Raw genomic sequence first — 115,343 nt, forward strand, 5'->3', positions numbered from 1 at the left:
CCTAGATGACGATCCTTACTTGCTTCCGAAGCAGTTGCGACCCTTTCAAGCTATCCCCCCGAAAGAACTACGCTACTTGGCTGAGGTTTGGCTTTTGTCGTGCCCTTGGGAGCGTCTTTTGTGCTAACTCCGCCCGAAAGCCAAGATAATTTCAGCCCCCATTTCTTCCACTTGAGCTGCGCAAAACAGGCCAGTAGCGCTTGGAAACGGGTTCTTCGCTGGATTGCAGGTCATCAAGGACAGGCCCCTGCACGTTATATTCGACAACAAATCAATCTATCCCCTCGGTCATGAAAACAAACTCAAGTCAGAATCTTTTTGTCTATGTCCTGTTCCTGGTGATATGCCTAATCGGGATATTCTTTGGGAGATCGATTTCCCAAGAGCATTCCTTTTTGCGAGTCTGGGAATTCTCCAACCTGCTGCTGATGATGGCAGGCGTACCTTTTCTGTTTTTGCAGCAAAGGGCAGGCCTTCCTGATTTTCTCTCCGACAACGTGACCCGCAAGAATCGGATTGTCTATCCCGTCCTGCTGGGGATAGTCTTCGGCATACTTGACGTTCTCGTAATCAAAGTACTCCTGCATCCCGAACCGTACACGGAATTGCCTCCCTTTCTCCAACCATTTCCCTATTCGGTTTTCCTTTATTTCTCTGGAGCATTTGAAATAGAGGTATTCTACCGGCTCATCCCGATGACGATCATATTGCTGGTCGGGAACTGGTGGAAGCAGGGGAAGTACTTCCAATGGTTCTTTTGGATCGCGGCGGTATTGACTGCTTTGCGGGAGCCATTGGAACAACTTCCGGCGGGAAGCGCTTGGCTGATAGCCTACTCGTTTCTGACGGGATTTTTGATGAACTTCCTTCAGGCTATTTGGTACCGGAAGGCGGGATTTATCGCCTCGCTATCCCTGCGTTTGGGACATTACCTGATTTGGCATATCCTGCTTGGTATCTATGTCGAGCTGATCGAATTGCATTAAACCTTGCTTCCGATCCATACTTTGAACTCCGCTGCCCTCTTTTTACTGACCACCACCCCAATTGGGGTGGGAGGGTCAAGGGTGAGGATCAATTTGCCAGAGGAATCTGATTTGAATAGTTTGATCGCCTTGATGTTGCCGATCATCTGTCTGTTGAGGCGAAAAAACACGACAGGGTCCAATTGCTCCTCCAAGGTTTCCAATGAAGAAGAGGAGGTGTATTCCTTTCCCTCAAAGGTCTTGAGGAAGCAGATTTCATTCTGCTTGTAAATAAAGGCCAGGTCATTCGTTTCTACCGGTACAGATGAAGATCCATAATTCACGATCAGCAACTTGCGGAAACCCGAGGGCTTTTTTAGATCAGAAAAGTTACTGACGCCTGCCACAGAGGTTTCCAATTCCCGTACGCGATTTTGGAGGCTATTGATCGTCAGGGAATAGTATTGTTGGAAATACATCCCGGTATAGATCATGTGGACCACGAGCGTGAAAACGATGGTAAGCGGGAAGTCATAAACGAGCAAATATCCGGTATTGAAATTGCCGGGTCTGTTGATAATCAGCTCGTTCCAGATGTAGATCATCGATGCAACCACGGGGACGGTGATGAGCAGCGATCCAAACGTCTGAATGATAAAGCGCTGAAATTGATTGTTAACCCAAGGATATTTTTGGTCCAGATACAAAATTAGTCGTCTGTTGGATTCCCAGCTAAGCGCCACGAGGAGCGTATTCCAAAGCAAATCCCCATAATAGAGTGGCTGCTTCATCAGCGTACCGATAGACTCGTATTCGCCAAAATGTCTGACCACAAACCCGAGGAGCGGATAGCTTATGATCCTGAGCCACTTGTCGTTATAAGTAATACGCATATACAAAGTCAAAAATGGCCATATATTCGACAACAGCCAAATTGATTTTGCTAAGGGCTTAGAAAATGAGCGCGAAATCATACCCCGGGCACGAAGCAATCCTTTGCGCAGATAGTTTGAGAATACAGGGTAATCAGTGTTTGGTGCAGAGAAACTTTGAAATGACTGATAAGTCAGGCTTGCAATTCCCAAAATCATTCCTGAATTTAGCGCCTCCAAAACGGAAAGGGGAATTAGCTCCACACGATAGTTATCGGTGCACGATAGCTATCGGGAGGCTAGAGCGCCTCGGATTAAATTACTCAAAAAGGGGAATTAGCTCAGTTGGCTAGAGCGCTACACTGGCAGTGTAGAGGTCACCGGTTCGAATCCGGTATTCTCCACCAAGGCCCGCAGCGATGCGGGCTTTTTTATGCTCGATTTTTTCCAGAACTACTTGGCACAAGAAGTATGATTCCAATGTTGTGGGTCGATCTTGGAGATGTTTTTAGAAGGAAATCCTTAAATTCGGTCCTGCTTTAATTTGAAATGAACACTATCGAAATTATTGAATATACCCCCGATCTTCAGCCCGATTTTGAGCGCATCAACAAGCAGTGGGTTGAGCAGTTTTTTTCCTTGGAGGAGTTTGACCGCAACCAGTTGGAAAACCCAAAGGAGTACATTCTCGATAAAGGCGGTGCGATCCTTTTTGCCAAGGAGGGGAAGCGAATCCTGGGAACTGTGGGGCTCGTGAAGGCAGGTGATGGGGCATTTGAAATGATCAAAATGGGCGTAAGCCCGGAGGCACGCGGCCGTGGAATTGGCCGATTGCTGGGAATGGCCATTTTGCAGAAAGCAAGAGCCTTGGGCGGAAGGAAAGTCGTTCTTTATTCGAGTTCAAAATTGGAAGCAGCACTGGCGTTGTATCGAAAAATTGGTTTCAAGGACATTCCCATGGGGTGCGGCCAATATGGACGTTGCAATGTGAAGATGGAAATTGATTTGTAAGGTAAGTTGTGTCTTTGGGGTCAACAAAAGTAATGATAGGTATCACATCGTTTGACTATGAAAGGAATTAAAATCAGAAAAGGCACAATCGAAGAAGTGGTGGAGCTCAGTCAGCAGGTGACGGAGTTTTTTCAACCTTATTCCGAAAAGACCTATGAGGAAAGGCTTACGGATGTGCCCCACCTGATCTTGATCGCGGAGTTTGAGGGTAAGCCTGCTGGATTTAAGGTTGGCTACGAAAGATATGGCCACGATTCCTTCTATTCATGGATGGGCGGGGTGCTCCCTGCCTTTCGCCGCAAAGGAATTGCGGCCCGGCTTGCCGACGAACAGGAAAAATGGGCCAAAAACAAAGGGTACAAAAAAGTCGTGTTAAAAACCCGCAACCGCCTTAGCAACATGATCCATTTTGGACTCAACCGGGGGTTTGTCATTGTCGACCTGGTCAAAAAGGGTGAGCCCGAAGACTATCGCGTCGTGATGGAAAAGTCTTTGTAAAGTATTCGGTTTTACAAGGCTTGGTACTTTGTACATTGTTCGTGGTACATTACCGCGGTATTTTTTCCTATCTTTGCGCCCTTCAATCCAACAGCGGTTCGATCACCCGCTTTACCAAAAATTATGGAAGAGCTTAAAAACAAAGTAAATGAAGGGCTTGCGCTGCCCGTGATGGAGGCTTTTTATACCATCCAAGGCGAAGGCACGCATGTAGGTACTGCCGCATATTTTATCAGGTTGGGAGGTTGTGACGTTGGCTGTGTTTGGTGCGACGTCAAGGAATCCTGGGATGCCGGCAAGTGGCCAATCTTGGCAATCGAAGAAATAGTCAAAGGTGCATTGGAGTACCCCGGTCGGATGGTTGTGATTACGGGTGGTGAACCCTTGATGTATTCGCTTGGACCCTTGACCAAGCTACTCAAAGCACAGGGATTCAGGGTTCATTTGGAGACTTCAGGCGCGCATCCATTTTCCGGTGAATTTGATTGGGTTTGCTTTTCTCCCAAGAAATTCAAGAAACCACACCCAAGTATCTACGAAAAAGCCGATGAATTGAAAGTTGTCGTCTATCACAACTCGGATTTTGATTTTGCAGAAACCCACGCGAAAAATGTCGCTGATACCTGCAAAAAAATCCTTCAACCCGAATGGGGTAAGAAGGACCAGTTTCTGGGTAAGATCATCGATTATGTAAAATCCCGTCCGATTTGGAAAATTTCCCTGCAAACCCATAAATTTATGGATATCCCCTAAGCCCATGAAGCCCCTTTTGCTGTTGCTGTCTCTGTGTTTGATCGCCCAGATAAGTGTCGCCCAGACTTATTCGATCATCGACAGCAAGGCCATCAAGATGCACCAGGAAGGGGATGAGCTAGTCCAAAAGCGGATGTATAACGAGGCAATTGAAAAGTACAAAGCCTCGATCCAGCGGGAGGCAAGTTTTTTGGAGTCCTACATCAAATGGGGACGGGTGCTACTCACGCAGGGAAAGCCTCAGGAATCGTTGGAAGTAGTTGCACGGGGCGAAGCGAGGGCCCAAAAGGCCAGCAACCAGATAAAGGGCGATTTTGGTTGGCTGAGGTTGCATTGTTATTTGACGATGGGCGATTTTACGAAAGCAGTGGAGCAGTTTGAGAAAACCGACCGCATTTTGGATGACACCTTTAAAAAACGTGTCGATTACCAGGAAGCAAGCAAACAGATCACATTTATAAAGGAGGAACTGAAGAAGGGCCTTTCCATCGTCAAGGAAAAATTGCCCGAACCGCTGAACTCTTTTCCGCTGCAATATTTCCCGGTTCTCACGGCAGACAGCAAGAAAATCATCTTCGTGAAGCGGGACGGTTTGAGGGATTTCGAGCACGAAGACCTGTTTGTGAGCTATTTTTCGGATTCAGATGAAGAATGGAGCATCCCCCAAAGCATTTCCTCGATGATCAATACGCCCTATAATGAGGGAACCTGTACCATTTCGGCAGATGGGAAGATTCTAATCTTTTCATCCTGCCAAGCGCCCAATTCGCTCGGGGATTGCGATCTTTATATTGCCTACAAAATCAATGATACTTGGAATCGACCGGCGAACATGGGAAAAACCGTCAACTCAAGGTTTTGGGATTCCCAACCCTCCTTGTCTGCAGATGGCCGAATTTTGTTTTTTTCCTCCAACAGGCGTGGAGGATATGGAGGCAAGGATATTTGGTATTCGCTAAGATTACCTGACGGCACCTGGTCCGAGGCAAAAAACCTGGGAGACCAAGTCAATACGCCGAAGGACGAGGTTTCTCCTTTCATCTATTTCAACAATGAAATACTTTTCTTCGCTTCAGATGGCCACCAGGGATTTGGAGGATTAGACTTGTTTGTGTCCCGTGTGGTAGCGGGTAATTTCGGCCTGCCAGAGAATATTGGCTATCCCATCAATGACCAGTTGGATCAGTTTTCCTTGTTTATCACTGCACAGCGGGACTACGCATATTATACAGAGAATACGTTCACGGAGGACCGTGAAGAACGCTCATATTTGTACAGGTTCAAGTTTCCGGAGGAAATTGCCCTCGGTGAATCCCTGATAGTGACGCAGGGCACCGTTTTCAACAGCAAGACCGGGCAACCTGTCGACGCTAGACTGTCACTTGTCAGCCTGAGCAATGACAGTACGCTGTACGAATTCCGTTCCGATGGCAAAACCGGGGAATTCATGATGCTGTATCCTGATAAGTCATTTTCGGGTTTGTATGTCGAAAAGGAAGGATTTCTGCCGCAGATATACAACGTAGAGCGGGATAATCTGAAAAACCAAAAAAACCTGCAGGTGTCTCTGACACCCATTGGTCCCGGCGAAGAGTTTGTTTTTGAAAACATCTTTTTTGATTTGGACAAGTCCGACCTCAAACCAGAGTCGAGAAGCTCTCTTAAGCGGTTGAATGAATTTTTGATTGACAATCCAAAAGTTGCCATCACCATCATCGGGCATACGGACAACCAAGGGAACGCCGCCTACAATGAAAACCTGAGCCTGAAAAGGGCTGACAGCGTGAAATCATTCTTGTTGGAAAACGGGATCCTCGAAGATCGTGTCAGTACCCTGGGCAAGGGCGACAAGGAACCCATTCGCCCCAATGATACCGCCGAAAACCGCGCTTTGAACAGGAGAGTCACGATTCTAATCCGGTAACATTAGCGCATTCCAGTTTTTTGAAAAAAATATGTATATACATTGTTTTGTAAAATAGTCATACGCACTATGAATATTCTGCAATTCATCAGAAATCCCATCCTATTTTCCCGAATTTTTTTAAGTTCAGAATAAAATTTGCCAATCTGTGTCTTATTTTGGGCATAACTGTAGATTATTAAAAGATAAATAAAACATTTTTTTGTGCAATAGATAATCTATGTTTTATTTTATATTATATCAAAAATAGAAAATAGTAAATTTTTAAATTCACATAATTTTTCACCTCGTTTATGGGATAGATGAAGGAATTGTTAAAAAAAATTAAAAGCAAATTAATTATTGTTAAATCGATTTCAATCCAAACAACTTCTTCGATATCGCTTGCCAGAAATTCAGGCGCAAAATTTTGTTTCTATTTATGGGAAATTTTGGAATACAACCTCTCGATTTACGATTTCCCGAATATGTAAATTTTTAAAACGCTTTTGGATAGAAATCGGTTAAGCCATATAATTGACCATTCGTTAAACCAAAACAACAATTATGAAGAAAGTTTTACTACTAGGACTTATGCTTCTTTTCGCAAGTGCAGCGGCATTTGCGCAAGGTCGTGTAGTGACTGGTACGGTGACCTCAGGAGATGATGGTCTGCCGTTGCCAGGTGCTTCGGTTGTAGTGAAAGGAACCACCATCGGTACAGCTACCGATCTGGATGGTAAATTTTCACTCAATGTACCACAAGGCAGCAATGTGCTTGTGGTTTCCTTCACGGGCTTTACGGCCCAAGAGGCTTCCATCGGCAACAGAAGTGTCGTGGATGTGGTATTACAAGCTGATATTGCCAGCTTGGGAGAAGTAATCGTAACAGGTTACGGTACACAGCCAAAAAGGGAAGTGACCGGTGCGGTATCCTCCGTCAAAGGTGATGTGATCCAAAACCTGCCAGTACAATCATTCGATAGGGCGCTTCAGGGTCGTGCGTCTGGTGTACAGGTTAGGTCTGCCAACGGTCTACCCGGTGGTGCGGTCAATATCCGTATCCGTGGTGTAGGCTCCGTCAACGCCGGTAACGAGCCGCTGTTCATTGTGGACGGTGTGCAATTGAACAATGCGGCCAACTCATCCTTCACGCAAGCAAACCCACTTGCCTTCTTGAACCCTAACGACATCGAGTCCATGGAAATCCTGAAGGATGCGGCTTCTGCTGCTATCTATGGTTCCCAAGCGGCCAACGGTGTTGTGATTATTACAACCAAAAAAGGTAAGTCAGGAAAGGCAAGATTCGAATTCAATGCTTTCGGCGGTCAAACCCAACCAATGAAATATTTGGACGTATTGGGTGGCGCAGAATGGTATACCATGAGAAGGCAGGCTTTCCAAAACTCAGGCAACACTCTTCCTGAGGCCAACGCCTTGAACAACATGGCGCGTCTTCCTTCCAACTGGCAGCAATTGACCGCTGCTGAATTGGAAGCCATCGGTCAGGCCTTGCCAACCTATGATTGGCAAAGAGAAGTAATGGGTACAGGTAACCTTCAGAACTACGAGTTGAGCGTGAATGGTGGTGATGATAAGACTACTTTCTTTGTGTCGGGATCATACAACTATCAGCAGTCATCTTTTCAGCCAGTAGACTTTGAAAGGGGAACTGTTCGTACTTCACTCAGCCATAAGGCAACAAATAGACTTACGCTCGAGACCTCTATCAACCTTGCAACAGTAGGACAGAATGTTCCTTTCTCCTTGGACGGTTCATTCTTGGGTAACCCGGCCTTCTCTGCATCGTTGATACTTCCACACAACCCAATCTACAACGAGGACGGAACTTTCAATACGGCAATTGGTGGTGTGTTGGGCCAAAACATCGTACTCGTCAATGAGTATAACTCCGGTAAGACAAGAACCAATACGCTAGTCGGTAACGCCGCTGCGACTTACAAAATCTTGGATAACTTGAGCTACCGTGCACTTGTTGGTCTTGACTACAACCTGATCCAAGAAGAAAGGTATCGTGACCCAAGAACTCCAGATGGAGCGGGCGTGAGAGGTAGGGCTACTGCTGCGACCGATTGGAGAACTCGTTTTATCACGACCCATACTTTGAATTGGAACAAAACATTCAATAACGCCCACAATGTGTCCGCACTCGCAGGTTTTGAATTTGTTTCCGAAACAAGACAAGGTATCAATGGTGAATCCATCAACTTCCCTACATTCCAATTCAGATATGTCGATTCTGGTGCTGAACCAGTATTCGTCGGCGGATTTTGGACAGGATACAGAAGACAAGGAGCTTTCATGAGCGGTAACTATAGCTACAAAGAAAAGTATCTATTCACAGTAACTGCTAGATATGACGGTTCTTCAAGGTTTGGTGCAGACACCAAGTGGGGTTTGTTCCCTTCCGTTAGGGCTGGTTGGAATATCGCCATGGAAGATTTCTTAAAAGAGTCAGAAATTGTGACCGACTTGAAATTGAGAGCTTCTTGGGGACGTGCTGGTAACGACCAAATCGGAAACTTCGCTGCTAGGGGTCTCTATGGAACGGGAGGCAACTATGCAGGCCAAGCAGGCATGAGACCTACAAGTCTTCCAAACAATAATCTTAGCTGGGAGACAAACGAATCTGTGAACCTCGGTTTGGATTATGGTTTCTTTAGCAATAAACTAACAGGCTCGATTGAAGTTTTCGATCGTAGAACTAAGGATCTGTTGCTTAATCAACCAGTTCTCTGGCAAAATGGGTTCTCAACAATTGCCAATAACGTGGGTGAATTGCAGAACAAAGGTTTTGAGTTTGAGTTGAACACGATCAACATTGACAAGGGTGGGTTCTCATGGAGGACAGCCTTCAACTTCTCCTACATCAAAAACCAAATCATCAGCTTGTATGACGACCTGCAATTCCTTCCTGCTAACCCAGGTATCGCTGTAGGTCAATCAGTCGGTAACCCAGCTGTACCAGGCGCACAGGCTCCCGGTTCTTGGTTTGTGCAAGAGTATGCGGGCGTGAACCCAGCAACTGGTCGTCCGATGTGGTACGATATCAACCGCAACATTACCTACTTGCCACTCGCAGCAGATCGGGTATATATGGGATCTAACCTTGCTCCTTATTTCGGTGGTTTCAACAATACCTTTAGATACAAAGGCTTCGAATTGACCGCATTCTTCACCTATGAATACGGTGCAGTTGTGAGCGATGGCCAATACAATTTCCTACGTGAAAACGGCACTCGTTTGACGCTGAACGCCTTGAGAGAGGTGAACGATAGGAAATGGACCGAGCCAGGTCAAATTACAGATATCCCTAGAAACGTTACGACGCTAGGTGGTAATGAAGCGAGAAGTCTTGGAAGGAATACGGGATCCGCTGCCTTGTTGAAAGCTGATTTCATCCGTTTGGCGCAGTTGACAGTCGGATACTCATTCGATCCAAGTTTGTTGAGAAGCCTTGGAATCAACAGGGCGAGGGTTTATGCACAGGGCTTGAACTTGTGGACTTATGCTGATTATCCTGGATATGATCCTGAGTTCGTAGGTATCGGTACAGGACAAGTTCCTCTGACTAAGAACTACACAATTGGGCTTCAGTTAGGATTCTAAAATTTAGATCGAGATGAAAAGAAATAATTCAATTTATAGCAAACTAGCAACCTTATTCATTGGCTTTGCTGTAGTGTTGACTTCCTGTGATTTGGAGGTTAATCCAAGGCAGAGTATTGATGCGGTTGGTGCGTTGGACACTCCAAATGGTATAGATGCTGCCATCAACTCTATTTATGGTAGGCTGCGTGTGGAGTCCAATTATGGTCGTGATTTGTTGGCACTGTCTGACGCTTTGGCGGATGTAGGCAGGACTACAAGTAATTCAGGTCGTTTGATCAATGAAAATAATAACCAACCCAACGCACACTTTACGGCAGGTTTTTGGCAAAATAGTTATGCCGCGATCAATGAGGCTAACTTGGTGCTTGATCAATTGCAGAAAGGTGTTGCAGGTGCTTCTGCTGCCCAACTCGCGAGATGGGAAGGTGAAACAAAATTCCTGAGGGCATTGTACTATTTTGATTTGGTGAAAGCCTATTCCTACATTCCAACTGCGATCTATACGCCTGGCGTTACCGATCAAGGAGGTATTCCATTGGAACTGGATGGTGTGATTACGCTCGAAAAGGCACTTACAAGGCAAACGCCAAGGGCAACAATAGATCAGGTTTACAATCAGATCTATGCCGACTTGAACTCGTCTATTGCGCTTTTGACAGTGCCGGGTAGGGGTATTCAATATGCGTCAGGTGCTGCGGCTCAAGCCCTTTTGTCAAGGGTTGCACTGTATCGCGGTGATTGGGCGACGGCTGCTTCCGCTGCTACTACTGCACTTGGTACAAGTGTCGGTAGAGTGACAGGTGTTGACAATTATGTGTCGGGTTGGAGACAGTCTGCCAATCCAGAGTCAATGTTTGAGGTAAGGATCCAATTGGCGGCCGAGTCTTTGGGCGTGAACGTTTCCCTCCAGTCTTCATACACTGCCTTGTTGAACTTGGAAAACAAGAATGCGCAGGGTGGATGGGGTGATTTTATTCCAAATGCAACTATTCTTGGTTTCTTTGGCTTGGCGCCGCTGCAACTTGCCAACCCAGCGACAGACAACAACAACTGGGATGTAACAAGAAACTCCGATGTGAGAGCTGGGTTGTACACAACTGGCAACACAGTCCGTGGCGCAGGTCGTCAGATCGAATGCACGAAGTTTATCAGCAAAAATGGTTTCGCATTTGGTGACAATATTCCTGTGATCCGTAAGTCTGAAATGCACTTGAACAGGGCCGAAGCCAACTACCATTTAGGAAACGAGGCTGAGTCCTTGGCGGAATTGAATGCTTTCAAGGCATTGAGAGGTGTTGGTGCGGTGACCCTTACAGGCCAGGCACTATTGGATGAGATCCTGTTGGAGAGATTCAAAGAATTCGCATTTGAAGGACACCGTTTCTTTGATTTGAAGAGATATGGTAGGGCAATTGTAAAAACAACGCCTTCTGTCAATGTGCAATTTGATGACTTCAGAATCCTGCCTCCAATCCCTCAAAGAGAAGTGGATGGTAATCCTAACCTGAACCAAAACAGAGGCTACTAAAATCTAAAGAACTATGAAAAAGATACTAGCATTATTATCCTTTGCCTTGGTCTTTGCTTTCTCTTCTTGTATTGAGCAAAACTACGTGACTTGGCAAGGTGCAGTAGTGGAATTCCAAGATGCTGTCGTGAGGACTCCGGTAGCGGGTACTGCAAATCCTGCGTACCCAAGGATCACCGTCGCAAACACAGTCGGTAGCATAAACCTCCAAGTGAACTTGGTAGCCGCCCAGAGGACGAGCGATGAGACAATTACGTACAAGGTTGTACCTGAGGGTACCACTGCAGTGGCAGGCACTGATTTCGCAGTTTCAGGTTCATTGGTTATTCCAGCGAACTCCAGCTTTGGTACCCTGACAATGAATATCCCTAACACCGGTGCTATCGGTGGTGCGGTCGACGTGTTGTTGGAGTTGGAAGGCAATGCCCAAATTCCGGCGAGCCAAAACTACAAGCGTGTGCAAATCAGAATCACTAGGCCTAATCCTCCAGCAGGATCCTAATAGTTTAAACCCCAAAAAGGCCGGAACCCTCCGGCCTTTTTTTAAGCCTATTTTATGAGTAAAATTAGTTATTTGATTGTATTGATAGTCCTGTTTTGTGGTATACAAAATGGACATGCGCAGCTTCAGATGCTGCGGGACCAAGGTACCGGGGCACCCATTACCGCAAATCCCTATGCCGGTGTCAAGGGCTCACCCTATATCGGGGATTTTGAGTCTGGTGCCATCATTTTCAATGAAAAAGATACAGCAGAAAACATCCAAATCGCCTTCAACGGCTATGCGAATTCTTTGGAAGTGAAGGTTGATGGGCAGCTTTTTGCCTATTCTCCCCAGAAGATTTTGGGTTTTGTGATTTCTCCGGATGGCAGACCAGAGTTGTATAGATCTGGATTTGTGTTGCCAGGACTCGGTGAAAACCGCTTTGTACAGATTCTTGAAGATGGCAACTACACGCTCATCAAGCATAAATACAAAACCTTGGGCAACGATCCTTCTGCCACCTATGGTACACAAAACGCAAAGGCATTTAATCCGGCTGAAGATGTATTTGTGGCAAAAGACGGCGTCGTGAAGGCTTGGAAGACCAAAACAAAGAACTTGGAAGAAATCTTTGGCCCGGACTACGCCAAAGTAGCTGCCCTGATCAAGGAAAACGGCTTGAATATCCGGGATGAGGCAGATGTGATACGATTGTTCCGATTGCTCAATAGCTAGTCCATTGGGTCACCTGATTTCCTAAAACTTCCCGGTTTTACTTCCGGGAAGTTTTTTTGTTATTTTTGCGCCTCATTCGGTAGAGAGTCATGGTACACGTCTGTAGGAAAGAGCACTTCAATGCGGCACACAAGCTTTGGAACCCCAATTGGTCGGAGGAGAAGAACAAGGAGGTTTTTGGTCCTTGCTCCAACGTCAATTGGCATGGGCACAACTTTGAACTGATCGTGACCGTGAAGGGTCTACCCGATCCGGAGACCGGCTTTGTGGTGGATTTGAAGGAATTGAGCAGGCTGATCAAAACCTTGGTCATCGATAAGGTCGACCACAAAAACCTCAACATGGATGTGGATTTTATGTTGGGAAAAATGGCAAGTTGCGAGAACCTCGTGATGGAATTCTGGAAAATCCTCGAGCCGGCCGTCAATGCCATCGTCCCAAATGGACATCTCTACAAATTGACACTGTACGAGACGCCGAGGAATTTTGTAGAGTATTTTGGGGAGGGCTGATAGGTTACAACCCACACTTAGGCGAAGTATGGCGCAGGCGCTAAGCGTAATCCGCAATCACGACTTTCGATTTTTTGATTCCCGAACGGCCGCCCGGATTTAACTCACCTAATTCCAAATCATACTCCAATACCAAATTTGGAATTGAATTCCAATTGCATCCCAATTGTCTTGGATGGTTTTGATAAAAGGACGAGATTACAGATCAATAGCTGTCGGCGCCCAGCCAGTCTACCACCGAAAGTCTATATTACACCGAGAAGGGAAGTCAATTTCTTCACCGAAAGTGAATCCCAAATGGTCCGAAGACTGACCAATCTCACCCGTGCCTATAGAATCCGTCAATAATCCCAAAACTATCCACCGGTCAGCATAGCCTATCCCCATGCGTACGCTATTCTTATTCATGCTGATTTTCCTAGGCACTTATGCTTTTTTGCCAGCGCAAAAAATAAATGCCGACTACCGACTCCACATCCATCGGGCCAGTTCTCCGATCGTGATCGACGGTGTCATGGACGAAGAAGCATGGGAAAAGGCTGAGATAGCGACAGATTTTTTCATGATCACGCCGATGGATACCAGCTTTTCGAAGGTGAAAACCGACGTGCGGATGAGTTATGATGACCATCACTTGTACCTCCTGGTGGTCAATTACCACGCAGTGGAGGGTCCCTATATGGTCGAATCCCTCAGAAGGGATTTTTCCTTCGGGAAAAACGACAACTTTCTGTTGTTCATGGATCCCTTTGATGATCTGACGAACGGTTTTTCTTTTGGGGCCAATGCGGCTGGGGCCCAATGGGACGGGCAAATGTACAATGGAGGCGCGGTGGATCTGAGCTGGGACAACAAGTGGGTGTCCAAAGTCAAGAACTACGAGGACAAATGGATCTTTGAGGCGGCGATTCCCTTCAAATCCATCCGATACAAAAAAGGCATCACCGAATGGGGCATCAACTTTTCGAGATTGGACCTGAAAACCACGGAAAAATCCGGTTGGGCTCCCGTCCCCAGGCAATTTCCCTCCGCTTCCCTCGCCTATACCGGAACCTTGGTCTGGGACAATCCTCCCCCAGATCCTGGAGCCAACATTTCTGTGATTCCCTATGTACTGGGTGGCGTATCAAGGGATTTTGACCAAGAAGGGGAAAATGTCTACCGCAGGGAAGTCGGGATGGATGCCAAGATTTCCCTCACTTCTTCGCTGAACTTGGACTTGACGGTGAATCCCGATTTTTCACAGGTGGAAGTGGATCGACAAGTGACCAATCTGGACCGATTCGAGCTCTTTTTCCCCGAGCGAAGACAATTTTTCCTCGAAAATGGAGACCTTTTTGCCAGCTTTGGGTATTCCACGATCCGCCCTTTTTTCTCTCGGAGAATTGGCTTGGAAGCGCCCATTCAATTTGGCGCCAGATTGAGCGGCAAGATTAACAAAGATTGGAGGATCGGAGCCATGAACATGCAGACAGGTGCGGTTTCCGAAACTGCCCTCCCTGCACAGAATTTCACGGTGATGGCCCTGCAGCGGCAAGTCGGTGCCCGCTCCAATTTCGGGGTTCTTTTGGTCAACAAGCAATCCCTGAACTACCATCCCGATCCGAATAGCGAACAACCCACCTATTCTCAGTTCAACCGAAATGTAGCCCTGGAATACAACCTCGCCTCAGCCAATAATCTCTGGACGGGAAAAGTCATGGGCATCAAATCTTTTGGTCCCAATGGGGCTGGGAATGGTGTTTCCCATGCCGCAAACTTGAAATATGCCGGAGGCAACCTCACCTGGAACTGGCAGCATGAATATGTGTCGGAAAATTTCACTGCAGAAGTGGGGTTTGTCCCAAGACGAGGCTTCGTAAAAATCGCCCCGCAAGTGGGTTATCGCTGGTTTCCGAAGAGTGCCAAGATCCTAAGCCATGGGCCAGATGGGAGTTTGACGCTATTTTTCAACACCCAGGGAGTCTATACCGACAATGCTTCCTTTCTTTCCTATACGATTCGCTTCCGAAGCCAAAGTAATTTTTCAACCTTCCTGACCTACGATTTTGTCAAGCTCCAGGCACCTTTTGATCCCACCAATTCAGGCAGAGAAAAACTTCCCGTCGGGTCCGAGCATTATGCGATGGGCTGGAGGACCGAGTACACTTCCAAGCCTCAGAGTGTTTTTACTTATGGGTTTTCTACCCGTGTAGGCGGATACTATGCCAACGGAAACCTGTACACCTTCACAGGAGATCTAGGGTATCGATTCCAGCCCTATGTCAGCTTGGCTTTGAGCAGTACCTTCAATCAAATCCACTTGCCCGAACCATGGGGGCAAACTGACTTTTGGCTCGTAGGACCCAGAATAGACGTGACCCTGACCAATACCGTTTTTTTCACCACCTTCCTCCAATACAACGAGCAAATCAAGAACATCAATCTCAATAGCCGGTTCCAATGGAGATTTGCGCCTGCTTCGGACTTGTTCATCGTGTACATGGATAATTACCTGCCGGACCCTTTCCATGTCAAAAACAGGTCGGTGGTCTTGAAGTTTACTTATTGGTGGAATGTCTAGGCGCGACTGGAATCCCGATAATGGGAGATGGAAAAACTTCGGCCCTTAGGCATTCTCTTTCAAGGCACCAGCCACTGACCTTCCCAGGATTCTTTTTTTGAGAACAAAATCCTCAAATGTCTCAAGCCATTTAGCTGTAAGGCTTCGATTGATTGGGGGATGAATTTTATAACCGTGAAAAATTGATCATCCATCTTCTCTGCCCAATCAAAACCCGCTTCGGGATCTGAAATGGGAGTTCCGGGTGCCAAAGTAGAGGTATAGGCATTTTGGGCTTCATTGGGGACTTTTTTCCAAAAGTCTTTCGCTACTGCATCCTGATGGTGAATTTCAACTTCTGCCTTGATTCTGATCTGCACGCGTTTTTGGGAATGGTAAAAGTGTAAAGTTCCTATTGGATTTGCTGTCAGGTCGGCCACTTTTTCCGAGCGGTAATCTGTGAAGCAATGGAACTCCAAATTTTTGCCGATGGATCGGATCACCACCGTCCGAACTTCGGGGCCATATTTTCCGATCGTTCCAAGGTTGGCAAAGCGAAAGTGGTGCTTCGGGTCCAATGCTCCGCGATGCAGTTCATGGACGACAGTTTGCCAGATTTCGGATAAAGATTCGTTTTCGTTGAAAAGCATATCGGAGGATTTGGGTTTTAACTCCCGACAAGAAATAGAGTTTGAAAGAGGGCGCATTTTGCGAAGGGATACCCCCTGTCGGGGTGAAATGTGGCGTGATCGCTAAACGTATCCTACACGCCGATTCTTTTGTCCCGTTGACGCTGCCGATATTTTTTGAATTTGTAAATTGGAGGAGTATAGCCTAGTGTTTGAACAAAACAATCCATGTCCCTTATGTCTACCAAAAAATCATGGTCGGAGAAGTTCATGACCAGAACCGAACCGGAGGTCAAGCGGATCGACAAGGCCTTTGCGGATATCCCCGCAAATGCCTTGATGCTGATTGCCAGCCCAAAAATCCTTTCCGACTACCTGCACCAAGTGCCAAAAGGCAAAACGGTGGATATCAAAACCATTCGCAAAGACTTGGCACTGGAATACCGGGCCGAATATACCTGCCCGGTGACGACGGGGATATTTCTCCGTATCGCCGCGGAGGCTGCCCACGAGGCCTATCAAAAAGGCGAGCCGATCGAGCGCATCACGCCCTTTTGGAGGGCAATTGCACCCAATTCACCTGCTGCAAAAAAGCTGAGTTTCGGGCCGGACTTCTTGGTCAAAATGCGGGAATTGGAAGGGATAGCCACCTGAATGGGATTTTTTTTCTTTGGGAAAGTGATGGCCTATTTCCAAGGCAGTATTTTTCTTACATTCAGATGCGTGTTTCACCTACATTCCCCTAAGTATCTATGAAAAAAAGGCTTGGTCGCATCGTCTCCGTCGTATTGTTGATTGGATTGGCTTACGGCATTTCCTATGCATGGAAGTCCTTCCCCCTCATCAGCGCCTATGGCGCCAAAATCATGTGTAGCTGTGTCTTTGTGGCCGAACGATCCGAGGCTTCTGTCCACAGCCAGGAATTGGGTTCCTTTCCGATTAGTCTGGGGAATTTTGCAGTGGATAGGGAAGGGCAAAAGGTAACCGGCAGTGTGTTCGGTTTGGCCAATCGGGTTGCTATTTACCGGGAGGGCAGGGGCTGTACCTTGCTGTCCGGCGAAAGCGAATCCGCCGTTAGGAACCAGCCCTACTTTGCCGCCACCAAGCCAACTTGGTCCCAGGATACGGTACGCTGGCCCTCCGGAGATATGCTCAACGACTCAATCCTGAACCTTGCGCCTTATAGGAAAATCCAGGATATGATCAACCATGAGTTGGAAAGTCCCGAAAGGAAGCCTCTGTTGACGCATATGATTTTGGTGGTGCACAAGGGGCAATTGGTGGCGGAAGGCTACGGCAATGACCATGACATCGACACCAAGCATACCTCTTGGTCCATGGGGAAAAGCATCATCAGTACCTTGGTAGGATTGCAGGTGGATAGGGGAATCATGACATTGGACCAGAAAAACCTGCTTCCCGAATGGTCCGACGAGCGGAGCAAAATTTCCTTGACAAATATGCTGCAGGCGACGAATGGGCTGGATTGGGTGGAAGATTACGGTGGCGTGTCGGATGCTACCAATATGCTTTTCCTGAAGCCGGATGCGGCAGCGATCGCGGCGGCCAAACCTTTGAAGTACGAACCGGGAACATACTTTTATTATTCCTCCGGCACCACCAACATCGTGTCCAAAATCCTCAGAAACCAACTCGGGGAGGAAAAGTACCAACGCCTGCCCTACGAGGATCTGTTTTACAAAATCGGCATGCACCATACCGTGATGGAAAAAGATGCCTCCGGCACTTTCGTGGGTTCATCTTTTGTTTTTGCGCCAGGTCGTGATTTTGCAAGATTTGGCCTGCTGATGCTGAACAAAGGGAATTGGGAGGGCAGCCAAGTCCTTTCCCAAGAGTGGGTCAAGTTTGCTGTGACGCGCACGCCTGCCGCGCCTATAGGCCAGTATGGTGCACAGTGGTGGCTCAATGCCGGCAACAAGGACAATCCCGCTGATAAGTTGTTCCCTGATTTGCCCAACGATGCATTTTATGCGGGCGGCTTTGAGGGACAGTGGATATTGGTCATCCCTTCGGAGGATTTGGTGATTGTGAGGCTTGGCTATACGCCCAAAGGGGAATTCAGCATGAATGATTTTGCGGCTGGAGTGATAGCGGTTCTCGACAATTGAGACGGGATTTGGACCAAGAATGCATCTGCCAAATTGAGAGCCAAGGGAATTTTCCCCCAGTTAGTCTAAAATCCAACTGACCGAAGCCCTAGGTGTTTTTCGATTAATTTGAAGTCATGGTCATTGTGTAAGAGTTCGAGTCGTTTTCGATGCAAAAAGTCTTGTCTTCATCGAAGAAATCAATCCATACAAATAATCCAATCAATATCACGAGTCGCGGCGCATTTCTTCCAGATTACCCTCCCATATGAGTTTTCCCCGGAATGATTTGATGCGCGCTTGTTGTTCCAATGCTACAAGCAGGCGCAGTCCAGCCTCGACGGTTTCTTTTTTGGTCTTATTGCCAGAAGCCTTAATAGCTGCTTCCATGAGTGCTTGGTCGATGTCAATTGTTGTTTTCATGTTGTTGGTTTTTCGGAGACGAACACATATTTTTTCCTCTCAATTGTCCGAAAAAGTAAACTCGAAATATATTCTGTAAAGGTGCTGTGATCCAAAACGATGCCATTAGAACCTGTAGGTTATGGCATAAGGCGTTGACTTAAGGGGATGTATGAATCAATATATTGATGTTAACTCGGCGATCATTATTCTTATTAGATAAAGGCGCCTTTGACTAAAATGCAACCTATTTTATCGTGTAACTCACATTTCGTCCGCTACCTTGTTTTTCAATCAGTCCTTTGTTGACCAACTCTGACAGAACACGTTTTACAGTGGGTAATGGTATTGCCAATTTTTCGGAGATTTCTCCCGATTGTATGTTTGGGCGATTTTGGATAATTATAAAGATTGATTTTTCCTTTGGCGAAATTTGTGCTTCTACACCGGTGGTATTCAGTTTCACCAATAGTTTTGACTGAATATTGGAAATGCAACTCAAAAAGAATTGAATCCAAACGGTTATGTCTTCGTGTGGGCGTTTTGCCTGGCAGCTTCTGAGAACCTGGTAATATTCGTTTTTTCGGTTTTCGATTTCATGTTCGAAACTTACATATTGTATCCATTTATACCCGTTTTTGAGTAATAGCAGCGTTGATACCAAACGACTCAATCTGCCGTTTCCATCTTGGAAAGGGTGAATGCTCAAAAAGTCATAGACAAAAGATGCTATTTTGATCAAGGGGTGTATCTCAGTTTCGGAATTATACCAATTCAGCAAAGCTCTTATTGCGTCTTCTGTTGCAAATCCTGCTTCGGTTGTTTGAAAGATGATTTCCCTTGTACCGTCCGTAAATGATGCTTCAACAGCGTTGCTATGGGCCTTATAATTTCCTTTATGCCATTGGTCTTTGTCGCTGTAACGCAAAAGGCTATTGTGTAAACTTTTGATGTGGCTTTCGGTAAGATTGATGTTTTCGTATGATTCAGAAATCAAGTCCAAGACTTCAAAATAACCGACTACTTCCTGCGAATCTCTATCGGTGAGTTTTGTTATGTCTATTTTTTGAAGTAGCACGTCGACCTCTTCGTCGCTCATTCTGTTTCCTTCAATCCGGTTTGAAGCACCAACACTTCGCACGGTAGCGATGTTTTTCAACTCTTTGAGGCTTTGTCCTTCCCTTCGTTCAATGGCCGTCCAGCTTGCATCGAAGCGGTCAATTTGGCTGATGAAGTTAATTAGCTTCCAATTAATGCTCAGTTTAAAGGAATATACTTCTATGTCCATTTTGATACGATTTGATACGTAAAGATACGATTATGATTTGAAACAGTGAAAACAAAATGATACGATTTGATACGATTTGATTTGTTTCCGATACGAAAAGTGTCCGTTCATTGGATTATCGAAGTACCTCAAAGCGAGATCCTCATGATTCACTACTACCTTGAGGATCCAAAATACACCCCAATTATCTCCGCCTCTCCTGTCTCCCAGCTTTCGTGAATTTATAATTTTTAGGTGAATTTGTTTCTTGAAAATTGGGGCTATTTCTTAGCTGGATTTAGTAGTAATTTACTCAAAAGGTGGTCTTGGAATAGCATCCTCAAAGCTGCATGGGATCAGACAAATAGAAAAGCGTGCATGCAGTTTCCGTTTTGCACCTAGGTCATTCTATTGCCAGCGGGTCATTAGTAATTCTCGGAAGGCGGTAGAGCAAGCTTTTCGAGATGTTCGCTCATGCCATTATCTTGAATTCTCAATAAAGTAAACTCGATACTGTCAGAACCGACTAATCTGAATTCTTTCATGCTATCGAACCGTTCAAATTTTGCCAGCAAAGAGTCCTTTCTCCCTTCTGATTTTATTATCACAATGCTGCTCTGAATTGTCGCATCTGAAGGTACATGGTAGACTTTGATGGAGTATTTCTGAAACTCGATTTTTTCAAGCAAGCGTGAATTGTCTTCAAACAGCTGAAAGAATGAAAAAAAGTAGAACAATGTTCCCGCTACAGTTACACCAAGGAACAAAAATATGGCATATGTAATGCGTCGTTTCAAACTTGATTGGTTTAAAATTACAAGTGCAAAAAACCAGAATCACTTTAGAATACAAATGACCTGATTAAAACTAGTGCTGTAAAGTGAATCAGGGAGTCTGGTTTGTGCATTTCGATTCTTTTTTATCTGCAATATTTCCCTAAATCAACCCCTTTGCCTTGATCTCCAGGTATTTGTTGATGGTTTGGATGGAGAGGGATTGGGGGGCGCAGAGGATGGTTTGGATGCCATGGCGGTTGAGTTCCTTGGCTATCAGCCGCTTGTCGTAGATAAACTTGGCGGCGATGGTCTTTTCGACGATGCCCGAAAGTGAAGTGGCCGACTGCTCGGAAAATTCCTCCAAGAGGTGGTTTTCGAAAAACACCACCAAGACCACATGGTGCTTGGCCAAGGCCCTCAGAAAGGGCAGCTGCCGCCGCATCGCACCCGCATGCTCAAAGTTGGTGTAGATCATCAGCAGGCTCTTTTGGCCGACTTTCTTGCGCACCCAGCTGTACAGTTTCCCAAAGTCTGACTCCGGAAATCCCGTTTGGATATTGTACAGTAGTTCCATGATGGTCTTGATCTGGGTGGGACGGTGGTGCGCCTCACAGGTCGGGCCGATTTGGTCCGAAAAGGTCGCCAACCCTGCTTTGTCGCCGTTTTTCAACGCGATATTGGAAAACACCAAGCTGCTGTTGATCGCGTAGTCCAGCAAGCTGAGTCCATCAAAGGGCATCTTCATCACCCTTCCCAAGTCTAGGATGGAATACACGGGCTGTGCTTTTTCCTCTTGGAAATGGTTGGTCATGGGCTTGCCCGTCTTGGCCGCGGCCTTCCAGTTGAGGTGGCGGAGGTCATCACCCACGACATAGGGTTTGATCTGCTCAAACTCCCGGCTGTGACCAAACTTGCGGAGTTTTTTCAATCCATATTCCCGCTTCATGGCATTGAAGGCCAGAAACTCGTATTTCCGCATCTGGAGGAAGGAGGGGTATACCTTGACGGTTTGGCGGTCGTCGAAGCTAAAACGCCGGGCGACAAGGCCCAAGGGTCCGTGGGCAAAGAGGTGCAGGCTGCCAAAGCGATACTCGCCCCGCAGCTTGGGAGTCAGGAAGTAATGGGTTTCGCGGCTTTCACCCGGTGCCAGGTCGGTAAAATATTCAAAGTCCCGTTTTTGGAACTGCTCGGGTATTTCGTCGAGGACAAAAAGGCGGACGGCAAACCGGTACCCATTGGAAATGGAAATCCCGACCTCGTTGGCGTCGCTGTTGGAAAACTTCTCGGGAAGGATGCGGTTTCCTTGGATGCCAGCCTTTTTCCCAAACACCAACAGCAAATCCACGAGGAACAGCGCCGTCAGCATGCAGGCCAAAAACAGCGCAATCGGATACAGGATCCAAAACCAAAAAGACAAAAAGAAGACCAAGGCCACCACCGCCAAGCCGAGGTAGAGCCTTTTGCCCAAAAACAATTGTCTGTACAGCGTCAGCAAGTCAGCGGGGGATTTCGATGGATTGAACGATGCCTTCCAAGATCAAGTCAGGCGATACGCCTTCCATTTCCTTTTCGGGATTGAGGATGATGCGGTGCCGCATGGCCGGGATGGCCGCACGCTTGATGTCCTCGGGAATGACAAAATCCCTTCCGGACATGGCCGCCAGAGCCTGTGAAGCGCGGAAAATCGCCAAGGAAGCACGCGGAGAGGCCCCCGCATAGAGGCTCGGATGCGACCTTGTCTTGACCACCATTTGGGCGATGTATTGCAGGAGCTTCTCCTCAATCCTGACGGCAAAGGTCCATTTTTGGAACTGGTTGACTTCCTCCCCGGACAGGACGGGATCCACCTGGGGTTCGTCGGCAGTGTCCGAACCGCGGTTTTTGAGGATGAGAATTTCTTCTTCGAGGTTGGGGAGGCCGAGCTGGATTTTGAACAGAAACCTGTCCAACTGTGCCTCGGGAAGCCGGTAGGTACCTTCGGAGTCGATGGGGTTTTGGGTCGCGAGGACCATAAACGGCGGCGGCATCGGATAGGTGTGGCCATCCATGGTCACCTGCCGTTCTTCCATGACCTCAAACAAGGCTGATTGGGTCTTGGCCGGGGCGCGGTTGATTTCATCGATCAAAATGATGTTGGAGAAAATGGGCCCTTGCTTGAATTCAAACTCGCCCGCTTTGAAGATGGACGTGCCAAGCACATCGGCGGGCATCAGGTCGGGCGTGAATTGGATGCGGCTGAATCCCGTATGGATCGACTTGGCAAACAATTTACTCGTCAGGGTTTTGGCGATGCCGGGAACGCCTTCGAGCAGGATATGTCCCTTGGCGAGCAAGGCGACAAGCATGAGCTCGATCATTTCATCCTGCCCGACGATGGTTTTTTTGATTTCCTGGCGGACTTTTTCCATGCCCGCGGCGATGGTTTCCACAGGGATGCGGTTGCCAAACGGTAAGGACTCAGCGCTATCGGGCGTGTTGGAGGTTTCTTCCATATTGCTGTTGAGATTTAAACTTTTCGATGGTTTGGTGAATGTGTTGGATGTCTTCCTGCCCGAGGTTTTCCCTCTTTTCCAGCTCGGTCAATTTCATGACAGTTGCCTTGGTCAATTCGAGGTCGACGCCGCTTTTCTCGGAAAGCAGGATAATGCCGTCCATTTTGTTTTCCTCCATTTGCAGGAGAAAATGCGTCCTGCAGTAGTCCCAAAACAACTTGATTTGCAAGTGTCCGAGCTCCGTCATATTTGGCTGCTTCAGGTACATGGAAGCGATCGTCTTGGCAAATTCCAAGCTCTTGTTTTGGGGCGGATGGATGACGTTGATGGCTTTTTGTCTCCTTTTTCCTTCAAAAACCACCCACAGCACGAGCAGAATCCAGCAAGTGAAGTACGCGGCGCTGAGGTACTTATTACTCAAAATCAGGTACAAGGGTGACAGGTTGGTGTTTTTTCCGATCTTGATGTATTGGTCCAAGAAAACCGGCTGCCCCGAGTCCCAGGTCCCCAAGACCTGTTCGGTGTAGACCTTGTTGTTCTTATCCAACAGAAAATAATTGGAAAATGCCTCGGGAAAGGCATGCAAGGTGACGAGTCCTTTTCCTCTCCGGATTTGTATGAAATTGGGCTTGGCCCCCAGCGTATCGGAACTGGCGGTTGAAGCGATCCTGCCAAGGGTACTAACCTGGATGCTATCGCCCCAATGAAAGTAAACGCCTAAGTGGAATTCCTCAAAGAGGATTGAATCCGGCAAGTCCATCGGTTGTTCCAGACTGAGCATCGAAGTCCTTTCGAATGAAAAATCCTCAGGGAAAATCCGGGCGCTGATACCAAGGCTGTCCTCAAGGATATCGGGGAAGTCCGCCGCAGAGATGAACAAATGCCCGCCCGATTCGACCCAGGCGAGGAGTTTCTCGGATTCTTCCGGGTCGGTATCGAAATACTGGTTCACAAAGAAATAGGTAGCCGGTGTCGGCGCTTCCTCAATCCATTCGTATGGTGGGCGATTCACATCTTTCCAGATCGAATCGCCCTTCTTGATCAAGTCGTAAAACACCTTTGCGCCAAAAGGGCGGCTGTCGTTTTGCTCATAGCTCGGCGACCAATCGATCGGTGGCGGGCTCGCATGTATCAGCAGCAGTACGCCCAAGATTAGCAGCGAAATCAATGCAAAGAGGATTTTGGTACCGGTGCTCATCGGAGTTGGTCTATTTGGGTAAATGCCTTTTCGAGGTCTCCGTAAGTCTTCTCGTCCAAATCAAAATGCCCGTACCACACGAAATTGTAGATACGCGTCACTTCCGAAAACGGCGCTTGGAATCCCGTCCCTTGCAGCTCGCGCTGGTATTCATAATTGGTTTTGGAGGATTTCCAGACAATCAGTTTTTGCTGGATCAGGTGTTGGAGGACGATCAAATACCGATAGCGCAAAGCTAGTCGATAGTCTCCGCTGCGCATGGCGTCCTCGGCGAGGGCTTTCAGGTTGTCGCTTTTCAACAGAACCTCATCGGAACTGATAGCAGAAAGTGCGAATCGCTTGTCTTGGCTTTCCCCGCCGCCGTACTTCATAGCCAGCCACACGAGTAGGGCCATCAATACCAAGAGCAGCAGGTATGGTGCCAATTGGAAAAACACTTTCCAGAAACCAGAGAATGCCCGGCTGCCAAAGATGCCCGCCCAAAACCTATCCCAAGCATTTTGGATCCTTTGTTTAATCTTGTCGAGCCAAGTCTGTTCTTGCTGGATTTCTTTGTACTGGAATTCCTTTTGGGCCAGGTAAGAATCTACATAGTCGGTTCCAAATTCCGCAGGTCGATGGTAATCGAAGCCCAGAGAATCTTCCTTTGCGCCAATACTATCCGAGGCCATTTCCTGAAGGGCTTTCGCCTGAAAATGGAACAATAATGGGAAAAGGAAAAGCAGGAGTTTCTTAGCCAAGTTCTTCCAATTTAGCCTTGATGCCGGTTCTGTTTTTTTCTTCATCCAAATCAAAATACACCAAGCCCGTCGCGATGATCATGAATATCGACAAAAGGTTACTTGCTGCGGACCCGATTGTGGCCAACAATAGGTATATGAAATCGCCACCGAATTCCTCAAATTCACCGCTTCCTTGGCTTGCCTCAAAGAATGCCTTGACGCCGATGTATACCGTTCCTGGTAGTTGGAAAACAAATGAAATGATACTGATCAAGATAGCCATGACGACGATGGTCCCGAAGGTAACCCACCAATAACCTGATACCAGTTTGAAAGCGGCACGGATGCTGTCTCTTTTTCCGAGTTTTTTGAAAAAGAAAACAGGAAAGGCCAGGGCAATCGGTACGATAAAATATATCCCGGGAAAAAAGAAGAATACGAACCCAAAGATGAGGAGCAAGTAGGCCATGATGCTCAGCAGGATCATTTGGCCGATGTTACTTTTGGCCTCACGGATCACGGGCTCTTCCGAAACGGTGCCTTTTGTATCCAGGTATTGCTGCATGAATGAAAAGATGGAGGAAGTGGCAGACGCATAATAGAGCACGGAACCAAGCGTCAACAGGAGGAGCGAGATGCTAAAGGCCGCAAGGTCCTCGGTGACCAGCCTATTCAAGTTGGTGTATTGGTAATAGCCAGAAAAAAGTACATTAATCAAAAAGAATATCCCGGTGGTTTTCAGCAGTATGTTGAAAAGCGGCTTGCTGTTGATTCTGGCAAATGCAAAGGTGTCGGAGAGTATTTCACCGAGATCCCTTTTCTTTCTCAATTCGATGTAGTTCTGCATGATTGGATTGGTTGTGAAGTTTGATGGGTAAATAGACATAGTAGTAAATGACCAGGGTAAGCGAACCCAGAATAATGGCGATACTAAGTGCGTCCGGCATTTGGGTGTAGCGGGTGACGAAGGATTCCAAAAAGCCCGCAATGACAAAAAAAGGAATGGTGCTTGCGAGGATTTTCAGTCCGTCTTTTATACCTCTTTGAAAGGAAAGCAAGCGGCTGTAAGTGCCGGGAAAAAGGATGCCAGTCCCCAATACCAAGCCCGCACATCCAGCAATCACGATCACCGATATCTCGATCGTCCCATGGATCCAAATCGTCCGGACGGATTCCCAAAGCAGACCGTGGGTATGGAAATAGTACTGGAACGAACCGAGCATGACGCCGTTGGACATCAGGACAAGAAGGGTACCCACGCCAACGAAGATACCCGCCACAAAAGCGATGATCGCCACCCGGATATTGTTGACCGTGATGCCGAGGAACATATCCACTTGGTTCATTTTCTTGTAGACCGCCATCGGGTCGCCGGCCTCGATGTTGGCGAGGGTTTGGTTGACATAGCCGTCACCCAATATCGAGCGGACAAAGGAAATCTCAGTTTTGGTCGAATAGGCCCCCATCAGGCAGAAAAGCGCAAATACCCCAAACGCGACCGCCAAATGCGGCATGTATTTGTAAAACAGCAAGGGGAAGTCCCTGGTATAAAAATCAACTATCTTCCTGACACCGGTGGTTTTGTCCTGATACACTTCCCTGTGGTAGTTGGAGGCAAGGTGATTGAGGTAAGAAAACGCCTTGCCATCCGGGAAAAAGGTCCTCGCAAAGTTGAGATCATCCGTAATCTCAAGGTACAGATCAGCTAATTTGGAAGGAGGTAGGGAGTTTTTTTTAGAAATATGCTGCTCAAAGATTTTCCATTTGTCCTGGTTTCTTTTGATGAAAAGCGACTCCCTCATAGACTTCGATTGACTAGTCTAAAACTATTCAATTATTTTATTTTTCTGCAAGGGCTGGGCGATTTTCATAAAAAAATTATTTTAGGGGATTAAATCGAAAACGACATGGAAGGCATCCACATTGAAACGGCGCAGCATATCCAAATCAAACAACGTCCCGCAAGCTTGGGGGACCGAGTCTTGGCATACCTGCTGGATAGCTTCATTTTGATTTTATACGTGATCATGGTTTCGATCACAGCTTTTGGAATGCTTAAAATGGAAGACGGTTCGGTTGCCCTTATCACTGCCTTGGTTTTGCCCTTTTTGCTGTACCATCTGCTGTTTGAGATTTTAATGAACGGACAAACTCCCGGAAAGTATGCCCTTGATATCCGTGTAGTGAAGTTAGATGGCAGCAAAGCTTCCATCACGGATTACATCATTCGGTGGCTGCTGCGTCCGATCGACCTGACGATCAGTTCGGGGGGTGTTGCTGTACTGAGTATACTTTTGGGCGGCAAGGGGCAGCGTCTTGGAGACATGGCAGCCGGTACGACGGTGATTTCACTCAAACAGACTTTGGTCAGGGGCGAGGATTTGTTGGTAAAGGTGGCCTCGACCCACGAGCCAAAGTATCCGCAAGTCGTCAACCTCACGGATGCCCAAATCCGACAAATCAAGGAGATACGTGCTGAGGCACTCCAGACCCAGGATTTTGGCCTGCTGAAGCGTTTGGCGGAAAAGACTGGTGATATGATGCAAGTGACCTATGAGACCAAGTCCCTCGAATTTATCAACCAAGTCATCCTCGACTACGAGTACTTCGCGCAAAAGGAACATGGTGAAGGGTGAGAAGGGTGTCGTCAGGTTTTTTTCTCACAGTCTATTTCCAAAAATGAAATTTTATTTTAATTTTTGAAACACGATTGATTTCATGGTGGTTATTTCCAAAACCAAATTGATGGAGTTTGCAAGAAATCATCCTGATGCGATTTCTGCATTAAATGACTGGTGGATAAAGGTGAAGATGGCGGATTGGGCTTCCTTCCAAGACATCAAAAAGTCTTTTAATTCCGTCGACTATGTTGGAAATGACCGTTATGTATTCAATGTAAAGGGTAACAAGTACCGACTTGTTGCGATGATTTTCTTCGATATCCGGACAATTTATATCAGGTTTATTGGTACCCATGTAGAATATGACAGAATAGACTGTTCAAACATTTAATAAGGATCTAGAATGCTTACGAAAATTCGATCAGAGAAAGAGTATCAAATTGTTATGAAAACAATTGAGTCGCTTTTGGAAAAGGCGACTGCGAAAGGCGGATTTCATGAATTGTCCAAGGACGAATCAGAAATGTTGGCCCAGTTGTCCAAAATTGCTGAATCCTACGAGGACGAAACGCTTGATTTGATGCCGATTCGCCCCAATTCTTTGAAACAGGCCTTGGAATTGAAGATGGCGGAGCTCGAGATCAACCAAGCGGCACTGGCAGCTTTGTTGGGGATTGGCGCACCGAAACTGTCGCAGATCATGAATGGGAAGCGGGAGCCGGATCTCACGTTCCTGAAGGCGGCCCACCAAAAACTTCATCTTGACGCAGCGTTTCTGCTAAGCTGCTAGCGCAAACTGAATTAAGTTATTATCCTGTGATTCCAAAAGGGGGCTTAATATACTAGCGTATCGATCTGAAAACCTAAATTGATGATTGTGAAAATTCCATTCCTGTTGTTGCCGTGCATGCTCGCCTTTTTTTGTCCAAATTTCAAGAATTCGGAAAGAATAGAATTGAGAAAAGTGGATTTCGGTATAACTTCAATTTTCACGGTCCACTGTGACGGTTTTGAAGGTTTTTTTGACGATGAGATGGAGACTGTTGTAATTTCTCGTGAAAAGGAAATTGAACGAACAAAGGAAGCGATTTCGAATTTAGAGATCGATACTTCGAATTATCAGGCGGACGTGAGAGCAAAACTATTGTTTTTCCACGATGATAACACAGTAGATACAGTCTGTATGAGCAGTATTGGTGTGGTACTGAATGGAAAATCATATAAGCCAGATAGTGCTTTTGTGAAGATCATAGAGGAGTATTAGCTGACTCCCTGTTTTGGGTGAAGCGACAAGGGAGTTACTTCAATCCCCTACGTTAAGGACCATGAGGTCGATGCTTCAAGAGGAAAATTCATTAGCATCATGACGAAGAGAAGAAATAACGAGGATAATGTATTTTTGAAATCCTTCAGGATTCAGTTGGTGATTGCGGTAATTTTTTCCATACTAATACTTATGATTTATCTCATTTCATGAGTGCGTGATATCCAACCACCGTCGAATCGATTTTCCCAACAGTGTTTTTCATAAAAAAAGCCAAGCGATTTTCCGCTTGGCTTCTGTCTTTTTGGCATTGGGATGCAATCCGTTCGCTTTATGCATTGGAATGCAATGCCACCCGGTTGCCTTCGGTGTCTTCGAACAGGCCCATGTAGCCGATTTCGGGGGAGATTTGGGTTTTAGGCTGAAGGACTTTTCCTCCGGCTTTCGCGACACGGCCCAGTTCGACAGCGACATCCTCTGAAGAAAAATAGACAAGTGTACCTTCATGGCTGGGTTTGTAGGCGCCTTCGAAAGCCACCAAGCTTCCGCCGCCACCGCCGCCGTTTTCGTCCCAGGGGAACCAAGCCATGTCGAATGGTCCCATTTGGTGGCGGTCCAATTTGCATTCAAAAATGGCCTCGTAAAATGCCATCGCTCTTTCCATGTTGCTCACCGGTATTTCAAACCAGGCGACTGTAACTTGTTTCATAATGCTGGGTTTTGGGTTGAAAGGGTATTTTTTTGCTTTTGATATTTGAATAATCAATCCTCGTCATAGTCATACAATTCCCAGTTTCTGAATAGGGAGAAATTCAGGGAAATGTAAAAGATATTGGCGTCAATGCCCTGGTAGGGCTTCACAAGGTTACCGGAACCGTCAGAGGCTTGGAAATCCTGGTTGTAGAAGGAAGTCAGGTAATATTTTGCCTTGATACTCGTGCCTTTTGGCAGGGCTACGCCTACAAACAGTGCGTGTTGGAAGAAGTTGACCCGGTCGCTGAACCACACGCTGAACCTGTCTGTACGGACTTCGTTTTCGAATCTTCGCTCCCGGTAGTTGAGCGCCATTTCCAATTCATAGCCTCCGAAAACAAAAGATCCATTCATGTTTCCAAACTTGAGGCCGATTGGGATACCCAAGTTGTAGTTCCTGACTTTTTTGCGCACTGTTTGACTCTCGTCATAGATGAAACCGACGTTTCGGAAAGTGCCGCCTGTAAACCATCCAAACTTCTCCGACTTATCAAAATTGGCCAATACCTGCAAGTTGACGACGGGAGAAAACCGCACCACGTTGTTGAAATTGTCCAAGGTACCAGTGGAGAAAATCCACTCTCCGCCCGAGGTCCAATAGGGTTTCTTTGAATCGACTGTTTTGGTTTGTGAAAGTGCCGGGAAACACAAAAATAATCCCAGGATGAGCGTTGGTAGAGCTTTTTTCATGATGATGCGGTTTTTGATATATTATCTCCAAATATCACAAAAAAACATCTCGAACAATTTTCAATGTTTAGTTTTTTCTTCGTTCTGCATTTTTTTTCGGCCCATCAAATAATGGAGCGCGAATATCCCCAACCCGAGCAGGGTCCAAAGTGCGGTGTCGAGGATTTCTTCTGCTTTGGTGCCGGAAAGCAGCCAAATCGTTGCCAGAATACCAGCCAGGGCAAAAGCGTTTCCGAAGCGGAGTTTGAAGAAAGCTTGTGAATCCTGGTTTTTCCGCAATTTGATCAATGACCCACTGACCAAGGCATAAAGGATCAGCCTCGAAATGACCGAAACAGCCAATGAACTCATGAATCCCCAAAAAATCGCCACAAATGCTACCAAGCCTGCAAAAAACAAAAGCGAGACGTAAGGTGTGGCAAACCGAGGGTGTATCCTGCGAAAAACGCCCGGCATTTGGTTTTCCTCGCTCAGCGCAAACGGCAACCTTGAGCCACTAAGGATTTGGACGTTGAGCGTGCCGAGAATCGAGACGACCGCGCCCAGCGTGATGAACATGCCGCCCCACCAGCCCATAAAGAGAGATGCTGCATCCGCGAGCGGTTTTTCGGATGTCGCCAAATTTGGCAGCGTCCCAATGGATACGATCTGGATCAAGATATAGAACCCGGCGATCACTCCTGCGGCGACCAAGAGGCCAAATGGAAGGTTTTTGCGGGGATTGACAATTTCGCCGCTATTGACCAAGCCTGCCTCAAATCCCCCAAACGCAAAGACCAAGAGCAAGGTGGAGGCTGAGAAATCCGATAGGGAAGGCGGGGTACTTTGCTGCATCAGGCCCCAATCGATGTGGAACAATCCGACGAGGATGAATATAGCCAAGGGGAACAGCTTCGCAACCGTCAGAATGTTGCTCACTTTGGCAGTGTTTTTTACCCCGATCCAATTGAAATACGTGATCCATCCCGTCACAAATAATATCATCCCTATCCTGACTGGCTCTGATTTGAATATTTCCGAGAAAAACGAAAGGTAAAGCACCATCAAGTTGATGAGGGTGGCATAGCTGAAAAGCCGGGTCAACATCAGCAGCCATCCGATCACAAATGCGGGGATAGGTCCAAAGGCCTCATTGACGTACAGGTATGGCCCCCCGGTCTTCTCAAACCTGCTGCTGACTTCAGCAAACACGAGGATCAAGACCACCATCACCAGCGCGCAAGCCACAAATGCCAAGATGGAGTAGGCGCCCGACAGCGCAAATACCTTGGCGGGCAAAGCGAAAATCCCAGCGCCAATGACTGAGTTGATGATGAGGAACACAAGGTCCCAGCGCCGTATGCCGCGTTGGAGTTGTTGGCTCAAATACTTCGAGTTTATGATGAGTCAAAAAGATACACGAGATTAAAGGAAATCCACATCGACACTGAATGGATACTTCATCAGGTATTGGAGGGCTTCTTCGATCTTGAGATCGCCGAATAGCACTTTGTAGAGATTTTCCGTAATGGGTGCACGCATGTTGGTGCCTTCGACAAAGGCTTTCATCAGCCGGACCGTATTGATACCTTCCGCGACTTCCTCCATGCTATTCATGATTTCCTCCAGGGATTCGCCCTTCGCAAGTCGGTAACCGACCGTGAAGTTACGGGACAGCGTAGAGTTGCAGGTGGCGACGAGGTCTCCGATACCAGCCAAACCGATGAAGGATTTGACGCTTCCGCCCATGGCGTTGCCGAGGTATACCAGTTCGACCATACCCCTGGACACCAGCAGTCCCTTCGCGTTTTCTCCCAATCCCAGCCCCGCCAGTGCGCCCGCGGCGATCGCGATGATGTTTTTCAGCACGCCACTGAGTTCGACTCCAATGATATCCGAGTTGCCATAGACCTGAAACTTGTCGGTTCTCAGCAAACGCTGTCCTTCGAGGATTACTTCGTTGAACTTGCTCGCCACGACTGTGGCAGCCGGTTGTCCTTCGTACATTTCTTTGGCAAGGTTGGGTCCTGCCAAGCACCCAACGCGGATGACGACGGTCTCTTTCAGAATCACCTCGCTCATGGTGAGGATATTGCTGCGACTGATGGTGCCGACTTCTTCGAGGGTTTTGCCCTTCGGCAAATTCAGGCAAAGTCCCTTGGTGCCATGGATGACGATATGATAGGGATATAAGTAGGGCGAAAACAGTCGAACCACTTCCTGAAAACCCGCGGAGGGGATCATAAAGAAAATCGTGTCGCAGGATTTGCAGAGATATTCCGGATCGTGGGTGGCGATGATTTTCTCATTGATTGGAAGACCTTCCACCTTGTGAAGGGTGTTGATTTCGTCCACGACTTCCGGCCTGCGCGCATAGGCAATCACTTTGCTTTTCTCGGCAAGGATATTGGCAATCGAGGTGCCAAAGCTCCCCATGCCCACGACGCCGATGGATTTTTCCTTAGAAGAGTTTTTCGAGGCCATATCCTTCCAATCGGTTGTGGTAATAGTACAATAAGGTCATATCCTGGGTTTCGATGTTGCCCAGGTCATTTTTGACCAGAGGTCTCTTGGCGTGGTACATGCCGACATTAGCCAGTCCATGGTCTATGATCGCATCAATGCCTTGTTTCAGGTGTGGGGCCACCTGTAGTTTCCCTTCAGATTCGAGTTCGTAGATGCGCTTCAGTACCCGTTCGCATTCTTCTTTGAATTCCACATAAACCAAGAAAATATCATCCTCCGGAAGACGTAGCAGGCTGTAAAGATCCATCTTTTTGTTTTCCTTTTTGATCATTTCAAAAGCAGTGAACGCCACCAAATGTGAACTGAACACGCGATTGATGCGATGGAATTCCTCTACGATGCGCCTTCCAAGGAAATTGGTGTATTCTTCCTCCCGTTGCGCATCGATATTCACTTTGCCCGCCGAAAGAAAATAGTCCATCGTATTGATCTGGCGGCCATTTTTGTCCATACTGTTGCCCTCCGCATCCACATAATTTCCCAGGACGTCCATTGCCCTGCCTATTGAAACCGAGATATCGGAGCCCTTTGTGAAGAATTTGACCAGGAATTTGAAAATCTTATAGGAAGTTGAGAACTCATCCGATTCTTTGTAATACCGTTCTTGGCCGGTCATGGTCAGGTATTCCTGTATCAAGCTGGGCGCTTCCAGGACAAAGTGGTAATTGATCGTGACGGGGACGATGAATATTTTTCCCTGACTGTCGGTGACTCCTTTTTGATAATTGGCGCGCTGTGCCTCAATGGTCGTGCTGAGCAGGCCAAGTTTGAGTTTCTTTTCGATCGCCCCGCTTCTGGACCGGGTTCCGCCCGGGAAGAAAAGGCTGTGCACGCCAAACTGAAGGGATTCTGAGGAATATGTCTTGAGCGTTTCCAGGTAAATCAGGTTCTTTTTGCGCCGGTCCACCTTATACGCGCCGAGCGCATTCATGAAATAGGCAAAAATGCTGATGTTGAATAGGTTGAGCCCTGCGCCGTAGATAAACGGAGGGAGTCCCAAAACGGATATTACCCAGCCGATGAGAATTGAATCAAGGTTAGAAAAATGTGTAGGCACCATTACGATCGTGCCTTTCGCCGCCAATTCGCGGATCTGGTCGGTTTCCCCGGTGATTTGGATCTTGTCCTGTAGGGTATATTGGTTGCTAAAGATGGATTTGAAACCCTTTACCCGTGCGGCATTCAGGAGGCGGGAAAAGCCGAAGGTGACGATCCTCCGGGTGATCTTGTAGTGCGTATGGACAAAATTACTCGCGATTTCTTCCGAATAGCGCATAGTGATCTCGTCCAGGATCGCGATGTAATGCTTTTTCTTTTGGGTTTTTGTGAGGCTGGCTTCAGCGCTGAGTTGGACGAGTTTGGATTTCACCTTGTTCCAAAAATCCTTTTCATCGTCCGGGTCTACCGCCCAGGGATTTTGCTTGATGCGCAGCTTTTCCCGATAGAGCGTGGTCTCCAGTTCTTCCTTGAGCAAGTCGACGGACTCGCCCGTCAGGTCCAAGACAGACTTTTTGGCCGATTCGGCGACCTTTTTGACGAACTCTTTTCTGTTTTTGCTAAGCTTTACGACAGGCCACTCATCCTTTTTGGGAAGGATGTGCTCGTACTGATGCTTTACATAGGTGTTTTCCAACGGGTCGGTGCTTTTTGGCTAAAAAACAAATATAGTAAAATTAGACAGGATGAATGAAGGTAGGCTAAAACCGTAGCCTATATTCGGGCGTTATCCCTAGAGCTTATTTATCCACCTGAGTTTTGTCCTCCTAGGAATCAATTGTATTATTGCAGCATCGTTTTGATATGAAGCTCGACCTCACACAGATTCAGTCTCCCATCGCGACAGAAATGGCGGAATTTGAAACAAAATTCCGCGATTTTATGAAGAGCAAGGTCAAGCTGCTGGACCATATCACTAACTATATCGTGCGTCGCAAAGGCAAGCAGATGCGGCCAATGTTTGTGTTTTTGACAGCTGGGATGACCGGTGGCATTCACGAATCGACTTATCGGGGTGCTGCCTTGATCGAATTGCTTCATACAGCCTCCTTGGTCCACGACGATGTGGTCGATGATTCCAATTACAGAAGGGGTTTTTTTTCGGTCAATGCACTATGGAAAAACAAGATAGCAGTCTTGGTCGGTGATTATCTGCTGTCTAGAGGCCTACTTTTGAGTGTTGAATACGGAGATTACAAGTTGCTTCAAATTGTCTCCAACGCCGTCAAGGAAATGTCAGAAGGGGAACTACTGCAAAGCTACATGTCCCGTAAGTTGGATATTACCGAAGAGGTTTATTACACGATTATTAGGCAAAAAACAGCCCGCTTAATTGCCTCGTGTTGCGCAGTCGGAGCATCATCGGCAGGTGCGGATGAAGAGTTGACCGAGCGGATGCGTATATTCGGCGAAAAGGTCGGGATGGCATTCCAAATCAAAGATGATCTTTTTGACTATGGGGAGGACGAGATAGGCAAACCGCTTGGTATCGATATCAAGGAGAAAAAAATGACGCTCCCGCTCATCTATGCCCTCAACAATGCCTCTTGGCTCGACAAAAGACGGATCATTTACCTCGTCCGCAACAGAAACGAGGACAAGAAGGCGGTGCAGGAGGTGATTTCTTTTGTGAAAAAGTCGGGCGGACTCGAATACGCACAGAAGGTGATGAACCAATATGTTGCTGAAGCGAAGGAAATCCTGACCAGTTTCCCCGCATCGGCCTACAAGAGTTCCCTGGAAGATTTGGTGAAGTTTACGATAGAAAGGAAGAAATAGACTTCCCACCAATTCCCATTCAAAATCCTTTCCAGTTTTGGGTATTACCCTAGAAGCCAGACATTTTACTCTTCCAACAATTTTTTCACCAAGGCTTCGTGCTCTTCGATCCATCGGTCGTAATAATCGCCCGTTCCCGGTCCTGTAAAGCCCGTATGAATTTTGCGCACATTGCCTTTTTTGTCGATGTAAATCAAAGTCGGAAACGCGATGACCTGATTGAGAGCGGGTAATGATTCAGAGGCTTTTTCCTTGTTGCTCACGCCCGCAATGAGGAACGTGTACTTCGCACCGAGTTTGTCAACGGTCTTTTTCACCCGCTCACTGGCATAGGTGAAATCGGGCTTTGCCTCAAATGCCAAGGCGATGATTTCGATGCCCTTGTCCTTGTGCCTATCATACCAAGGTGCCAAAAACTTGGTCTCGTCCATACAGTTGGGACACCAGGTGCCAAACAATTGTACCAAGACAACCTTCCCTTGGAATTTTGGATCATCGAGCGATACCGGTGTCCCATTTAGGTCGGGAAAACTGAACGTAAGCCTTTCATAGCCATCTTTCAGGTAATTGAAAGAATAGGCGTCAGGCAGTTCAAACTTTTCGTCGCGCACGGCCGTGAATGTTTCCTTTCCCCTCGGTCCGCTGCGGAACAAGCCGTTTATTTCGCCCGATTCATTCAATTCCCCGCCAAAGTAGAACAGGTGGCTTCCATCGAAGGCGCTCATTTTGAAGCTATTCCCTTCGACATTTCCCTCCAAGTACCTGTAGTCTCCCAAGTGGGTCAAAAAGGTGCCTGAAATTCGATTTCCTTTTTGGGAAAAGATACCCACTGCCTCGTAGATTTCGCCATTTGTCTTTTTGAATGTAGTCTTCCAGCGCCCGGAGAACTCCACTGAAGGCGTTGTTTTGGTGGGGAATCGCTCCAAATCGCCCTTTTTGGCTGAAAAGGGCACCACATAATTTGACGCCGTATTTTTTATGAAAGCTCCCTCCAAGTGATCCGGGCCAAGGATCCGTGCATGGATTTCGGAATCAAAAATCCCCATCGTTACCTTCAACGAATCCCCACTTTGCTCCACTTCGTCAAAGACCAAGACCTCCTCGGCGTTGTACACCTCGAGGCGCCATTTGCCAGCCTCTTGGAATAGGCCCATGCCGAAGGGGATTTCGTCGGGGCTGATATTCAAGCTTGCCCGCCATTTTCCTTGTAAATCAGGGGTTTTGGGATTGAGGGAGCTGCTGAAAGTTGCTAACAACAAACCGATATGGAGTAGAAATATACTTTTCATGCTGTATTCGGGAATCAGGCAAAACTGCACAGTACAAATGATTAATCCTACAGGATTTGTTGGGTAAAGAGTTTTTTGATCAAAAAGGTTCAAATCAATCGAGGCCCGGTCTTGGGAAATTCCCCCACTTTTGGGAAAAGCTTCAAATTTTGTGGGAAAATGCCCCACTTCCCGCCAAATCCCTTTCAGAGGGCTTGTTCGACATATTTATGACAGTCAAATTTTCTTCAAAATCGGCCAAAATGGATCCTATTCGCTGATTTTCTGAATGATCCCCCTTGGAATCGGGTTTTTCATGGCAGATGAAAAAAACTTCATTTTTTCAATAAATGATTGTGATAATTCAAACTTTTGGATAGTTTTAGAAAAAAGTGGAGAAAAGTGGGGGAAAGTGGTAGAAAGTGTTTTTCCTTTTCTTACTTTTGTAACTACTGTAAACTCAAGATAAGCCCATGGGAATTTTCAGCGGTCGATATGAATGCAAGGTGGATCCGAAAGGACGTCTGGCATTGCCTGCCCGGATCAAGGCGGCAATTCCGGATTCCAACGGGGATACTTTGGTTCTGCGCCATGGAGACGATGGATGTCTTGCGTTGTACCCCCATGTGGAGTTTAACAAACTTTTAAATCAAGTCAATTCCCTTTCCGACCGTGATCCACTGCACAGGAAGATCAAGCGGGCGTTTTTTGAAGGAATGACTGAGGTGGAGTTGGACAGCGCAGGACGTTTTTTGATTCCCAAGACTTTTCTACAGGCGGCAGGCATCGACAAGGATGCCTCGGTCAACGGGATGGGTAGCTATGTGGAGATTTGGAATCCCGACAAGTACACCGCCAACAAAATCGACGACAACGACGAGCTAACGACCTTGATGGATCAAAATATTCTCTGACTATGACGATCCATGAGTACCATATCCCCGTGATGCTAGACCCCTGCATTGAAGGATTGGCTATTGACCCCAACGGAATTTATGTCGATCTGACATTTGGGGGAGGCGGACATTCACGGGAGATACTCAGCAAATTGGAAAAGGGGCATTTATATGCTTTTGACCAAGATATCGACGCCGAGGAAAACGTCCCGGATAGCCCCAAGATCACTTTCATCCAGGCCAACTTCAGGGATTTCAAAAAGTACCTGAAACTCTACGGTGTAAGGGAAGTCGACGGGATATTGGCCGATTTGGGGATTTCGTCCCATCAGATTGACGAGCCGTCCCGGGGATTTTCGACCAGATTCGAAGGGAAACTGGACATGAGGATGGGCGGAGATATCAAATTGACCGCAAGGGAAATCCTGAATACCTACGAGGAGTCTCGGCTCCACAAGATATTCGGGATCTATGGGGAAGTCAAAAATGCCCGCACCTTGGCACAGGCGGTAGTCTCCCAAAGGGCCATCAAGCCATTCGAGACGACTACCGAATTCAAGGCCTTTTTGCAGCGATATGCGCCTAAGGGAAAGGAATTCAAATACTTCGCACAGGTATTCCAAGCCCTCCGAATCGAAGTTAACGATGAGATGGGTGCCTTGGAGGACATGTTGACCCAAAGTGTGGATGTGTTGAAGAAGGATGGCAGACTGGTGGTGATGAGTTACCATTCGCTCGAGGACCGGATGGTGAAGAATTTCATCAATAAGGGAAAATTCCAGGGTGAGGTAGAGAAGGATTTCTTCGGGAACCTGATCAGGCCACTTGAACCACTGACAAGAGGTGCCTTGGTGGCCGATGAAAACGAGGTCAGCCAGAACCCCAGGGCAAGGAGTGCAAAACTTAGGATTGCAAAAAGAAACTAGGATGAGCCAAAATACTTTCAAGAAGAAAATTCAGGAAGGAACCTCCCAAAAGGGTGGCGGGAAAAGCATCTTTTCCCTCATCGAAGAAAAACTCAACGTCACGGGAGTGTTAGGCGAAGGGATCCCGGTGCAATATGCCCCGCCCATCCTGTATGTGGCTTTTGTCGCGCTGATCTACATCTGGAGCAATCACCGCGCGGAGAACATGATCCGGAAGATCGAAAAAACACAGCAAGAGGTGGAGGATATCCGCGCGGATGTAACCACCCTTGAGGCAGAATATATGCTCAGCAGCAAACAGTCAGAAGTAGCCAAAAAGACAGCTCCCTTGGGCATCGTCGAAATCAAAGAACCACCAGTCAAAATCATCGCCAAGTAGTGAATATCAAACGTTCCATAGTACTGCGTGTCAGGGTCGCCTTTTTGGTGGTGGCTTTGTTTGCTGGGGCAATCTTCTACAGGATTGTCCATTTGCAGTTTGTGGAGGGTGAAAAATGGCAGGCCAAATCCGAGACGATCAACTTTCAGTACCGCCAAGTCAGTGCGACACGTGGCAACATCTATGCGGCCGACGGAAGCCTGCTGGCAACGAGTTTGCCGTTCTACCGGGTGGTGATTGACCCGATGGTCGCAAAAGAGGACGTATTTGCCAAAGGCATCGATTCCTTGGGATTGATGCTCTCGGCTTTTTACAAAGACAAATCAGCCGAATCCTATCGCCGCATGATCAAAGATGCGCGCTCAGGCAAGAAGCGCTACCTCATCATCAACAGGCAGCAGATTGGGTACCAAGACATGCAAAAAATGTCCAAGTGGCCCATCTTCCGCAATGGGCGCATGGGTGGCGGAGTCATTTTTGAAAAAGTGGAGAAACGCTACCGTCCCTTCAACAACCTCGCCAGCCGCACAGTCGGATTTGTCAACGAGGACAAATATGGGGTCGGGATAGAATACAGCTTCAACGAATACTTGGAGGGCCAAAATGGGAAAGCACTTTTCCAACGGATCGCGGGCGGATCGTGGAAGCCTGTTTTCGACGCCGAGGATGTGAAGCCGGATGACGGCTATGACATCCTGACGACGTTGGATGTCAATATCCAGGACGTGGCGGAAACCGCATTGCTTCGGCAACTACAGGCCAAGGAAGCGGCATTTGGCTGTGTCATCGTGATGGAAGTGGAGACAGGGCATATCAAAGCCCTGATCAATCTCCAAAGAAATAAAAGTGGTATCGGCTACGGTGAGAACTACAATTTTGCCATCGGCGACCAAGGATTGACAGAGCCAGGATCTACCTTCAAGCTTCTGTCCATGCTGGCATTGCTGGAAGAGGGAAAAGTGAATCTTCAGGATTCGATTGATACTGGCAATGGCAGGTTCAAGTTTTACGACCGGTACATGAACGACTCGAAAGAGGGAGGTTACGGAAAGATCACGGTCAAAGAAGCTTTTGAGAAATCCTCCAACGTCGCGATCTCCCGCTTGGTAGAGCAACATTTTGGGCACCAACCAAGCAAGTTTATGGCCTATGTGCAGGAGACCGGTCTTCATCAGCCATTGAGTTTCCAGTTGAAAGGTGAGGGGATTCCCTATTTCAAAACTCCAGGTCAGAAGAATTGGTACGGTACGACGCTGCCGTGGCTATCGATTGGGTACGAGGCAAAGCTTACGCCATTGCACACTTTGACCTTTTACAATGCCATCGCCAACAATGGAAAGATGGTGAAGCCGATGCTGGTACAGGCTGTGGCAAGGGGTAACCAAATACATGAGCGCTACGACTCCGAAGTGTTGCGAAAAAGCATCGCTTCATCCGGAACGATCGAAAAGTTGCAGCAACTGCTGGAGGGAGTCGTGCAAAATGGAACCGCCAAAAACATCTACACCGATGAGTACAGGATTGCTGGCAAGACCGGTACGGCGCAGAAACTTATCGAGGGGCGGTATACTCAAAGGTATTACACCTCTTTTGCGGGGTATTTTCCAGCCGACAATCCGAAGTATTCGGCGATTGTGGTGATCGACAGTCCGCAGGGATTTGCAGCTTACGGTGGGGATGTCTCGGCCCCGGTTTTCAGGGAAATCGCCGATAAGATCTATGCACAGGATCTTCAGCTCAACAAAAAGGAAAACGAAAAGACCTATTTGGCAAATGCCACTTTGCCCTATATCCAGGCTGGCAAGGTCGACGAGCTTCAGATGCTTTGCAACAAGTTTGGTATTTCCAACCATGTCGCAGGTGAAGCGGCGGACGGTTGGGTCAAGTCCGTTCCCGTCAATCGCTCCATACAGTGGAAACCGAATAAGACAGAAGCTCCGGTTGTGCCGGATGTGACAGGGATGTCGCTTCGGGATGCTTTGTATGTATTGGAAAACAAGGGAATCAAAGTGGTCTACCAAGGAAAAGGCAGGGTCAAGGGTCAATCCATCAGTCCGGGTACACCTGCAAACAATGCATATCTGATAAATCTAGTATTAGGGTAAATGAAGGCACTGAAAGACATATTGTACAAAGTATCCCTGACCTCGACCATTGGAGACATGGAAGTGGGCGTGAGCGATATTGTCTTTGATAGCCGCAAGGTCGGCTCGGGGTCTGTATTTGTAGCCGTTGCAGGCACGCAAGTAGACGGTCACTCCTTCATTTCCACAGCTCTTGAAAAAGGAGCAAAAGCCATCGTTTGTGAAAAACTGCCGGAATCTTTGCAGGAGGGCATCACCTATGTGCAGGTGCTGAATTCCGCAAAAGCACTCGGCATCATGGCTTCCAATTATTATGAAAATCCATCTGAAAAGTTGAAGCTCGTGGCGGTGACTGGTACCAATGGTAAAACCACCACCGTCACGCTTCTTTATCAGCTTTTCATCGAAATGGGATATAAAACGGGCCTGCTTTCCACGGTGGAAAACAGGATCAACGATCAAGTGGTACCCGCCACGCACACGACTCCGGATGCACTCAGCATTCAAGTTATGCTGAAGCGGATGGTGGAGGAAGGGTGTACGCACTGCTTCATGGAGGCGAGTTCGCATGCGATCGTGCAGGAGCGAATGGCCGGTCTGCATTTGGCAGGAGCGGTATTCACCAATATTACCCATGACCATTTGGATTACCACGGAAGCTTTGACGAATACATCAAAGCCAAGAAAAAACTCTTTGACGAGTTGCCAAAAGACGCCTTTGCACTGGTCAACGCTGATGACAAGCGTGGGCCTGTCATGCTCCAAAACACCAGAGCCCAAGGCTTGACTTTTGGGCTCAAGTATCCGGGCGATTTCAAGGCCAAGATCCTATCCAATACGATCGACGGTTTGGAATTGGATATCAACAACAGGCAGATATGGTTTAGGCTGATCGGACAATTCAATGCTTATAACCTACTCGGAGTGTATGCCACGGCTGTGCTTTTGGGAGAGGATGAGGAGGAAGTGTTGATGCAGCTATCCAAAGTGGAGGGTGCCCAAGGGAGATTTGACAAGATCTCGCTCTACGGCATTACCGCGATTGTGGATTATGCCCATACACCAGATGCCTTGGAAAATGTGCTCAAAACCATACAAGGTGTACGTACCGGCGGCGAACAGGTATTGACCGTTGTCGGCTGCGGCGGAAATAGGGATAGGACCAAACGGCCCGTGATGGCGAAGATCGCTACCCAACTCTCCGACAAGGTGATCCTGACTTCTGACAATCCAAGGGATGAAGAGCCGATGGCGATTCTGCGCGAAATGGAGGCAGGGGTAAATCCGGTCGATATGAAAAGGACGCTGATCATCGAAGACAGACGGGAGGCGATCAAAACAGCAGTCTTGATGGCAAAAAAGGGTGACATCATCCTGATTGCAGGCAAGGGTCATGAGACCTATCAAGAGATCAAAGGTGTGAAACATCCATTTGACGACAGGCAGGTGGTGAGGGAAATGCTTCATTTAATGAACAAGAACTGATATGCTATACCCGATTTTTGACTATTTGGACAGCGTTTTGGATGTGCCCGGCACGGGGGTGTTCCGCTATATTTCCTTCAGGGCGGGGATGGCTGCGCTATTTTCCCTGATCATCACCATCACTTTTGGAAGCAGCATCATCAATTGGATCCGAAAAAAGCAAATAGGCGAGACGGTAAGGGATTTGGGTCTAGAGGGGCAAGCCGCCAAAAAAGGAACCCCCACCATGGGTGGTATGATGATCATCGCCGGCATTGTAGTGCCTACACTTTTGTTTGCCAATCTCAACAATGTGTACATCATCCTGCTGCTCGTGTCTACGATATGGCTGGGTACAATCGGGTTTTTGGACGATTATATCAAGGTGTTCAAAAAGAATAAGGAAGGACTCGCGGGAAGGTTCAAAATCACCGGTCAGATTGTGATTGGCATTATCGTCGGCGCCACTTTGTATTTCCATGAAGATGTCGTGGTCCGCGAGTTTACAAATCCGGTTTCGATCGAAGAAGGAGTCATCGAGACTCCGGCCTACAAAGACGTGAAGGTCGCCAAGACTACAATCCCTTTTACCAAAAACAACGAGCTCAACTACGAGAATTTCCTTGGATTTCTAGGAGAAGACCTGACGCCGGTTTTGTACATCCTGGTGGTCATTTTCATCATTACAGCCGTTTCCAATGGTGCAAACATTACGGACGGCATCGACGGCTTGGCGGCGGGAACCTCTGCCATCATCGGCCTGACGATTGCCATTTTCGCTTACATCAGTGGCAACGCCATTTTCTCCCAATACCTCAACGTGATGTTCATCCCCAATTCGGGAGAGCTTGTGATTTTCTGCGCGGCCTTTGTCGGCGCCTGCGTTGGGTTTTTGTGGTACAATGCCTTCCCGGCACAGGTATTCATGGGAGATACGGGCAGCCTGATGCTTGGCGGTGTGATTGCCGTGTTGTCATTTACACTGAGAAAGGAATTGCTCATCCCGGTGCTTTGCGGGATTTTCCTGGTAGAGAATCTTTCCGTGATCATGCAGGTGAGCTATTTCAAATACACCAAGAGAAAATACGGGGAGGGCAGGAGGATTTTCCTGATGTCCCCCCTGCACCACCATTACCAAAAGAAGAATATCCATGAAGCCAAGATCGTGACGCGTTTTTGGATCGTGGGGATTCTATTGGCCATTATCACTTTGGCAACCTTGAAATTGAGATAAATGCAAAAACTGATCGCCATACTGGGAGCTGGAGAAAGCGGAGTTGGGGCAGCCTTGCTGGCCAAGCGGGAAGGCTTTGCCGTTTGGGTTTCCGATATGGGCATGATCAGTCCAGCGAGGAAGGAAATGCTTACTTCGGCCGGAGTTCCTTTTGAGGAAGGCGGCCATTCGGAGGAGAGGATTTTGGCTGCTGCTGAGATCATCAAGAGCCCGGGCATTCCTGACAAGGCTCCCTTGGTCAAAAAAGCCAAGGAAATGGGCATTCCGGTCATCGATGAGTTGGACTTTGCTTTCAGGTATTCCAAGGGGAAAGTCATCGCCATCACCGGCACCAACGGCAAGACCACCACGACGCTATTGACTTACCATTTATTGAAAAAAGGTGGTTTGGATGTCGGCTTGGGCGGAAATGTGGGCGAAAGCTGGGCTGGACAATTGGTCCATGGAGACAAAAAATGGTGGGTCTTGGAAACGAGCAGCTTTCAAATCGACGGCTTCAAGTCCTTTCGTCCTGCCATCGCGATCTTGACAAACATCACACCCGATCACTTGGATCGGTATGAATACAAACTGGAAAATTATGTTGCCTCCAAGGTATCCCTGTTCAAAAACATGGAAGTAGCGGACGCAGCCATTTTCTGGGAAGACGACGAATTAATTCAGACGGGACTGGGGAAGGTAAGTATGCGGGCCACTTGCTACCCCGTTTCGCTGAAGCATCAGCCTACCGTTGGAGGATACTTTGATGGCGACACCATTCAACTTCAAACAGGGAGCAAAAACCTCGAGCTCAATCCTGAGGAGATGGTGCTCAAGGGAACCCACAATATGCTGAATACCATGTTTGCTGCCTCTGCGGCCTTATTGGCAGGTGTGTCAGCGGAGGCGATCCGTGAGGGATTGGCAGATTTCCAAAATGCCGCACATCGGATGGAACCTGTTGCCACGATCGACGGGGTCGCATTTGTCAATGACAGCAAAGGCACCAACGTAGACGCGACCGCTTATGCCTTGGCCTCTTACAAGCAGCCAATCATTTGGATTGCAGGCGGGATTGACAAGGGTAACGATTACTCAGTCTTGTACCCCACCACCGACACGCAGGTCAAAACGCTGATTTGCCTCGGTGTGGACAATGAAAAACTGAAAAAGGCATTTGGGGGCAGGATTCCCCAAATCAAAGAAACCCAGGATATCCGGGAGGCCGTGGCTTGGGGTTTGGAATATGGAAAAGCGGGGGACGTGGTGCTCCTTTCTCCCGCATGTGCAAGCTTTGACTTGTTCAAAAATTATGAAGACAGGGGCAATCAGTTCAAAGCCGCTGTGGAAGCAATCAAACCTTCAGCATCATGATGCAGGATTTTAAAAATTGGATAGACAGAAACCTCAAGGGCGATCCCATCATTTGGGGAATCGTGATCATCCTGTCTATCATCAGCATCGTGGTCGTGTATTCGGCGACAGGTTCTTTGGCCTATAAGAAAAGTGGTGGTGATACAGAGAAATACCTGCTGGACCATTCCATCATGATTGCCCTTGGGCTATTTGTGATGTGGCTGGCACATAAGATTCCCTACAGATTCTATGGGATCATCGGCAAGTCGCTCCTCTTCGTGTCTGTTCCATTGTTGTTGATTACCTATATTTTCGGATCCTCCATCAATGAAGCGAATCGTTGGCTGACCATTCCGGTCATCAACCGGGCATTCCAGCCTTCTGACATTGCCAAACTGGCGCTCATCGCCACCTTGGCCTCGCTGCTTGCCAAAAGGCAGAAGAATATCGATGACTTCAAAAATGCATTCCTGCCTATGATCGTGGTCATCGGCTTGGTCTGCGGACTGATCGGACTCGCCAATATGTCCACGGCGATCCTCCTGCTGTCTACCTGTCTGTTGCTCCTGTTCATTGGAAGGGTGCCCATGAAATACATCGCCATGGTGATCTTGGTCGGAGCCTTGTTTTTGACTTCTGCGGTCTTTCTCGGCCAACGGGGCAGCACGTTTTTCTCCAGGATCGAGCGCTTCATGGATGCGGATGAGATCCCATTCCAAGCCGAGCAATCATTTATTGCTATATCTACCGGCGGCATTGCCGGAAAGGGACCAGGCAAATCAGAACAGAGAAACACCCTTCCGCATCCATATTCAGACTTCATCTACGCCATTATCATTGAGGAATATGGCATGATCGGCGGCGCGACGGTACTCTTCCTTTACCTCGCTTTGCTTTATCGCGGGATGCGGATTGTGGCATCTTCGACCAAGCCTTTTGGGGGCTTATTGTCGGCGGGTCTGAGCTTTGCGCTGGTACTGCAGGCGATGGTCAATATGGCCGTGGCTGTTGGCCTCGGACCGATCACGGGGTTGCCATTGCCCTTGCTCAGCATGGGCGGTACATCCTTGATGTTTACTGGATTTTCCATGGGAATTATCCTCAGTATCAGCAGGGGCGACCATCAGGATTCTGCCGAGGCAGTTTCGGAGGGCGGAAATAAATTGAGAAAATCATTTCAACCGGCTTAGGCCAAAAAGATACAGTGTCCAAGGCAACACAGACATATCGAATCATGATCAGCGGTGGAGGTACCGGCGGGCATATCTATCCTGCCATTGCCATCGCCAATGCTTGGAAGGAAAAATTTCCGAGCTCGGAGATTCTTTTTGTCGGTGCTGAGGGAAAAATGGAAATGCAGAAAGTACCGGAGGCAGGCTACAAGATCGAGGGCCTCAAGGTCGCCGGCTTGCAGCGAAGCCTCAGCCTTTCCAACCTGAGTTTTCCATTCAAGCTGTTGGGAAGCCTGAGAAGAGCAAAGCAGCTGATCCGGGAGTTCAAGCCAGATGCGGTGGTGGGAGTCGGTGGATATGCGAGTGGTCCGGTTTTGTACATGGCACAGTCCAATAATATCCCGACGCTGATTCAAGAACAAAATTCCTATGCCGGCTTGACCAACAAGATATTGGCAAAAAAGGCCAGGAAAATCTGTGTAGCCTATCCGGGCATGGAGAAGTTTTTCCCTGCCACCAAGATCATCTACACCGGCAATCCAGTAAGGAAGGACATTTTGGATTTGTCGGGAAAGAGGGAAAAGGCATTGGGCCATTTTGGGCTGAAGCAAGACAGAAAGACCATCTTGGTTTTGGGCGGAAGTCTTGGAGCGCGCACGATCAATCAAGCAGTGGTGGCCGAGATGGAGACATTCGAAAAGAGCGGCTATCAGGTGCTTTGGCAGTCGGGTAAATTTTATTTTCAGGAAATGTCTGCGAAAGTGCAAGCCTCAGGACTTGCACATATCCATGTACGGGAATTCATCAAGGAGATGGATTTGGCCTATGCCGCCGCGGATGCGGTCGTTTCGAGGGCAGGCGCACTCTCGGTCTCTGAGATCAGCCTTGTCGGCAAGCCGACGATTTTCATCCCCTCGCCCAATGTGGCCGAAGACCATCAGACCAAGAATGCCATGGCTTATGTGCAGGCAGGTGCTGCGGTTCTTTTGAAAGACGCAGAAGCAGTAGGAAATCTGAAGGCAGCTGTCGATGGGCTTTTCTCCCAAGCTGAAAAGGCCCAAGAAATGGGCAAAAACTTGAAAAAACTGGCCAAACCAAATGCGGCCACAGAAATAGTCAGTGCATTGGAAAGTATCCTCTCATGAATATCGGCAATCTCCATAGCGTCCATTTTCTCGGTATCGGTGGTATCGGCATGAGTGCTTTGGCCCGTTGGTTCAATCATGTCGGGATCAAGGTCTCCGGCTACGACAAGACACCGTCGCCATTGACAGAGGCCTTGGAGGCAGAGGGCATGCAGATCAGTTTCGAGGACAAGATGGAGACGGTGCCGGCGAGGGTACTGGAGGATAAGAACCATGTCTTGATCGTATGGACTCCTGCGATGCCAAAGGATTCCACCCAACTGAACTTCTTCCAGTCGCAAGGTTACGATATCAAAAAACGTGCAGCGGTTTTGGGGCTGATCACTGCCGACCTGCCGAGCATCGCCGTGGCAGGTACACATGGCAAGACGACGACGTCATCCATGGTGGCGCATTTGCTGAAGTCAGGGGGAAAAAATATCGCTGCATTTCTCGGCGGTTTGACCCAAAACTACAACAGCAACCTCATCCTCCATGATGAAGCAGGAGGTCAGCCCACTGTGGTAGTGGAAGCGGATGAGTTTGACAGGTCATTCCTGCACCTACATCCAAACACCGCGGTCGTCACGAGTGCAGACCCGGACCATTTGGACATATATGGCGATCCGGAGCACCTGTTGGACGGCTTCAGAAAGTTTGTGAATCTGCTGCCACAAGGGGGAAATCTTTATATCCATTCCAAGGCTTTTGAAAAACTTGGATTGGGTCGGGGGGAAAGGTTCCAAATCCAGCAATACGGAATCCAATCCGGCGAAATCCAAGCTAGGAACATTCAGCCGGGTCCGGCTTCATTCAGTTTTGATTATGTCGGCAAAGGGAAAAATATAGAGGGTTTGAAACTGTTTATGCCGGGATTCCACAATGTGGAAAATGCCTTGGCGGCGGTATCGATTGCCTTGGATTGGGGGATTTCGGAGGAGAAAGTACGGGAGGGGCTCGCCAGTTTCCGTGGCGTCAAAAGAAGATTTGAAATATGGGTACAGGAGGATGACAGGGTGTTTATCGATGATTACGCCCATCATCCGGAGGAGATTCGGGCTTTTTTGGGCTCGGTGAAGGCCATGTACCCAAGCAAGAAATTGACTGCGGTATTTCAGCCGCATTTGTTTACGCGGACCAGGGACTTTGCCGAGGGCTTTTCAGAAAGCCTTTCGATAGCAGACGAGGTCGTGTTGCTGGAGATATATCCAGCGAGGGAACTCCCGATCGCGGGAGTGAATGCATCGATGTTGCTGCCTGCCATTACTTCCCCAAGGAAGTCTTTGCAGACAAAGGAAAACCTGCTCAGGTACCTCAGTGAAAACCGACCAGAGGTGTTGGTGACCATCGGGGCCGGGGATATCGACAGGTTGGTAGGTCCCATCGCAAAATGGATGAAGGAACATGAAAATTAGGATCAAAAAATCATTGGTTTTCACGGCGCTCAGCTTGGTGCTGATCGGCTTCATTGGCTTTGTGGAGAAAAAGGATTCCCAACGGAGATTCCAAACCATCGACGTCAGGGTGAAGGGTATAGAGGACGTGTATTTTGTGGACGAAAAGCAGGTTTTGAAGTCGATCATGGCTGAGTTTCCGATGCTATCGGCGGGACTTTCGATGCAGGAGGTGAACCTACACCAGATCGAGAAAATGGTGGAGAAGCAGGGTTTTGTCAAAAATGCCGAGGTCTTTGCCGATTTGAAGGGAAACGTGAGGGTCGAAATCACCCAACACGAACCGATGGCCCGGATCGTGAGGCCAACCGCAGCGGACGGATATATCTCCACAGAGGGAGTGATTCTGCCGACCTCGCCCACTTACACTTCGCGGGTGATGACGGTAGAAGGGGCCTTCGCGGAGGCTTTGTTGAGGAAAGACAATATCTCGGAGAGCCATCCCGATTTGCTTGAGCTGATTCGGTTTATCCATGAGGATGAATTCTGGAGCGCGCAGATTACGGGTTTGGACATTCCCAGAAAAAACGATATCAGGTTATACCAGCAAGTTGGAAGGCAAGTCATCGAGATCGGTGACGCGACCGATTTGGAGGAAAAATTCAAGAAGATCAACCTGTTTTATGAGCAGATCCTTCCCGCCAAAGGATGGAATGCCTACAGCAGGGTCAATGTAAAATATAAAGGGCAGATAGTTTGCGAATAATTGAAAACGCTATGGAAAACAACAACTTGATTGTAGGCTTGGATATTGGGACGACCAAAATCTGTGCAATCGTAGGCCGCAAAAACGAGTATGGCAAACTCGAGGTCTTGGGAATGGGCAAGGCTGTCTCCGACGGCGTCATCCGGGGGATTGTCACCAATATCGACAAGACGGTCAATGCGATCCAAAAGGCGGTAAAGGATGCCTCCGAAATGGCAGACGTGGATATCGGCAATGTGATCGTCGGGATTGCAGGTCAGCATATCCGCAGCACCGTGCATCACGGTGTCATCATCCGCCACCCCAATCAGGATGAGATCACCATCGAAGACGTACGCCGTCTGTCCAATGACATGGAAAACATCGTGGTCCCTCCCGGCAATACGATCATCCATGTGATGCCGCAGGACTATACCGTCGACTATGAAGATGGAATCAAAGATCCCGTGGGCATGTCAGGTTCCAGGTTGGAAGCTGATTTCCATATCATCACTGCCCAGACTACTGCCATCAACAACATCAACCGCTGCGTTAAACGCGCGAATCTCCAAAGCCAAGATCTGATCCTGGAGCCTTTGGCGAGCTCGCTTTCTGTCCTCAGCGGGCAGGATAAGGAAGCCGGCGTATGTTTGGTTGACATCGGTGGCGGGACGACCGACATCGCGATCTTCTATGACAATATCATTCGCCACACGGCGGTGATTCCTTTGGGCGGAAACATCATTACTTCAGATATCAAGGAAGGATGTATGGTGCTGCACCATCAGGCTGAGTTACTCAAAACCAAATTTGGAAAGGCCATTTCCGAGGAAGCCAATCCAAACGAGATCGTATCGATCCCAGGCTTGCGCAACCGTCAGCCAAAGGAAATTTCCATCAAAAACCTGGCGGCAATTATCCAAGCCCGCATGGAGGAAATCATCGAGTACGTCCAAAACGAACTCGTCGCGAGTGGCCATTATAAAAAACTGGCGGGCGGAATTGTCCTTACGGGCGGCGGTTCCCAATTGCAGGGTGTAGCACAACTGTTTGAATACCTCACCGGATTGGATACGAGGATCGGCTATCCCAACGAGCATTTGGGTAAATGCAAACTCGAAGAGGTAAAAAGCCCCATGTATGCCACGTCCGTGGGTTTGGTGTTGGCGGGATTCAAGTCATTGGATGAGCGGGAAAACATGTACCGCTCTAGATACGAAACTTCAAAAACCCAAAAGCAAGAACCAAAACCAGCCAAGTCAGAATTCGGGCCAAGTATATTCTCAAACATTGGTAAAAAATTAAAGGATATCATCACCAATGATATCCATCAAGACAATTACTAGGGCTTATCATACTAGGGAGGCGGGAAATATTGTTTTCTGCTTCCCTTTACAAAACGCCAAAAAGAAAGCAGAAAAAAATTCACCAATTCAACATAAATGTCAGATAACATGAAAGATTACAAATTTGATCTTCCAAAAAATCACAAGTCCATCATCAAGGTGATTGGAGTAGGAGGAGGTGGTTCCAATGCCGTGAACCACATGTACAACCAAGGTATCAAGGACGTGGAGTTTGTCGTGGTCAACACGGATGCCCAGGCCTTGAAAAGCAGCCCTGTTCCTTTGAGATTACAGTTGGGTGCCAACTTGACTGAAGGTCTCGGAGCTGGAGCAAATCCTGAGAAAGGTCGCAGTGCCGCTTTGGAGAGCAAAGAAGACATCCGAGAACTTTTGTCGGACAACACCAAAATGGTATTCATCACCGCGGGCATGGGCGGCGGTACAGGTACCGGAGCTGCGCCAGTGATTGCCAAAATCGCCAAGGACATGGACATCCTGACGGTAGGTATCGTCACTGCGCCTTTTGTATTTGAAGGAAGGAAAAAAATGATCGCCGCACAGCAAGGTATAGAAGCTCTGCGAGAAAACTGCGACACCGTGTTGGTTATTCTCAATGACAAATTGAGGGAAATCTATGGTAATCTTGCCATCCGCTCTGCATTCGCAAAAGCTGATAACGTTTTGACAACCGCGGCCAAATCGATCGCGGAAATTATCACGATCCACCAAGACGTCAACGTGGATTTTGAAGATGTGAAGACCGTCATGAAAGACGCAGGCGCCGCAGTCATGGGCTCAGCAACTGAAGAAGGCGAAGGACGTGCCATTCGTGCAGCCGAAAAGGCGATTGCTTCTCCATTGCTCAACAATGTGGATATCAAAGGAGCGCAAAAGATCCTTCTTTCCATCATGTCCGGCGAGGACGAGGAGCTGTCCATGGACGAACTCAGCGAAATTACCGAATACATCCAAGAGCGTGCGGGAGATGATGCCGAAGTAATCTTTGGGCAAGGCATTGATGCCGAGTTGGGTAAAGCGATACGTGTCACTGTCATTGCGACTGGATTTGAAATGGACAAATTGACTACTGCAAGCCCAGCAAGGAAAGAAGAAAAGTCGTTCGTTGCCCCCGTCGTGGTCGAAGAAAGAGAAGAGCCGATTAAGGTCATCGACTTGGAGTCAGGAAAGACTTCTAAAGTCGAAGAAGAAATCACAAGACCCGGACAGACTTTGACTTTTACTTTCAACCAACCGCTTTTTCCAGTAGCCAATGAGCAGAAGCAAGAGGATCCCAAGCCAAAGACTGAACCTATCTTGCCTGTAGCGGAAGTTGAAAAGGAAAAGGAAGCTGAGCCCGTTTTCGAGTTTGTTCCTGTTCAGCCCGAAAATAAGAAAGTGATTTTCACTTTGGATACCGAGCAGGAAATCACACCGGCCGCACCAAAGGCTGAGGTAAAAGAGGAAGTGCCACAAGCTCCGCATTCTACGGATTACTATGAGCAATTGAAGCAAAAGGCTATCCAAAGGGCGCATGAGCGGTTTGAGAAATTAAAAAATTTGCGCTCTTATAACCAAAGCCCAGAAGAGTTCAAGGATAAGTTTGACACACCAGCCTATATCCGCAAAGATGTGAAGCTGGCTGATGTGCAGCACAGTTCAGAGAGAAGTGCCTCTAGGTACAACTTGACTGACGAGAACGAGTTTCTGAAAAACAATAGGTTTTTGCATGACAACGTTGATTGACCTTTAAAAGTCAATCAACATTTGCGCCTGGGTATGGAGCAAGTCCATGTACAGCCTGTTGGTGAGCAGGTTATCTGACATATTTTCCTCAATCTTCGCTAGTTTGGGCTTGAGGGCAAGTACATGCATTCCCAGGTAATGGAAAATATCGGTGAGGTGGCTCAATGCGATGCCACCTCCGCCGATTCCAGAAGAAATGCCGACCAAGGCACATTTTTTATTCCGAAAAGAATTTGGATACGTCATCCCATCGATAAAAGCTTTGAGGATTCCCGGAAACGACCCGTTGTATTCTGGAACGATAAATACAAACTTTTGCCCTTCTTTGACTTTTTGGTGAAAAGTATTGTAGTCAGGATTTTTCCCGTTGTTTTCATACAGGGCCGAAAACACAAAATCATGCGGAAGATCTTCCAAATGGAGTATTTGCGAAGGGGTGTTCAGGTTTTCGAGGATTTCTTGGTATATCGAGGCGATATTTTTTGAGACTGAGTCTTTCCGGTTGGTGCCGACGATTATTTTAACCATAGCTGGGATGATCGTTTTTTTGGTGATACTACATTGGCAAAAGTCAATAAGTTTCCATTTTGTTTTGGAAATTAAAATTGCCGTGGTTTTATCGGAGATGATTCACGTCGGTTGGATATATTTGATTTATGAGAATAGAAGAGGAGATCAGTTATACCGATCAGATTGAGATTGCTTCGGAGTACCTTAGCAGTAAACATCCCGAAAAACCACAGGTTGGGATAATTCTTGGAACGGGTTTGGGCCAATTGATCAATCATATGGAGGTAATGTTAGAAATCCCCTATGATATGATTCCACATTTTCCACTTTCGACTGTCGAAAGCCATCATGGGAAACTAGTTTTTGGTAGGCTTTCAGGTAAATCCGTTGTGGCAATGCAGGGTAGGTTTCATTATTATGAGGGGTATTCAATGCAGCAGGTTACTTTTCCAGTAAGGGTTTTGAAAAAGCTTGGGATTTCCCATCTGTTTGTGTCCAATGCTGCGGGTGGGCTACATCCCGATTTTGAAATCGGGGATTTGATGGTTATCCAAGATCACATCGACCTGCTACCGGAGAATCCCCTCAGAGGAAAGAATCTAGACCAATTTGGTGTCCGGTTTCCCGATATGTCTGAGCCGTATAATTTGGCTTTGGTGAAAAAGGCACTTGAGATTACCGAGAAGAACGGAATTCGGGCAATTCCCGGGGTTTATGTGGCAGTTCAGGGCCCTAACTTGGAGACGAAGGCTGAATATAGATTCCTTAGAACTATCGGTGCAGATGCCGTTGGGATGAGTACCGTCCCGGAGGTAATCGTCGCTCGGCATATGAATTTGCCGGTTTTTGCCGTTTCTGCCATCACAGACTTATGTTCACCAGGCAAAGTCAAGAAAATCAGCTTGGCGGAGGTACTTGCCGGAGCTGCTAAGGCCGAACCCGGCATGAGCCATTTGATAATGGAATTGATCAAAGGACTTTGAAGGGGCCAGATCTTATTAAATTAAAAGTTCAGATATTAACCAAAGACAATCAGTTTTGAAGTCAATTTTTCAAATCAAAGAAGCGGCCAAGTTTGTGTCAAATAGAATAAGTCTGGCGCCAAGAACCGGGATCATTTTGGGCTCGGGGTTGGGGGGCCTTGTAAGTGCGCTTAAGGATAGCATGTCGATTCGTTATGCCGACATTCCCCATTTTCCCGTCTCTACTGTGGTCGGTCACCGGGGTGAATTGATTGTCGGGGAATTAAACCGAGTGCCAGTGTGGGTGCTCAATGGACGGTTTCATTATTACGAAGGGTATGATTTTGATGAAGTTGTGTTCCCTTTGCGGGTTTTGCGGGCCTTGGGCTTGGAAAGACTCATCATCACCAACGCCGCAGGGGGTCTAAATCCGGACTTTGAGCCAGGAGACATCATGCTGATCGAGGATATCATCAGCCTTATGCCTGCCAATCCGCTGCGTGGCAGGAACCTGGATGAATTTGGGCCGAGGTTTCCGGACATGAGCGAGCCATTTTGCTTGGATTGGGTGCAAAAGGCTTTACAAGAAGCTGAATCACAAGATATACATCTCCGGAAAGGAACCTACATTGGCCTCACGGGACCCAAACTGGAAACAAAAGCCGAAATCAACTATTGCCGCTTGATTGGTGGGGACGCCGTCGGCATGAGTACGGTATCAGAAGTCATTGCCGCCAACCACATGGGCATCAAGGTTTTGGGATTTTCTGTCATTACCAATGAAAGTATTCCCAAAGTCAAAAAGGAGTTTACCCATGAAGAAGTGGTCGATGTGGCGAACAGGGCGGGGGCTACACTCGCTAGGCTGATCAAGCGGGTGCTTTGAATCGTCATTTTGGGGCTTATTGCAGGTGTGCAAATACCTCATCCAGATCCAATTCAAATCCGGGTACCGCTGCCGAAAGCACTTTGTCGCCAAAAGTGAAAAAACGGGAACCTTGATATTTGCCGCTGACCAGTGAATAGATGATGAGTGTGCATTCACTTGGGTGGATAATCCAGTATTCCTTCACTCCCGCTTCCTCGTACACCTCGTATTTGTTTTGAAGTTCTTTTTTGTTGTTTCCTGGAGAGAGGATTTCTACGATAAGATCGGGTGCTCCCACACATCCCAATTCATCCAATTTACTTGGGTCGCATATCACGCAGATATCGGGTTGGACCACAGTGTCGATATCCTCATTATTCTTCGATCTTATTGGAAGGCGCACGTCGAATGGGGAGATAAATGCCTCACATTTTTTTCCGTTGAGGAAAGTATACAGCTTGGTGAAAACATGTCCAGCAATTCTTTGGTGGCTTACACGTGGCGCCGCCGCTTGCCGAAAGACCTTGCCTTTTATCAATTCCACCATTTCACCGAACTGCCAGCTAAGGTAGTCGGCATAGCTGTACCTTCCATATTCCGTAAATGGTTCCTTGACTTGGTTCTTGACATCATCTTCTTCCATAATGCCAAAATACTTAAAAATCAGTCTTTGAAAAAGAACCTATTCGGAGATTTCGGGATCTGGTCAGGACACCAATTTTTCATTTTCCTGAAATATGATCCCCTCGGATTCCAATGAATGCAGAATCGGTTCGTAGATCTCTTTTTTTACTGGGATGAAAAGTCCGCGGATTTTGATTTTTCCATCCAGCAATAGGTCGGCAGCAATTGCAAGCGGCAATCCGACTGTTTTGGCCATGGCGGTGTGGGTTTCATTTTCGCCAAAACATGAAAGGCTTGATGTGATGCGCTTGATCCCCTTTTCCGTCTCGACTTCAAAAATATGCTGCATGACTATCATATCCTTGTCCCGCTTTTCCAGTTGCCATTTTTCTTCCAAGATACCCTGCAGGACCGCAGCCGGGCTTCCTTCCATCACGGGCAGCAGCTCATCTGAAAACAGTCCAAGCCACCGAAGCTTGGAGAGGTCATCTGAAGATGCTTTTGGTATGATAGTGCGAATTCGGTCTTCGGGGCCATATCCTCCAAAGATTGGCAGAAAGGCGGACAGGTAATCCTTCTTTGTGGCCATTTTTGGAAGTTCCATAAGATACGAATCGTCCGTCATGCCGAGTTGCACAAAGATGTCCCAGGCCGAGCAATAACCGGTTCTCCTCAAGGTGCCTCGTAAAAGGGTCGGAATCGAATCGAGGCCATAGATTTTTCGATAGGCCAAAGAATTGCGGTTTGCGTATCCTTCGAATTCCCCCAAATCCTCGAAGTGAACCTTCTCCAGCCGGTTGAAAAGTTGGTGGTAGGGGATGTATTTCACCTGTTCCGATTCAATGTACTTCGCAACACCTTGGCCTGCCAAGACTACATTTCGCGGATTCCAAGTGAATTTGTATTTCCAGGGATTGGATTCGCTCTCGGGAGCCATGAGTCCGCCACAATACGACTTGAAGGACAGGATGCGGTGTCCAGCCTGATGTTCGCGTTCGATGATTCTCATGGCAGACATATGGTCGATTCCAGGGTCCAAGCCACATTCATTCAGAAAGAACAGATTTTTCTCATCTATGGAATTTTTGAGTTTACGTAAATCATCGGACTCATAGGATGCTGTGATAAAATGTACCCCGTACTGAAGACAATCTTGGGCGACGATTGGATGGAAAGGTGGCGGCAGCATGGATATCACGAGGTCGGCACCGGAAATCAGCTGGACTCGCTCTGCTTGGTCATGGATATTGATGGAAACCGCTAGGCCATGTGGATGCCCTTTGATTTTTTCGGCCGCAAATTCTTGTCGGATATCGGCGACGGAGACCATTCTGTCCTTGGATTGCGCCGAATGAAGCAGATATTCGATCAAGTAAATGGAGGATTTTCCGGCGCCTAGAATCAGGATGTTTTGCATGGGTCCAAAGACTGGGAATTTCCTCCAAGTTGGGAAAAAAAGGGTGAAGGATAAAAATCGGAAGCCATAAAATTATGGGAGGACAACAAGTGAAAGTATTTTTTTGTTAATTGAAGTGATCTTTAGAAATCACCCGATGGCGAAAAAAATCAATGTACAGGTATCCTTGGACCTAATTGAGCCACAGGATTGGTCCGAAATGGAAAAGGAACTGATATCGCGGGCGAAAGCTGCTGCAGAAAGGGCACACGCTCCCTATTCTAATTTTTTGGTTGGGGCTTCGGTATTGCTTGAAAACGGTGCTATTTTTGAAGGAAACAATCAGGAAAACGTTTCGTTTCCAGTCGGAGTATGCGCGGAGAGGTCCCTTTTGAGTTTCGTGGTCGGGAATTTCCCGAATGTCAGACCTTTGAAATTGGCTATCGCAGCGAAGAAGCGAGAGGGTGCTTCGTATGCATTTGTGACGCCTTGTGGCTCATGCAGGCAGACGATCAATGAGTACGAAATAATGTTTGGCAAGCCAATTGAAATTCTGATGCTACATGAAAATGGATCTATATTAAGGGCATCAAGCATCAAGGAGCTGTTGCCATTTAGTTTTGATAGTTTTTGAAATCCGATGAAATCCACAGTAAGATACGAACACACAGCTTTCTACAGGACTTCCCATGTAGTCAAGAGAACCGAAAAGGAGATCGTTTTTGCGCTGCACGGATACGGTCAGCTGTCAGAGTTTTTCATGGCGAAACTGCAGCCCTTGTTTCAGGACGACCGGCTGATTGTGGTACCGGAGGCAACCAATTATTCTTATCTCAAGGGGTACACGGGAAGGATTGGTGCCAACTGGATGACGAGCTATGAGCGTGAGGTCGCCATTGCCAACAACCATCGGTTTTTGAATGAAGTTTTCGATACTTTGATGTTTAAATTCAAAGAGCGGCCTAAAATAACCGTAATGGGTTTTTCCCAAGGTGCTGCGACAGCTTCTAGATGGGTCAGCCAACTACAGGTACCGATAGACAGGCTTATTTTGTGGAGTGGTGGGTTTGCACACGACCTCGCTTTGGAGCCATTTGGTACCCAAGTACAGGAATCTGAGGTTGTTTTGGTATGGGGAGACAAAGACGAGATGCTAACCCCGGAGGCATTCCAAAAACAAGATGAACTGATCAAACAAATTCCCGTAAAGGTGAAAAAAATCCAGTTCGATGGAGGACATGAGTTGGACAAGTCGACCTTGGAACAGCTCTTTGCGCGTCAATCCTAAGACCTATCTTAATTCAATAATTTGAAATAATCGACCAGTTAATTATTTTTCCAAAAAATTATCTCATCGCATAATGCTTACCCTATCAGAAAATGAAGTGGAGAGAATAGCGGCGCTGCTGCTAAAAGGAATGATTTGTTTTTACCAGTTGGATAACAAAAAAATCTACCACATCCCTGACGACGAGGACTATTTCAACTATGACCTCACCCCAGAGGAAGAGGATATTTTGGACGAAATCGAAGACAACCCAGATAATTTTGCTGAGTTTACCAAAATGGAGCTGAGCCAAGAGCATCAGGTGATGGAAAACTTTGCTGATAGGATCGTAAAAGAGCGCAATTTTCAGGATGAGCTTTTCAACGCGCTCAATAAACCAAAAGCAGCCACAGCGTTCAAATTTTTGGTGGACAATTCCGGTAAATATCGGGACCGCTGGATTGAGTTCAGATTGGACAAATACAAAGACTGGGTCAAGGAACAGATCGATAGCTTCAATTACTCGGAGGAGTAGGCTCGCAAATCAATTCTGGAAATCAATGGCTTGATTTCAACCAGCGCCACAGTGTCTTGTAGCTGACTTTTGTGCCATGCACTAGGATGCCAATGCGGTAGATCTTTGCCGCGAGCCATGTGCTGGCAAAGAAGCCACCGACAAGTAATCCCATTGACAGCAGCAGTTCCCAAAAAGGAACCCCATAGCTGATTCTGCCCATCATCCCTATAGGTGAGGTAAATGGGATGATCGAAAGCCAAAAGGATATTTGACTATTTGGGTCATTGAGAACAAAAACAAAAAGTCCCATGTATCCAATGAGCAATGGGATTGTTACCGGGAACATGAACTGTTGGGCTTCGGATGGTGCGTCCACTGCCGCGCCTACCGCGGCAAAAAATGCTCCATAAAAAAGGTATCCTCCCAAGAAATAGAAGGTGAACGTAACAACCAATTGGACAAAGTCGATTCCACTGATCACCTGCAGTAAGTCCTGCACGCCGCTTTGTTCCACCACCATATCTCCCATATCGGCATTAGCCATTTCAAAAGCCTGTTGTTGGGGCATTTGCATCCCGAAATAGCCGACCACGACGCTCGAGATCGTTCCGATCAACACCACCCAGATGAGGAATTGGGTCAAACCTACCGCGCCGATACCGATGATCTTCCCCAGCATTAGTTGGAATGGACGTATAGACGAGACAAGGATTTCAATGATTCGGCTGGATTTTTCCTCGATTACACCTTGCATGATTTGGTTGCCATAGAGGAAAATGAAAACATAAATCAGTATCCCTGCCAAAAAACCAATAGTGTAGTTGACTGTGGCATCCGTGATTTTTTCTTCTCCGCTTTCATCGAGGGTTATCGATCTGATGGAAACATCGGTACGGTAAGCATTGATGACTTCAGGCGATATTCCCGATTGAAAAAGGCGTTGCTCCTCGATTCGTTTTTTTAGGGCTGACTCCATCAACGTGATCAAGCCCATGTTGGCATTCTTTTCCCCAAAATAGGTAATCCCTGTGGGCTGGCTGAGTTCGATTTTTGGGATAAACAAAAATCCAAACCTTTCTCCATCGATGACCATTCGTTTGCCTTCTTCAGGATCGACCCTGGAGAAGGAAAATGCATACTGGTCAGAGCTTTCCAAGAAAAACATATTGTTTTCGTCAACCACCTCGATGATTCTTAGGGAGTCGGTGTCAGTATCACTTGTCGCTAGCCATAGAAATACACCCATGATGGCCGGGAAAATCAAAGGAGTGAGCAAGGTGGCCAACAAAAAAGATTTCTTTTGGACCCTTGACAAATATTCCCTTTGGATAACCAGCCAAACCTTATTCATGGGTGTGTTTTTTTACTTGTTGGATAAAAATCTCTTCCATGCTCGGCAATATCTCTTTGAATCCCACTACCTGTCCCAGAGCCATCAAGCGTGATAGCACCTCATTTGTGGTTTCTCCTTCGAGGGAAACATTGAATTCCGCTACCCCATCTTCAAATCTCAGTGGATGATATTGCAACGCATCTAAAGCATCTGTCTTCAACTGTACCTGAAACTCATTGGGGCGAAACGCCTGCTTGATATCGCGAAGTTTGCCGTCGAGGATTTTTTCAGACCTGTAAATCATTGCAATCTGATCACAAAGCTGCTCAACCGACTCCATGCGGTGGGTGGAAATCACCAGTGTGGTTCCATTTTCCTTCAATTCCAATATTTCGTTTCGAATAATTTCCGCATTCACCGGGTCAAACCCTGAGAACGGCTCGTCCAATATCAGCAGTTCAGGCTCATGGATCACCGTGGTGATGAATTGGACTTTTTGGGCCATCCCTTTCGAAAGGTCATCGATTCTTTTTTCTTGCCAGGACAGTATATCAAGTTTTTTCAGCCAAAATTGGACCTTTTCGTTGGCGATGGGGCCTGGCATTCCCTTGAGTTTTGCAAAATACCGTAACTGGTCGCCGACTTTCATTTTCTTGTAGAGGCCGCGCTCCTCCGGCAAATAGCCGATTTTTGCGATATGGTGCGGATTTAGCAGCGTGTCGTTGAACAGGATCAGTCCGGAATCAGCTTCAATAATTTGATTGATGATGCGTATCAAAGTGGTCTTTCCGGCTCCATTGGGACCTAAAAGCCCAAAGATGCTTCCGCGGGGGATTTCTAGGGAAATGTTGCTAAGCGCTTTGGTGTTCCCGTATCTTTTCGAAAGGTTTTGGATACTTAAAATGGACAAGTGTAGGAAGTTTTGCTAAAAATAGGGAAAAGGCAACAAATTATTTCAGGGTGACCGAGCCGACAGACACGTCGATGTTGAATGTCATCAGATTCTTGCTGTTTTGTTGATAGGACCTGCTGACATAGGTTTTTTCCCCAATTTCCTTAAGGTTTTTTGGGACATATGTCCTGCACATTGCAGTCGATTTGATCTTGACGATGTAGGGTTGGGATTCGTCGGGGAGGAGGACTTCAACCTTACCGGCACCGACGGTTGCCTGGACATTGCAGCCTTCGCTCATTTTTCCGGAAAATGATAAATTGATTGTCCCATAATTCGATTCGAAGATCATTTCCTTCGCATTGGTCAGGTTCAGGTTGGCCGCGTTTACGTTTCCCATGTTGATACTGACTTTCATGGTATCCATCCGGACGGAATTGGGAAAATTTTTCAAGTAGTCCAAATTGATATCGGCACTCGTTGATTTTATGATACAATTTGAGACGGGCAAATGTGATAAGTCAAAGGTAGCGGCACCTATACCGAAATAGAAATTGAGGTTGTAGAGAAAATGCGAGTTGAGGTTGACCTGCCATCGGTGGTCAAAGTCGTCGTTTGAAGACGAAAATAGTTTGTGGGAAAGGCTTTTCCCCAGGTTTTCGGATTCCACATTCCTATGGGTGATGTGGGTGTCCAAAATATTGTCCTTGATTTCCCAGGAAAATGAAGGGAGTATATTCACCTTGGAAAGTTCGGAGTGTATGTGTACCGGCTGATCCATCATCCTTCTCTGGACATCGGTGATCCCTTTATAAACGTTGAAGTCCAACCTAACGAGATTGAACCCATTCTTTTCGTCCACTTTGAAGTCCTTAATAATTTGGGCAGTGGAATGGGACAAAACTCCAGAAACCAAGCCAATTAACAGGCAAATTCTTTTAAGCATACGGGTTAGGGTACGGCAATCAAGCTAAAAGGTTATTAAAGGTATAAAAAAAGCCGGATTTTCATCCGGCTCCAAATCTTAAAAGAATTCTTTCATCTTGTCGAAGAAGCTTTTTTCAGACTTCCCTGGGTCAGGCTTGAAATTCTCGCTGTTTTTGAGCCCTTCCAGGATTTGTCTTTCTTCCCTCGAAAGTTGTTTTGGGGTCCAAACGTTGACTTGGATCAATTGGTCTCCCCGGCTGTACCCGTTGATATCCCTTATGCCTTTGCCTTTTAGGCGGAGCATTTTTCCACTTTGTGTTCCGGGATCGATTTTGATTTTCACTTTGCCGTCGATAGTTGGCACCTCGACTTGAGATCCGAGCGCGGCATCCATGAAACTGATGTACAGTTCAAATATGACGTCGTTTCCATTCCGTTGCAGCACATCGTCGTCGACCTCTTCGATCAAAATGAGTAGATCGCCTGGAATTCCGCCGGCTGTTTCGTTGCCTTTTCCCGACATGCTGAGCTGCATACCGTCGGCTACTCCAGCAGGGATATTGATAGAAATCACTTCCTCTCTGATAATCAATCCATTGCTATCGGCCTCAGCGGGTTTTCTGTCCACGATTTGTCCGTTGCCACCGCATACATGGCAGGTACTGGCGGACACCATTTGACCAAGCATCGTGTTGACGACTTTCTTGATTTGGCCTGAGCCTTGGCAGGTAGAGCAGGTTTTGAAGGTGACACCCTCAGCCAATACCTGACGTTTGACTTTGATTTTCTTCTCAACACCATTTGCAATTTCTTTCAGGTTCAGTTTCAACTTCACCCTGAGATTGGTGCCTTTTTTGGTTCTTCTGCCACCTCGGCCACCGCCAAAGAAGGATTCAAAACCACCGCCGCCGAATATGTCGCCAAACTGGGAGAAGATATCTTCCATGTTCATGCCGCCGCCGCCAAATCCACCATTTCCTCCAAGACCTTGGTGGCCAAATTGGTCGTATCGCTGACGTTTTTCGGGATTGCTGAGCACTTCGTATGCTTCTGCCGCTTCTTTGAATTTTTCTTCAGCCTCGGGGTTGTCCGGGTTTTTGTCCGGATGGTACTGAATGGCTAGTTTCCGGTAGGCTTTTTTGATCTCCTCCGGTGTGGCGCTTTTCGTCACGCCAAGTATTTCGTAATAATCTCTTTTTGCCATATCTGATTATGCTCCTGTCACAACTTTGGCATACCTGATTACTCTGTCGCCCAGGGTATACCCCTTTTCTACCACATCGATGACTTTGCCCTTCATATCTTCAGAAGGGGCAGGGATCTGCGTGATGGCTTCCTGAGTTTCTGGGTCAAAAGCTTTGCCGACCAATCCGTCCATTGCCTTCAAACCTTTGTACTCCAGCACCCTTACTAGCTTGTGGAACACCAAATGGTTTCCTTCCCGGACCTTTGCTCCGTCGGATTCGTTTTCACTTGCTTTGAAAGCGCGCTCAAAATCATCCACCACGGGAATGATTTCCTTAATTACTTCCTCGGATGCGGTTTTTATAAGGTCGATCCGCTCCTTGGCAGTCCTACGTCTGAAATTTTCAAATTCAGAATAGAGCCTTAAATATTTGTCTTTTAAGTCGTTGATTTCTTGCTGCAGTTTTTGCTCCGAAGATTCCGTTGTCTTTGAAGATGCTTCATGATTTCCTTCTTCCTGGATGTTGCCTTCTGCTTGGTTTTCAATGTTTTCCGAAGCGATACTTTCTTCTTTGATGACCTCTTTATCCTCCATTGTGAAACTATTTTTTTGATTTACACTTTAGGTGATTGATACTGCGGTATTTGAATGAACCAGTCGGAACCAAACTTTAATTGGCAATTGGTTCGTTGGCGTTTTTTGGAGCCTCTTTGGTTACATTTTGCCATTTTATCCAGCCAATCAAGCTATCAATTTGTTTGCCATTTGGCCTATACTGACATTCTGGCACCTAGTGATTTGTGATAGCCTGCCAAAGCATATCCTTTAATTTTTCCAGATTGAATCCTGTAACAGAGGAAATCATCACAGAAGGAATATCTTTTGGCAATTCTTTTTTCAATTGGTCCATCAATTCTTGATCGAGCATATCTGCCTTGGTGATAGCCAGCAGTCGTTTTTTATCCAAAAGTTCCGGATTGAACTTTTCCAACTCGCCAAGTAGAATCCGGTACTGCTTTTTGATATCATCTGCGTCGGAAGGGATCATGAAAAGCAGTATCGAGTTTCGTTCGATGTGGCGCAAAAACCGCAGGCCTAGACCTTTTCCTTCAGCAGCCCCTTCAATGATTCCCGGGATGTCTGCCATAACAAATGACTTGTCGTCACGGTAGGATATGACGCCCAGATTTGGGACTAGGGTAGTGAATGGATAATCACCGATTTCGGGACGCGCCGCGGAAATACTGGATAGCAAGGTTGATTTTCCCGCATTTGGAAACCCAACCAACCCGACATCAGCGAGCAACTTCAACTCCAGGATAATCCATTCTTCGATGCCGGGTTCTCCAGGCTGGGCGAAATGGGGTGCTTGGTTGGTGGCAGTTTTGAAATGGTCGTTGCCGAGTCCACCGCGGCCTCCGGGTGTGAGAATGACTTCCTGCCCATCTTCTGTAATCTCAAATCTGGTTTCGAATGTCTCGGCATCCTTGGCAACAGTGCCCAAGGGGACTTCGAGAATTACATCTTTGCCGTCCCTTCCTTTTCGCCTTCCCCCTTCACCTCCCTTTCCGTCCTCTGCGATTACATGCTTTTTGTATTTTAGGTGAAGCAATGTCCACAATTGTGCGCTGCCTCTCAAGATAATGTCTCCCCCTTTGCCTCCGTCGCCTCCGTCAGGCCCACCTTTTGGTACATGTTTTTCCCTTCGGAAATGGACGGAACCAGCGCCTCCTGCCCCAGAACGAGAGCAGAATTTCACATAATCAATAAAATTCGATTCAGCCACTTTTGATCTATTTGAATGAAAACGGCTAAGCGCATAAGCTTAGCCGTCAATGATTTGGCAAAGTTAAGGAAAATTAGGACGAATACCCGTCCATGACTTTGGAGATGTTGTCGAATATGCCTTCGATACTGCCAACGCCATTGATTTTGGTGAATTTTCCTTGCTTTTCGTAATAAGCTGCTACAGGTAATGTCTCGTCAAGATAGACCTTGATTCGCGTCGCTATTTTTGCTTCATCCTGGTCGTCAGCACGCCCTGAGGTCTTTCCTCGTTCCCGAATTCTTTCCTTTAGGATTTCTTCCGCAACATCCAAAGCAATCATTCCAGAAATACGCAGATTGTTTTTAGTCATCATGGCGTCCAAAGCTTCAGCCTGGGCTACTGTCCTCGGAAATCCGTCAAAAATAAACCCGTTCGTATCGGCTGTGGAATTGATCTTATCCTCTACCATTCCGATGACGACTTCATCAGGGACCAACCTGCCCTCGTCCATATATTTTCTTGCAAGTTTGCCCAAATCGGTGCCTTCGCCTAGGTGCTTTCTGAAAAGATCACCTGTGGAAAGGTGCGTCAGGTGATATTTCTCGATGATTTTTTCACTTTGGGTGCCTTTTCCCGCGCCGGGAGGACCGAATAAGACGATATTCAGCATGACTAATTTTGTTTTAAATCATTTCAATTGGTAAATGGCTGGCAAATTTCGCCCATAGCCGTCATAGTCCAGCCCGTATCCGACTACAAACTTATTGGGTATTTCGAATCCTACGTAATCGACTTTGACGGGATGTTGCAAGGCATCGGGTTTGGTCAAAAGTGTGGCAATGCTGACACTTTTGGGTCCAAGTTTTTTGATTTTTCCCAGCAAGTAATTCATACTAAGTCCCGTATCGACAATATCTTCCACGATGATAGCTGGGCGGTCTTTCAAATCTATATCCAAACTTGACATGTCCTTCACCTTGCCCGTGGAATTGGTGCCTTGGTAGGAGCTGATTTTGAGGAAACAGATCTCTACAGGTATCGATATGGATTTTGCCAAATCGGCGAGGAACATAAATGATCCGTTTAAGACCCCAAGCAGCACTGGTGATTGGCCTTCAAAATCCCTTGAGATTTTACCACCCATTTCTCGGACACGCTGCAGTAGCATTTCCTCACTAATATAAGAGATGAATTCTTTGTCCTTGATTTGGATCATGTCTTGCAACAAAAAAGCCCTTCTAGGTCAAAAAGGGCTCTGCAAATATATATAAATTATGTGACCCACATTCTGGCTTGACTGGAATACTTACAAATGCGCCATTAAATAAAGATAAAGTGCAACCATGGCGTCAATATCAGCCAATGACACGATTTCATTGGGAGAATGCACATTGTCTTCTGCGGCACCTATAAAACACCAGTCGATTGCATATGGAGAAAGTTGAACCTCGCGTCCATCACTTCCACCGATCCCCTCTACCTCGAGTTGAAATCGAACTCCACTTTGTTCAGCCAAAGCAACGATCCTGTCCAGAAACTTTTTTCTCGGGATCATTTTGTCACGGAGTGAGATCACCACTCCTTGATGGTGGCAAATACCCTCGGTAATCCAAGTAATGTCCGAGATAAGTGCTTGGCTGATTGGCGCAGTTGCCTGGATAAAATTGAGAAGAAAGGGCATACTACCTCCTCCATGTTCTTCATATGTCGAAAAAACGATCCATCCGTCGGTAATTTCCTCGCAAAGTTTCAGGCAATTGTATATCCCCAACCTGTTGTCAAGGTAAGCTGCTTTGATAAATTCCCCGTCTATCCGAATGTTTTGTTCGAATGACAGGCGCGTTCCTCGCTCTATCGCACGGGGGAAATCATGCCTGATGACCTCTTCTGATTCCTTTATTTTACAACATATCGGCCAAAGCCTATCGTTTCCAACCAAGCTTGTCCCAACGTCTGCTTCTGGTCCGCCAATTGGAACTAGTTGATCTTCATATCTGACCGTGAATCCAATCGTATCTAGGTGAGCAAAAACCGCAGTCCTAGGTTTTCCGAATTTGAGAAGAAGACAATCGTGAAATTTTTCGCCAAAAAACATTTCAGGCTTAACCTTCCAGCTTTTTTTCCGTTTCTCGACGTATTGGATCAAAAACTCGGTCATCGGTGATTCGTCGCCAGAAACACTTTGGATATTTAATAGTTTATTCAATAAATCCATCTTTGAATGTACCGGTAATCTAAGTGAAAACACAATTCAGATTAAAATTGGTAATAATTTTGATAGAGATTTAAAATATTACTATACATTTGTGAATAGTTAAAAGTTTATAAATTTGCAGTCAAATCAATTAAACACTAAAAATCTAAACGGAAAAAATTTTTTATTATGAAAAAAATATTACTATCAACAATTATGGCAGGTTGTGTAGCGCTTGCGGTGAATGCCCAAGATAGCTTCAACAAATGGTCATTAGAGGTCAATGGTGGATTCAACAAGCCAATGGCTCCATTGTCACCCGGATATTTCTCACCTACGCTGAATCTTGGACATGTTGACTTTGGTGTCAGATATATGTTCAATGATAAATTTGGCGCGAAACTGGATTACGGCTTCGGTTCATTCAGTGAAGCATCCGGCACTCCTACTTTCTCCTCAAGCTACTACAGACTCAATCTTCAAGGTGTAGCAAACTTGGGAAGGATTATGAAGTGGGAATCTTTCACTCGTCGCGTGAACTTACTTGGTCACTTGGGCGCGGGATTTGGCCGCGTGAGCCACGATAATCCAAGGGCCCTTCCAGGAGATGATAATGTGTACAACATCATTACTGGTCTAACCGGACAAGTTAAACTTGGCGAAAGAGTGGCTTTGACAGGTGATATCAGCACTATCCTCAATGGTAGACAAACTGTCACTTTCGATGGCAACACTAATTTGCAGCCTTCTACAGACAACGGATTCTACGGCACCAACGGAACTTGGTGGACCGGTACTTTGGGTCTGACATTCTATTTGGGCAAGGGTTCAACCCATGCTGACTGGTATGTTGAAGCAGACAAGTATGCCACCAAAGCTGAGTTAGCTCAACAAATCGGTGAAATCAAGGACATGTTGAAAGATTCTGATGGCGACGGTATTCCTGATTATTTGGATAAAGAGCCTAATACGCCAGCAGGTGCAAGAGTTGATTCTTCTGGTAGAACTATCGATTCTGATGGCGATGGTATTCCTGATCACTTGGATAAGTGTCCATTTGCTCCAGGTCCAGCTTCAAACAATGGTTGCCCAATTGAGCAAACAAAAGAAGAAGTCGATTACTTCAAGAAGGCTATCAACGAGAATTATATCAACGTTTACTACGCGTTTGACAGCGCTAAGCCACTTGGATTCTCTGCCTCAGCGGTAAATTATGTATCTAACTTCCTGAAGAGAAACCCTGGAGTGAAGCTTGAAGTGAAAGGGTATGCTGACGAATTGGGTCCTGAAGACTACAACATGAAGTTGTCTGAAAGAAGGGCAAAGGCAGTGTATGATCTTTTGATCTCAGCAGGTATCGACGCGTCAAGGCTGTCTTACAAAGGCTACGGAGAAGATACAAGTGTGGATAAGAAGTCTGCAGATGCACGTCAGTTGGCTAGAAGAGCTAGCTTCGAAGTGAAATAGATTAAACCAAAAAATAATAGAAGCCCGGGATGTTATCTCGGGCTTTTTTTTGTCGCAATCTTCTGTTATTTTCATTTATGCTCCTGCCAATTGGAGCCCAAGACCAAGAACATATGTTTGTTTTAGATCAAGTGAATTCAGTCGCCAATCATTTCCTTGCCCAACTTAGAGATCGGCATATTCAATCAGATCGAATGCGGTTTAGGAGAAACCTAGAGAGATTGGGCGAAATAATGGCGTATGAGATTTCGAAAACCATGCGGTTCAAACCAATGGATGTTATGACACCTTTGGGGTCCAAATCGACTCACTTGATTGTCGAACAGCCAGTCTTGATTACTGTTTTGCGGGCTGCTTTGCCATTTTATCAAGGTTTTTCCAATTTTTTTGACAATGCTGATTGTGGGTTCATAGGGGCATATCGAAAGGAGGAGTCGGGCCATAGTCGACAAATTGAAGTGGACTACTTATACCAAGCTGCCCCAAATTTGGAAGGGCGTGAAGTCATCATAATTGACCCGATGCTCGCAACGGGCAAGTCTTTTGCCAAAACTGTCAAGAACTTATTTTCCAAAGAAAAGCCTGGCAAACTTCATATTTGCAGTGTAATAGCAGCGCCGGAAGGCATCGAGTATCTCAATAAAGAAATAAAGATTCCTTTTGAAATTTGGGTCGGTTCAATTGATGAGCGATTGAACAGTCAGTCATTTGTAATTCCAGGCCTGGGGGATGCTGGTGACCTGAGTTTTGGCGAAAAGAGATAACCCATGGCCCTGTATTTTTACTTAATCCTGGGATTGGGGATTTTACTCATTGGAGGCAAGTTCTTGGTTGATGGAGCGTCCTCTTTGGCTTTGCGGTTTGGTATGAGCCCAGGTCTGATAGGACTTACGGTGGTGGCTTTTGGCACTTCTGCGCCAGAGTTGTTAGTGAGTATAAATGCTGCACTAAAGGGAAGCAGTGACCTAGCTTTGGGTAATGTGATTGGCTCCAATATTTCCAATATTTCCTTGATTTTAGGTATTAGTGCGATTGTCTATCCGATTGCTGTTCACCCATCAGTTTTGAAGTTGGATTATCTGGTAATGCTGATAAGCTCTTTGTTATTCTTTCTGGTTTCATTAAATGGTACGATATCCCGTCTCGAAGGGGCCGTTTTTTTCCTTTTATTGATTGGCGTCAACCTCTATTTTATATTGAAATTGAGACTGGGTCCAAATGGTGTTGATTTAACCGAAGTGGTGTCCCAACCTCTCTGGAAAGGATTTTCATTATTGATTCTAGGGATTATCGGCTTGTATTTTGGTTCCGAACTTCTTGTGAATAATGCCGTTACGATTTCGCAGACTTTTGGAGTGAGTGAGCGGGTGATTGGGGTGACGATCGTGGCGATCGGAACAAGCTTGCCTGAGTTAGTGACTTCTCTTATTGCAGCAATCGACAAAAAAACGGACTTGGCGGTCGGCAATATTCTCGGCAGCAACATATTCAACATTTTGTCCATCATAGGTCTGACTAGTTTGATTCAGCCGATTCAGGTTTCTCAGGCATTCATTCAGAAAGATTTTATTTGGATGTTGGGTCTTTCGCTGGTGCTATTTCCTGCATTGAAATCAAAGCATGGGATTGTGAGATGGGAAGGAGGCGGATTATTGATACTTTATGGTCTTTATGTTTATTCTATCTTATGACGGAGTATGCATTGAAGTTTTTCGCTATTTATTTTGCCAGTCTGTTCAAATTCATTTCAGGACCAGCTTTGGGCGCTGCTGCAGGTTTTTCGTTGTTGGAAATAGTTGTGGTAACCGTATCGGGAATGATGACATCAGTGGCGGTGATGACCTTTGCGGGAGAATGGGTCAAATCCTATTGGGACTTGAAAATGACACCAAAAAGGAAACGTTTCAGTCCAAGGACGAGAAGGATCGTAAGGGTTTGGAGGAAATTTGGAGCAATCGGCATTGCAGTGATCACGCCCTTGGTGCTTACCCCGATTGGAGGGACAATAGTGATGACTGCATTCAACGTGAAAAAGGATAAGATTTTTATTTACATGTTTGTGAGCGCCTTGTTTTGGGCGTTGATATTTGGGAGCTCAATTAATTGGATGCTGTCAATTCCGATATTCAGGGATTTATTCGGGTAAGTTTTCGTCTGGTAATAGCTCAATATCCTGAATCAAAACCCTTTTGGAAATCTCCTGCCCCGTCAAGGTTGCAGCTAAGCCCCCCATGGCCGTTTCTTTATACCTGCTTTCCATGCTAGCGCCTATTTCGCCCATCGCTTCGATACACTCGTCTACAGGAATCACAGCTCCGACTCCTGCGAGTGCGATTTGGGCGGAACTGTTTGCGATGGCTGCCGCGCTTGCATTTCTAACCACGCATGGAACCTCAACCAAGCCTGCTACCGGGTCACACACCAAGCCAAGCATGCATTGGATCGTAATCGCGACCGCATTGAAAACCTGATCAATATCGCCATCCAAGCAGTACACGATGGCACCCGCCGCCATTGCCGCCGCAGAACCAGTCTCTGCTTGGCATCCTCCGACAGCACCGGCTAGGCTTGCCTTTTGCTCGATGATCAATGCTATCCCCGCCGCAACCAACATTCCCTCCAGAATTTTGTGATCCGGAAGTTGATGGATTTCCTGAAGGGTATAAAGGGTGCCCGGTAGGATTCCAGACGCACCCGCGGTTGGAGCCGCTACAACTCTCCCCATGCAGGAATTAACCTCTTTGGCAGCCAACGCCCGGGAAATCAGCTTTTGGAACTCGGGCGAAAGCACGGAAACCGGGTGTCGGAAGACTTTTTTCGCCCCATTGTTGATCATTCCTGAGCGGGAGCTCATTTCTTCCCTCAAACCCGTTTCTACCGCATCTCTCATGACCGTGTAGGCCCGAAATAAACCGGCCCATATTTGGTCTTCGGTTGCATTTTTTTGACTCACTTCATAATCCAGCACCACTTGATGTAAGGATCGGTGCTTGGCTTCGCAGTATGTCTTCCAGGCTTTAAAACTATCAAAAAGAAAACTCATGGGACATTTGGGTTTATGTGTGGCAAAATTGGGCAAAGAATGAGATAAAACAAAAATCCCCGTCTGTTCTGGACGGGGATGATTTTTGCCTTGTTATCGTATTTCCATGACCTTGAATTTGAAGTAGATTGGTTCATAGGGCCTGACCACCTGTGTCACGAAGCCTTTGTCAAAGAGATCCCGCCTTATCACAAACGGGAACACCTGTGGTGATTGAGCAAACCCTAAATGGGAGGGTACGATAATTTCGTATTCGGAATCTTTTTTAATCCCCTTGAGGGTCAAATTTAGGAACTTAAGGTTGGAGCTTGTGCCAACTGTAATATCTGTCGGCGAAGCTGCAGTGGATTCAAGGATGGCTGTTTCCGATCCCACATAAGTGAGTTTGAACTGAATACGGACGACTTTTCCGTCATCAGATGCCGCTCCTTCCGCAGCACCCTCCGACAAAGTTTTGATGAAAATGCCGTCTTCTGACCTTTCATAGCCAGTCAACTCACTTGTTTCAAGGTAGGCTCTGATCAGGCCGTCTTCATAAGACCGCAATTCGGTTTCGCTGAACTTAGCCACATATTTAACCTTCACGACCAAGTTTGAATTTGGAAGGATGAGTTGCTGGTAGCTGTAATCCTGATAAGCTAAGTAAGACGGTATGTAAAGCGTAAACGACTCGCCTGTTTTTGCCAATCCCGATGCAAAGTTGATTGCCCTTGGTATCAGACCTCCTTCCAAATGCCTATACAAACGTGCCGGTTTGCTCTCGTCCAAATAGGATTCGATAAGCTGACCATCAATCGTACGAATCTCATAGTATGCCCCGACGATGTCACCGTTTGTAATCTGTGTTCCGGTTGGGTTTTCCGAGTCTTTGGAGTAGTAATATCCCAGTTGTGTTTCGATCGGGGTAAGGTTGTTGCGCTGAAGGTATTCTTTGAGCAATCTGTCGTCCCGCTCGATTACTTGGTTCAGGTCATCTTCCAGTGTTGGGAAACACGATCCTAAGGCAAAAAGGGTGAACAAAACTGGTAATCCTAATAATCTCTTCATTTGTAGTAATAGTTATTTTTTAAGTTGGAAATTCATTCTGAGGTTGATGCCGCCGATAGCAAAACGCTGGTTGGCGAAGGTCTGATCCCCGACGGTAAACTTGTAGAACGGCTCGAAGGATATCGAGGTGCCGTTTTTTAGGTTTTGTTCAAATCCCATTCCCAAATTGATGAGCTGGCCTACATCCATTTGGTTTTCTGAACCTGCGGGTGATTCCGAAATGCGACTGGAATTCAAAGATTGGGATGCCGAGTTCAAGGAATTCCCACCGAATGCGACGGTGTTAAACGTAGTTGTTTTTTCTTGGTTCACATAAAACATGTTGGAAAGGCCCGAAACCACGTAGAAATCCGCGGATTTCTTTTGAATGACAGAATATTTCATGTTCAGCGGAATCTCGATTTGCCCAAAGCTCAATTCGGCAGTCGAATTGATATAATTGCCTGCAAATAAATTGGCTTTTGCGTTTTCAACGGATGCCACATCCGAGCTAAAGTACCTGCCCCCTCCATTTTGGTCTGGGACCAGGTTTTGCTGTGCATATCCAATACCCACATCGAGTCGAAGTCGTTTGGAAAACGGAATCTCCGACATTACACCGGCGCCAAAATTAATATTTTGCGTCGAATTGGAGATGTTTTGTGGTGCCATCAGGACGCCAAGCTTCAAAGGTTTTTTTGTTTTATCATCGCTGTCTTCCTTTTCCGCGACACTCCCTGCTTCCGCTAACCAGGAATTGATTTGCTGCTGGGCATTTTCAATCTGTGCGGCTACGGGCTGTTCGAGAGTTTGTGAGGGAAGTACGATTTGTTGCGCCGCTGCCAAAGTTTGCGTCCCATCTGGGCTGGTTTTCAAAGGTGAGCTTGTTTCCAAATCCGAAGAACGAGATTTCGCTTCATTTGCATTAGCAATCAGATCGAAATCTTGTTCTTTCTTCAGCGTTGAAGGCAAGGGTTCTATTTCTTTCAGTTCGCTTGCAACCGATGGGGGTTTTTGTAATGTTTCGGCTTCTTCCTTCAGTTTCGAGGAAGATAGACCTTGGAGTTCATTTTTTGAGTCATACGCTGGCGAAGGTGTTACTTCTTCGGGATTGTAGGCCAATGGCACCTCAATAATCTCTTCGGTTTTAGTAGATGTAAATGGATTCCAAACCAGGGCTATAAAGAGCAGGGAAGCGGCTATTCCTCCGGTCCAAAACACCCAAGCTGCAAACGGTTTTCTCGATTTCCCAAAATAGGCATGTGAAAACTTTTCCCATTCTTTGGGGTCAAATGGTTCCTCGTGACCGTCAAACGAGTCGCGGATTTTCTGTGTAAGTTTTTTATCGAATGGCTCCTTCATCTCTGATATGGTTGATTTCCAGAACTTTCTCTCTCAGTTTCTTTTTCGAACGTGCCAGATAGGTTCTAGAGGTACTGGCAGGAATTCCGAGTTTTTCGCCGATTTCGTTGTGGTCATATCCCTCGATTTCGTAGAGGTTGAATACAATCCGAAGTATTTCGGGAAGACTTCTGATGAGTCCTAGAATATCCTCAAACGTGAGTTGCTCGATGATATCAGGGCTGTACGACTCGGATTCGGCTTTATCGATATCCATGATGGATGCATACCGACTGTTTTTTCTGTAATAGTCAATTGATGTGTTGACGATGATCCTCCGAAACCATCCTTTAAAGGAATTTTCAGTTTGGTACTGCTTGATTCTGTCAAAAGCCTTCATGAAGCTATCGTTGACGATCTCGCAGGCTTCGTCCCGGGAGTTGGAATACCGCAAAGCTACGCTCATGGCAAAGCCATAGAACTGCTTATAAAGCAACTCTATAGATTTTTTGTCTCCATCTTTTGCTTTTTGGATCAGTGCTTTTTCCAAAGCTATCGGCGCGTCATCTGCTTTCAAGACGTATCTGATTTAGGAAATGCTACAATCAGAGAAAAATATTTCTCTTTAAGACTTTTTGCCAATTCGATGTTGGTCATGGATCAGCAGTGAAATCCATAAATCACATCCTTAAACTTTTTATCAACGGCATAAAGATTTACTTTTATATTTGATTTAAACAAAGTTCCCGCTTGGGCGTTTGATATAGTCGATAAGCTATGACCCATATTTTGAAATCCCTTTTTGCGTTTTTCCTGTCCTTCATCACTGTAGCCGCATTTGCGCAGAGGCAGGAAGCAGGCGATTATGAATACGACAAAGAGGTACTTTTTGGAATCAATAAGAACACCAACGGTGGATTGATTGGTGGGTTTTCCCTCAAACTCGGCTACCGCATGGATGAGGACAAGTTTCAGTTTTTTGGCCTCGACCTTGCAAATGTAAAGCATCCAAAGGAGGTCAGGTACCAGAGTATTTTGGGTAATTCCTTTATTTTCGGTAAGTCCAACTATCTCTATTCTATACGGCCCTATTATGGTCGGGAACTAATTGTATTCAAAAAAGCACCCCAGCAGGGAGTGCAGGTTTCGCTTTTGGGCGCAATTGGGCCTTCCTTGGGAATAATCGCACCATACTACATCGAATACGCCATCAGCCGTGTAGAGACCGTCCGCATGCAATATGATCCTGAAGTCAATCAAAGCCGTTTCAATATCCTCGGACCCGGACGGGTCTTTGAGGGTTTGGGCCAATCCGAAATTGCTTTTGGGTTGAATGCAAAGGCGGCCATCAACTTTGAGTTCGGTGTTTTTAAATCCAACGTAACGGCCGTGGAACTTGGCTACCAATTTGAGGGTTTTAACAGGGAAATTGTGCTCATGCCTACCACCGACAATAGGCAGCTGTTCCAATCCGTCTACTTCACATTTTTTTACGGCTTCAGGAAATAGCCACCGCATTGGGTAAAGTGGGGGATTGGCTTTAATTTCACGTCCAAAATCTACCAAGATGATTGAGCTACCAGTAATTTCGGAGGAAACGGCAAAGAGAAAGAAACCTGATTGGTTGAGGGTAAAACTTCCTGTTGGCAAAGAATACGCCAAGGTCCGAAAACTCGTTGACGAACATAAACTTCATACCATTTGCGAGAGTGGCAATTGTCCGAACATGGGTGAATGTTGGGGTGCAGGTACGGCGACTTTCATGATACTCGGCAACGTGTGCACGCGTTCCTGTTCTTTCTGCGCAGTAGCAACAGGTCGGCCGCCGGAATATGATACCGACGAACCGCGAAGGGTTGCCGAAGCCATCAAATTGATGGGGGTAAAGCATGCCGTAATCACCTCGGTAAACCGTGATGAATTACGGGATAGAGGTGCCGAAATTTGGTATCAGACCGTGGTCTTGACAAAAGAAATGTCACCAATTACGACCATTGAAACTTTGATTCCAGATGTGAAAGCAAACTGGGATGCGCTTTACCGGATGATCAGTGGTGGCCAGGAAGTGGTTTCACACAACATGGAAACCGTCGAAAGTCTTTACAGACGTGTAAGGCCTCAGGCTAAGTACTCACGTTCCCTGGAACAGATCAAACTGACCAAGGAATACGGAAAAAGGACAAAGACAGGGATAATGCTTGGCTTGGGCGAAACCAAAGACGAGGTTTACAAAGCGATGGATGACCTGGCGGCTCATGGCTGTGACATCTTGACCTTGGGACAATACCTGCAGCCGACCAAAATGCATATTGAAGTGGCGGAATTTATTCATCCCGATTTGTTTGCCCATTACAAAGAGGAAGGACTCAAAAGAGGAATCAAATACGTGGAATCAGGACCCCTGGTACGGTCCTCCTACCATGCAGAGAGACATGTGAATGTGTAAACAAAAACGCCTGGGAGACCGGGCATTTTTGTTAAGGAGCAGTTCGAATTTTTTTCAAAAGGTCATGAAGCTCGAAGAAAGACATCACCTGAGTAATTCCTGATTGGAGCTTAGGAAAGGCAATCCACGCGTGGCCGTATTTCAAAGGGTCCACAGGTTCATTTGAAAAACCCCCTGCTGGGCGAAAGACCATTGGACTTTTCTACCCATTTCCTGCCATCTATTATTTCCAATCCAATATCGCTACTGCCCACAATATTGTATATTTTTGGTTCAACTGGTCAACAGCAGGGCGAATTCTAGCCAAGGAAATTCGGGAACTTATTTTGTCATGCAGATAATATCCGTGCGTAAAATGAGTTCTCTATTTCGATCTTGATCTAATTTCCATGAAGAACAAATTGCAGGAAATCTCCATTCTTGATTTTTACCACAACAGAAGTCGATTCAAATGGATTGTCTTCATCAGTGCCGTGATTATTGGATTCGGATCTATTTTCTACACTAACATCTTGGTCGAAGAGCTGAAAGACCGAGAAAAGAGACAAATAGAACTCTTGGCCAAAGCCTGGGAATACGCCTACTCCAACACCGAAAACCTGAGCTTTGTCAACCAGGAAATCATCCAACAAAACAACTCTATTCCCGTCATTGTGGCAGACGCAGACGGGAATCCTATCGAGCACCGTAATATCTCCTTTAGGAAAAATGCCGATGAGGAGGAACAGCAAAAGGTATTGCGCCGGGAATTGGAAAAGATGAAATCGCAATACGAGCCGATTCCGGTCACCGAGGCACAGGTTTTTGTCTATTACCGGAATTCGGAGTTATTGAATTCGCTGCGTTTTTATCCCTATGTGCAGCTGTCGGTGATATTGGTTTTTGGCGTTTTGGCCTACATCGTCTTCAACCAATCCAAGGAAGCAGAACAAAATCGCGTGTGGGCCGGACTCACCAAGGAAACCGCGCACCAGTTGGGTACGCCGATTGCATCCCTCATGGCTTGGATAGATTATCTTCGAAATTCGCCCGTTTGGGAAGAAAACAAAGAGGTCATTCAGGAAATGGACAAAGACGTGGTCAAGTTAAGGATGGTCACCGAACGGTTCAGTTCGATAGGGAGTGCGCCGGCGATTCAACCTGAGAACCTTTTCCTTGTGATCGACGAAGCGGTCAACTACCTACGCCCGCGGATTTCGTCCAAAGTCGAAATCCGTATCAACAGCGATGTGAAAAACATTGAGGCGATGATGAACAAGCCGCTTTTTGAATGGGTCATCGAAAATATCTGCAAAAACGCGGTGGACGCCATGAAGGGGCAGGGGAAAATCGACATTGATATCATCAAAGAAAGTGAGAAATATGTCGTGGTGGATATTTCCGATACGGGCAAGGGAATGGAAAAGCAGCTTTTTAAGAAGGTTTTTACTCCTGGATTCACCACCCGAAAAAGAGGCTGGGGCTTGGGTTTGACTTTGGCCAAAAGGATCATCGAAGGGTACCACAAAGGGAAGGTTTTCGTGAAGCAATCCGAGCTTGGTGTAGGGACTACTTTCCGGATAATTTTGCATGCGAGCAAGGACGGCCTGACGGGATTCAGGAGGGAAGATTTTGTCAACCAAGGTGTTGGAGCTTCCTGATTTCTGCACGAAAGGCTTGCCACGATTCATTTATTCCCAGCCCAGTTAACTTTCTAGGAATTAAAAGCGTACCTTTGCAGGCTGAAAATGAAGCACCTGTCTCCATGAGTCTGAGTCAAGAAATCAAAAAAAGACGCACTTTCGCCATCATTGCCCACCCCGATGCCGGTAAAACCACGCTTACAGAAAAGCTTTTGCTTTTTGGAGGAGCGATCCAAACGGCCGGCGCGGTAAAGTCCAACAAGATCGATACCGCCACCAAGTCGGACTGGATGGAAATCGAAAAGCAAAGGGGTATTTCGGTGGCGACTTCAGTGATGGGATTCGAGTACCAAGGAGTCAAAATCAACCTGTTGGATACACCAGGTCACCAGGATTTTGCGGAAGATACCTACAGGACGTTGACAGCAGTGGATTCCGTAATCATGGTCATCGATTGCGTCAAAGGCGTCGAGATTCAAACTGAAAAGTTGATGGAAGTCTGCCGCATGCGCAATACGCCCGTGATTTGTTTTATCAACAAACTGGATCGCGAAGGCAGGGATCCTTACGACTTGCTGGATGAGGTAGAAGAAAAACTCAACATCAACGTACGTCCATTGTCTTGGCCGATTGGAATGGGCAAGGGTTTCAAAGGTGTATACAATCTTTACGAAAAAAAACTGAACCTCTTCACGCCAAGTCAGCGCAAACTCAGTGACGACCGCATCGTCATCGAAGACCTGGCAGACAAGAAACTCGATGAACTTATCGGTACTTCCAATGCCAACCAACTCCGTGATGATGTCGAACTGATCGAGGGAGTCTATCCGGAATTCGATGTCAATGAATACTTGGACGGAAAGGTCGCTCCGGTGTTCTTTGGCTCGGCCGTCAATAATTTCGGCGTAAACGAAATGTTGGACACCTTCATCCGCATAGCTCCGACGCCAAAGAGCAGGTTTACCGAAGAGCGGGAAGTGAAGCCTGAGGAGCCCAAGTTTTCGGGTTTTGTGTTTAAGATCCATGCCAATATGGATCCCAACCATCGGAACAGGATTGCGTTTTTGAGGATTTGCTCAGGCAAGTTTGAAAGGAACAAGCCCTACAACCACGTCCGAGGACCCAAGCCCCTGCGCTTCTCCAACGTGACCCAATTCATGGCCCAGGACCGTGAAATCATCGATGAGGCTTTCCCCGGCGATATTGTTGGCTTGTATGATACAGGCAATCTAAAGATTGGGGATACCTTGACGGAGGGAGAAAATATGACTTTCAAGGGAATCCCGAGCTTTTCGCCGGAGATTTTCAAAGAGGTCATCAACAAGGACGCCATGAAGACCAAGCAGCTTGAAAAGGGCCTGCGACAACTCATGGAAGAGGGGGTAGCCCAGTATTTCAGCTATGAAATCGGCAACAGAAAAGTTGTCGGTACCGTCGGACAACTTCAATTCGAAGTCATCCAATTCAGGCTCAAAAACGAGTACAATGCCTCGGTCGAATTTGCGCCGATGAACTTGTACAAAGCATGCTGGATCAGTAGCACCGACAAGAAGCAGTTGGATGAATTTGTGCGTTCAAAAAGCCGACACATCGCCAGGGACAAGGATGACAAGCTGGTGTTTATGGCCGAGTCCCGTGCTTGGCTGCAGATGGTGCAGGATAACTATCCCGAAATTGAGTTCCATTTTACCTCAGAGTTTTGAGGCTGATTGACAGAAAAGTAGTAGAGAAATTCCTGAGGACGCCTGTCGACAAGGAGAAATTTTGGAATCGTGCGGAAGGATAAACAAAAAAAGAAATGAAGAAGAAACCCTTTTCAGTCGTCTATGAAGACAACCACCTCTTGGTGGTCAATAAGGCTGCTGGAATTTTGGTACAAGGCGACCAAACTGGTGACAAGACCTTGACGGATTACTGCAAGGACTATATTGCCCGAAAATACAACAAGCCCGGTGACGTGTTTCTCCATCCGGTACACCGTTTGGATAGACCCGTGAGTGGTTTGGTGGTTTTTGCCCGGACTTCGAAAGGACTCGAGCGCATGATGGAACTGTTTCGCAAGCGGGATATCCACAAGGTTTATTGGGCGATCGTGAAGAAGAGGCCGAAAGAAGAGGTCGGTAAGTTGACCCATTGGCTGACCAAAGATGAAAGCAAGAATGTAGTGACGGCGCACGAACGCGAAGTTCCTGGTTCCCAAAAGGCCGAATTGAATTACAAGGCCCTAGGCAAATTGAATGACCACTGGCTGCTCGAAGTCCGTCCGATATCCGGGCGTCCCCACCAAATCCGCGTGCAGCTCGCATCGATGGGCTGCCCGATACGGGGAGACGTGAAATATGGATTTGATAAGCCCAATCCCGATGGCAGTATCAACCTGCATGCCTTCCACTTGGTCTTTGTGCACCCGATCAAAAAAGAAAAGCTTTATCTGAGAGCTGCGCTTCCCGAGGAGCAGTTTTGGGAGCAATATCTTGATCTGGAACCGCTCAAGACAAGCGATCAGCATGTGGATAACAGCTACAGCGGGTAAGGAGATAGACATGAGACACTAGACGGGAAATTTGAGACTGAGCGTCGTCGGGTAGAGGCACGTTTAAATTGTGGAATAAGCGAATGATGAGAAAACTGATTTTATTGAGTTTCTTGATTTTGGCTGTGGCTGCGTGCCAACCTAAGCAGCAGCCAAAAACTATCTTTCTTGTTCGGCATGCGGAGAAACAGCTGGTAGGCGATGATCCGGAATTGAGTGTGGCCGGTACAGTGAGGGCGAAGAAACTCGCCCAAATCCTGGAGACAAGCGATATTCGCCACATTTTTAGCACCAATACGATCCGTACAAAAGCCACCGCCAAACCGCTTTCAAGTGCATTGGGACTCGAAATCGAGGTCTATGATTCGAAGGAACATGATGCTTTGGTAAAGGAATTGAGAAGCCGGGAAGGAAATATCCTGGTTGTGGGACACAGCAACACGATTCCGCATGTGGCGAATTATTTTGTCCGCGAAGGGGAAAAGTATCCCGAACTACAGGACATCGAATATGATTTTATTTTTGAGGTGGTACTGGATTCGGATGGTAGGTCGTCGGTGCGGAGAAAAGTTTACAAGGACTATTGAGGCAGACTTTCCGGAGTTCCGCTTATTTCTTTTCTGAGTCTTCCGAATATTTTTTTTGCTGGATTCACTGGCCTTTTTGCTTTGTGGGCGAGGATTCACTGGCATTTATGGCATCACAAAAAACATCCTGCATCTGATCCTTGTCAACTTTCATTTGGCTGATTTTTGATTTACCTTAGAAAGAAAAAATTTTTCTTTATGAACAGGTCTTCAAATCTGGACATTCTAAAAAGCAATCAGGATAAAATTTGGGACCTAGTGGTGGTAGGAGGAGGTTCATCTGGCTTTGGAGTCGCACTTGACGCCTTGTCAAGGGGACTATCCGTGGTGGTGTTGGACAAATCAGATTTTGCCAAGGGCACCTCTAGCCGCAGTACAAAGCTGCTTCACGGTGGTGTACGTTACCTGGCACAGGGCGATATTCTCCTAGTTTTGGAAGCTCTTAAGGAAAGGGGAAGGCTCCTTGCCAATGCTCCCCACCTGACAAACAATCAGCCATTTATCATTCCGATTTATTCATGGTTTGACCGTGTCCAATATAGCGTCGGCTTGAAGATTTACGATTGGATGGCAGGTAAATGGAGATTGGGCAAATCCAGGTTCATTGGAAAGTCAGAAACCATCAACAGGCTCCCGCAGATCAAACAGGGAGGTCTGAAAGGTGGCGTCGTCTATCACGATGGGCAGTTTGATGACGCGCGGATGATAGTTGCCTTGGCCCAAACTTGCACCGAAATGGGAGGCTGCGTACTCAACTACGCCAAAGTCACTGACCTTTTGAAAGATGAAAATGGCACGATCAGCGGCGTCAGATTTGTGGACCAGATTGATGACAACCATTTACAGGTCAAGTCCAAAATGGTCGTCAATGCTACGGGTGTCTTTGCTGACAAGATTCTAAAAATGGACAATTCCGGTGCGCGGAAAAGCATACAGCCGAGCCAAGGCATACACTTGGTTTTTGACCAGTCATTCTTGGGGGGGAAAGATGCCCTGATGATTCCCAAGACTTCGGATGGAAGGGTACTGTTTGCGGTTCCATGGCATGGAAAGTTGGTGGTTGGGACCACCGATACGCTCAAGGACAAGCCTCAGCTTGAACCTGAAGCTTTGGAAAAGGAGATTGATTTTGTGTTGGAGACCGCACAGGCATATTTGGCAAAAAAGCCGACCCGAGCCGATGTATTGTCCGTTTTTGCGGGGCTGAGGCCATTGGCTGCACCGAAGGAAGACGGTGCCAAAACCAAGGAGATTTCACGTACGCATAAGGTTATCGTGTCTGACTCCAAGCTGGTGACGATTACGGGAGGAAAGTGGACGACTTTCAGGCAAATGGGAGAGGATACGGTCAAGCATTTTCCAAAGGTGACAGGCATATCCATACAGCCGAGCAAGTCCGCTGATATCAAACTCCACGGCTACGTGGCCAAGCCCGAACAAGGTCCCTTGTCCGTGTACGGTTCGGATGCGGACCATATTCGGGCCATGATGAAGGACAAACCGGAATTGGCAGAACGGCTGCATCCCGATCACCCCTATACTGCTGCGGAAGTTGTTTGGATCGTAAGGAACGAAATGCCAGCAAAGCTTGAAGACGTGCTTTCAAGGCGATTTAGGGTACTATTGCTGGATGCCAAAGCAGCAAAGGCCATGGCGCCAAAAGTTGCCCGGATTATGGCAAATGAGATCGGAAAAGATGCTGAATGGATATCAGGACAGTTGGCTGATTTTGAAAAGGTATCCAGCAAATACATCATCTAGAATGGCTGCGCTTCAATAGCTTTTGTTTTTGAATCAAAAACTTTCTATACAAAACCAACCCAAAATGACCCAATCAAAAGCTTACATTCTGGCCTTGGACCAGGGGACTACCAGTTCGAGGTCCATCATTTTTAATCATGATGGCGAGATCGAGTGTGTGGCCCAAAGGCCATTCAAACAACATTTTCCCAAAGCCGGATGGGTTGAACACGATCCAATGGAAATATGGTCCACCCAATCCGCAGTCCTCGCAGAATCATTGGCCAAAGGCGGGATCAAGGCCAAGGACATCGTTGGCATTGGCATTACCAACCAACGGGAGACAACCGTGGTTTGGGAGCGAAAAAACGGTAAACCAATCTACAATGCGATCGTTTGGCAAGACCGGCGCACGGCAGCCTATGTGGACCAACTCAAGACCGAGGGCAAGGAGGAATTGGTAGCGTCCAAAACAGGATTGGTGTTGGATGCCTATTTCTCAGCTACCAAAGTAAAATGGATCCTTGATAATGTGACGGGCGCCCGGGATCAAGCAGAAAGGGGGGAACTGGCTTTCGGGACCATCGACACTTGGTTGGTATGGAACCTCACCCACCGCAAGGTTCATGTCACAGACGTATCCAACGCCAGCCGGACAATGCTTTTCAATATTTTCGAAAAGAAATGGGACAAGGATCTACTGGAGCTTTTTGACATACCTGCATCCATGCTGCCCGAGGTGAAGTCTAGTTCTGAGATTTATGGGCACACTTCGGAGTATTTGTACCCGGTACCTTTGCCGATTGCAGGTATCGCAGGAGATCAACAGGCAGCACTTTTCGGCCAACTTTGCACCTCTCCGGGTATGGCAAAGACCACCTACGGTACTGGTTGCTTTCTCATGATGAATACCGGCGAAACCCCGGTTAAGTCCCAGAACAAGCTGCTCACGACCATTGCCTGGGAGGTCAATGGTAAAGTCAATTATGCATTGGAAGGTTCCGTCTTTATCGGTGGCGCCGCTATCCAATGGTTGCGGGATGGCATTGAATTGTTTGGCCATGCGAAAGAAAGCGAACAACTGGCGCAAAGCTTGGCAGATAACGATGGCGTGTATTTCGTCCCGGCTATGGCGGGGCTTGGAGCACCCCATTGGGACCAAAATGCTCGGGGTGCTTTTTTCGGAATTACACGTGGGACTACGATTGCGCATATGACAAGGGCGGCATTGGAGGCGATCGCTTATCAGGTGCGTGATGTACTCGATGCCATGCAAAAGGATAGCGGTGATCCTGTCAAGGAATTGCGGGTAGACGGTGGCGCCACGGCCAACAACTTCCTGATGCAGTTTCAGTCGGATATCCTTCAAACGAAGATCCGAAGGCCGAAAATCATAGAAACTACCGCTCTCGGAGCGGCTTTCTTGGCTGGATTGGCCGTGGGATTTTGGAAGTCAGAGGATGAAATCCAAAAACTATGGGAGTCAGACCGGGATTTTGAGCCAAAAATGGCAGTCGAAAAGGTAAATCATTTGTTGAAGTTTTGGCATAAAGCAGTCGAAAGATCTAAAAACTGGGTAGAGCTATGAATCCATTTATTGCGGAATATATCGGAACAGCGATATTGATATTGTTTGGGTCGGGCGTAGTGGCCAACGCTATTCTCCCGGGGACAAAAGGAAATGGCGGTGGATTGATCGCCATCACGACGGGTTGGGCCTTGGCAGTTTTTTGTGGTGTAGTAGTGGCGGGCCCGTATAGCGGAGCCCACCTCAATCCGGCAGTGACACTAGGATTGGCACTCACGGGGAAGTTCGGATGGGCATTGGCCCCGGGCTACATCTTCGCCCAAGTGGCGGGCGCCATGACCGGTGCGTTTGTGACTTGGTCTATGTACCGGGATCATTTTGATTTGGCGGATTCGTCCGGGCTGAAACGTGCGCCTTTTTGCACCGATCCAGCCATTCGCAATTTTTCTACCAGTGTGATTTCCGAAGTTGTGGGCACCTTTGTGCTGGTCTTTGTCATTTTGTATATCACTGGTGCGAACCTGGAGGGAGAAACCAAGGTGCCAATAGGTTTGGGCTCAGTTGGGGCGATACCGGTTGCTTTTTTGGTTTGGGTAATTGGATTGTCGCTAGGTGGTACTACAGGCTATGCCATTAACCCCGCGCGGGATTTTGGGCCAAGACTGGTGCACCAACTCCTGCCCATCAAGGGCAAGGGCAGTAGCGATTGGGGATACAGTTGGGTACCGATCTTGGGTCCAATTGTCGGCGCGTCTATTGCAGCGGGAGTTTATTTGATGTTGGGGTAGGAGGAGAAAGCGGAAAATTGATTTAACGATCCCCCCTTTAGATATATAATCCGAGGGGGGATTTTTCATTATCTCAGGACCTCTCTCGAAATCACGATTTTTTGGATTTCTGAGGTGCCTTCGCCGATTGTGCAAAGTTTGGCGTCGCGGTAGTATTTTTCTACAGGGTAATCTTTGGTGAAGCCGTAGCCGCCAAATATCTGTACAGCTTCATTGGATACGCTGACAGCGACTTCCGAGGCATAATACTTGGCCTGAGCGCCGGCCAGGGTTAACTTTTCGCCGCGATTTTTCAGATCCGCCGCTTTGAATGTCAATAGCCTTGCTGCTTCGACTTGTGTGGCCATATCCGCGAGTTTGAAGGATATCCCTTGGAAACTGCTGATCGGTTTGTTGAATTGGTGCCGTTCTTTCGAGTATTGGAGCGAGGCTTCCAAAGCGCCTTCTGCTATACCAAGTGAGAGTGCTGCGATGGAGATTCGGCCGCCATCGAGGACTTTCATGGACTGGATGAATCCTTCCCCCACTTCGCCCAATATTTGGCTTTCGTGGACTTTGCAATCTTCAAAAATCAATTCAGCGGTTTCAGATGCCCGCATTCCAAGTTTGTCCTCTTTTCTTCCGCCCCGAAACCCAGGCGTTCCTTTGTCCAAAACAAAAGCGGTCATCCCATGGGAATCACCAAGATCCCCTGTCCTTGCAATCACGACGGCAACGTCTCCAGATATACCGTGGGTGATAAAATTCTTTGCGCCGTTGAGGATGTAATATTCCCCATGCTTGACAGCGACCGTACGCATGTTGGCAGCATCCGAACCGGTGTTGGGTTCGGTGAGTCCCCAAGCGCCAAGGTATTCGCAGGAAGCCAGTTTGGGAAGGTACTTCCGCTTTTGCTCTTCGTTACCAAACATTAGGATATGGTTGGTGCAGAGCGAATTGTGGGCAGCCATCGATAGGGCAATTCCTGGATCCAGCTTCGCCAGTTCGGCAATGGCGGTGACATATTCGAAATAGCCGAATCCTGACCCGCCATAACTTTCCGGCACCAACACGCCCATCAGTCCAAGCTCACCTAGTTTTCGAAATAAATCCCTCGGGAAAATCTGGTGATCGTCCCATTCTTTGCGAAAAGGTGTGATTTCCTTTGCTCCAAAATCGCGGACCATTTGGGCAATCATCCGCTGATGCTCGTTCGGTTCAAAATGCATTGTCGTAAAGTTAAATTTGGGTTTGTGTGACGAATATACAAACTTGAAGTAGATCGGGAAGGTTTTTTCGATCGATCAAGTGGCCCATTTTTTCTTTTGGTGCCACATGGAAAGATCAAAAAAAAACCGGCCCAAATGCTCGGGCCGGATTTTCAAAACACAAAACAAATGAACACTTCTAATCAACTTTTACTTCGAAGTAGTACTCTTGCCCGTTGGGGTAGAGGCCTAATACGACTATTTCTTCACCTTTACTTCGTTTTAGGATTTCGATCAAGTTTTCGGCACCAGAGATTTTTGTGCGACCGTTGGAACCAATAATCGAGGTGATGATGAACCCTGCTCTTGCCCCGGATTTAGTCCAATTTTCATTTTCGACTGATACGATTGCGGCACCACCATCGATTTCCAATCTTTGCTTCACGCCTGTATTGACATCTTCAAAAGTCAGGCCATCAAATGCCAATACCTTTGGTGGTTCTTTCTTCACGATTTTGGTGTCACCGGAAATATTTTTCAGCATGGCCGTGGTTTTGCCCTCTTTCCCTTTTCTGAGGTATTTCACTTCGACTTTGTCGCCAGGGCGTTTTCTTGCGACCATTTCCTGGAGCTTGGCCACATTGTTTGTCTCCACGCCGTCGACGCCAATAATCACGTCTCCTGCCTTCAACCCTGCGTCCGCACCGCCGCCACCTTCGTTGACATCAACCACATACACGCCCTTGGAAGTATAGAGTTTTTCATTCAGTGTCTCTTCCAGTTCGGGGGATACGTCGCGGATTTGTACGCCCAAAAGACCTCTTTGTACGGCTCCAAACTCTAGCAAGTCATCCATTACCTTTTTTACAATAGCGCTTGGCACGGCAAAGGCATAGCCGTTGAAAGTACCGGTCCTAGAGGCGATTGCTGTATTGATGCCAATCAATTCCCCAGCGAGGTTCACCAAAGCACCGCCGGAATTGCCAGGATTGACGACCGCGTCCGTTTGGAGAAAGGATTCGATCTGTAAGTTGTTTTCCAAATCCCTCAAAATACCGATGTTCCTTGTTTTGGCACTGATGATGCCCGCGGTCACGGTAGACGTTAGGTCAAAAGGATTGCCCACTGCAAGAACCCATTCGCCGACGCGAACTTTGTCCGAGTCACCAAACCTGACATAGGGAAGGCTCTTTGCCTCGATTTTCAGCAATGCCAAATCAGTTGTCGGATCGGTTCCAATGACACGGGCAGTATAGCGGGTGTTGTCCTCAAGTGATACGTCGATGCGGGATGCATTTTCGATGACGTGGTTGTTGGTCACGATGTACCCGTCTTCAGAGATAATTACTCCCGAACCCGAACTACGTGCCTCTCTCGGCTGCTGTCCACGGTTTGGATTTCGGAAGCCGAAAAACTCCTCAAAAGGATCGGCACCCATTTGGCTTTGGTCTACTGAGACGTTACTCTTGATATGGACGACCGCTGGGGTGACCATTTCCGCCGAAGCCACAAAATTGATCCCATCAGGGATTACAAACTTGTCGTCGGAAAGCCAATTGACCAGGCTCGTGTCTTGCTTTTGGCTAAATGAGGAAGCTGTATTTTGCTTCATCAGGTAATTGACGCCTGCCAATGCGACCAAGGCGCCCACTGCAGATGCGAGTATGATTCCAAGGAAGAACTGCTTTCTATTCATGTTGATTTAGGTTTTCAAGTTCTGATAATGACGAAATTTACGGCTTGCTGTTATCAAATACCAAGCAAATATTGACGGGAACAGGCGGTATTTAACAAGGTTTAACAGGCTTCTGAATGCCCAGACAAACCTACAGGGTGATAACAAAAAAAAAGGAAGTGGGTTTCCCCACTTGCCTTATTTTACTTCGATTTTTGACTTGTTGACTTTCTTTTCTGCTTTCGGCAATGTGATTTTCAAAAGCCCATCTTCATAGGTGGCTTGGATTTCTTCTGCGCGGACATCGTCGGGAACGAAGAAGGTTCGCTTAAACGATCCATAGAGTGTTTCTACGGTGTGGAAGTTTTTGCCTTCCTTCTTTTCCTCCATTTTACGTTCTCCGGATATGGTCAGCTTGCCATCGAGGATGTCCAAGTCAAAATCCGACTTTTTCATGCCTGGGACAGAAACATGGATCTCATATTGCTTTTCGTCTTCGGCAATGTCCACGGCAGGAGTAAATTGTTTTATATTTTGGCCGATGGAATCTTGGAAGAAGCGATCCAAAAGCGTGCTAAATGATGCGGGATACGCTGGGTCGAGTTGGTTGAATCTGGCGAGTTTCATAGTCGTTATTGTTTTCGTTTGAGATGCTATGTTTGATAACTCGCTTTGGAGAGAAAAATATACCAATCCGATTTTTCAGTCATTTTGACTTGAATTTGATGGAATTTTTAAAGTTTATTGCCAAAATGACACTTTGAAGGGATAAATTTTGTGGGAGATGTATACAATGGAGGGCGTTTTCATATTTCAGGTTGGTTGAAAACTGATTACATTTAGAGAAAAAAGGTGAACCATGAGGTACTTTACCAGGATCCTGTTTTGCGTGATTTTTAATTCGGTATTTGTTTTTTCATCCCAAGCCCAATTACCTCGTATTCAACCAATCATAGATAGTTTGATTGTCAAGGTGGACAGTGTTGAGGAGCAAGTTGCCCCGAAACCAGTACCGTCATTGGAGAACAATATCCGCAAGATCGGAGACTTTTCAAGGGCGATCAATTCAATTACCCGGACGCTTGAGAAGGGTTTGGATACGGCAAGAATCAACGAGGCGATTCCCCGCATGGAGCGCTTTGTTACAAATGTTGACGCCCGCTTGAAGGAGAATAGCAACAGGCCGAATCTTCGGTTGATTAGTGCCCTGGAATATTTGGTAGGGTTGGCGGACAAAAGGGCCGCTGACGTAAACCAAATGATCAACGAGCGCATGGACGAATTGATCCTAGCCAAGGCGCAGTTTGACAGCATCAGGGCAGACGATGTAATGCTCTACACACTGCGTGACACGCTTCTTTTGCCGGAGTTTCAGGAATCCCTCAACGATCTAAAGCAAAAAGTATCAGAAACCGATAGTATCCTCAACCTAGAGCGAATCCACACCGCAGAGTATCAGTACAAGTTGGCGGCGATATCCCTACAGATCGAAAACATCGGTGAGATTGTAAAGACGGAAAAGCGTAAAATTGAGCGGAATACCTACCGACGGGAGATGAATTACATTTGGAACCCGTCGGATTTTCCAAAGACAGAGCGTATAGCAGACATATTTTCGCAGTCTTTTGGGTTTAATTTCCTCATCATCAACAGCTACCTGAAGGAGTTCCCGGGTTTGAGCATATTCCTGTTGATCGTTATCTTGATCTTGTACCGATGGATTTCGAAGAATCTCAAGCAGATCCGTGTCAACAAGGAGTTTTCGGATATTATTTTTGGAAGGCTAAAGTATGTCCATAAGTTCCCATTTTTATCGGCGATCATGGTTGTTTTGGCCATAGCGCCGTTTTTTTACCCCAATCCGCCCCAGTCTTTCTCATCCTTTTTGCTCATGATGATCGTGATTGCGTCAGGGTTCATGATTAGAAAAAGGGTAAGCTCCAAGGCTTTTCTTCTGTGGCTGCTCATGTTTGTGCTATTCATGTTCAATATGCTCAGCAAATTGTATTGGGATGTGGCATATCAGGAGCGGTGGCATTTGATTGTCTTTAACCTTTTGGGAATCTTTGTCACGCTTAGGTTCCTCAAGCTGGTAAAGGTCAAGGATGAAAACATCCCTCCTTATTTTGCCCCGATCGTGTCGGTATATGTTTTGTTTCAGGTCGTTTCGATCTTGGCAAATATTTTGGGAAGATTTAGCCTGAGCAAAATGGTAGGTATCACAGGCACGCTGAGCATGATGCATGCGGTGAGTCTTGTGATTTTTGTGATCATCATCAAAGAGTTGATCTACATTCAGGTAGAGGTAAGCAGAAAAGATTATGCCGGCTACACCTCCTCGCTTGATTTTCAAGGGATCCAAAAGCGGATCAATTCGCTTTTTACGGTTTTGGCCATCACGATTTGGGGTTACTATTTTTTGGATAGCCTCTATATGTTGGACCTCATTCTGGACTTTACGTTTGAGTTTTTGGAGAAACCCCGAAATATCCTCAACGCGTCGTTTACGTTCGCGCAGGTGTTCGTCTTTGTACTCGCGATTTATTTTGCCGGATTTATTTCAAATACCGTAGCATTTTTCGCTTCCATCAAAGACGAGCAATATGCGGGTGCACGGAGCAAGCGACTGGGTTCGTCAATCCTCTTGATCCGACTCGGGATATTCACATTGGGCATCATCATCGCCTTTGCAGCGTCAGGGATTCCCGTAGACAAAATCGCGATTGTGCTCGGTGCCCTGTCGGTAGGTATTGGATTCGGTTTGCAGACGATCGTCAACAACCTGGTCTCTGGGATCATTCTGGCATTTGAAAGGCCGATACAAATCGGGGATACCGTTCAGGTAGGGCAGGTAGAAGGAATAGTAAAGGAGATAGGTATCAGGTCGAGCAAGATCAAAAACTGGGACGGTGCGGATATCATCATCCCCAATGGCGATTTGCTGGCTCATCAACTGACCAACTGGACCCTATCGGATAAAAAGCGTCGGGTGGAATTGATCATCGGGGTCGCTTACCACTCGGACATGGACCATGTCACCAAGCTGATAGAGGAGCAGCTTTCCGTCGAAGGAATTCTGCATCTGCCGGCACCGAGGGTATTTCTGCAGACATTTGCGGACAACTCCGTCAATTTCAGGGTACTCTTTTGGGTCGACGATGTAGATGTGTGGGTAGCAATACGGGACAAAGTGATGCGCGGGATTTTCAAGTCTTTCCAAGAAAATGGCGTGGAGATACCATTCCCGCAGCGGGACATCTACGTGAAATCATTTCCGGGATTGATACAGGAAAACATCATCCGCCCAACGGAATTGGGGAAAAAAGAGGAGAAAAAAACCTCAGCGAATCCGAGCATCAGCACGGATGATTCCAAATCCTAAATCAGGATTTGGATGATCTCTCCACTTCACGTAGGTTTTCCAGTTTCTTGTTTCTCAAGAAGCCGTTGATGTCTTCGAAATGCTCCCTGACGCGTTTTTGACCAAACTCAAAAACCTTCGTCGCCAGACCGTCCAGAAAATCCCTGTCATGGGAAACGAGGATCAAAGTGCCGTCAAACTCCTTCAGGGCTTCCTTGATGATATCCTTGGTACGGATATCGAGGTGATTGGTCGGTTCGTCGAGAATGAGTAGGTTGACAGGCTCCAAGAGCAGCTTGATCATCGCCAAGCGGGTTTTTTCGCCACCGGAAAGCACTTTGACTTTTTTGTTGATATCGTCGCCGCCGAACATGAAAGCGCCGAGGATATCCTTGATTTTTGCGCGGATTTCGCCCACCGCGATGTTGTCGATGGTTTCGAAGATGGTTTGGTTTTCGTCGAGAAGAGAGGCTTGATTTTGGGCAAAATAGCCAATCATACTGTTGTGGCCCAATTCACACTTGCCTTCGAAGTCGATCTCTCCCATGATGGCCTTGACCATGGTGGATTTGCCTTCGCCGTTTTTGCCGACGAAAGCCACTTTCTCCCCGCGCTCGATGGTCATGGAGGCATTTTTGAATACCACATGGTCGCCGTAGGATTTGGATAGATCTTCGACAATGACAGGGTACTTACCCGATCTTGGGGAAGGGGGAAATCTCAAGCGCAGCGCAGAATTGTCCACCTCGTCGACCTCCACGAGTTCCAGTTTTTCGAGCATTTTGACCCGGGATTGGACTTGGAGGGTCTTGGAGTAGGTGCCTTTGAACCTTTCGATAAATTGTGTCGTCTCGGCGATAAACTTCTGCTGCTCGTCGTATTGCTTCTGCTGCTGCTCGCGGCGTTCTTTTCTGAGTTGGAGGTAGTGGCTGTACTTTGCCTTGTAGTCGTAAATCCTCCCCATCGTCACTTCGATGGTCCGGTTCGTGATATTGTCCACGAATGCGCGGTCGTGGGAGATGACGACGACGGCTTTGGCTTTGCTGGTAAGGAATTCCTCCAGCCATTGGATCGACTCGATGTCCAAGTGGTTGGTCGGCTCATCGAGCAGAATAAGGTCGGGTTTTTGGAGCAGGATTTTCGCCAATTCGATCCGCATACGCCATCCTCCGGAAAACTCCCCCGTGGGACGATGGAAGTCCTCCCTTTCGAATCCAAGGCCGAGAAGTACTTTTTCGACATCCTCCTCGTAGTTGATCTCTTCGATGGAGTAGAATTTTTCACTCAGCTCGGAGACTTTTTCGATGATTTTGTAATAATCCTCCGAGTCATAATCCGTGCGCACGGTCAGTTCCTCGTTGAGTCGCTCGATTTCGGCCTTCATGCCGAGGTAATAGGCGAATGCCTTGGAGGTTTCTTCAAATACCGTACAGTTGTCCTCGGTCAGCAAGTGCTGTGGGAGGTAGGAAATCACAGCGTCTTTTGGGGCGGAAATGTTTCCTTTGGAAGGCTTGGTGATGCCCGCGATAATCTTGAGCATGGTGGACTTTCCTGCGCCGTTTTTGCCCATCAAGGCAATTTTGTCGGTGTCGTTGATGGCAAAGGAAATATCGCTGAACAGCGCCCGCCCGCCGTGGATGACCGAAATATTGTCAACTGAAATCATGAAGCTCGGATTTGAAGGCGCAAAGGTAGGGAATAGAAGGATTAGAAAATTGAAAGATTCGAAGATTGTGGAATTGAAAAATTGGGGATTGTATGACCTGAGCCGCTGAAGGCATGTGGGTTATCCCAACAATCGTTTGGTCGGATTAGAAGTGGACGTATTTTCGACTTTTGGCAAATGGGATAATTGTCGTTATATTTTTTTCTTTCTACCGAAAAATACCACCTCCATATGATAGCCGATCCTAGCACATTTTCCGCAGCAAGAATAAAGCCTTCCAAACTAGTCAACTTTCTCCCATTAATGATAGCTGCTTTTCTTAGTGCTGCCGGGTTTGCCCAGCAGCCCCAATCACCCTTGGTTAGTTCCTTTCAGGAGCATTTGAGGCATCAAGAGCAATCAATCTACGGCTTGAATTGGATTTCACTTGGCCCAGTAGGCAACAGCGCTCTAGTAGAAGCATTTCAGGTAGACATGCAGCATCCCGGTACAATTTACTTGGGATTTGGATCGGGGAGCCTGTGGAAGACAACCAATAACGGACTGTCGTGGAAGCCAATTTTTGATGAAGAAGCATCCTATAGCGTCGGTGACTTTGCTTTGGCTCCGTCCAATACCAATATCATCTACTTCGGTACCGGAGAGACCTTAAAGAAACCCAGGAACTTCACGATGCCAGGCACCGGGATGTACCGTTCTGACGACGGTGGGGAGACTTGGCGTCACCTCGGCCTCGATGACTCTTGGCATATCGCCAAGGTGGTGGTTCATCCGACCAATCCGGATATCGTGTACGTCGCCGTGCTCGGCCATTTGTGGACCACCAATCCCCACCGGGGAATTTACCGATCGCTCAATGGTGGCAAGGACTGGGAGCATGTACTTTATGTCAATGACCAAACCGGCGCCAACGATATCGTCATGGCGCCATCTGACCCCAACACGCTCTATGCTTCGGTATGGGAAAGCTATCCGACAGTAAATGGAAAAAACAGTGGTGTTTTCAAAAGTGTGGATGGTGGAAAAACTTGGAAAAGGCAGGATTCTGGCATTCCTGTGGGAGAAGGCCGCGGCCGGATCGGCTTGGCGGTTTCCCATCAAAATCCTGACAAAGTCTATGCCTTGATGGACCACAGAAATAAGGACGGTATGGATGCCGAAGAGGTCGGGGCAGCAGAGGTGTATCTAAGTCTTGACGGTGCCAAATCTTGGAAAAGAACCCACACCGATGAGTTGATGATCAACTCCGTGATCGGTTGGTACTTCGCCGATATCGTCGTTGATGCGCACGATGACGATGAGATTTACGCCTTGGGAGTTCGGTTGGTACATAGCAAGGATGGCGGCAAAACTTTTGAAATCGTTGCAGGTGACGTTTACCACTTGTTTCCAAATCCAGCAGATCCCTTACACTTGGACCAATGTGAAATTTGGATCAACCCGACGAACAGCAGCCACATTGCATTGGCAAATGATGGGGGGTTCTATGTGAGTTACGACAAAGGACAATCGTGGATGCACTACAACAACATCCCAACGGGGGAGTTTTATGACATCACGCTCGACAAAGGAACCCCCTACAAGATTTATGGTGGCACCCAAGACAATGCCACAGTTTTTGGGCCTTCCAGGGAATGGAACCCCAAGCGCCACGACGGTTGGCAATACCTTTGGATTGATCCCTGGAGCGGAGGTGACGGTTGCATTACGGTTATAGATCCAGTCGATTCGATGACAATCTACTACAGCGCGCAGGAAGGTGCCATCCGACGAATGGACCTGAAGACGGGAAATTCCAAACCAGTACGACCCAATTCCGAGAAAATGGGTGTTGAATTGAATTATCATTTTATCTCTCCCTATTTTCTTTCGGAGTTTGATAACCGAGAACTTTATCTCGGCGGGAATTATGTGGTGAAGAGTGAAAACCGTGGCGACGATTGGAAGGTGATTAGTCCAGATTTGACTAAGAACGGCAATTCCAACAAAACTTCCCTTGCAGTCAGTGCTTTGGTGGAATCTCCGCTGGAAAAGGGGATGATGTATGCCGGAACAGATAGAGGTTTGCTATGGTCGACTCCTGATGGGGGGAAGACTTGGACAGACAGGTCCGAGGGTCTACCAGATGCCTATGTCCGCAGCATTACGCCTTCTAAGTACCAGTCGTCAAGGGTATACCTGGCACTTTCCGGCATCAACTATGACGATTTCAATACCTATCTTTTCAAATCAGAGGACGGAGGAAAGACCTGGGAAAGCCTGAAAGGCAATTTACCGGGCGAGGTTGCCTATGTCATCAAGGAGGATCCGGTATTTGAGAACGTCCTTTATGCGGGGCTATACCGTGCGGTCTATATATCCACAGATCGGGGAAAAACCTGGTCAAAATTGGGACAGGGTTTTCCCCCGGCTGCCGTATCGGATATCGAGGTCGAACCCCGCAGCCATGATTTGGTCGTCTCCACCCATGGTCGTGGAATCTACAAAGTCAACCTGAAGCCACTGTATGAGGTGCTTGACAAAAAATCGATCAATGAAGAAATGCTTCTAGCGCTAGGGAATGTCACCGTTTTGCCTGCCGAAAGGTTTGATAAGCTCCATAATTTTGACTTGGAAAAAATGACAATCTCGTTTTGGTTGCCTAAGGCAAAGACTGTCTCCATCAATATTCTTGACGAAAAAAAAGTCTTGCAATGGTCGAAGAAAATAGATGGGCGAAAGGGATTGAACCAGTACCGCTGGGATTTGATCCTTCGGGAAAACAAGAGCCCCTTGCCCTATTTCCTCAATCAAAGAGAATTTCTTCCCAAGGGCAAGTATACGCTTCAACTTGTTGGAGATAAGACACTCGAAAAGGAATTTGAAGCGATAGATTGAGGGATTTTCAAACTAGATAAGCCTTGGTTTTGGTAACGGCAGGATTCCGAGGCGAAGTATTTGGGGCAAGGCCCTAAAATGAGGATTGTCTTGGAGGATGATATTTGAACAAATGCGAACTGACGTATTCGATCTACAGCGGTGTAGACACACTAAAAAAACCGCCCCGGATTCCCAAGGCGGTTCAAATTTTAGGATTTCAATGTTTAATCTCCTTAAGCTTCCACTCCCAGCACCTTAGCCATCAGCGAACCAATTTCTGCGGGGCTTTCGGCGACATTGATGCCGTTTTCGGCCATAATGCGCATTTTGGCGGCTGCGGTATCATCGGCGCCACCGATGATGGCTCCAGCATGACCCATCCTTCTTCCGGGAGGTGCAGTCTGTCCTGCAATAAATCCTACGACCGGTTTTTTGTTGCCATTGGCGCGGATCCACCTGGCGGCATCTGCTTCATAGTTACCGCCGATTTCTCCGATCATGACGATCGCATCGGTCTCAGGGTCATTCATTAATAGTTCGACAGCTTCCCTGGTGGAAGTTCCGATTATCGGATCTCCGCCAATTCCAATCGCCGTGGATACACCTAAACCTGCTTTTGCGATTTGGTCTGCGGCTTCGTAGGTAAGCGTTCCGGATTTGGAGACAATGCCAATCCGGCCTTTTTTGAAGACGAAACCTGGCATAATGCCCACCTTGGCTTCACCTGGAGTGATGACGCCGGGGCAGTTTGGCCCGATGAGCGTCGCACCTCTTTCCTTGATATAGGGCTTAGCCTTCATCATATCAGCTACTGGAATACCTTCTGTAATCGCAATGATGACTTTAATTCCGGCATCGGCAGCTTCCATGATGGCGTCCGCGGCAAATGCCGGCGGAACGAAGATGATGGAAGTGTTAGCGCCTGTCTTGAGGACTGCCTCTTCCACGGAGTTGAACACAGGCTTTTCCAGGTGCTTTGTTCCTCCTTTACCGGGAGTCACACCGCCTACCACATTGGTGCCGTATTCGATCATTTGCTGCGCGTGAAAAGAACCCTCCGACCCGGTGAAGCCCTGCACGATGATTTTGGAATCTTTATTGACTAAAACACTCATGCTGCGATTTTTAAAGTTTCGCACAAAAATAAAAGATTCACCCCTACCGCAAAAGAATTGGGAAACATTATCGGATTAATTTACACTGTTGATATCTTTTCATAATTTAGACGGCGTTCACCTGCCCTATGCTAAAATATTTACTGCTCATCTTGGCTTTCCTGGTTTGCAAGGAAGGGAATGCCCAGACTTTTTACTTTAACAAACAAATCAAAGGGGTCAATTTGCCCACGGAAATTGTATATGAGGCGGTGCAGGATGACAAAGGTCGGATGTGGTTCAACACCGCGCTGGGCGTTTACTATTCGGATGGGTTTTTGACTTATCCCATTCCGGATGATGTGCAGACTAAGCTTGCGAACCTGGTCCACATTTTCAAGGATGAGGACGGCAGGATTTGGATCGCCAACAAGGTAAAACAGCCCAAAGTATTTTTTCTCGAGAATGATACTTGGAAGGAATTTGACATTCCCGAAAGCTTGGACAGTAGTCCAATGAAAAGCTATTATAGATTCATAGCTGCAAAAGTCTCAGGGAAATACCAATTTGTCTTCGAGACCGAAAACCTCATCAACGTAGGCGATGGAAAGATTTGGAAGTCTTTTTCTTACAAACCTGACCAAGTTGGACATTATAGTTCCCATACCATCGGGCCTCAGGGTTTGGTGATTTTTCACAACAAGCAGGCTTTCAGGGTCGACAACATGCAATTGGTTCCTTTTCAGGTTCAGGCCAAGTCAGAAATACCGAATGTAGAACATATTAAGTTTGATTCCCTTTCCGGACGTTATTATTTCTTGGGGAAAGACTTGTTCGGCTATGGTGCAAATTTCGACAGGATTGACTCCGTGATTCACCGGAAGTTTTCACGTGATATCTATAGCACAAGTAATTTTTCCAAGCTGCAGGTGGCCAAAGGAAAAGTGTTTTTCTTCTACAACTCCCAGCTCTACCAACACAACCCAGAGTCAAAGGTCAGTTTGGAAATTGATTCTTATGATATGCTAAAGGCCTACCATATCAATTCGTTTTTGGTCGACCGGGAAAACATCACTTGGATTATTACTAACCGAGGCTTGGTCAATATCAATTCACTGGCGTTCATGAATTTTGATTCCTTGGTCTTTTTGGACGATGAGGTAACAGCGGTGACTGAACTTCCAGATCGGAGCATTTTGGTGGGGTTCAATGATGGCCTGCAGGTTTTTGATGGGGCAGAAGTGAAGACCCTCTTGGGAGAAAAGGAGATAGTCGGGCATCCAAAATTCAGGATCACCAATTTCACGACCGACAAAAATGGGATCGTGTGGTTCTCTTCCAATCTCCGGGGATTGGGGAGATTTGATCCAAAGACAAATCAACTGGAGTTTGAGCCACATCCGGAAGGAATATTTGCCAACGGTGTGGATGTGGTAGGGGACAGCCTGTTTATCATGTGTCGCAGCAGGCTTTACCTGTCCGATATCTCCAATCGCAAAGGACAACATTTCAAAAACGACATTACTTCTAGTATTCTCAACGAGCTGGAACTTTTTGATCTCTATGTTCGAAAAGTCGGGAAGCTTTCGGACGGCAGGTTGATACTGCTGCACGGAGGCAATCCGACGGTGCAGGAGGGCTTTCGGCGGGGTAAAAACTATTTGACCGTGATCGGTTTTGATTATTTGGAAAGAGGAAATGAATTGATTATTGGTTCTGAAAACGGTCTCCGGGTTCTGGATTCTAATGGATTACAATATTTGACAGTAAACGGTGAGAAAATCACCCGCTCCGTGTATTCATTGCTTGAGGACTCGAATGGTCATCTTTGGGCCGGCACAGATAACGGTGTCTACATCATCCGAAATGGAAAGGTGGATCATTTCAACGAGAAAAATGGCCTTTCAGGACTGGAGGTAAATAGGGGCGCCTTACTTGAGACAAGTAGGAAACAGGTTTTGATCGGGACCAATCGGGGTTTGTCAGTGTATTTGAGCGATCAGGAAACCGACTTATTGGAGAAGCCTTTCACGGAAATCGTTTCTTTGGCTGTAGTCGGGTATGAGAAAGATTCCATAGACATCGAGAACATTCCCTACGGGATCAACAATGTTCAGGTGAATTTTCATGCGGTCACATTCAAACAGCCCAACAATCTCGTCCTGAGATACAAGCTGGAAGGTTATCATGATGACTGGCAGGAAATGGTGAGCCCACGTTCAAATTCCCTCACATTCAGTAATCTTCCTTACGGCACTTACCGCTTTTTGATGCAAGCGGGCTTGGAAGGTGGCGTATTTTCTGAGCCAATTTCATCTCAGAAGTTCAGGATTTTGAGGCCGATATATTTGCAGGTCTGGTTCATTATTCTGGTTTTGCTTTTCTTTCTCCTGGTGGGATATCTCTTCAATACGGTCTTGGAAAATATTCGCCGACAAGTGTTGCTCACACGAACAATTGACCAAAAGAGCAAGCAGGTATTGCAGACTGAGGACCAGTTTAAAAACGTATGGGAGAGTTCTATGGACGGTTTGATGTTGTCTGTCGAAGGTGGCAAAATCATAGCGGTGAACCCCAGCTTGGCGCAGATGGTTAGGAAAACAGTTGCCGAACTCGAAAAAGGTTTCGTCAAAGACCTATTCTATAGACCTGAATATTATCTGGAATCACGTCCGCTCATTGCCAGTGCCCTCAATGATCCCAATAAACATGCAGGTACCTTTGAAATGAGGATGCCACTTCGTGGAGGGGACCGTGACATCGAGCTTTATGTTTCCAGACTGAGGTCGGACTATGAGGGTAAAAACATCATCCTATCCGTTTTTAGGGATATCACCGGGAAAAAGGATTACGAACGCGGACTGAAGGTGGCCAAGGAGAAGGCTGAGGAAGCCAGCAAGGTCAAATCCAATTTCCTTTCCAACATCAGTCATGAAATCCGGACGCCGCTGAATGGCATCTTGGGAAGTACCGAAAACATCATTCTCCAGCGACCACATGACAGAGAGCTCGTTTCCCAATTGGAGATCATACAGGAATCCGGTGAAAGGCTGCTCGGTACCATCAACAGTATACTCGACCTTTCCAGGATCGAAGCCAACAAGATCGAGGTCCATTACCGTGAGACCAACGTCAATGAGTTTCTTTCCAAAATCCTCATGCCCCTCAAAGGTTTGGCGGTCAAAAAGGGATTGTTGCTCTCAGCGAAATATGAAACTCAGCCATTGGAAGGGCTGATTGATCGGCGCCTGTTCGAAATGATCGTCAACAACCTCGTGGGCAATGCCATCAAATATTCCGAAAAAGGCATGATCACCGTGCGGTTGCGACAGGTGGACCGTAATCTGGAACTGCTGGTGGAGGACCAGGGCATTGGCATGAGTCCGGAATTTTTGAAAAACGTATTCAAGCCGTTTGAGCAGGAAAGCCAAGGCTATGGCAGGAGTTATGAAGGAACCGGCTTGGGCCTGGCCATCACCCACCACCTTGTGCAGATTTTGGGTGGCGATATTCAAATTGACAGCCAAAAACACTTGGGCACGAAGGTTTTGGTGAGTATTCCACTAGGTAAAAAATGATTTCCGTAAAAGGACAAAACTCGTAATTTGCACCCTCATTCATAAAGCGCACATGTTTCCACTAAGGATATTGATCACTGAGGACGACCACGTCTCCGCCTTGCTGTTGAAAAAAGCACTGGAAAAAAACAACCATGAGATCATTGGGATTTCGGACTCGGGGGAGCGTGCCTTGGAGATTTTGGAAACCAGTCCAGCCGATATCGTCATGATGGACATCAATTTGGCTGGCGAGCTTGATGGAATCAGGACCACCGAGATCATCAATGAAAAATATGATATTCCGGTAGTTTATCTCAGTGCGAGCTCCGATGCGGAAACGCTCACAAAGGTAGTCGGGACCAATCCAAGTGCCTACGTGATCAAGCCCTTCAACATCAGGGAACTGAACATGGTGATAGAATTGGCCATTTTCAAAGACCGTAAGGAAAAGGAACTCCAGAAACTCAATAACGAGCTGGAAGAAAAGGTAAGGCAGCGGACAAAGGATCTTGCGGAGGCCAACAAAGAACTCACCCGTGCATTGGAAAAGGAAAGAGAAATCGGCGAGCTCAAGTCTCGCATCGTGTTGAATGTTTCCCATGGTTTCAAGACACCTTTGACCTCCATCCTCAGCTCAGCGCAATTGCTCCAACAGTATGCGGAGCGCGAGCACCCATTCAAGGCGAAGATCCAAAAACACGCCCAGAAAATCGAAAACTCTGTCCGTTCGCTAAACAGTCTGCTCACTTCGGTGTTGTTTTTTGGGAAAGCAGATGCCAATAAGATTGACTACAAGCCGAAGAAAATGTTTCTCGCGGCCATGCTCAACGAGATTCTGGACGTCGTCAAGGCAGGTTCGGAAAATGATGTGAAGATCAACACGAAGTTTGATAATCTGCCCAAGACCATCACCTCCGATTCGGATTTGCTCTACCAGATTTTCGAGAATCTACTTTCAAATGCCGTGAAATATTCGAAAGACGGCCAGGAGGTGGAATTTAAGGTTTGGCTGGAAGATGGGCAGCTGAAGGCAAGTGTCAAGGACCAGGGAATCGGAATACCCGAAAAGGAACAAAGCCAGTTGTTTGACCGCTTCTTTAGAGCAAAAAACGTGGGAATCATCGAAGGCTCCGGATTGGGCCTGTCCATTGTCAAGAAAAGCATCGAAGTGCTCAACGGAGATATTACTTTCCAAAGCGCCCAAGGCAAAGGAACCACATTCTTAGTGTCAATTCCGATTCAGAACTAATGATTCTAAAGGCCGAAAATATTTCGTTTTACTACGACGCCAACCAGCCATTCCAGATTCCGGATATCCGATTGGATCGGGGACAGCAGTTGTTGATTTTGGGTAAATCAGGAAGTGGGAAGACCACCATTTTACATATTTTGGCGGGACTGCTTCAGCCAAAGGCGGGTGAAGTGTCGATTGATGGGACATCGCTGTACACGCTCAAGGGGACCCAATTGGATAAATTTCGGGGGAAAAACATCGGCATCATTTTTCAAAAACCCCATATTCTTGCTCCTCTGACGGTGGAAGAGAATCTTTTACTTGCAAATTATTTTGCTGGAAAGAAAACCGACCGGATCAATTCGGTGCTTCAGGATTTGGGGATTGCGCACAAGAGAAAGTCATTGGTTAATAACCTGAGTGAAGGTGAGGCGCAGCGTGTGTCGATAGCCCGGGCCTTGGTCAATGAACCCAAAATCATCTTGGCGGACGAGCCTACGGCAAGTTTGGATGACCAAAATGCAGAGGCGGTCGTCAAACTGCTTAAGGATCAAGCGGAAAAACATCAAGCTGCCTTGGTGATTGTTACGCACGATCAGCGGGTTAAAAACCATATTTCCAACCAAATCACCGTAGGGATCTGATATGAACTTACTGAAACTTAGCTGGAAATACCTGACTGCAAAGCCACTGAGTACGGGATTGAATATCCTCTTGCTGGCTTTGGGATTGGCAATCATTACGGTGCTTTTGCTGATCCAGGATCAGTTCGAAAGCAAGATGACCAAGGATGCCGAAGGAATTGACTTGGTCGTAGGCGCCAAGGGAAGTCCATTGCAGCTCATTCTTTCGAGTATTTACCACATCGATTTTCCAACGGGAAATATCGATATGGATGAAGCCAAATCACTCGGCAAAAACAGGCTTGTCAAAAAAATCATCCCCTTGGGGCTTGGTGACAACTACCAAGGCTACAGAATCGTGGGCACCAACCATGATTATCTGGAATTGTACAAAGCAGAGTTTGCCCAAGGGAAACCTTGGGAGCTTCCATTTGATGTGGTGCTCGGTAGTGCGGTGGCAGAGAAAATGGGATTAAAGCTCGGAGATACGTTCATTGGTTCCCATGGCATTGGTAGCAGCAGCCACGACCATGGGGAACATCCCTATACCGTAACCGGTATTTTGGCCCCGATGGGCAACGTACTAGATAAATTGGTGCTCACGAGCATCGAATCCGTGTGGTACACGCATGACGAGGGAGAAGAGGATCCTGGCAAATTTCAGGCGCCAGTCGCAAAGACGGGTTTCCCAGAAGGCGAGGACCGTGAGGTGACTTCCCTTTTGCTCCAATACCGAAATCCGATGGCAGCCGTCCAACTTCCCCGCCAGATCAACAGCAGAACATCGCTGCAGGCTGCATCGCCGTCGTTTGAGATTTCCCGTCTTTTTGAATTGTTGGGGGTCGGAGTGAAGTTCGTTCAGGGAATTGCGATCGTGATCATCATCATCGCGGGTCTGGGCATCTTTATCGCACTGTTCAATTCATTGAAAGAGAGAAAATACGACCTCGCTGTCATGCGTACGATTGGAGCCTCAAGCGGTCAATTGTTCATCCATATTCTGTTGGAAGGGGTGATTCTTACCTTCATAGGAGCGATTTTGGGAATTCTCATTGGGCACCTTTTTTTGGGCATCCTCGTTATGCAAAACGATCAGGGGGCCATCGGCAACCTAAGCGCCTTGGTTTTCTTGACTGAGGAGCTTTGGATCGTTGTCTTCGCCGTATTCGTCGGTGTAGTAGCCTCTCTTATTCCTGCAATCAACGCTTATCAAACTGATATTGCCAAACAACTTTCCAAATCCTAATTTCGGGCGTGACGCGTTCACTGAAAAAAAATTCAATCATGAAGAAAATACTGCTGATCATTGTGCTGTTGGGCTTCGCCAAAATGGGTTATTCACAATCCACAACTGTGTGGAAGGACTTGTCGGAAGTGACCTATAAAATTGGCCAGGATGAATTTGGGGAGCTATATATCCCGGTTTTCGGTCCAAAAATCAAAAACCTCGAAGGAAAGGTCGTGGAGGCAGATGGCTACATCATCCCGTTTGAAGGCATGTTTAAACCAGAGCATATCATTCTTTCCTCGCTGCCTTTGGCTGAGTGCTTTTTCTGTGGATCGGGAGGACCTGAGACTGTCATGGAGGTGATGTTGAAAAACCCAATCAAATACACTTCAAAGCGGGTGCGTGTGCGGGGCAAGCTGACACTCAATGATAAGGATCCCGAAAAACTGATGTACATCCTAAAAGAAGCAGAACTTCTAGCGAACTAAATCAAAATGGCCAAATCAATCAATTTGGCCATTTTGCTATTCGGTCCTATTTGTTTTCAGACATCGCACCGACAACTTTTTTCTCCATCTCCAAAAAATCCTTCAGTAAGGCCATGGTTTTTTTACCTGGTTTCCCCTCGCCGATGGCGTGGTTGTCAATTTTGGTGACGGGGAGGATTTTTTTGGTCGTACTTGTCATGAAAACTTCATCCGCATTGAGGAGTTCTTCAAAGGTAATCGGGCGGATCTCCGTGTCTGGAGCCAATTCCAATGTCCGCATCCTAGTGATTCCATGAAGTACATTCTGGTCTGGGGTGGCGATTTTTCCGTCTTTGATGATGAAAATATTTGACCTGGAGCTTTCGGAAATAAAGCCGTTTTGGTGGTAAATCAAGTCTTCGGCCCCCTCTTTTTTCCAGTTGGCACTGTGCCATACAGGGAAGGCGTAATTCGTGGTTTTGATATCGGCTACGGCACGTACATGTTCGGCGGAGACCAACTTGACGCCCGTTTCGTATTTGCTCATCGGTGGAAAATCCAGGGCTTCGCAAAAGATGAACAGACTGCCTGTATTTGGAGAGAAATGATTGTCGGAAATTCCACCGGTTAACAGCATTCTGATTCCTCCGTTTTCGAGTTCATTCTTCGAAACAAGTTCCAGGATCACATCCTCCAGTCCCGCACGGTCCAGGGGAAGCGGGAGGTGCATTTTTTCTGCCGAGCGTATGAACCTATTGAGATAATCCTGTAGGAAAAGCGGGACATAGTGCGCGGTCCTGAAAAAATCAAAAATCCCATATCCCCTGATCAAACCTATGTCCATCGGATGGATCGTGGCCGTCTTGGATTCGCGGATTCTATCCTTGGCAAAACAGTAAGTTTTCATATCCTTCTCAGTCTAAATATCTTTTTTCTATATTTGCAATTATGTTGCAAATAAGTAAGCGAATTCAAATTCATAAGCCGGATTTGATCGGAATATCGGCTTCATTTTTATGCATGGTTCACTGTACGGTTTATCCCCTGATCGTTTCGCTGGGGGTTTTTGTCAAAGGGCCCGGCAACCCGCCGAGACACTTTGGGACCAAATACCAACACACGCATTCCGTTTGGCATTGGCTTGATTACATCTTCATTGCATTTGCAATTTGGGCGGTAATCAATGCGGTCAAAAATACACATTCAGATTTTATAAAAATAGGGTTATGGGCCTCGTTGACGGTATTTTGTTTTGCAATCCTTTTACACGACCGATTTGATTGGATGTTTTTTGTTTCGCTTTCAGCATCCTTTTCATTGGTTATTTTTCATATTTTAAATTGGAAAAATTACAAAACGTGTAATTCGTATAATAAATAGTTTCTTTTTTTAATTTAAATATCTTTTATTTGCTTCCAAACTTAATAACCCCAATGAAAAAAAGCTGGATACTGTTAGTAAGTCTCATTTGGTTTCTGTCCGCCTGTGGCGACAACTTAAAGAAGGAAAATGATTCTCTGAAGGAAGAAGTAATTGCCATTCATGACGAGGTGATGCCCCTGATGGGCGATTTGAAAAACTATCAAAAGCAAGTTGAAAAAAGAATTAGCCAAGCTGACTCCTTGGGGATAAGCCCCGAGGAAGTCGCTGACTTGAAGGTCATGGCGGGTGATTTGGGCAATTCCTTTGAGGGAATGTTTGTGTGGATGCGGCAGTTTAAGTCCAGTTATGATGACATGACCGATGAGCAGGTGCGGGATTACCTTCTTGAACAAAAAATCCTTGTCGAGAAGGTTAATGCCGACATCAAAAAGTCGATGGATCGCTACGAGGCCAAATTCGGCGAAAAATAATCAATGCTTCAAATATTGCCCGGCTTGTGAAGCATCTATCACTCCTTCCTTCGCCCCCCAAATGTTATATAGGTAAGTCATTAGCTGGGCGATTTCCAAATCCGTGAGTTTCGGGTTAGCCGGCATCGCCTCGTTGTATTCAATTCCGTTCACAGTTATCGGGCCAGTTTGGCCGTACTTGATGATTCGGGCGGTTCTACCTTTGTCTGCCAGAAAATAATCCGAGTTCTTGATTGGCGGGATAAGTTTACCCAATCCGCTGCCGTCTTTCTGATGGCAGTTGGCGCAGTGTTGTTCATACAGTATTTTTCCTTGTATGGCGTATTGTAGCACCTTTGTGTCGGTAATGTCAGCTAGCGTTCCCTTTTTTTTGTCGTTATTGGCGGAACACGAAATCAGAAAACCAGCAAAAAGCAAGTATAAAAAGACTTCCCTCATCGGCAGTTATTTCAAGAGTTTTGGGATATCCTTCATCAGCCTGTCGACTTGGTCTTCTTTTGTACCGTCGTATACGCCGCGGATATGGCCATCTTGGTCTATCAAAACAAATGCGCCGGAATGCAGAATACCTCCGGGCTCATTTTGGTCAGCCATGGCGGTGGTGAGATAGCTGGTTTGCCCGATTTCGAAAATCTTTTCCTGATCACCCGAAAGAAAATGCCAGGTTTTGTCATCTTCCACGCCAATTTTGGATGCGTAATCCTTGAGTAGTTCGGGTGTGTCGTGTACAGGGTCTAATGTATGGCTCAGAATCTGGAACCTTGGTTCATCCTTGAATTTTTCGTAAACCCTAAGCATCTGGGTTTTCATGATCGGACAGATTGTGGGACAGGTCGTGAAGAAAAAGTCCGCGACATAGACCTTGCCTTGCATGGAGGCGTTGGTGATGGTCTTGCCTTCCTGATTGGTAAAGGAGAAGTCAGCAATCTTGTGGTAAACAGTATCGGTTACTGTTTTGCCTTCCATTTCAAACTCCTGAACCTCCCGATTGCCCAAGATGGGAAGCTCCCCATTACTTTGGTTCCCAGCGTTATTTCCGTTGCAACTTGAGAATGCTACTGCAATAAACGTGGCAAAAACCCAAACCCTCATTTTCCTTTCCATTTCCATTTGTTAGTTATTGTTCTTCTCCCGTACTTTTTTGTACCATTTGATCCCCAGCATCATGAGTATACTGAGTGCAAACAAGCCGCCGATACCCCAGGCAACGCTCACGATACTTTTTAATACGATCAAAAAGACGATCGCGAACAGGAGAATCGTCGCCAGTTCGTTCCACATACGTAACTGGGTGGAAGTCCACTTGGTTTCCCCACGTTGCAATTGTAGAAAAATGCGGTGACACAGCAAGTGATAAATATACAATACGAAAACAAAGCCCAACTTTGCGTGCATAAATCCCAACTGCATGTAGCCCCATCGATAATACAAGACCCAAAAACCGAATATGAGCGTCAGTATTGCCGAAGGCCAGGTGATGATGTACCAAAGCCGACTTGCCATCAGGTTGAGTTGCGGACTGAGGATTTTTTGCTCTGCCTCGGGTTTGTCGTAGGCTTCGGTTTGATAAATGAAGAGCCTGACGATGTAAAAAAGTCCCGCAAACCAGGTGACAACAAAAATGATATGCAAAGCCTTGATATATTCGAAAGCCATCTTGTGATTTTTGCCCTAAATTAAATCAAAAAACCGTGAAAGTACCCCGAAATAAACTCAACCTCCTATTGATTGGTGCAGCAATCGGTATTGCTGCTTGGCTTTTTTGGGAAAGTGTATCCCAACCTGGGCTCGAACAGTGGTCCGGGAAAATGGAAGAAATGGCTTTTTACCGAAACGAAAACAATACCGGTCCTATTCGCCGGATATATGCGGTCTATGTGAAAGATGCTACCGCAGAAGACATGCGGGCCTATGCCGACCGCATGCCGTATACGAAATACGGAACGACAACAGTGTATTTTTTTTCAGGCCGGGATCGTACGCCTCGGGAATTACGGGCTGAGAATCCGCATTTTGATCCTGATTTTAACTCCTACTGCATAGCTATTTATGAAAAAAACAGCATGGCGCAGGTGCAGTTCAGGCGCAATCCTTTCGATTAAATCAGCTAAATTCACCCATCAAGCCCAATTGATTCCAAATTGAAAAAGAGCAGATTCAGCCCAGAGACTTATATCCAAGGAATCCTCAACGGAGACCGTATGCTTTTGAGCAGGGCGATCACTTTGGTAGAAAGTACCCTGGAAGAAGACCAAACCTTGGCCGGTCAGGTGATGGAGGGAATTCTTCCTTTTTCGGGAAACTCAATTCGGATCGGTATCACTGGCGTTCCTGGCGTTGGAAAAAGCACGTTCATCGAAAAGTTTGGCGGATTAATCGTTGAGAGCAACCACAAACTTGCCGTGTTGGCCGTGGATCCCAGTAGTCAGCAATCCCACGGCAGCATACTTGGCGACAAGACCAGGATGGAAAGTCTTGCTTCGGACAAGAGAGCCTATATCCGCCCCAGTCCGGCAGGAAAGGCACTCGGTGGCCTGAGTGCAAAGACCCGTGAAGCCATGCTTTTATGTGAAGCGGCGGGTTTTGATGTGATATTGATCGAAACCGTAGGAGTAGGCCAATCGGAGACTGCAGTTAGGGGGATGGTGGATTTTTTTCTGCTTCTGATGCTCGCCGGGGCAGGCGATGAACTGCAGGGAATCAAAAAAGGAATTATCGAAATGTGCGACGCTTTGGTAATCAACAAGGCCGACGGTAGCAACCTCGAGGCAGCCAAGCTGGCGATGCGAGACTATGCCAATGCGCTACATTTGTTCCAAGCAAAAGAAAGCGGTTGGACTCCGAAAGTGATGACCTGCTCGGGATTGGAGGGGAGAGGCCTAGCAAAAATCTGGAACGTCGTAGAGGAATACCGAAACGTGATGCAGCTAAACGGCTTTTGGCAACAAAACCGTCAGTCACAAAGAATCCAATGGTTTGATGACCATATCCGGTATTTGTTGGAGTCAAAATTTTATCAAAACCCCGGGGTAAAACTGCGACTGTCCGAGGTTTTACCAGGTGTCCAATCAGGAAACCTTTCTCCAATCAAACAAGCAGAGGAACTTGTCCAAGGATTTCTAAACCGTGCCAAATGACAATTCGAATATTAATGAAATTCAACCATCTTCTGGCGTTTGTTGTCGTTTCCGCACTGGTTTTTTCCTGCCAAACCAAAAAACCAGAAGAATCCCAAGAACGATGGGCTTTTGAAATCAAAAAAATTGAGCAAAAAACCTGCGCAGGGAAGGAGTGTGTCTCTGTTGATATTTCCTATCCGGTTTTTGGGGACGAAAAACTACAATCCCTGATAGAACGGATCATTGTCCAAGGGATGTCTTTTGAGGGGCAACCTGAAACACTTTCCTTGGATTCCGCGGTTCAGGGTTTTATAGGTGAGTATATCGCCTTGAAGAAAGAATTTCCCGATGCCATTTCATGGGAATATTCCATGGAAGTTCGTGTTTCCTATCAAAGCGATTCTCTGTTGAGTTTGGTCTTTGACAGTTTTTCCTTTACAGGCGGCGCCCATCCGAATTCATTTCGCTCCTATCTGAATTTTGACAAGAATACGGGACAAGGAATTACAAATTCTGAGTTGATTCTGGAGGAAAGGACACTACTTTCCAAAGCAGAGGTGGAGTTTCGCAAGTACCATGCAGTCGGTGAGGACATGAACTTGAAGGATGATGGGCGATTTTTTCTAAATGAAAGAGATGAATTTTTTCTCCCTGCCGCGATTGGCTTCGAACTCGATTCTCTGGTACTTTATTACAATTCCTATGAAATCGGCCCCTATGTCATGGGTCCAACCGAACTCAAATTGCCCCTGTCTGAACTGGCTGGAATCGTGGCATTTACAAACAAATAGAGAGATAAAATCAAACCTTGATACCTTTTCACATCCGAGACCCGGAACTTCCTTACCGCAGGACCTCCCAACTTTCTAGTATGACCGCATCTTCAGTTTTTTCTTCAGATCGTTTACGGCATTTCTGAAGGTAGTATCCGTTTCCATTAGGTCATTGACCGTCTGAACGGCGTGGATGACCGTACTGTGGTCCCTGCCACCAAAATGGTACCCGATGGATTTGAGGGAATGGTTGGTAAATTCCTTCGAAAAATACATGGCCACTTGACGGGCTGTCACGATTTCCTTTTTGCGGGTTTTTGCCTTCAGGTCCTCGGTTTTAATGTCGAAATAGTCAGATACGGTCTTTTGGATAAAATCGATGCCCACCTCGTTTTCGATGTCCTTCACGATGTTTTTCATGATGGTCTTGGCCAAGGCCAAATCAATCTCTACCCGATTGAGCGATGCGTGTGCGATCAGGGAAATCATCACGCCTTCCAATTCACGGACATTTGTGTCAACGGTATAGGCAAGATACTCGATGACGTCGTCAGGGATGTAAATACCCTCGGATTGCATTTTCCTACGGATGATTGCGACCCTTGTCTCAAAGTCAGGCATCTGCAGGTCTGCTGTCAGGCCCCATTTGAAGCGGGACAAAAGCCTCTCCTCCAAACCTTTGAGGTCCTTGGGCGGACAATCGGAAGTCAGGATGATCTGCTTCTTGTTTTGGTGGAGGTGGTTGAAGATGTGGAAAAACATCTCCTGCGTTCGATCTTTCCCAGCAAGAAACTGGATATCGTCGATAATGAGCACATCCACTTGCATGTAGAAATTGGTGAAGGACTTTACATTGCCGTCTTTGATCGAATCCATGAACTGGTTGACGAACTTCTCCGAGGACACATAGAGTACAAACTTATCCTCAGGTCCGTTTTTTATTTCGTTGCCAATGGCCTGCACCAAGTGTGTCTTTCCCAATCCCACGCCACCATAAACCATCAGCGGGTTGAAAGAGGTAATGCCGGGCTTGGTTGCGACCGCAAATCCTGCCGATCTCGCGAGTCTGTTGCAATCACCTTCGATATAGGTGTTGAAGGTGTAGTTTGGGTTCAGATTGGATTGCATCAGCCATTCCTCGTTGATCGAGGGAATATCAAATGGGCTTTTTGCCTCTGGAGCTCCTGGTTTTTTTGCTAATGGTGTATTTCCAACCTGCGGGTAGCTGACGACGTAGGGCTGGTTTTGGGAATTTCCCTTATCAACCACGACGGCATATTCCAAGCGGCCATTGGGCCCCAGGGTGGATTTGATCGCCAGCTTCAAGACATTCACGTAATTGTCTTCCAACCATTCGTAAAAAAATTGGCTCGGAACCTGAATGGTCAGTGTCGAGCCCTCCAACCTCACCGGGTTGACGGGCCTAAACCAAGTCGAAAAACTTTGTTCAGGGACATGTTGCTCGATGACGCGCAAACATTCGTTCCAAACTGCATTTGCCTCTGAACTCATTTTCTACTTAATATATCTAAACATGAATTGTTGTGGAAACCCTCACCTCTTTTCGAAGGGTTCCAAATTTGTGGATTTTTAATTTAAATTAAAAATCAAATTCGGCTTGACTTTTTAATAATTCCTTAAAGCCTGACAATTCCATTTGGATTGATTTCGCCGCCTGAAATTATGTGTTTTTGACTTCTGATTTGTGCGATTTCAAGTAAGGGATACAACAGGATTGCGGGAGAATTTTCGATTTTCGGCCTAAGCTAACCGCGTGTCACCCCGGATTATAATTCAGCGTTGAGATTCCATTCGATTATTTGTGGTGGCAAATCCCTGCTGATCGCTTATTTTTGGGTATTGTCTTGCGTACTAACGGCATGCGCTGAGTACAACTGATTGATAAACCCAAATATGAAAAAAACCACTTTTGATGCTTTTCCGCACTCGTCAAAGGAAGACTGGATACGACAGGTCTTGCAGGATATCAGAGGAAAAGACTTTGAGGCCACCCTTACTACCATGAATCCTGACGGGATCAGGATTCAGCCTTGTTACACGGAAGAGGACTCAGTCTCCGGACTCGAGGGTTACCGCAACGCCTTCCATCCCAATCCGGAAATTCCCGGTATCCCCCCTCGGATTTGGGCTAATGTTGGAACCTTCGAGGTCGAGGATGAAAAAGTGTCCAATCGGGAAATCCTTCATGCTTTGATGAACGGGATTGACGGGATCTATTTGAAGATAAATGGACCGATCGATTGGGCAACGCTGCTTAAGGACGTCGGGATTCAGTATATTACAGTGTATTTGGAGACGGAAGGGAGTGTTCTTGAGTTGTGGGAAAGCTTCAAATCCTGGATTCAAGCCGCAGGCATCAAACCGGCCGAGCTGCATGGAGGGATTATCTGGGACGGATTTGTTCAGGCGCTTCAATACCGCTTGGAAAAGGAGGACATTTATGTAAATGCAGCGTCTTTGCTCGCTTCGGTAAAAGCTTATCCGGACTTCCGGCCGCTTGCGATTCGCTTTTCCCATTACCATCAAGCTGGCGCTACGGCCGTTCAGGAGTTGGCATATGGATTCGGTGGCTTGGTTGAGCTTGTGGATGGTTTGGAGAAGCATGGAATTTCACCGGCTGACCTGTTTTCTAATTGCTTCGTCTGCACAGAAGTGGGGGGTGATTTTTTTGGAGAAATAGCCAAAGTCAAATCCGCTCGGGTGATTTTTCACCAGCTTGCAACCTTATATGGCGTATCGATGGAGCCAGAAATGGTAGAAATATTCGTCGGGACAAGTAATTGGACCAAGAGTACTTGGGATGTGAATACGAACTTGCTTCGAAATACTTCCGAAGCGATGGCTGCCATCTTTGGCGGATGCAACGCGCTCGCGGTCGTCACACATGATTTTTCGAAGTCTGATTTTTCGACAAGAATGGCGCGCAATATCTCCAATATCCTCAAAGAGGAATCCTTTTTGGACAAAGTGGTCGATCCTGCCGCCGGTAGTTACTATTTGGAGGTTTTGATTCGGGAGATTTTGGGAAAAGTTAAATCCAAGCTTATCGATATCGAGAAAATTGGCGGCTGGTGGCAAGCATTCGAATCGGGACAGATGCAGAATGAGATTCGTGCGGCACGGGACATGTCAATGGTGGCGGTTTTGGAGGGGCAGTCTCCAAAAATCGGCACCAACAAATTTGCACCGAATGAAAGTCGGCCGAATGTAGAATTGCCTCAAGAGCAGGTCTGGCAATTGTTACCTTGGCGTGAAACCCTATTGTTTGAACACCAAAACCAAAATCCAGCATGAGGCCCGATCTTTCCAAACTTCGATTTGAGTATCAAAACGGTGGTCAAAATGAATCTGCTGGTGTTTGGGAATCTGCCGAAAAGATTCCAGTGCCCGGCGTTATCGGTAGTGAACTGCTGAAGGACGTGTCGCATTTGCGCTACGCGGCGGGAATTCCACCTTTTTTGCGGGGACCTTACAGTACGATGTATGTGATGCGGCCATGGACGATTCGGCAATATGCAGGTTTTTCTACGGCAGAAGAATCTAACGCGTTTTATAGGAGAAATTTAGCGGCTGGACAAAAAGGGCTTTCAGTCGCTTTCGATTTGGCTACCCATCGAGGCTACGATTCCGACCACCCCAGAGTAGTCGGTGATGTTGGCAAAGCTGGTGTTGCGATCGATTCTGTTTTGGACATGAAGGTATTGTTTGATGGGATTCCCTTGGACCAAATGTCTGTCTCCATGACGATGAATGGGGCGGTGATCCCGATTTTGGCCTTTTTTATTGTCGCGGCCGAAGAACAGGGAGTGAAGCCAGAACAGTTGAGTGGCACCATCCAAAATGATATTCTGAAGGAATTCATGGTCCGCAACACCTACATCTATCCGCCTGGGCCATCGATGCGAATCATCGCAGATATTTTTGCTTACACTTCGAAACATATGCCTAAGTTCAATTCCATTTCTATCTCGGGCTACCACATGCAGGAGGCAGGTGCAACTGCCGATTTGGAGCTGGCTTATACCTTGGCGGATGGTTTGGAGTACCTCAGGACAGGCATACAGGCAGGTTTGGATATTGATGATTTTGCGCCGAGGCTTTCATTCTTTTGGGCTATTGGGATGAATTATTTTATGGAAATAGCCAAAATGAGGGCGGGAAGGCTCCTTTGGGCGGAAATCGTGCGGCAATTTGGCCCCAAGGACCCCAAGTCAATGGCGCTACGCACCCATTGTCAAACTTCGGGTTGGTCCCTGACGGCCCAAGATCCCTTCAATAACGTTACACGCACAGCCATTGAGGCTATGGCAGCGGCATTGGGCCATACCCAATCTTTGCATACCAATTCTTTTGACGAGGCGATCGCGCTTCCGACGGATTATTCTGCTCGGATCGCAAGAAATACCCAGCTTTTTCTGCAAGAAGAGACGGGAATTACAAAAGTCGTGGATCCCTGGGGTGGGTCTTTTTATTTGGAATACCTCACAGATCAATTGGTCAAAAAAGCCCGAGTTCTGATCGATGAGGTTGAATCCATGGGCGGTATGGCCAAAGCCATAGATGCTGGGATACCCAAGATGCGTATCGAAGAAGCGGCCGCCAGGAAGCAAGCGCGGATCGATAGCGGCCGTGATGTAATCGTAGGCGTCAATCGGTATCAAACAGAATCAGAGGAGGAGTTTGATATTCTCGAAGTGGACAACAACGCCGTCAGGGAAGCCCAAATCGAGCGGTTGCACCGACTCAAAGCTGAGCGCAGCCAACCGGAAGTCGACGCCGCACTTTCCGCGATCACGGTTGCGGCCGAATCCGGGAAGGGAAATCTTCTCGAATTGGCCGTGGAAGCAGCCCGAAAAAGGGCTACTTTAGGGGAAATATCCTATGCGATGGAAAAAGAATTCGGCAGGCACAAAGCTGCGATCCAATCTGTCAAAGGCGTGTATGCTGGCGAGGCCAAAAACGATAAAGCATTTCAAGAAGCGAGGGCTTTGGCTGACCGTTTTGCGGAATTGGAAGGAAGGAGGCCACGCATCATGGTTGCCAAAATGGGCCAGGACGGCCACGATCGGGGTGCCAAAGTCATTGCGACAGGCTTTGCCGATTTAGGCTTTGACGTCGATATCGGACCTTTATTCCAAACCCCGGAGGAAGTGGCCATGCAGGCGGTCGAAAACGACGTGCATATCGTGGGGGCGTCCTCCCTTGCAGCCGGCCATAAGACCTTGGTGCCAGCGCTGATTGCAGAGCTTAAGCGACTGGGGAGGGAAGATATCATGGTGATTGCGGGAGGAGTGATTCCACCAAAAGACT

The 115,343-nt window shown here is 47.0% G+C and carries 107 protein-coding genes and 1 tRNA gene (1 of these 108 only partly in view); 65 read left to right on the plus strand and 43 right to left on the minus strand.

The genetic code is table 11. The annotated features are described in order from the left end of the window. Positions 1-290: 290 nt before the first annotated feature. Positions 291-986, plus strand: a complete 696-nt coding sequence (locus tag L0U89_RS02065; protein ID WP_234859992.1) for a hypothetical protein — start codon at positions 291-293, stop codon at positions 984-986. On the opposite strand, the gene L0U89_RS02070 is transcribed toward L0U89_RS02065, so the two are convergent. Beyond that, positions 983-1,858: a LytR/AlgR family response regulator transcription factor gene (locus tag L0U89_RS02070; RefSeq protein WP_234859993.1), complete on the minus strand. Its 876-nt coding sequence runs from the start codon at positions 1,856-1,858 to the stop codon at positions 983-985. The two genes, L0U89_RS02065 and L0U89_RS02070, sit on opposite strands and share 4 nt — an antisense overlap. Positions 1,859-2,167: 309 nt before the next feature. Between L0U89_RS02070 and L0U89_RS02075 the strand changes: the two genes are divergently transcribed. The 11 genes from L0U89_RS02075 to L0U89_RS02125 all read left to right on the plus strand — a co-directional run bounded on the left by L0U89_RS02075 (position 2,168) and on the right by L0U89_RS02125 (position 15,457). Beyond that, positions 2,168-2,244 (plus strand) — tRNA-Ala (locus L0U89_RS02075). Between the two features lie 142 nt (positions 2,245-2,386). After that, positions 2,387-2,848, plus strand: coding sequence for a GNAT family N-acetyltransferase (locus L0U89_RS02080; RefSeq protein WP_234859994.1), 462 nt, complete (start codon positions 2,387-2,389; stop codon positions 2,846-2,848). 57 nt (positions 2,849-2,905) lie between these two features. Beyond that, positions 2,906-3,346, plus strand: coding sequence for a GNAT family N-acetyltransferase (locus L0U89_RS02085; RefSeq protein WP_234859995.1), 441 nt, complete (start codon positions 2,906-2,908; stop codon positions 3,344-3,346). A 123-nt stretch (positions 3,347-3,469) separates the two neighbouring features. Next, entirely contained in the window at positions 3,470-4,099 is a 630-nt protein-coding gene (locus tag L0U89_RS02090; protein WP_234859996.1) for a 7-carboxy-7-deazaguanine synthase QueE, read from the plus strand. Between the two features lie 4 nt (positions 4,100-4,103). Continuing rightward, positions 4,104-6,023 (plus strand): OmpA family protein, encoded by a 1,920-nt coding sequence (locus L0U89_RS02095; RefSeq protein ID WP_234859997.1) that lies wholly within the window; start codon positions 4,104-4,106, stop codon positions 6,021-6,023. 546 nt (positions 6,024-6,569) lie between these two features. Then, complete coding sequence (locus tag L0U89_RS02100; protein WP_234859998.1) at positions 6,570-9,632, plus strand: SusC/RagA family TonB-linked outer membrane protein; 3,063 nt, start codon at positions 6,570-6,572, stop codon at positions 9,630-9,632. A 13-nt stretch (positions 9,633-9,645) separates the two neighbouring features. Next, on the plus strand, positions 9,646-11,163 hold the full coding sequence (locus L0U89_RS02105) for a RagB/SusD family nutrient uptake outer membrane protein (protein WP_234859999.1): 1,518 nt from the start codon (positions 9,646-9,648) through the stop codon (positions 11,161-11,163). A gap of 13 nt (positions 11,164-11,176) precedes the next feature. Continuing rightward, a complete protein-coding gene (locus tag L0U89_RS02110) occupies positions 11,177-11,665 on the plus strand; it encodes a DUF4843 domain-containing protein (RefSeq protein WP_234860000.1) in 489 nt (162 codons plus the stop codon). Positions 11,666-11,719: 54 nt separating this feature from the next. Then, complete coding sequence (locus tag L0U89_RS02115; protein WP_234860001.1) at positions 11,720-12,382, plus strand: hypothetical protein; 663 nt, start codon at positions 11,720-11,722, stop codon at positions 12,380-12,382. A gap of 89 nt (positions 12,383-12,471) precedes the next feature. After that, positions 12,472-12,894, plus strand: coding sequence for a 6-pyruvoyl trahydropterin synthase family protein (locus L0U89_RS02120; RefSeq protein WP_008631206.1), 423 nt, complete (start codon positions 12,472-12,474; stop codon positions 12,892-12,894). Between the two features lie 385 nt (positions 12,895-13,279). Next, on the plus strand, positions 13,280-15,457 hold the full coding sequence (locus L0U89_RS02125) for a DUF5916 domain-containing protein (RefSeq protein WP_234860002.1): 2,178 nt from the start codon (positions 13,280-13,282) through the stop codon (positions 15,455-15,457). A gap of 59 nt (positions 15,458-15,516) precedes the next feature. Here the strand turns inward: L0U89_RS02125 and L0U89_RS02130 are convergent, their stop codons facing one another. Then, entirely contained in the window at positions 15,517-16,086 is a 570-nt protein-coding gene (locus tag L0U89_RS02130) for a pyridoxamine 5'-phosphate oxidase family protein (protein WP_234860003.1), read from the minus strand. A 216-nt stretch (positions 16,087-16,302) separates the two neighbouring features. Between L0U89_RS02130 and L0U89_RS02135 the strand changes: the two genes are divergently transcribed. After that, positions 16,303-16,719 (plus strand): hypothetical protein, encoded by a 417-nt coding sequence (locus L0U89_RS02135; RefSeq protein WP_234860004.1) that lies wholly within the window; start codon positions 16,303-16,305, stop codon positions 16,717-16,719. Between the two features lie 98 nt (positions 16,720-16,817). After that, positions 16,818-18,194, plus strand: a complete 1,377-nt coding sequence (locus L0U89_RS02140) for a serine hydrolase domain-containing protein (protein ID WP_234860005.1) — start codon at positions 16,818-16,820, stop codon at positions 18,192-18,194. Positions 18,195-18,401: 207 nt separating this feature from the next. Here L0U89_RS02140 and L0U89_RS02145 read toward each other — a convergent pair whose 3' ends face one another. The 9 genes from L0U89_RS02145 to L0U89_RS02185 all read right to left on the minus strand — a co-directional run bounded on the left by L0U89_RS02145 (position 18,402) and on the right by L0U89_RS02185 (position 26,832). Then, the gene (locus tag L0U89_RS02145; RefSeq protein WP_234860006.1) at positions 18,402-18,596 is read right to left on the minus strand and encodes a type II toxin-antitoxin system VapB family antitoxin; all 195 of its coding nucleotides are present in this window, start codon (positions 18,594-18,596) and stop codon (positions 18,402-18,404) included. Positions 18,597-18,822: 226 nt separating this feature from the next. After that, complete coding sequence (locus L0U89_RS02150; RefSeq protein WP_234860007.1) at positions 18,823-19,863, minus strand: Fic family protein; 1,041 nt, start codon at positions 19,861-19,863, stop codon at positions 18,823-18,825. 404 nt (positions 19,864-20,267) lie between these two features. Continuing rightward, on the minus strand, positions 20,268-20,639 hold the full coding sequence (locus L0U89_RS02155) for a hypothetical protein (protein WP_234860008.1): 372 nt from the start codon (positions 20,637-20,639) through the stop codon (positions 20,268-20,270). Positions 20,640-20,778: 139 nt separating this feature from the next. Further along, positions 20,779-22,113: a DUF58 domain-containing protein gene (locus tag L0U89_RS02160; RefSeq protein ID WP_234860009.1), complete on the minus strand. Its 1,335-nt coding sequence runs from the start codon at positions 22,111-22,113 to the stop codon at positions 20,779-20,781. 1 nt (position 22,114) lies between these two features. Beyond that, complete coding sequence (locus L0U89_RS02165) at positions 22,115-23,110, minus strand: AAA family ATPase (protein WP_234860010.1); 996 nt, start codon at positions 23,108-23,110, stop codon at positions 22,115-22,117. After that, positions 23,082-24,308 (minus strand): DUF4350 domain-containing protein, encoded by a 1,227-nt coding sequence (locus L0U89_RS02170; protein ID WP_234860011.1) that lies wholly within the window; start codon positions 24,306-24,308, stop codon positions 23,082-23,084. Before L0U89_RS02170 ends, L0U89_RS02165 begins: the two co-directional genes overlap by 29 nt. Further along, the gene (locus tag L0U89_RS02175) at positions 24,305-25,048 is read right to left on the minus strand and encodes a DUF4129 domain-containing protein (protein WP_234860012.1); all 744 of its coding nucleotides are present in this window, start codon (positions 25,046-25,048) and stop codon (positions 24,305-24,307) included. The genes L0U89_RS02170 and L0U89_RS02175 overlap by 4 nt, the downstream gene beginning before the upstream one ends. Next, entirely contained in the window at positions 25,041-25,877 is an 837-nt protein-coding gene (locus L0U89_RS02180) for a hypothetical protein (protein ID WP_234860013.1), read from the minus strand. Before L0U89_RS02180 ends, L0U89_RS02175 begins: the two co-directional genes overlap by 8 nt. Next, the gene (locus L0U89_RS02185) at positions 25,834-26,832 is read right to left on the minus strand and encodes a stage II sporulation protein M (RefSeq protein WP_234860014.1); all 999 of its coding nucleotides are present in this window, start codon (positions 26,830-26,832) and stop codon (positions 25,834-25,836) included. The genes L0U89_RS02180 and L0U89_RS02185 overlap by 44 nt, the downstream gene beginning before the upstream one ends. Before the next feature lie 105 nt (positions 26,833-26,937). Here L0U89_RS02185 and L0U89_RS02190 point away from each other — a divergent pair, with 105 nt between their 5' ends. The 4 genes from L0U89_RS02190 (at position 26,938) to L0U89_RS02205 (ending at position 28,915) form a co-directional block, all read left to right on the plus strand. Then, the gene (locus L0U89_RS02190) at positions 26,938-27,666 is read left to right on the plus strand and encodes an RDD family protein (protein ID WP_234860015.1); all 729 of its coding nucleotides are present in this window, start codon (positions 26,938-26,940) and stop codon (positions 27,664-27,666) included. Positions 27,667-27,775: 109 nt separating this feature from the next. Further along, the gene (locus tag L0U89_RS02195; protein ID WP_234860016.1) at positions 27,776-28,042 is read left to right on the plus strand and encodes a type II toxin-antitoxin system HigB family toxin; all 267 of its coding nucleotides are present in this window, start codon (positions 27,776-27,778) and stop codon (positions 28,040-28,042) included. A 54-nt stretch (positions 28,043-28,096) separates the two neighbouring features. Beyond that, positions 28,097-28,441, plus strand: a complete 345-nt coding sequence (locus L0U89_RS02200; protein ID WP_234860017.1) for a helix-turn-helix domain-containing protein — start codon at positions 28,097-28,099, stop codon at positions 28,439-28,441. Between the two features lie 81 nt (positions 28,442-28,522). Then, positions 28,523-28,915, plus strand: a complete 393-nt coding sequence (locus L0U89_RS02205) for a hypothetical protein (protein WP_234860018.1) — start codon at positions 28,523-28,525, stop codon at positions 28,913-28,915. Between the two features lie 331 nt (positions 28,916-29,246). Here L0U89_RS02205 and L0U89_RS02210 read toward each other — a convergent pair whose 3' ends face one another. From L0U89_RS02210 to L0U89_RS02230, 5 genes are read right to left on the minus strand one after another with little or no spacing between them, the layout of a single operon-like run. Then, the gene (locus L0U89_RS02210; protein ID WP_234860019.1) at positions 29,247-29,624 is read right to left on the minus strand and encodes a VOC family protein; all 378 of its coding nucleotides are present in this window, start codon (positions 29,622-29,624) and stop codon (positions 29,247-29,249) included. A 53-nt stretch (positions 29,625-29,677) separates the two neighbouring features. Beyond that, positions 29,678-30,358 (minus strand): hypothetical protein, encoded by a 681-nt coding sequence (locus tag L0U89_RS02215; protein WP_234860020.1) that lies wholly within the window; start codon positions 30,356-30,358, stop codon positions 29,678-29,680. 60 nt (positions 30,359-30,418) lie between these two features. Beyond that, positions 30,419-31,723, minus strand: a complete 1,305-nt coding sequence (locus L0U89_RS02220; protein WP_234860021.1) for an APC family permease — start codon at positions 31,721-31,723, stop codon at positions 30,419-30,421. Between the two features lie 39 nt (positions 31,724-31,762). Further along, complete coding sequence (locus tag L0U89_RS02225) at positions 31,763-32,821, minus strand: NAD(P)H-dependent glycerol-3-phosphate dehydrogenase (protein WP_234860022.1); 1,059 nt, start codon at positions 32,819-32,821, stop codon at positions 31,763-31,765. Continuing rightward, positions 32,799-34,496, minus strand: a complete 1,698-nt coding sequence (locus L0U89_RS02230; protein ID WP_234860023.1) for a 1-acyl-sn-glycerol-3-phosphate acyltransferase — start codon at positions 34,494-34,496, stop codon at positions 32,799-32,801. The genes L0U89_RS02225 and L0U89_RS02230 overlap by 23 nt, the downstream gene beginning before the upstream one ends. Positions 34,497-34,663: 167 nt before the next feature. On the opposite strand from L0U89_RS02230, the gene L0U89_RS02235 reads away from it, so the two are divergent. Beyond that, complete coding sequence (locus tag L0U89_RS02235) at positions 34,664-35,638, plus strand: polyprenyl synthetase family protein (RefSeq protein ID WP_234860024.1); 975 nt, start codon at positions 34,664-34,666, stop codon at positions 35,636-35,638. Between the two features lie 65 nt (positions 35,639-35,703). Here L0U89_RS02235 and L0U89_RS02240 read toward each other — a convergent pair whose 3' ends face one another. Next, the gene (locus tag L0U89_RS02240) at positions 35,704-36,927 is read right to left on the minus strand and encodes a TlpA disulfide reductase family protein (protein ID WP_234860025.1); all 1,224 of its coding nucleotides are present in this window, start codon (positions 36,925-36,927) and stop codon (positions 35,704-35,706) included. Positions 36,928-37,222: 295 nt separating this feature from the next. Here L0U89_RS02240 and L0U89_RS02245 point away from each other — a divergent pair, with 295 nt between their 5' ends. The 14 genes from L0U89_RS02245 to ftsZ all read left to right on the plus strand — a co-directional run bounded on the left by L0U89_RS02245 (position 37,223) and on the right by ftsZ (position 52,748). Then, entirely contained in the window at positions 37,223-37,375 is a 153-nt protein-coding gene (locus tag L0U89_RS02245) for a hypothetical protein (protein ID WP_157198623.1), read from the plus strand. 4 nt (positions 37,376-37,379) lie between these two features. Continuing rightward, positions 37,380-37,820, plus strand: coding sequence for a division/cell wall cluster transcriptional repressor MraZ (locus L0U89_RS02250; RefSeq protein WP_008631261.1), 441 nt, complete (start codon positions 37,380-37,382; stop codon positions 37,818-37,820). A 2-nt stretch (positions 37,821-37,822) separates the two neighbouring features. Continuing rightward, a complete protein-coding gene (rsmH, locus tag L0U89_RS02255) occupies positions 37,823-38,728 on the plus strand; it encodes a 16S rRNA (cytosine(1402)-N(4))-methyltransferase RsmH (protein WP_234860026.1) in 906 nt (301 codons plus the stop codon). A gap of 1 nt (position 38,729) precedes the next feature. Further along, a complete protein-coding gene (locus L0U89_RS02260; RefSeq protein WP_008631264.1) occupies positions 38,730-39,107 on the plus strand; it encodes an FtsL-like putative cell division protein in 378 nt (125 codons plus the stop codon). Further along, the gene (locus L0U89_RS02265) at positions 39,107-41,212 is read left to right on the plus strand and encodes a PASTA domain-containing penicillin-binding protein (RefSeq protein WP_234860027.1); all 2,106 of its coding nucleotides are present in this window, start codon (positions 39,107-39,109) and stop codon (positions 41,210-41,212) included. Before L0U89_RS02260 ends, L0U89_RS02265 begins: the two co-directional genes overlap by 1 nt. Further along, complete coding sequence (locus L0U89_RS02270) at positions 41,213-42,676, plus strand: UDP-N-acetylmuramoyl-L-alanyl-D-glutamate--2,6-diaminopimelate ligase (protein ID WP_234860028.1); 1,464 nt, start codon at positions 41,213-41,215, stop codon at positions 42,674-42,676. It abuts the gene before it with no gap. A 1-nt stretch (position 42,677) separates the two neighbouring features. After that, a complete protein-coding gene (mraY, locus tag L0U89_RS02275; protein WP_234860029.1) occupies positions 42,678-43,889 on the plus strand; it encodes a phospho-N-acetylmuramoyl-pentapeptide-transferase in 1,212 nt (403 codons plus the stop codon). Continuing rightward, positions 43,890-45,242 carry a UDP-N-acetylmuramoyl-L-alanine--D-glutamate ligase gene (murD, locus tag L0U89_RS02280; protein WP_234860030.1) on the plus strand — a complete coding sequence of 451 codons (1,353 nt, stop codon included), beginning with the start codon at positions 43,890-43,892 and terminating at the stop codon, positions 45,240-45,242. Beyond that, entirely contained in the window at positions 45,242-46,414 is a 1,173-nt protein-coding gene (locus tag L0U89_RS02285; RefSeq protein WP_040481450.1) for an FtsW/RodA/SpoVE family cell cycle protein, read from the plus strand. The genes murD and L0U89_RS02285 overlap by 1 nt, the downstream gene beginning before the upstream one ends. A gap of 14 nt (positions 46,415-46,428) precedes the next feature. Beyond that, entirely contained in the window at positions 46,429-47,541 is a 1,113-nt protein-coding gene (gene murG, locus L0U89_RS02290) for an undecaprenyldiphospho-muramoylpentapeptide beta-N-acetylglucosaminyltransferase (RefSeq protein WP_369413232.1), read from the plus strand. Then, complete coding sequence (gene murC, locus L0U89_RS02295; protein ID WP_234860031.1) at positions 47,538-48,935, plus strand: UDP-N-acetylmuramate--L-alanine ligase; 1,398 nt, start codon at positions 47,538-47,540, stop codon at positions 48,933-48,935. Before murG ends, murC begins: the two co-directional genes overlap by 4 nt. Continuing rightward, entirely contained in the window at positions 48,925-49,680 is a 756-nt protein-coding gene (locus L0U89_RS02300; RefSeq protein ID WP_234860032.1) for a cell division protein FtsQ/DivIB, read from the plus strand. The genes murC and L0U89_RS02300 overlap by 11 nt, the downstream gene beginning before the upstream one ends. A gap of 11 nt (positions 49,681-49,691) precedes the next feature. Next, a complete protein-coding gene (gene ftsA / locus L0U89_RS02305; RefSeq protein ID WP_234860033.1) occupies positions 49,692-51,005 on the plus strand; it encodes a cell division protein FtsA in 1,314 nt (437 codons plus the stop codon). Positions 51,006-51,113: 108 nt separating this feature from the next. Beyond that, positions 51,114-52,748 carry a cell division protein FtsZ gene (gene ftsZ / locus L0U89_RS02310; protein WP_234860034.1) on the plus strand — a complete coding sequence of 545 codons (1,635 nt, stop codon included), beginning with the start codon at positions 51,114-51,116 and terminating at the stop codon, positions 52,746-52,748. 3 nt (positions 52,749-52,751) lie between these two features. Here ftsZ and L0U89_RS02315 read toward each other — a convergent pair whose 3' ends face one another. Then, positions 52,752-53,276, minus strand: coding sequence for an NADPH-dependent FMN reductase (locus L0U89_RS02315; protein ID WP_234860035.1), 525 nt, complete (start codon positions 53,274-53,276; stop codon positions 52,752-52,754). Between the two features lie 128 nt (positions 53,277-53,404). On the opposite strand from L0U89_RS02315, the gene L0U89_RS02320 reads away from it, so the two are divergent. Next, on the plus strand, positions 53,405-54,241 hold the full coding sequence (locus L0U89_RS02320; protein ID WP_234860036.1) for a purine-nucleoside phosphorylase: 837 nt from the start codon (positions 53,405-53,407) through the stop codon (positions 54,239-54,241). Positions 54,242-54,296: 55 nt separating this feature from the next. After that, positions 54,297-55,106 (plus strand): purine-nucleoside phosphorylase, encoded by an 810-nt coding sequence (locus L0U89_RS02325; RefSeq protein ID WP_234860037.1) that lies wholly within the window; start codon positions 54,297-54,299, stop codon positions 55,104-55,106. A gap of 16 nt (positions 55,107-55,122) precedes the next feature. On the opposite strand, the gene L0U89_RS02330 is transcribed toward L0U89_RS02325, so the two are convergent. Both L0U89_RS02330 and L0U89_RS02335 read right to left on the minus strand, forming a co-directional pair. Further along, positions 55,123-55,731, minus strand: coding sequence for a Uma2 family endonuclease (locus L0U89_RS02330; protein ID WP_234860038.1), 609 nt, complete (start codon positions 55,729-55,731; stop codon positions 55,123-55,125). Between the two features lie 63 nt (positions 55,732-55,794). Next, positions 55,795-57,129, minus strand: a complete 1,335-nt coding sequence (locus L0U89_RS02335; RefSeq protein ID WP_234860039.1) for a saccharopine dehydrogenase C-terminal domain-containing protein — start codon at positions 57,127-57,129, stop codon at positions 55,795-55,797. 136 nt (positions 57,130-57,265) lie between these two features. Between L0U89_RS02335 and L0U89_RS02340 the strand changes: the two genes are divergently transcribed. The 3 genes from L0U89_RS02340 to L0U89_RS02350 all read left to right on the plus strand — a co-directional run bounded on the left by L0U89_RS02340 (position 57,266) and on the right by L0U89_RS02350 (position 58,910). After that, the gene (locus tag L0U89_RS02340; protein WP_234860040.1) at positions 57,266-57,742 is read left to right on the plus strand and encodes a cytidine deaminase; all 477 of its coding nucleotides are present in this window, start codon (positions 57,266-57,268) and stop codon (positions 57,740-57,742) included. A gap of 6 nt (positions 57,743-57,748) precedes the next feature. Continuing rightward, on the plus strand, positions 57,749-58,396 hold the full coding sequence (locus tag L0U89_RS02345; protein ID WP_234860041.1) for an alpha/beta hydrolase: 648 nt from the start codon (positions 57,749-57,751) through the stop codon (positions 58,394-58,396). A gap of 73 nt (positions 58,397-58,469) precedes the next feature. Then, complete coding sequence (locus L0U89_RS02350) at positions 58,470-58,910, plus strand: UPF0158 family protein (RefSeq protein ID WP_008631299.1); 441 nt, start codon at positions 58,470-58,472, stop codon at positions 58,908-58,910. Between the two features lie 22 nt (positions 58,911-58,932). Here the strand turns inward: L0U89_RS02350 and L0U89_RS02355 are convergent, their stop codons facing one another. The 9 genes from L0U89_RS02355 to L0U89_RS02395 form a co-directional block, all read right to left on the minus strand. Beyond that, positions 58,933-60,243, minus strand: a complete 1,311-nt coding sequence (locus L0U89_RS02355; protein ID WP_234860042.1) for an ABC transporter permease — start codon at positions 60,241-60,243, stop codon at positions 58,933-58,935. Further along, complete coding sequence (locus L0U89_RS02360) at positions 60,236-61,135, minus strand: ABC transporter ATP-binding protein (protein ID WP_234860043.1); 900 nt, start codon at positions 61,133-61,135, stop codon at positions 60,236-60,238. The genes L0U89_RS02355 and L0U89_RS02360 overlap by 8 nt, the downstream gene beginning before the upstream one ends. A 40-nt stretch (positions 61,136-61,175) precedes the next feature. Then, the gene (locus L0U89_RS02365; RefSeq protein WP_234860044.1) at positions 61,176-62,063 is read right to left on the minus strand and encodes a hypothetical protein; all 888 of its coding nucleotides are present in this window, start codon (positions 62,061-62,063) and stop codon (positions 61,176-61,178) included. Between the two features lie 78 nt (positions 62,064-62,141). Further along, positions 62,142-63,248 (minus strand): molecular chaperone DnaJ, encoded by a 1,107-nt coding sequence (dnaJ, locus tag L0U89_RS02370; RefSeq protein ID WP_008631310.1) that lies wholly within the window; start codon positions 63,246-63,248, stop codon positions 62,142-62,144. A 6-nt stretch (positions 63,249-63,254) separates the two neighbouring features. Then, on the minus strand, positions 63,255-63,824 hold the full coding sequence (locus tag L0U89_RS02375; protein WP_234860045.1) for a nucleotide exchange factor GrpE: 570 nt from the start codon (positions 63,822-63,824) through the stop codon (positions 63,255-63,257). A gap of 196 nt (positions 63,825-64,020) precedes the next feature. After that, positions 64,021-65,016 (minus strand): GTPase ObgE, encoded by a 996-nt coding sequence (obgE, locus tag L0U89_RS02380; RefSeq protein ID WP_234860046.1) that lies wholly within the window; start codon positions 65,014-65,016, stop codon positions 64,021-64,023. 73 nt (positions 65,017-65,089) lie between these two features. Further along, on the minus strand, positions 65,090-65,668 hold the full coding sequence (locus L0U89_RS02385) for an adenylate kinase (protein WP_234860047.1): 579 nt from the start codon (positions 65,666-65,668) through the stop codon (positions 65,090-65,092). An 18-nt stretch (positions 65,669-65,686) separates the two neighbouring features. Beyond that, positions 65,687-66,214 carry a hypoxanthine phosphoribosyltransferase gene (gene hpt, locus L0U89_RS02390; RefSeq protein WP_008631319.1) on the minus strand — a complete coding sequence of 176 codons (528 nt, stop codon included), beginning with the start codon at positions 66,212-66,214 and terminating at the stop codon, positions 65,687-65,689. 90 nt (positions 66,215-66,304) lie between these two features. Continuing rightward, positions 66,305-67,213, minus strand: coding sequence for an aminopeptidase (locus L0U89_RS02395; protein ID WP_234860048.1), 909 nt, complete (start codon positions 67,211-67,213; stop codon positions 66,305-66,307). A 168-nt stretch (positions 67,214-67,381) separates the two neighbouring features. Here L0U89_RS02395 and L0U89_RS02400 point away from each other — a divergent pair, with 168 nt between their 5' ends. The 4 genes from L0U89_RS02400 to L0U89_RS02415 all read left to right on the plus strand — a co-directional run bounded on the left by L0U89_RS02400 (position 67,382) and on the right by L0U89_RS02415 (position 70,805). Continuing rightward, positions 67,382-68,659 carry an OmpA family protein gene (locus tag L0U89_RS02400; RefSeq protein WP_234860049.1) on the plus strand — a complete coding sequence of 426 codons (1,278 nt, stop codon included), beginning with the start codon at positions 67,382-67,384 and terminating at the stop codon, positions 68,657-68,659. A 113-nt stretch (positions 68,660-68,772) separates the two neighbouring features. After that, positions 68,773-69,423 carry a uracil phosphoribosyltransferase gene (gene upp, locus L0U89_RS02405; RefSeq protein ID WP_234860050.1) on the plus strand — a complete coding sequence of 217 codons (651 nt, stop codon included), beginning with the start codon at positions 68,773-68,775 and terminating at the stop codon, positions 69,421-69,423. 3 nt (positions 69,424-69,426) lie between these two features. Then, the gene (locus L0U89_RS02410) at positions 69,427-70,350 is read left to right on the plus strand and encodes a calcium/sodium antiporter (RefSeq protein ID WP_234860051.1); all 924 of its coding nucleotides are present in this window, start codon (positions 69,427-69,429) and stop codon (positions 70,348-70,350) included. Continuing rightward, positions 70,347-70,805 carry a hypothetical protein gene (locus L0U89_RS02415; RefSeq protein WP_234860052.1) on the plus strand — a complete coding sequence of 153 codons (459 nt, stop codon included), beginning with the start codon at positions 70,347-70,349 and terminating at the stop codon, positions 70,803-70,805. Before L0U89_RS02410 ends, L0U89_RS02415 begins: the two co-directional genes overlap by 4 nt. On the opposite strand, the gene sdaAA is transcribed toward L0U89_RS02415, so the two are convergent. The 4 genes from sdaAA to L0U89_RS02435 all read right to left on the minus strand — a co-directional run bounded on the left by sdaAA (position 70,794) and on the right by L0U89_RS02435 (position 74,619). Next, positions 70,794-71,702: an L-serine ammonia-lyase, iron-sulfur-dependent, subunit alpha gene (gene sdaAA / locus L0U89_RS02420; protein ID WP_234860053.1), complete on the minus strand. Its 909-nt coding sequence runs from the start codon at positions 71,700-71,702 to the stop codon at positions 70,794-70,796. The genes L0U89_RS02415 and sdaAA overlap by 12 nt on opposite strands. A 93-nt stretch (positions 71,703-71,795) precedes the next feature. Continuing rightward, entirely contained in the window at positions 71,796-72,749 is a 954-nt protein-coding gene (locus L0U89_RS02425) for an FKBP-type peptidyl-prolyl cis-trans isomerase (RefSeq protein WP_234860054.1), read from the minus strand. A gap of 12 nt (positions 72,750-72,761) precedes the next feature. Further along, positions 72,762-74,090, minus strand: a complete 1,329-nt coding sequence (locus L0U89_RS02430) for an outer membrane beta-barrel protein (protein ID WP_234860055.1) — start codon at positions 74,088-74,090, stop codon at positions 72,762-72,764. Next, a complete protein-coding gene (locus L0U89_RS02435; RefSeq protein WP_234860120.1) occupies positions 74,071-74,619 on the minus strand; it encodes an RNA polymerase sigma factor in 549 nt (182 codons plus the stop codon). Before L0U89_RS02435 ends, L0U89_RS02430 begins: the two co-directional genes overlap by 20 nt. A 227-nt stretch (positions 74,620-74,846) precedes the next feature. Here L0U89_RS02435 and L0U89_RS02440 point away from each other — a divergent pair, with 227 nt between their 5' ends. The 9 genes from L0U89_RS02440 to L0U89_RS02480 all read left to right on the plus strand — a co-directional run bounded on the left by L0U89_RS02440 (position 74,847) and on the right by L0U89_RS02480 (position 85,313). Then, a complete protein-coding gene (locus L0U89_RS02440; protein ID WP_234860056.1) occupies positions 74,847-75,578 on the plus strand; it encodes a hypothetical protein in 732 nt (243 codons plus the stop codon). A 58-nt stretch (positions 75,579-75,636) separates the two neighbouring features. Beyond that, on the plus strand, positions 75,637-76,515 hold the full coding sequence (gene lipA, locus L0U89_RS02445) for a lipoyl synthase (protein ID WP_234860057.1): 879 nt from the start codon (positions 75,637-75,639) through the stop codon (positions 76,513-76,515). 389 nt (positions 76,516-76,904) lie between these two features. Then, complete coding sequence (locus L0U89_RS02450; RefSeq protein ID WP_008631361.1) at positions 76,905-78,155, plus strand: sensor histidine kinase; 1,251 nt, start codon at positions 76,905-76,907, stop codon at positions 78,153-78,155. A 104-nt stretch (positions 78,156-78,259) separates the two neighbouring features. Next, positions 78,260-79,840, plus strand: a complete 1,581-nt coding sequence (locus L0U89_RS02455) for a peptide chain release factor 3 (RefSeq protein WP_234860058.1) — start codon at positions 78,260-78,262, stop codon at positions 79,838-79,840. Positions 79,841-79,935: 95 nt separating this feature from the next. Next, a complete protein-coding gene (locus tag L0U89_RS02460) occupies positions 79,936-80,670 on the plus strand; it encodes an RluA family pseudouridine synthase (RefSeq protein WP_234860059.1) in 735 nt (244 codons plus the stop codon). Between the two features lie 83 nt (positions 80,671-80,753). Then, positions 80,754-81,257: a SixA phosphatase family protein gene (locus L0U89_RS02465; protein WP_369413233.1), complete on the plus strand. Its 504-nt coding sequence runs from the start codon at positions 80,754-80,756 to the stop codon at positions 81,255-81,257. Between the two features lie 198 nt (positions 81,258-81,455). Beyond that, positions 81,456-83,018, plus strand: a complete 1,563-nt coding sequence (locus tag L0U89_RS02470; protein ID WP_234860060.1) for a glycerol-3-phosphate dehydrogenase/oxidase — start codon at positions 81,456-81,458, stop codon at positions 83,016-83,018. Between the two features lie 64 nt (positions 83,019-83,082). Next, on the plus strand, positions 83,083-84,585 hold the full coding sequence (gene glpK / locus L0U89_RS02475) for a glycerol kinase GlpK (protein WP_234860061.1): 1,503 nt from the start codon (positions 83,083-83,085) through the stop codon (positions 84,583-84,585). Further along, positions 84,582-85,313, plus strand: a complete 732-nt coding sequence (locus L0U89_RS02480; RefSeq protein WP_234860062.1) for an MIP/aquaporin family protein — start codon at positions 84,582-84,584, stop codon at positions 85,311-85,313. The genes glpK and L0U89_RS02480 overlap by 4 nt, the downstream gene beginning before the upstream one ends. A 68-nt stretch (positions 85,314-85,381) precedes the next feature. Here L0U89_RS02480 and L0U89_RS02485 read toward each other — a convergent pair whose 3' ends face one another. The 3 genes from L0U89_RS02485 to L0U89_RS02495 form a co-directional block, all read right to left on the minus strand. After that, entirely contained in the window at positions 85,382-86,521 is a 1,140-nt protein-coding gene (locus tag L0U89_RS02485) for an acyl-CoA dehydrogenase family protein (RefSeq protein ID WP_234860063.1), read from the minus strand. A 178-nt stretch (positions 86,522-86,699) separates the two neighbouring features. Next, positions 86,700-88,196, minus strand: a complete 1,497-nt coding sequence (locus tag L0U89_RS02490; protein WP_234860064.1) for a Do family serine endopeptidase — start codon at positions 88,194-88,196, stop codon at positions 86,700-86,702. 177 nt (positions 88,197-88,373) lie between these two features. Next, the gene (locus L0U89_RS02495) at positions 88,374-88,802 is read right to left on the minus strand and encodes an Hsp20/alpha crystallin family protein (protein WP_234860065.1); all 429 of its coding nucleotides are present in this window, start codon (positions 88,800-88,802) and stop codon (positions 88,374-88,376) included. Between the two features lie 334 nt (positions 88,803-89,136). On the opposite strand from L0U89_RS02495, the gene L0U89_RS02500 reads away from it, so the two are divergent. Further along, positions 89,137-91,557: a mechanosensitive ion channel family protein gene (locus L0U89_RS02500; protein ID WP_234860066.1), complete on the plus strand. Its 2,421-nt coding sequence runs from the start codon at positions 89,137-89,139 to the stop codon at positions 91,555-91,557. Between the two features lies 1 nt (position 91,558). On the opposite strand, the gene L0U89_RS02505 is transcribed toward L0U89_RS02500, so the two are convergent. Continuing rightward, positions 91,559-93,202 (minus strand): ABC-F family ATP-binding cassette domain-containing protein, encoded by a 1,644-nt coding sequence (locus tag L0U89_RS02505; RefSeq protein ID WP_234860067.1) that lies wholly within the window; start codon positions 93,200-93,202, stop codon positions 91,559-91,561. Between the two features lie 303 nt (positions 93,203-93,505). Between L0U89_RS02505 and L0U89_RS02510 the strand changes: the two genes are divergently transcribed. Beyond that, positions 93,506-96,079: a beta propeller repeat protein gene (locus L0U89_RS02510; RefSeq protein ID WP_234860068.1), complete on the plus strand. Its 2,574-nt coding sequence runs from the start codon at positions 93,506-93,508 to the stop codon at positions 96,077-96,079. Between the two features lie 215 nt (positions 96,080-96,294). Here the strand turns inward: L0U89_RS02510 and sucD are convergent, their stop codons facing one another. Then, positions 96,295-97,176, minus strand: coding sequence for a succinate--CoA ligase subunit alpha (gene sucD, locus L0U89_RS02515; protein ID WP_234860069.1), 882 nt, complete (start codon positions 97,174-97,176; stop codon positions 96,295-96,297). Positions 97,177-97,304: 128 nt separating this feature from the next. On the opposite strand from sucD, the gene L0U89_RS02520 reads away from it, so the two are divergent. The 5 genes from L0U89_RS02520 to L0U89_RS02540 are packed head-to-tail and all read left to right on the plus strand — an operon-like array spanning position 97,305 to position 104,288. Then, a complete protein-coding gene (locus tag L0U89_RS02520; RefSeq protein ID WP_234860070.1) occupies positions 97,305-100,733 on the plus strand; it encodes an ATP-binding protein in 3,429 nt (1,142 codons plus the stop codon). Between the two features lie 52 nt (positions 100,734-100,785). Continuing rightward, the gene (locus L0U89_RS02525; protein WP_008631397.1) at positions 100,786-101,964 is read left to right on the plus strand and encodes a hybrid sensor histidine kinase/response regulator; all 1,179 of its coding nucleotides are present in this window, start codon (positions 100,786-100,788) and stop codon (positions 101,962-101,964) included. Next, positions 101,964-102,593, plus strand: coding sequence for an ABC transporter ATP-binding protein (locus tag L0U89_RS02530; protein WP_234860071.1), 630 nt, complete (start codon positions 101,964-101,966; stop codon positions 102,591-102,593). Before L0U89_RS02525 ends, L0U89_RS02530 begins: the two co-directional genes overlap by 1 nt. 1 nt (position 102,594) lies before the next feature. Continuing rightward, a complete protein-coding gene (locus L0U89_RS02535; RefSeq protein ID WP_234860072.1) occupies positions 102,595-103,818 on the plus strand; it encodes an ABC transporter permease in 1,224 nt (407 codons plus the stop codon). Between the two features lie 38 nt (positions 103,819-103,856). Beyond that, a complete protein-coding gene (locus L0U89_RS02540) occupies positions 103,857-104,288 on the plus strand; it encodes a hypothetical protein (protein WP_008631404.1) in 432 nt (143 codons plus the stop codon). Between the two features lie 46 nt (positions 104,289-104,334). Here the strand turns inward: L0U89_RS02540 and L0U89_RS02545 are convergent, their stop codons facing one another. Further along, complete coding sequence (locus tag L0U89_RS02545; RefSeq protein WP_234860073.1) at positions 104,335-105,174, minus strand: aminotransferase class IV; 840 nt, start codon at positions 105,172-105,174, stop codon at positions 104,335-104,337. Positions 105,175-105,215: 41 nt separating this feature from the next. On the opposite strand from L0U89_RS02545, the gene L0U89_RS02550 reads away from it, so the two are divergent. Continuing rightward, positions 105,216-105,647, plus strand: coding sequence for a MerC domain-containing protein (locus L0U89_RS02550; protein ID WP_255777788.1), 432 nt, complete (start codon positions 105,216-105,218; stop codon positions 105,645-105,647). Positions 105,648-105,700: 53 nt separating this feature from the next. After that, entirely contained in the window at positions 105,701-106,120 is a 420-nt protein-coding gene (locus L0U89_RS02555; protein WP_234860074.1) for a hypothetical protein, read from the plus strand. Here L0U89_RS02555 and L0U89_RS02560 read toward each other — a convergent pair whose 3' ends face one another. From L0U89_RS02560 to L0U89_RS02570, 3 genes are read right to left on the minus strand one after another with little or no spacing between them, the layout of a single operon-like run. Then, entirely contained in the window at positions 106,121-106,558 is a 438-nt protein-coding gene (locus tag L0U89_RS02560; RefSeq protein ID WP_234860075.1) for a c-type cytochrome, read from the minus strand. It abuts the gene before it with no gap. A 6-nt stretch (positions 106,559-106,564) separates the two neighbouring features. Then, the gene (locus L0U89_RS02565; protein WP_234860076.1) at positions 106,565-107,230 is read right to left on the minus strand and encodes an SCO family protein; all 666 of its coding nucleotides are present in this window, start codon (positions 107,228-107,230) and stop codon (positions 106,565-106,567) included. 3 nt (positions 107,231-107,233) lie between these two features. Further along, positions 107,234-107,776 carry a CopD family protein gene (locus L0U89_RS02570; protein WP_008631413.1) on the minus strand — a complete coding sequence of 181 codons (543 nt, stop codon included), beginning with the start codon at positions 107,774-107,776 and terminating at the stop codon, positions 107,234-107,236. A gap of 35 nt (positions 107,777-107,811) precedes the next feature. On the opposite strand from L0U89_RS02570, the gene L0U89_RS02575 reads away from it, so the two are divergent. The 3 genes from L0U89_RS02575 to L0U89_RS02585 are packed head-to-tail and all read left to right on the plus strand — an operon-like array spanning position 107,812 to position 110,030. After that, entirely contained in the window at positions 107,812-108,222 is a 411-nt protein-coding gene (locus tag L0U89_RS02575) for a hypothetical protein (RefSeq protein WP_234860077.1), read from the plus strand. A gap of 39 nt (positions 108,223-108,261) precedes the next feature. Continuing rightward, a complete protein-coding gene (meaB, locus tag L0U89_RS02580) occupies positions 108,262-109,257 on the plus strand; it encodes a methylmalonyl Co-A mutase-associated GTPase MeaB (protein ID WP_234860078.1) in 996 nt (331 codons plus the stop codon). Positions 109,258-109,271: 14 nt separating this feature from the next. Continuing rightward, entirely contained in the window at positions 109,272-110,030 is a 759-nt protein-coding gene (locus tag L0U89_RS02585) for a DUF3298 and DUF4163 domain-containing protein (protein WP_234860079.1), read from the plus strand. A gap of 75 nt (positions 110,031-110,105) precedes the next feature. On the opposite strand, the gene dnaA is transcribed toward L0U89_RS02585, so the two are convergent. Then, positions 110,106-111,524: a chromosomal replication initiator protein DnaA gene (gene dnaA / locus L0U89_RS02590; protein WP_234860080.1), complete on the minus strand. Its 1,419-nt coding sequence runs from the start codon at positions 111,522-111,524 to the stop codon at positions 110,106-110,108. 402 nt (positions 111,525-111,926) lie between these two features. Between dnaA and L0U89_RS02595 the strand changes: the two genes are divergently transcribed. Continuing rightward, complete coding sequence (locus L0U89_RS02595; protein WP_234860081.1) at positions 111,927-113,327, plus strand: methylmalonyl-CoA mutase family protein; 1,401 nt, start codon at positions 111,927-111,929, stop codon at positions 113,325-113,327. Beyond that, positions 113,324-115,343 carry the 5' portion of a methylmalonyl-CoA mutase gene (scpA, locus tag L0U89_RS02600; RefSeq protein ID WP_234860082.1) on the plus strand. It continues 98 nt past the right edge of the window, so 2,020 of the gene's 2,118 nt are visible here — the first part of the coding sequence; it begins with the start codon at positions 113,324-113,326; the stop codon falls past the right edge of the window. The genes L0U89_RS02595 and scpA overlap by 4 nt, the downstream gene beginning before the upstream one ends.

This window comes from Mariniradius sediminis, assembly GCF_021491425.1.
GTDB lineage: Bacteria > Bacteroidota > Bacteroidia > Cytophagales > Cyclobacteriaceae > Mariniradius > Mariniradius saccharolyticus.

Excerpts from the sequence above, each read along its gene's own strand:
- L0U89_RS02065 (WP_234859992.1), top strand. The coding sequence starts at position 291 with ATGAAAACAAACTCAAGTCAGAATCTTTTTGTCTATGTCCTGTTCCTG.
- L0U89_RS02070 (WP_234859993.1), bottom strand. The coding sequence starts at position 1,858 with ATGCGTATTACTTATAACGACAAGTGGCTCAGGATCATAAGCTATCCG.
- L0U89_RS02080 (WP_234859994.1), top strand. The coding sequence starts at position 2,387 with ATGAACACTATCGAAATTATTGAATATACCCCCGATCTTCAGCCCGAT.
- L0U89_RS02085 (WP_234859995.1), top strand. The coding sequence starts at position 2,906 with ATGAAAGGAATTAAAATCAGAAAAGGCACAATCGAAGAAGTGGTGGAG.
- L0U89_RS02090 (WP_234859996.1), top strand. The coding sequence starts at position 3,470 with ATGGAAGAGCTTAAAAACAAAGTAAATGAAGGGCTTGCGCTGCCCGTG.
- L0U89_RS02095 (WP_234859997.1), top strand. The coding sequence starts at position 4,104 with ATGAAGCCCCTTTTGCTGTTGCTGTCTCTGTGTTTGATCGCCCAGATA.
- L0U89_RS02100 (WP_234859998.1), top strand. The coding sequence starts at position 6,570 with ATGAAGAAAGTTTTACTACTAGGACTTATGCTTCTTTTCGCAAGTGCA.
- L0U89_RS02105 (WP_234859999.1), top strand. The coding sequence starts at position 9,646 with ATGAAAAGAAATAATTCAATTTATAGCAAACTAGCAACCTTATTCATT.
- L0U89_RS02110 (WP_234860000.1), top strand. The coding sequence starts at position 11,177 with ATGAAAAAGATACTAGCATTATTATCCTTTGCCTTGGTCTTTGCTTTC.
- L0U89_RS02115 (WP_234860001.1), top strand. The coding sequence starts at position 11,720 with ATGAGTAAAATTAGTTATTTGATTGTATTGATAGTCCTGTTTTGTGGT.
- L0U89_RS02120 (WP_008631206.1), top strand. The coding sequence starts at position 12,472 with ATGGTACACGTCTGTAGGAAAGAGCACTTCAATGCGGCACACAAGCTT.
- L0U89_RS02125 (WP_234860002.1), top strand. The coding sequence starts at position 13,280 with ATGCGTACGCTATTCTTATTCATGCTGATTTTCCTAGGCACTTATGCT.
- L0U89_RS02130 (WP_234860003.1), bottom strand. The coding sequence starts at position 16,086 with ATGCTTTTCAACGAAAACGAATCTTTATCCGAAATCTGGCAAACTGTC.
- L0U89_RS02135 (WP_234860004.1), top strand. The coding sequence starts at position 16,303 with ATGTCTACCAAAAAATCATGGTCGGAGAAGTTCATGACCAGAACCGAA.
- L0U89_RS02140 (WP_234860005.1), top strand. The coding sequence starts at position 16,818 with ATGAAAAAAAGGCTTGGTCGCATCGTCTCCGTCGTATTGTTGATTGGA.
- L0U89_RS02145 (WP_234860006.1), bottom strand. The coding sequence starts at position 18,596 with ATGAAAACAACAATTGACATCGACCAAGCACTCATGGAAGCAGCTATT.
- L0U89_RS02150 (WP_234860007.1), bottom strand. The coding sequence starts at position 19,863 with ATGGACATAGAAGTATATTCCTTTAAACTGAGCATTAATTGGAAGCTA.
- L0U89_RS02165 (WP_234860010.1), bottom strand. The coding sequence starts at position 23,110 with ATGGAAGAAACCTCCAACACGCCCGATAGCGCTGAGTCCTTACCGTTT.
- L0U89_RS02170 (WP_234860011.1), bottom strand. The coding sequence starts at position 24,308 with ATGAGCACCGGTACCAAAATCCTCTTTGCATTGATTTCGCTGCTAATC.
- L0U89_RS02180 (WP_234860013.1), bottom strand. The coding sequence starts at position 25,877 with ATGCAGAACTACATCGAATTGAGAAAGAAAAGGGATCTCGGTGAAATA.
- L0U89_RS02185 (WP_234860014.1), bottom strand. The coding sequence starts at position 26,832 with ATGAGGGAGTCGCTTTTCATCAAAAGAAACCAGGACAAATGGAAAATC.
- L0U89_RS02190 (WP_234860015.1), top strand. The coding sequence starts at position 26,938 with ATGGAAGGCATCCACATTGAAACGGCGCAGCATATCCAAATCAAACAA.
- L0U89_RS02195 (WP_234860016.1), top strand. The coding sequence starts at position 27,776 with ATGGAGTTTGCAAGAAATCATCCTGATGCGATTTCTGCATTAAATGAC.
- L0U89_RS02200 (WP_234860017.1), top strand. The coding sequence starts at position 28,097 with ATGAAAACAATTGAGTCGCTTTTGGAAAAGGCGACTGCGAAAGGCGGA.
- L0U89_RS02205 (WP_234860018.1), top strand. The coding sequence starts at position 28,523 with ATGATTGTGAAAATTCCATTCCTGTTGTTGCCGTGCATGCTCGCCTTT.
- L0U89_RS02210 (WP_234860019.1), bottom strand. The coding sequence starts at position 29,624 with ATGAAACAAGTTACAGTCGCCTGGTTTGAAATACCGGTGAGCAACATG.
- L0U89_RS02215 (WP_234860020.1), bottom strand. The coding sequence starts at position 30,358 with ATGAAAAAAGCTCTACCAACGCTCATCCTGGGATTATTTTTGTGTTTC.
- L0U89_RS02225 (WP_234860022.1), bottom strand. The coding sequence starts at position 32,821 with ATGGCCTCGAAAAACTCTTCTAAGGAAAAATCCATCGGCGTCGTGGGC.
- L0U89_RS02235 (WP_234860024.1), top strand. The coding sequence starts at position 34,664 with ATGAAGCTCGACCTCACACAGATTCAGTCTCCCATCGCGACAGAAATG.
- L0U89_RS02240 (WP_234860025.1), bottom strand. The coding sequence starts at position 36,927 with ATGAAAAGTATATTTCTACTCCATATCGGTTTGTTGTTAGCAACTTTC.
- L0U89_RS02245 (WP_157198623.1), top strand. The coding sequence starts at position 37,223 with ATGGCAGATGAAAAAAACTTCATTTTTTCAATAAATGATTGTGATAAT.
- L0U89_RS02250 (WP_008631261.1), top strand. The coding sequence starts at position 37,380 with ATGGGAATTTTCAGCGGTCGATATGAATGCAAGGTGGATCCGAAAGGA.
- rsmH (WP_234860026.1), top strand. The coding sequence starts at position 37,823 with ATGACGATCCATGAGTACCATATCCCCGTGATGCTAGACCCCTGCATT.
- L0U89_RS02260 (WP_008631264.1), top strand. The coding sequence starts at position 38,730 with ATGAGCCAAAATACTTTCAAGAAGAAAATTCAGGAAGGAACCTCCCAA.
- L0U89_RS02270 (WP_234860028.1), top strand. The coding sequence starts at position 41,213 with ATGAAGGCACTGAAAGACATATTGTACAAAGTATCCCTGACCTCGACC.
- mraY (WP_234860029.1), top strand. The coding sequence starts at position 42,678 with ATGCTATACCCGATTTTTGACTATTTGGACAGCGTTTTGGATGTGCCC.
- murD (WP_234860030.1), top strand. The coding sequence starts at position 43,890 with ATGCAAAAACTGATCGCCATACTGGGAGCTGGAGAAAGCGGAGTTGGG.
- L0U89_RS02285 (WP_040481450.1), top strand. The coding sequence starts at position 45,242 with ATGCAGGATTTTAAAAATTGGATAGACAGAAACCTCAAGGGCGATCCC.
- murC (WP_234860031.1), top strand. The coding sequence starts at position 47,538 with ATGAATATCGGCAATCTCCATAGCGTCCATTTTCTCGGTATCGGTGGT.
- L0U89_RS02300 (WP_234860032.1), top strand. The coding sequence starts at position 48,925 with ATGAAAATTAGGATCAAAAAATCATTGGTTTTCACGGCGCTCAGCTTG.
- ftsA (WP_234860033.1), top strand. The coding sequence starts at position 49,692 with ATGGAAAACAACAACTTGATTGTAGGCTTGGATATTGGGACGACCAAA.
- ftsZ (WP_234860034.1), top strand. The coding sequence starts at position 51,114 with ATGAAAGATTACAAATTTGATCTTCCAAAAAATCACAAGTCCATCATC.
- L0U89_RS02315 (WP_234860035.1), bottom strand. The coding sequence starts at position 53,276 with ATGGTTAAAATAATCGTCGGCACCAACCGGAAAGACTCAGTCTCAAAA.
- L0U89_RS02320 (WP_234860036.1), top strand. The coding sequence starts at position 53,405 with ATGAGAATAGAAGAGGAGATCAGTTATACCGATCAGATTGAGATTGCT.
- L0U89_RS02330 (WP_234860038.1), bottom strand. The coding sequence starts at position 55,731 with ATGGAAGAAGATGATGTCAAGAACCAAGTCAAGGAACCATTTACGGAA.
- L0U89_RS02335 (WP_234860039.1), bottom strand. The coding sequence starts at position 57,129 with ATGCAAAACATCCTGATTCTAGGCGCCGGAAAATCCTCCATTTACTTG.
- L0U89_RS02340 (WP_234860040.1), top strand. The coding sequence starts at position 57,266 with ATGGCGAAAAAAATCAATGTACAGGTATCCTTGGACCTAATTGAGCCA.
- L0U89_RS02345 (WP_234860041.1), top strand. The coding sequence starts at position 57,749 with ATGAAATCCACAGTAAGATACGAACACACAGCTTTCTACAGGACTTCC.
- L0U89_RS02350 (WP_008631299.1), top strand. The coding sequence starts at position 58,470 with ATGCTTACCCTATCAGAAAATGAAGTGGAGAGAATAGCGGCGCTGCTG.
- L0U89_RS02355 (WP_234860042.1), bottom strand. The coding sequence starts at position 60,243 with ATGAATAAGGTTTGGCTGGTTATCCAAAGGGAATATTTGTCAAGGGTC.
- L0U89_RS02365 (WP_234860044.1), bottom strand. The coding sequence starts at position 62,063 with ATGCTTAAAAGAATTTGCCTGTTAATTGGCTTGGTTTCTGGAGTTTTG.
- dnaJ (WP_008631310.1), bottom strand. The coding sequence starts at position 63,248 with ATGGCAAAAAGAGATTATTACGAAATACTTGGCGTGACGAAAAGCGCC.
- L0U89_RS02375 (WP_234860045.1), bottom strand. The coding sequence starts at position 63,824 with ATGGAGGATAAAGAGGTCATCAAAGAAGAAAGTATCGCTTCGGAAAAC.
- L0U89_RS02385 (WP_234860047.1), bottom strand. The coding sequence starts at position 65,668 with ATGCTGAATATCGTCTTATTCGGTCCTCCCGGCGCGGGAAAAGGCACC.
- hpt (WP_008631319.1), bottom strand. The coding sequence starts at position 66,214 with ATGATCCAAATCAAGGACAAAGAATTCATCTCTTATATTAGTGAGGAA.
- L0U89_RS02395 (WP_234860048.1), bottom strand. The coding sequence starts at position 67,213 with ATGGATTTATTGAATAAACTATTAAATATCCAAAGTGTTTCTGGCGAC.
- L0U89_RS02400 (WP_234860049.1), top strand. The coding sequence starts at position 67,382 with ATGAAAAAAATATTACTATCAACAATTATGGCAGGTTGTGTAGCGCTT.
- upp (WP_234860050.1), top strand. The coding sequence starts at position 68,773 with ATGTTTGTTTTAGATCAAGTGAATTCAGTCGCCAATCATTTCCTTGCC.
- L0U89_RS02410 (WP_234860051.1), top strand. The coding sequence starts at position 69,427 with ATGGCCCTGTATTTTTACTTAATCCTGGGATTGGGGATTTTACTCATT.
- L0U89_RS02415 (WP_234860052.1), top strand. The coding sequence starts at position 70,347 with ATGACGGAGTATGCATTGAAGTTTTTCGCTATTTATTTTGCCAGTCTG.
- sdaAA (WP_234860053.1), bottom strand. The coding sequence starts at position 71,702 with ATGAGTTTTCTTTTTGATAGTTTTAAAGCCTGGAAGACATACTGCGAA.
- L0U89_RS02425 (WP_234860054.1), bottom strand. The coding sequence starts at position 72,749 with ATGAAGAGATTATTAGGATTACCAGTTTTGTTCACCCTTTTTGCCTTA.
- L0U89_RS02430 (WP_234860055.1), bottom strand. The coding sequence starts at position 74,090 with ATGAAGGAGCCATTCGATAAAAAACTTACACAGAAAATCCGCGACTCG.
- L0U89_RS02440 (WP_234860056.1), top strand. The coding sequence starts at position 74,847 with ATGACCCATATTTTGAAATCCCTTTTTGCGTTTTTCCTGTCCTTCATC.
- lipA (WP_234860057.1), top strand. The coding sequence starts at position 75,637 with ATGATTGAGCTACCAGTAATTTCGGAGGAAACGGCAAAGAGAAAGAAA.
- L0U89_RS02450 (WP_008631361.1), top strand. The coding sequence starts at position 76,905 with ATGAAGAACAAATTGCAGGAAATCTCCATTCTTGATTTTTACCACAAC.
- L0U89_RS02455 (WP_234860058.1), top strand. The coding sequence starts at position 78,260 with ATGAGTCTGAGTCAAGAAATCAAAAAAAGACGCACTTTCGCCATCATT.
- L0U89_RS02460 (WP_234860059.1), top strand. The coding sequence starts at position 79,936 with ATGAAGAAGAAACCCTTTTCAGTCGTCTATGAAGACAACCACCTCTTG.
- L0U89_RS02465 (WP_369413233.1), top strand. The coding sequence starts at position 80,754 with ATGATGAGAAAACTGATTTTATTGAGTTTCTTGATTTTGGCTGTGGCT.
- L0U89_RS02470 (WP_234860060.1), top strand. The coding sequence starts at position 81,456 with ATGAACAGGTCTTCAAATCTGGACATTCTAAAAAGCAATCAGGATAAA.
- glpK (WP_234860061.1), top strand. The coding sequence starts at position 83,083 with ATGACCCAATCAAAAGCTTACATTCTGGCCTTGGACCAGGGGACTACC.
- L0U89_RS02480 (WP_234860062.1), top strand. The coding sequence starts at position 84,582 with ATGAATCCATTTATTGCGGAATATATCGGAACAGCGATATTGATATTG.
- L0U89_RS02485 (WP_234860063.1), bottom strand. The coding sequence starts at position 86,521 with ATGCATTTTGAACCGAACGAGCATCAGCGGATGATTGCCCAAATGGTC.
- L0U89_RS02490 (WP_234860064.1), bottom strand. The coding sequence starts at position 88,196 with ATGAATAGAAAGCAGTTCTTCCTTGGAATCATACTCGCATCTGCAGTG.
- L0U89_RS02495 (WP_234860065.1), bottom strand. The coding sequence starts at position 88,802 with ATGAAACTCGCCAGATTCAACCAACTCGACCCAGCGTATCCCGCATCA.
- L0U89_RS02505 (WP_234860067.1), bottom strand. The coding sequence starts at position 93,202 with ATGATTTCAGTTGACAATATTTCGGTCATCCACGGCGGGCGGGCGCTG.
- L0U89_RS02510 (WP_234860068.1), top strand. The coding sequence starts at position 93,506 with ATGATAGCTGCTTTTCTTAGTGCTGCCGGGTTTGCCCAGCAGCCCCAA.
- sucD (WP_234860069.1), bottom strand. The coding sequence starts at position 97,176 with ATGAGTGTTTTAGTCAATAAAGATTCCAAAATCATCGTGCAGGGCTTC.
- L0U89_RS02520 (WP_234860070.1), top strand. The coding sequence starts at position 97,305 with ATGCTAAAATATTTACTGCTCATCTTGGCTTTCCTGGTTTGCAAGGAA.
- L0U89_RS02525 (WP_008631397.1), top strand. The coding sequence starts at position 100,786 with ATGTTTCCACTAAGGATATTGATCACTGAGGACGACCACGTCTCCGCC.
- L0U89_RS02530 (WP_234860071.1), top strand. The coding sequence starts at position 101,964 with ATGATTCTAAAGGCCGAAAATATTTCGTTTTACTACGACGCCAACCAG.
- L0U89_RS02535 (WP_234860072.1), top strand. The coding sequence starts at position 102,595 with ATGAACTTACTGAAACTTAGCTGGAAATACCTGACTGCAAAGCCACTG.
- L0U89_RS02540 (WP_008631404.1), top strand. The coding sequence starts at position 103,857 with ATGAAGAAAATACTGCTGATCATTGTGCTGTTGGGCTTCGCCAAAATG.
- L0U89_RS02545 (WP_234860073.1), bottom strand. The coding sequence starts at position 105,174 with ATGAAAACTTACTGTTTTGCCAAGGATAGAATCCGCGAATCCAAGACG.
- L0U89_RS02550 (WP_255777788.1), top strand. The coding sequence starts at position 105,216 with ATGTTGCAAATAAGTAAGCGAATTCAAATTCATAAGCCGGATTTGATC.
- L0U89_RS02555 (WP_234860074.1), top strand. The coding sequence starts at position 105,701 with ATGAAAAAAAGCTGGATACTGTTAGTAAGTCTCATTTGGTTTCTGTCC.
- L0U89_RS02560 (WP_234860075.1), bottom strand. The coding sequence starts at position 106,558 with ATGAGGGAAGTCTTTTTATACTTGCTTTTTGCTGGTTTTCTGATTTCG.
- L0U89_RS02565 (WP_234860076.1), bottom strand. The coding sequence starts at position 107,230 with ATGGAAATGGAAAGGAAAATGAGGGTTTGGGTTTTTGCCACGTTTATT.
- L0U89_RS02570 (WP_008631413.1), bottom strand. The coding sequence starts at position 107,776 with ATGGCTTTCGAATATATCAAGGCTTTGCATATCATTTTTGTTGTCACC.
- L0U89_RS02585 (WP_234860079.1), top strand. The coding sequence starts at position 109,272 with ATGAAATTCAACCATCTTCTGGCGTTTGTTGTCGTTTCCGCACTGGTT.
- dnaA (WP_234860080.1), bottom strand. The coding sequence starts at position 111,524 with ATGAGTTCAGAGGCAAATGCAGTTTGGAACGAATGTTTGCGCGTCATC.
- L0U89_RS02595 (WP_234860081.1), top strand. The coding sequence starts at position 111,927 with ATGAAAAAAACCACTTTTGATGCTTTTCCGCACTCGTCAAAGGAAGAC.